Annotated in this window: 97 protein-coding genes and 2 tRNA genes; 64 read left to right on the top strand and 35 right to left on the bottom strand. The window is 66.7% G+C overall.

Translation table 11 applies throughout. From position 1 onward, the window contains the following. Positions 1-828, top strand: an 828-nt coding sequence (locus BLR51_RS19700; protein ID WP_207543666.1) for an AAA family ATPase, incomplete at its 5' end; no start/stop codon positions are given. A 380-nt stretch (positions 829-1208) separates the two neighbouring features. Beyond that, a complete protein-coding gene (locus tag BLR51_RS19695) occupies positions 1209-1754 on the top strand; it encodes a YaeQ family protein (RefSeq protein WP_089850189.1) in 546 nt (181 codons plus the stop codon). A gap of 219 nt (positions 1755-1973) precedes the next feature. Here the strand turns inward: BLR51_RS19695 and BLR51_RS27475 are convergent, their stop codons facing one another. Further along, positions 1974-2285 carry a hypothetical protein gene (locus BLR51_RS27475; RefSeq protein ID WP_131821844.1) on the bottom strand — a complete coding sequence of 104 codons (312 nt, stop codon included), beginning with the start codon at positions 2283-2285 and terminating at the stop codon, positions 1974-1976. A 1134-nt stretch (positions 2286-3419) separates the two neighbouring features. Here BLR51_RS27475 and BLR51_RS19685 point away from each other — a divergent pair. The 4 genes from BLR51_RS19685 to BLR51_RS19670 all read left to right on the top strand — a co-directional run bounded on the left by BLR51_RS19685 (position 3420) and on the right by BLR51_RS19670 (position 6877). Continuing rightward, positions 3420-4400, top strand: a complete 981-nt coding sequence (locus BLR51_RS19685) for a Bug family tripartite tricarboxylate transporter substrate binding protein (protein ID WP_089850184.1) — start codon at positions 3420-3422, stop codon at positions 4398-4400. Between the two features lie 6 nt (positions 4401-4406). After that, entirely contained in the window at positions 4407-4853 is a 447-nt protein-coding gene (locus BLR51_RS19680) for a tripartite tricarboxylate transporter TctB family protein (protein ID WP_089850182.1), read from the top strand. A gap of 7 nt (positions 4854-4860) precedes the next feature. Beyond that, positions 4861-6363, top strand: a complete 1503-nt coding sequence (locus BLR51_RS19675) for a tripartite tricarboxylate transporter permease (protein ID WP_089850179.1) — start codon at positions 4861-4863, stop codon at positions 6361-6363. Positions 6364-6580: 217 nt separating this feature from the next. Continuing rightward, positions 6581-6877, top strand: coding sequence for a hypothetical protein (locus BLR51_RS19670; protein ID WP_089850177.1), 297 nt, complete (start codon positions 6581-6583; stop codon positions 6875-6877). Positions 6878-7054: 177 nt separating this feature from the next. Here the strand turns inward: BLR51_RS19670 and BLR51_RS27820 are convergent. Beyond that, positions 7055-7138: transfer RNA gene (locus BLR51_RS27820), tRNA-Tyr, on the bottom strand. A 127-nt stretch (positions 7139-7265) separates the two neighbouring features. Between BLR51_RS27820 and rlmB the strand changes: the two genes are divergently transcribed. The 5 genes from rlmB to BLR51_RS19645 all read left to right on the top strand — a co-directional run bounded on the left by rlmB (position 7266) and on the right by BLR51_RS19645 (position 10832). Beyond that, positions 7266-8045: a 23S rRNA (guanosine(2251)-2'-O)-methyltransferase RlmB gene (gene rlmB, locus BLR51_RS19665; RefSeq protein WP_089850175.1), complete on the top strand. Its 780-nt coding sequence runs from the start codon at positions 7266-7268 to the stop codon at positions 8043-8045. A gap of 87 nt (positions 8046-8132) precedes the next feature. Next, a complete protein-coding gene (ribB, locus tag BLR51_RS19660) occupies positions 8133-9257 on the top strand; it encodes a 3,4-dihydroxy-2-butanone-4-phosphate synthase (RefSeq protein ID WP_089850172.1) in 1125 nt (374 codons plus the stop codon). Further along, positions 9257-9808 (top strand): 6,7-dimethyl-8-ribityllumazine synthase, encoded by a 552-nt coding sequence (locus BLR51_RS19655; protein WP_089850170.1) that lies wholly within the window; start codon positions 9257-9259, stop codon positions 9806-9808. The genes ribB and BLR51_RS19655 overlap by 1 nt, the downstream gene beginning before the upstream one ends. Further along, positions 9805-10287, top strand: a complete 483-nt coding sequence (gene nusB / locus BLR51_RS19650; RefSeq protein WP_089850168.1) for a transcription antitermination factor NusB — start codon at positions 9805-9807, stop codon at positions 10285-10287. Before BLR51_RS19655 ends, nusB begins: the two co-directional genes overlap by 4 nt. Positions 10288-10526: 239 nt before the next feature. Continuing rightward, entirely contained in the window at positions 10527-10832 is a 306-nt protein-coding gene (locus tag BLR51_RS19645) for a hypothetical protein (protein ID WP_089850167.1), read from the top strand. Between the two features lie 280 nt (positions 10833-11112). Here the strand turns inward: BLR51_RS19645 and BLR51_RS19640 are convergent, their stop codons facing one another. Next, entirely contained in the window at positions 11113-11871 is a 759-nt protein-coding gene (locus BLR51_RS19640) for a COG3904 family protein (RefSeq protein ID WP_089850165.1), read from the bottom strand. Further along, a complete protein-coding gene (locus BLR51_RS19635) occupies positions 11868-13205 on the bottom strand; it encodes an AAA family ATPase (protein ID WP_089850163.1) in 1338 nt (445 codons plus the stop codon). Before BLR51_RS19635 ends, BLR51_RS19640 begins: the two co-directional genes overlap by 4 nt. Before the next feature lie 106 nt (positions 13206-13311). On the opposite strand from BLR51_RS19635, the gene BLR51_RS19630 reads away from it, so the two are divergent. Then, complete coding sequence (locus BLR51_RS19630) at positions 13312-13788, top strand: MmcB family DNA repair protein (RefSeq protein ID WP_242656787.1); 477 nt, start codon at positions 13312-13314, stop codon at positions 13786-13788. Between the two features lie 6 nt (positions 13789-13794). Here BLR51_RS19630 and BLR51_RS19625 read toward each other — a convergent pair whose 3' ends face one another. Further along, positions 13795-13989, bottom strand: a complete 195-nt coding sequence (locus BLR51_RS19625) for a DUF6324 family protein (protein ID WP_089850205.1) — start codon at positions 13987-13989, stop codon at positions 13795-13797. Between the two features lie 137 nt (positions 13990-14126). Between BLR51_RS19625 and BLR51_RS19620 the strand changes: the two genes are divergently transcribed. Next, positions 14127-14203 (top strand) — tRNA-His (locus BLR51_RS19620). Between the two features lie 136 nt (positions 14204-14339). On the opposite strand, the gene BLR51_RS19615 is transcribed toward BLR51_RS19620, so the two are convergent. Beyond that, positions 14340-14651: a DUF6476 family protein gene (locus tag BLR51_RS19615; RefSeq protein ID WP_089850161.1), complete on the bottom strand. Its 312-nt coding sequence runs from the start codon at positions 14649-14651 to the stop codon at positions 14340-14342. Here BLR51_RS19615 and BLR51_RS19610 point away from each other — a divergent pair. The 4 genes from BLR51_RS19610 to phaR all read left to right on the top strand — a co-directional run bounded on the left by BLR51_RS19610 (position 14650) and on the right by phaR (position 18506). Beyond that, on the top strand, positions 14650-15690 hold the full coding sequence (locus BLR51_RS19610) for an RluA family pseudouridine synthase (protein ID WP_089850159.1): 1041 nt from the start codon (positions 14650-14652) through the stop codon (positions 15688-15690). The genes BLR51_RS19615 and BLR51_RS19610 overlap by 2 nt on opposite strands. 161 nt (positions 15691-15851) lie before the next feature. Further along, positions 15852-16748, top strand: coding sequence for an RNA polymerase sigma factor RpoH (gene rpoH, locus BLR51_RS19605; RefSeq protein ID WP_089850157.1), 897 nt, complete (start codon positions 15852-15854; stop codon positions 16746-16748). Positions 16749-16856: 108 nt separating this feature from the next. Then, positions 16857-17831 carry a Gfo/Idh/MocA family protein gene (locus BLR51_RS19600; protein ID WP_089850155.1) on the top strand — a complete coding sequence of 325 codons (975 nt, stop codon included), beginning with the start codon at positions 16857-16859 and terminating at the stop codon, positions 17829-17831. A 129-nt stretch (positions 17832-17960) separates the two neighbouring features. Beyond that, positions 17961-18506, top strand: a complete 546-nt coding sequence (gene phaR, locus BLR51_RS19595) for a polyhydroxyalkanoate synthesis repressor PhaR (protein ID WP_089850153.1) — start codon at positions 17961-17963, stop codon at positions 18504-18506. A 46-nt stretch (positions 18507-18552) separates the two neighbouring features. On the opposite strand, the gene BLR51_RS19590 is transcribed toward phaR, so the two are convergent. The 5 genes from BLR51_RS19590 to BLR51_RS19570 all read right to left on the bottom strand — a co-directional run bounded on the left by BLR51_RS19590 (position 18553) and on the right by BLR51_RS19570 (position 24689). Continuing rightward, positions 18553-19764, bottom strand: coding sequence for a DegT/DnrJ/EryC1/StrS family aminotransferase (locus BLR51_RS19590; RefSeq protein WP_089850151.1), 1212 nt, complete (start codon positions 19762-19764; stop codon positions 18553-18555). Between the two features lie 98 nt (positions 19765-19862). Further along, positions 19863-21164: an NAD(P)/FAD-dependent oxidoreductase gene (locus BLR51_RS19585; protein ID WP_089850149.1), complete on the bottom strand. Its 1302-nt coding sequence runs from the start codon at positions 21162-21164 to the stop codon at positions 19863-19865. Between the two features lie 75 nt (positions 21165-21239). Next, positions 21240-22604: a glutamine synthetase family protein gene (locus BLR51_RS19580; RefSeq protein ID WP_089850147.1), complete on the bottom strand. Its 1365-nt coding sequence runs from the start codon at positions 22602-22604 to the stop codon at positions 21240-21242. Then, on the bottom strand, positions 22601-23284 hold the full coding sequence (locus BLR51_RS19575) for a type 1 glutamine amidotransferase (protein ID WP_089850145.1): 684 nt from the start codon (positions 23282-23284) through the stop codon (positions 22601-22603). Before BLR51_RS19575 ends, BLR51_RS19580 begins: the two co-directional genes overlap by 4 nt. A gap of 61 nt (positions 23285-23345) precedes the next feature. Next, positions 23346-24689, bottom strand: coding sequence for a glutamine synthetase family protein (locus BLR51_RS19570; RefSeq protein ID WP_089850143.1), 1344 nt, complete (start codon positions 24687-24689; stop codon positions 23346-23348). A gap of 158 nt (positions 24690-24847) precedes the next feature. Here BLR51_RS19570 and BLR51_RS19565 point away from each other — a divergent pair, with 158 nt between their 5' ends. The 7 genes from BLR51_RS19565 to BLR51_RS19535 all read left to right on the top strand — a co-directional run bounded on the left by BLR51_RS19565 (position 24848) and on the right by BLR51_RS19535 (position 30314). After that, positions 24848-25636, top strand: coding sequence for a 23S rRNA (adenine(2030)-N(6))-methyltransferase RlmJ (locus tag BLR51_RS19565; RefSeq protein WP_089850142.1), 789 nt, complete (start codon positions 24848-24850; stop codon positions 25634-25636). A gap of 147 nt (positions 25637-25783) precedes the next feature. Beyond that, positions 25784-26191, top strand: a complete 408-nt coding sequence (locus tag BLR51_RS19560) for a tellurite resistance TerB family protein (protein WP_089850140.1) — start codon at positions 25784-25786, stop codon at positions 26189-26191. A 133-nt stretch (positions 26192-26324) separates the two neighbouring features. After that, positions 26325-26765, top strand: a complete 441-nt coding sequence (locus BLR51_RS19555) for a tellurite resistance TerB family protein (protein ID WP_089850138.1) — start codon at positions 26325-26327, stop codon at positions 26763-26765. 146 nt (positions 26766-26911) lie between these two features. After that, positions 26912-27688: an ABC transporter ATP-binding protein gene (locus BLR51_RS19550; RefSeq protein ID WP_089850136.1), complete on the top strand. Its 777-nt coding sequence runs from the start codon at positions 26912-26914 to the stop codon at positions 27686-27688. 75 nt (positions 27689-27763) lie between these two features. After that, positions 27764-28486, top strand: a complete 723-nt coding sequence (locus BLR51_RS19545; protein WP_089850135.1) for a transporter substrate-binding domain-containing protein — start codon at positions 27764-27766, stop codon at positions 28484-28486. Between the two features lie 51 nt (positions 28487-28537). After that, a complete protein-coding gene (locus tag BLR51_RS19540; RefSeq protein WP_089850133.1) occupies positions 28538-29419 on the top strand; it encodes an ABC transporter permease in 882 nt (293 codons plus the stop codon). A gap of 85 nt (positions 29420-29504) precedes the next feature. Further along, entirely contained in the window at positions 29505-30314 is an 810-nt protein-coding gene (locus BLR51_RS19535; protein WP_089850131.1) for an ABC transporter permease, read from the top strand. A 12-nt stretch (positions 30315-30326) separates the two neighbouring features. Here the strand turns inward: BLR51_RS19535 and BLR51_RS19530 are convergent, their stop codons facing one another. Further along, positions 30327-30941 (bottom strand): response regulator transcription factor, encoded by a 615-nt coding sequence (locus BLR51_RS19530; protein WP_089850203.1) that lies wholly within the window; start codon positions 30939-30941, stop codon positions 30327-30329. Between the two features lie 363 nt (positions 30942-31304). On the opposite strand from BLR51_RS19530, the gene BLR51_RS19525 reads away from it, so the two are divergent. The 13 genes from BLR51_RS19525 to BLR51_RS19465 all read left to right on the top strand — a co-directional run bounded on the left by BLR51_RS19525 (position 31305) and on the right by BLR51_RS19465 (position 45023). Next, positions 31305-31826, top strand: a complete 522-nt coding sequence (locus BLR51_RS19525) for a putative pterin-binding protein (RefSeq protein ID WP_110506218.1) — start codon at positions 31305-31307, stop codon at positions 31824-31826. A 136-nt stretch (positions 31827-31962) separates the two neighbouring features. Then, positions 31963-34422, top strand: coding sequence for a hybrid sensor histidine kinase/response regulator (locus tag BLR51_RS19520; protein WP_131821843.1), 2460 nt, complete (start codon positions 31963-31965; stop codon positions 34420-34422). Positions 34423-34943: 521 nt separating this feature from the next. After that, positions 34944-35858: a glycosyltransferase family 2 protein gene (locus BLR51_RS19515; RefSeq protein WP_089850126.1), complete on the top strand. Its 915-nt coding sequence runs from the start codon at positions 34944-34946 to the stop codon at positions 35856-35858. Positions 35859-36052: 194 nt separating this feature from the next. Next, on the top strand, positions 36053-37147 hold the full coding sequence (locus BLR51_RS19510) for a carboxynorspermidine decarboxylase (RefSeq protein ID WP_089850124.1): 1095 nt from the start codon (positions 36053-36055) through the stop codon (positions 37145-37147). A gap of 52 nt (positions 37148-37199) precedes the next feature. Further along, positions 37200-38435 (top strand): saccharopine dehydrogenase family protein, encoded by a 1236-nt coding sequence (locus tag BLR51_RS19505; protein WP_089850122.1) that lies wholly within the window; start codon positions 37200-37202, stop codon positions 38433-38435. A gap of 184 nt (positions 38436-38619) precedes the next feature. Next, complete coding sequence (locus tag BLR51_RS19500; protein WP_089850120.1) at positions 38620-39822, top strand: CaiB/BaiF CoA transferase family protein; 1203 nt, start codon at positions 38620-38622, stop codon at positions 39820-39822. 39 nt (positions 39823-39861) lie between these two features. Then, a complete protein-coding gene (locus BLR51_RS19495) occupies positions 39862-41022 on the top strand; it encodes an acyl-CoA dehydrogenase family protein (RefSeq protein ID WP_089850118.1) in 1161 nt (386 codons plus the stop codon). A gap of 80 nt (positions 41023-41102) precedes the next feature. Next, complete coding sequence (locus tag BLR51_RS19490; RefSeq protein ID WP_089850116.1) at positions 41103-41504, top strand: hotdog family protein; 402 nt, start codon at positions 41103-41105, stop codon at positions 41502-41504. Next, positions 41497-41931 (top strand): MaoC family dehydratase, encoded by a 435-nt coding sequence (locus BLR51_RS19485; RefSeq protein ID WP_089850114.1) that lies wholly within the window; start codon positions 41497-41499, stop codon positions 41929-41931. The genes BLR51_RS19490 and BLR51_RS19485 overlap by 8 nt, the downstream gene beginning before the upstream one ends. Continuing rightward, positions 41928-42857: a dihydrodipicolinate synthase family protein gene (locus BLR51_RS19480; protein ID WP_089850112.1), complete on the top strand. Its 930-nt coding sequence runs from the start codon at positions 41928-41930 to the stop codon at positions 42855-42857. The genes BLR51_RS19485 and BLR51_RS19480 overlap by 4 nt, the downstream gene beginning before the upstream one ends. Beyond that, complete coding sequence (locus BLR51_RS19475; protein WP_242656786.1) at positions 42857-43777, top strand: dihydrodipicolinate synthase family protein; 921 nt, start codon at positions 42857-42859, stop codon at positions 43775-43777. Before BLR51_RS19480 ends, BLR51_RS19475 begins: the two co-directional genes overlap by 1 nt. 5 nt (positions 43778-43782) lie before the next feature. After that, positions 43783-44061: an EthD domain-containing protein gene (locus BLR51_RS19470; RefSeq protein ID WP_089850108.1), complete on the top strand. Its 279-nt coding sequence runs from the start codon at positions 43783-43785 to the stop codon at positions 44059-44061. An 11-nt stretch (positions 44062-44072) separates the two neighbouring features. Then, the gene (locus BLR51_RS19465) at positions 44073-45023 is read left to right on the top strand and encodes a LysR family transcriptional regulator (RefSeq protein WP_242656785.1); all 951 of its coding nucleotides are present in this window, start codon (positions 44073-44075) and stop codon (positions 45021-45023) included. Here the strand turns inward: BLR51_RS19465 and BLR51_RS19460 are convergent. Then, positions 44992-45750, bottom strand: a complete 759-nt coding sequence (locus BLR51_RS19460) for an HpcH/HpaI aldolase family protein (RefSeq protein ID WP_242656784.1) — start codon at positions 45748-45750, stop codon at positions 44992-44994. The genes BLR51_RS19465 and BLR51_RS19460 overlap by 32 nt on opposite strands. 332 nt (positions 45751-46082) lie before the next feature. On the opposite strand from BLR51_RS19460, the gene BLR51_RS19455 reads away from it, so the two are divergent. The 4 genes from BLR51_RS19455 to hydA all read left to right on the top strand — a co-directional run bounded on the left by BLR51_RS19455 (position 46083) and on the right by hydA (position 50356). Further along, positions 46083-46595: a TRAP transporter small permease gene (locus BLR51_RS19455; RefSeq protein ID WP_242656783.1), complete on the top strand. Its 513-nt coding sequence runs from the start codon at positions 46083-46085 to the stop codon at positions 46593-46595. Further along, complete coding sequence (locus BLR51_RS19450) at positions 46592-47869, top strand: TRAP transporter large permease (RefSeq protein ID WP_089850104.1); 1278 nt, start codon at positions 46592-46594, stop codon at positions 47867-47869. Before BLR51_RS19455 ends, BLR51_RS19450 begins: the two co-directional genes overlap by 4 nt. A 26-nt stretch (positions 47870-47895) precedes the next feature. Continuing rightward, positions 47896-48861, top strand: coding sequence for a TRAP transporter substrate-binding protein (locus BLR51_RS19445; RefSeq protein WP_089850101.1), 966 nt, complete (start codon positions 47896-47898; stop codon positions 48859-48861). Positions 48862-48937: 76 nt separating this feature from the next. Then, positions 48938-50356, top strand: a complete 1419-nt coding sequence (gene hydA / locus BLR51_RS19440; protein ID WP_089850099.1) for a dihydropyrimidinase — start codon at positions 48938-48940, stop codon at positions 50354-50356. A 117-nt stretch (positions 50357-50473) separates the two neighbouring features. Here the strand turns inward: hydA and BLR51_RS19435 are convergent, their stop codons facing one another. The 4 genes from BLR51_RS19435 to BLR51_RS19420 form a co-directional block, all read right to left on the bottom strand. Then, on the bottom strand, positions 50474-51136 hold the full coding sequence (locus tag BLR51_RS19435) for a GntR family transcriptional regulator (RefSeq protein WP_165616884.1): 663 nt from the start codon (positions 51134-51136) through the stop codon (positions 50474-50476). Positions 51137-51151: 15 nt separating this feature from the next. Then, positions 51152-51595, bottom strand: a complete 444-nt coding sequence (locus BLR51_RS19430; RefSeq protein WP_089850095.1) for a MaoC family dehydratase — start codon at positions 51593-51595, stop codon at positions 51152-51154. Then, positions 51592-52734 carry an acyl-CoA dehydrogenase family protein gene (locus tag BLR51_RS19425; RefSeq protein ID WP_089850093.1) on the bottom strand — a complete coding sequence of 381 codons (1143 nt, stop codon included), beginning with the start codon at positions 52732-52734 and terminating at the stop codon, positions 51592-51594. Before BLR51_RS19425 ends, BLR51_RS19430 begins: the two co-directional genes overlap by 4 nt. A gap of 66 nt (positions 52735-52800) precedes the next feature. Further along, positions 52801-53166: a tautomerase family protein gene (locus tag BLR51_RS19420; protein WP_089850091.1), complete on the bottom strand. Its 366-nt coding sequence runs from the start codon at positions 53164-53166 to the stop codon at positions 52801-52803. Positions 53167-53298: 132 nt separating this feature from the next. Here BLR51_RS19420 and dapA point away from each other — a divergent pair, with 132 nt between their 5' ends. The 6 genes from dapA (at position 53299) to BLR51_RS19390 (ending at position 58990) form a co-directional block, all read left to right on the top strand. Beyond that, positions 53299-54177: a 4-hydroxy-tetrahydrodipicolinate synthase gene (dapA, locus tag BLR51_RS19415; RefSeq protein WP_089850089.1), complete on the top strand. Its 879-nt coding sequence runs from the start codon at positions 53299-53301 to the stop codon at positions 54175-54177. A gap of 62 nt (positions 54178-54239) precedes the next feature. Then, on the top strand, positions 54240-55214 hold the full coding sequence (locus BLR51_RS19410; protein WP_089850087.1) for a TRAP transporter substrate-binding protein: 975 nt from the start codon (positions 54240-54242) through the stop codon (positions 55212-55214). A 73-nt stretch (positions 55215-55287) separates the two neighbouring features. After that, positions 55288-55803: a TRAP transporter small permease gene (locus tag BLR51_RS19405; protein WP_089850086.1), complete on the top strand. Its 516-nt coding sequence runs from the start codon at positions 55288-55290 to the stop codon at positions 55801-55803. Then, entirely contained in the window at positions 55803-57089 is a 1287-nt protein-coding gene (locus tag BLR51_RS19400; protein ID WP_089850084.1) for a TRAP transporter large permease, read from the top strand. The genes BLR51_RS19405 and BLR51_RS19400 overlap by 1 nt, the downstream gene beginning before the upstream one ends. Positions 57090-57106: 17 nt before the next feature. Beyond that, positions 57107-57517, top strand: coding sequence for a DUF3830 family protein (locus BLR51_RS19395; RefSeq protein WP_089850082.1), 411 nt, complete (start codon positions 57107-57109; stop codon positions 57515-57517). A gap of 6 nt (positions 57518-57523) precedes the next feature. Next, positions 57524-58990: a class I adenylate-forming enzyme family protein gene (locus BLR51_RS19390; RefSeq protein WP_089850080.1), complete on the top strand. Its 1467-nt coding sequence runs from the start codon at positions 57524-57526 to the stop codon at positions 58988-58990. 9 nt (positions 58991-58999) lie between these two features. Here the strand turns inward: BLR51_RS19390 and BLR51_RS19385 are convergent, their stop codons facing one another. Continuing rightward, a complete protein-coding gene (locus BLR51_RS19385) occupies positions 59000-61771 on the bottom strand; it encodes a hypothetical protein (RefSeq protein WP_089850078.1) in 2772 nt (923 codons plus the stop codon). A 166-nt stretch (positions 61772-61937) separates the two neighbouring features. On the opposite strand from BLR51_RS19385, the gene BLR51_RS19380 reads away from it, so the two are divergent. Then, positions 61938-62651: an SIMPL domain-containing protein gene (locus BLR51_RS19380; protein WP_165616883.1), complete on the top strand. Its 714-nt coding sequence runs from the start codon at positions 61938-61940 to the stop codon at positions 62649-62651. 124 nt (positions 62652-62775) lie between these two features. Here the strand turns inward: BLR51_RS19380 and BLR51_RS19375 are convergent, their stop codons facing one another. The 7 genes from BLR51_RS19375 to gatC form a co-directional block, all read right to left on the bottom strand. Next, a complete protein-coding gene (locus tag BLR51_RS19375) occupies positions 62776-64056 on the bottom strand; it encodes an O-acetylhomoserine aminocarboxypropyltransferase/cysteine synthase family protein (protein ID WP_089850074.1) in 1281 nt (426 codons plus the stop codon). Between the two features lie 84 nt (positions 64057-64140). Then, entirely contained in the window at positions 64141-65139 is a 999-nt protein-coding gene (locus BLR51_RS19370) for a GT-B fold glycosyltransferase domain-containing protein (RefSeq protein ID WP_089850072.1), read from the bottom strand. Between the two features lie 75 nt (positions 65140-65214). Then, on the bottom strand, positions 65215-65907 hold the full coding sequence (locus tag BLR51_RS19365) for a metal-dependent hydrolase (protein ID WP_089850070.1): 693 nt from the start codon (positions 65905-65907) through the stop codon (positions 65215-65217). A gap of 144 nt (positions 65908-66051) precedes the next feature. Further along, entirely contained in the window at positions 66052-66747 is a 696-nt protein-coding gene (locus BLR51_RS19360; RefSeq protein WP_089850068.1) for an N-acetylmuramoyl-L-alanine amidase, read from the bottom strand. Beyond that, positions 66708-67418, bottom strand: coding sequence for a hypothetical protein (locus BLR51_RS19355; RefSeq protein ID WP_089850066.1), 711 nt, complete (start codon positions 67416-67418; stop codon positions 66708-66710). Before BLR51_RS19355 ends, BLR51_RS19360 begins: the two co-directional genes overlap by 40 nt. A gap of 35 nt (positions 67419-67453) precedes the next feature. Further along, the gene (gene gatA / locus BLR51_RS19350) at positions 67454-68941 is read right to left on the bottom strand and encodes an Asp-tRNA(Asn)/Glu-tRNA(Gln) amidotransferase subunit GatA (protein WP_089850064.1); all 1488 of its coding nucleotides are present in this window, start codon (positions 68939-68941) and stop codon (positions 67454-67456) included. Then, entirely contained in the window at positions 68938-69225 is a 288-nt protein-coding gene (gatC, locus tag BLR51_RS19345) for an Asp-tRNA(Asn)/Glu-tRNA(Gln) amidotransferase subunit GatC (protein ID WP_089850062.1), read from the bottom strand. The genes gatA and gatC overlap by 4 nt, the downstream gene beginning before the upstream one ends. Positions 69226-69507: 282 nt before the next feature. On the opposite strand from gatC, the gene BLR51_RS19340 reads away from it, so the two are divergent. Then, positions 69508-70083, top strand: a complete 576-nt coding sequence (locus BLR51_RS19340) for a hypothetical protein (protein WP_242656782.1) — start codon at positions 69508-69510, stop codon at positions 70081-70083. Between the two features lie 3 nt (positions 70084-70086). Here BLR51_RS19340 and BLR51_RS19335 read toward each other — a convergent pair whose 3' ends face one another. Both BLR51_RS19335 and BLR51_RS19330 read right to left on the bottom strand, forming a co-directional pair. Further along, complete coding sequence (locus BLR51_RS19335) at positions 70087-71490, bottom strand: helix-turn-helix domain-containing protein (RefSeq protein WP_089850058.1); 1404 nt, start codon at positions 71488-71490, stop codon at positions 70087-70089. Between the two features lie 64 nt (positions 71491-71554). Further along, entirely contained in the window at positions 71555-72784 is a 1230-nt protein-coding gene (locus tag BLR51_RS19330) for a multidrug effflux MFS transporter (RefSeq protein ID WP_089850056.1), read from the bottom strand. Between the two features lie 174 nt (positions 72785-72958). On the opposite strand from BLR51_RS19330, the gene BLR51_RS19325 reads away from it, so the two are divergent. The 8 genes from BLR51_RS19325 (at position 72959) to BLR51_RS19295 (ending at position 79597) form a co-directional block, all read left to right on the top strand. Continuing rightward, a complete protein-coding gene (locus BLR51_RS19325) occupies positions 72959-74491 on the top strand; it encodes an acyl-CoA carboxylase subunit beta (protein ID WP_089850054.1) in 1533 nt (510 codons plus the stop codon). Positions 74492-74496: 5 nt separating this feature from the next. Further along, the gene (locus BLR51_RS19320) at positions 74497-74850 is read left to right on the top strand and encodes a hypothetical protein (protein WP_089850052.1); all 354 of its coding nucleotides are present in this window, start codon (positions 74497-74499) and stop codon (positions 74848-74850) included. Then, the gene (locus tag BLR51_RS19315) at positions 74847-75269 is read left to right on the top strand and encodes a DUF6497 family protein (RefSeq protein ID WP_375342693.1); all 423 of its coding nucleotides are present in this window, start codon (positions 74847-74849) and stop codon (positions 75267-75269) included. Before BLR51_RS19320 ends, BLR51_RS19315 begins: the two co-directional genes overlap by 4 nt. 205 nt (positions 75270-75474) lie before the next feature. Continuing rightward, positions 75475-75618 carry a hypothetical protein gene (locus BLR51_RS27815; RefSeq protein ID WP_165616882.1) on the top strand — a complete coding sequence of 48 codons (144 nt, stop codon included), beginning with the start codon at positions 75475-75477 and terminating at the stop codon, positions 75616-75618. A 78-nt stretch (positions 75619-75696) separates the two neighbouring features. Further along, positions 75697-76059: a hypothetical protein gene (locus tag BLR51_RS19310; RefSeq protein ID WP_089850050.1), complete on the top strand. Its 363-nt coding sequence runs from the start codon at positions 75697-75699 to the stop codon at positions 76057-76059. Positions 76060-76420: 361 nt separating this feature from the next. Further along, entirely contained in the window at positions 76421-76624 is a 204-nt protein-coding gene (locus BLR51_RS19305; RefSeq protein WP_089850048.1) for a hypothetical protein, read from the top strand. A 164-nt stretch (positions 76625-76788) separates the two neighbouring features. Beyond that, positions 76789-78789, top strand: a complete 2001-nt coding sequence (locus BLR51_RS19300; RefSeq protein WP_089850046.1) for an acetyl-CoA carboxylase biotin carboxylase subunit — start codon at positions 76789-76791, stop codon at positions 78787-78789. Positions 78790-78793: 4 nt separating this feature from the next. Next, positions 78794-79597 carry a hypothetical protein gene (locus BLR51_RS19295; protein WP_089850044.1) on the top strand — a complete coding sequence of 268 codons (804 nt, stop codon included), beginning with the start codon at positions 78794-78796 and terminating at the stop codon, positions 79595-79597. A gap of 73 nt (positions 79598-79670) precedes the next feature. Here the strand turns inward: BLR51_RS19295 and BLR51_RS19290 are convergent, their stop codons facing one another. Then, positions 79671-80129, bottom strand: coding sequence for a DUF4174 domain-containing protein (locus BLR51_RS19290; RefSeq protein WP_089850042.1), 459 nt, complete (start codon positions 80127-80129; stop codon positions 79671-79673). A gap of 171 nt (positions 80130-80300) precedes the next feature. Between BLR51_RS19290 and scpA the strand changes: the two genes are divergently transcribed. Continuing rightward, the gene (gene scpA, locus BLR51_RS19285) at positions 80301-82439 is read left to right on the top strand and encodes a methylmalonyl-CoA mutase (protein ID WP_089850040.1); all 2139 of its coding nucleotides are present in this window, start codon (positions 80301-80303) and stop codon (positions 82437-82439) included. Between the two features lie 86 nt (positions 82440-82525). On the opposite strand, the gene nhaA is transcribed toward scpA, so the two are convergent. Beyond that, positions 82526-83716, bottom strand: a complete 1191-nt coding sequence (gene nhaA / locus BLR51_RS19280; RefSeq protein ID WP_089850038.1) for a Na+/H+ antiporter NhaA — start codon at positions 83714-83716, stop codon at positions 82526-82528. Between the two features lie 161 nt (positions 83717-83877). Here nhaA and BLR51_RS19275 point away from each other — a divergent pair, with 161 nt between their 5' ends. Genes BLR51_RS19275 through BLR51_RS19255 form a run of 5 tightly spaced genes read left to right on the top strand, consistent with a single transcriptional unit; the run spans position 83878 to position 87143 of the window. Continuing rightward, a complete protein-coding gene (locus BLR51_RS19275; RefSeq protein ID WP_089850036.1) occupies positions 83878-84492 on the top strand; it encodes a VOC family protein in 615 nt (204 codons plus the stop codon). Then, positions 84489-84968, top strand: a complete 480-nt coding sequence (locus tag BLR51_RS19270) for a GNAT family N-acetyltransferase (protein WP_089850034.1) — start codon at positions 84489-84491, stop codon at positions 84966-84968. The genes BLR51_RS19275 and BLR51_RS19270 overlap by 4 nt, the downstream gene beginning before the upstream one ends. Before the next feature lie 51 nt (positions 84969-85019). Then, a complete protein-coding gene (locus BLR51_RS19265; RefSeq protein ID WP_089850032.1) occupies positions 85020-85703 on the top strand; it encodes a molecular chaperone DjiA in 684 nt (227 codons plus the stop codon). A gap of 4 nt (positions 85704-85707) precedes the next feature. Continuing rightward, complete coding sequence (locus BLR51_RS19260) at positions 85708-86706, top strand: endonuclease/exonuclease/phosphatase family protein (protein ID WP_089850030.1); 999 nt, start codon at positions 85708-85710, stop codon at positions 86704-86706. A 50-nt stretch (positions 86707-86756) separates the two neighbouring features. Beyond that, entirely contained in the window at positions 86757-87143 is a 387-nt protein-coding gene (locus BLR51_RS19255) for a hypothetical protein (RefSeq protein ID WP_311135847.1), read from the top strand. 3 nt (positions 87144-87146) lie between these two features. Here the strand turns inward: BLR51_RS19255 and BLR51_RS19250 are convergent, their stop codons facing one another. The 5 genes from BLR51_RS19250 to BLR51_RS19230 form a co-directional block, all read right to left on the bottom strand. Then, on the bottom strand, positions 87147-88697 hold the full coding sequence (locus BLR51_RS19250) for a Ppx/GppA family phosphatase (RefSeq protein ID WP_089850026.1): 1551 nt from the start codon (positions 88695-88697) through the stop codon (positions 87147-87149). Positions 88698-88811: 114 nt separating this feature from the next. Then, positions 88812-90110: a flagellin N-terminal helical domain-containing protein gene (locus tag BLR51_RS19245; RefSeq protein ID WP_089850024.1), complete on the bottom strand. Its 1299-nt coding sequence runs from the start codon at positions 90108-90110 to the stop codon at positions 88812-88814. Between the two features lie 222 nt (positions 90111-90332). Further along, the gene (locus BLR51_RS19240) at positions 90333-92504 is read right to left on the bottom strand and encodes an RNA degradosome polyphosphate kinase (RefSeq protein ID WP_089850193.1); all 2172 of its coding nucleotides are present in this window, start codon (positions 92502-92504) and stop codon (positions 90333-90335) included. Between the two features lie 78 nt (positions 92505-92582). Further along, a complete protein-coding gene (locus BLR51_RS19235) occupies positions 92583-93269 on the bottom strand; it encodes a P-loop NTPase family protein (RefSeq protein ID WP_089850023.1) in 687 nt (228 codons plus the stop codon). After that, positions 93266-94336 (bottom strand): AI-2E family transporter, encoded by a 1071-nt coding sequence (locus tag BLR51_RS19230; protein WP_089850021.1) that lies wholly within the window; start codon positions 94334-94336, stop codon positions 93266-93268. Before BLR51_RS19230 ends, BLR51_RS19235 begins: the two co-directional genes overlap by 4 nt. Before the next feature lie 130 nt (positions 94337-94466). On the opposite strand from BLR51_RS19230, the gene proS reads away from it, so the two are divergent. Then, positions 94467-95810: a proline--tRNA ligase gene (proS, locus tag BLR51_RS19225; RefSeq protein ID WP_089850019.1), complete on the top strand. Its 1344-nt coding sequence runs from the start codon at positions 94467-94469 to the stop codon at positions 95808-95810. Positions 95811-95984: 174 nt separating this feature from the next. Here the strand turns inward: proS and BLR51_RS19220 are convergent. Continuing rightward, positions 95985-96698: phosphohexomutase domain-containing protein (locus tag BLR51_RS19220; protein ID WP_511229355.1), on the bottom strand; the 714-nt coding region annotated here is incomplete at its 5' end.

The following is a 96698-nucleotide window of genomic DNA, read 5'->3' as shown; positions in this document are numbered from 1 at the left end:
ACGGCATTCGAAACTGGGCTACCTCAGCCCGATGGAGTTCGAGGCCCGCGCTATGCTAGCTTAACCTGCTGTCCACGAAACCGGCAGCAGCTCACGATGCCCAATGGGAAGCCGGGTAAGTTCATCTACTGTAAGCTGGATGGGTCGATCAGCTGGAAGGATCTGGGTCACAAGACGCTCGAAGCTCTCGGTTACCCTGCGAATCCTCGGCGCACCCAGGGTGAATTGTGGAACATGGTTCGCCATCAATGCCGCGAACAGGGCGTCATCGGCCTCTACTATGACGAATGCCAACACGCATTTACGTCGGGCCCAAAGTCCAACGAAAAGCTCCTCGACCGTTTCAAGGCGCTGGTGAAGGAACCGGAATGGCCGTTGATGCTCATCCTTTCAGGCGTCCCGGTTCTGGCCCGCCATGTGAACTCTGAAGAGCAGATTGCCCATCTCCTCTCCCACATTCATTTCGATAAAATCAATCTCGGCAGGTTCGCTGATCCCACAAGGGATCCCGACATGATCGAACTGAACAAGCTCGTCTACACTTTTGCCGAACGCGCCGATATCGATGTCGAAGACCTTGTAGACGTCGATTTTCTGCAGCGCCTCGATTTTGCCTGCGCCTCCAGGTGGGGCCTCGTCATCGAGTTGCTGATCCGCGCCTTCGGCTTGTGCAGACTTCGCAGCCAGAAGACCGCCACGGTCAAAATGTTCTCCGAGACCTATGCCCAGAACTCCCGCCTGCCTCAGGGCCTGTGCCCCTTCACCGCACCCGGCTATCGCGACATGATCGACGGCGACAAGCTCATGGAGATGGTGCTGGACGAATAGCGGCTGGCCAATACCGGTATGGACGTTTCAGGGCTCGCATTGCGGGCCCTTTTTTTGGCCGCCGCCGTGCATGCTTATGTGTCAACTGTGCATGCTTATGCCTTGCGGCGCTATGGGGGAACTCTCAACACTCTGGAATATATTGTGAATTTTCCAAGAACATCGATCCCGAATCATCCGGGTGTGCAAACTTATGCTTCATTGGCACCATCCCATTGCAGGCGCCTGATGAGGGCGATCTCGGTCGACCCTCTCTCGTTCGGCGCGGCGGCGGAGGCGGGGCCTCGTTCATGGGGGGATCATCTGCGGCCCTTATATCTGCTTCCCAAGGAGGACCGGACGCGGTAGGCAGCCCGATCCTTGGAAGGGCTGGGACGCACATGGCGCAGAATGCCACCATCTACAAAATCGAGCTGTCGGTCTCGGACATGGATCGCCACTATTACGAGACCCATAAACTTACCGTTGCCAAGCATCCTTCGGAGACCGATGAGCGGCTGATGGTCCGTATCGTCGCCTTTGCCCTGAATGCTCACGAGCATTTGGAGCTGACCAAGGGACTGTCGACGGATAACGAGCCCGACATCTGGCAGAAGAGCCTGAGCGGCGAGATCGATGTGTGGGTGGCGCTTGGGCTTCCGAGCGAAAAGGTCATACGTCAGTCCTGCAGCAAAGCCGCGAAGGTGATTGTCTACCCCTATGGCGGCAAGACCGCCGAAATCTGGTGGGACAAGGTCAAGAACGGCACCACCCGTTTCGACAATCTGCGGGTGATCAGTTTCTCCGAGACCGACACTGCCGCCCTGGCCAAGCTGGCCAGCCCCGCGATGAAGCTGCAAGTCAATATCCAGGACGGCGAGGTGATGGTCAGCGTCGATGAGAGCGTCGTCTACATTGCGCCAGACTCGTGGAAGGGCGCGGCCTAGCTTGCCGTAGCCCGCTGCCGGACCAAGGCGCTTGGGGGGCTCGTCCGTTTTGGCACGGACATGTCCGTATGGGTCAATCTGCACTGCGGTGCCGGTCACTTGGATCACCGGCAGCCCGGGGGCCGACAGCGACGGACGGCAGGCACCGCTGAAGGCATGACCGGTTCCGCCGCCGCATGGCAGCTTTGCGCCCGTTCCGGTGAAGAACATGGCACGCCTTCAGGGCCCTCCGCCGATGCAATTTGGCTGCGGCAGCTTGAGGTGGAGGGCGATGATGAGCCCCGGCCGCTTGCGCAAGGTGTTCGGTTCTGTGAGGTCTTGATCAAAGCGCATGTCCCGCCTGACCACATGTTCAGATCGGGCGAGCAATGCGCCGACCCGGCAGGCATGCGGCAGCACCTGGCGCGTTTCCACAGTTCCGCCGGATGGCCCGTCGATTGATCCGGAACTGTTGATTCGGGTGCTGCTGGCCGGTTGCCTCATGGGCTGAGAGGCGATCGTGGAGCCGAGCAAGCGCATCGAACGGTCCAAGCGCTGCGCCTGCGGGGAGGGTCACCTCAACCCCGCCTGCCGCTGGTTCCGCGCCGCGATCTGACCGGCCCGGTCGTGGCACTGTCTCGCAGAGGGCTTGGCCAGCGGCCAGCACCTCGCCGCAGATGCCAGTATCATGAAGGCCGAGGCCGAGGTTGGAAAGGCAGCCCGACAGCATTGATCCCGCAGATGTGCCTCGGGCTGTCAGGGCGCATCGCGAAACGCTTGATGATGCCAGCGAACCCGGTCGGGCCGAGGGCCACCTTGCCGTCCGATCCGGATTCGCGATGGACCGGCGCGGGGCGGCCTATTTTGCCCGTTTCACCAACCATCTGATCGACACAGGCAATGGCGTGATCCACGATATGGAAGCCGCCGGTCGATCCGGCTGGCCGGGGACGGATCGGTGCGGCCCTGATCGACCGGGCGAATGAGACCTTTGACATCGCGCCCAACCGGCTGATCGCGGACACCGCCTGTGGCTCCGGCGTCATGCTGGACTGGCTGGACCGGCAGCGCGGCCCATATCCCGGTATTCGACACGTCAGGCCGCAGGGACGGGACGGGATGACGGAGCGCGGTGACGTCACCTATGTTGCCGCCAGCGATGTCTTCAGCTGCCCGGGTGGCAAGGAGGTGAAGCAGAACCTCCGGACCCTGACACATCCCCGGGAGGAGAAGCCCGATCAGGATGGCAGGCTCCGCTATCGGGCTGGCAAGGCCACCTGCCATGCCGGTGAGCCGGACTGTCGCGTCCCGAGGCGGGATCGCGGTCCGTCCCTTTTGTCACGGACCGAGAGGCGTCTGCGCTGTCTTGCGTCACCTTGCCGGGCTTCCCCGATTTGGGGGGCTACGCCACATTTCGGGCTGGTCATAATCCCGGTGCGATGCGGTTTCCTCAGGGGATCAGCCTCTAAGCGGGGGCAACAGATCCCTTGGTGTCCGTGCCGCCCCGGGATCGGCGACCGGCTTTGTCTGTCCTCGCGAAGCTGACCGGTTCATTCTGAAATCACGCAGATCCGTGATGGCGCCGCCCCGGCTCTGCACGGAAAGTCCGGGGCGCGGGGGTCTGCAGGTATTGCCCTGTGCGCCAAGTTAGTGTTCGTTGCGCGCAAAATAGGAGGAGATCTGCCCATGACCACCCACATCCCGCGCCGCGCGGCGTTCGGATGCGTGCTGGCTTTTGCTGCCGCGCCCGCATTTGCTCAGGACGCTTGGCCCACCGGGCCGCTGCATGTCTATGTCGGCTTCCCCGCAGGCTCGTCGCCCGACACGCTGGCCCGCATCATCACGGAGCCGCTGGCCGAACGTCTGGGCCAGCCCGTGGTGATCGAGAACCGTCCGGGCGCGGGCGGGGTGATCGGCATCCAGCAGATGCTGGCCAATGCCGGTGACGACGATCTGACCTTCGGCACCACCATCAATGGCCCGGTGACCACCGCCGCGCGGATGATGGGCGATACCGGCTTTGACGTGGCCGCCGACATCGCGCCGGTCACGCTGATCGCCACTTCGCCGCTGGTGCTGGCCGTGTCGAGCCAGTCGGGGCTTGAGGATCTGGAAGGCTTCGTTGCGGCAGCCGGGGCCGAGGAGGAAGCCATCGCCTATGGCTCGGTCGGTCAGGGGTCGGGCGCGCATCTGACGGCAGAGCTTTTTGCCGATGAGGCGGGCGTGACGATGCTCCATATTCCTTTCACCAGCTATGCCGAGGTGACCACCTCGATCATGGGCGGCGAGATCGACGCGGGCTTCATGGCCCCGTCGGCAGCGATGCCGCATGTGGAGGGCGGCAACATGCGGATCCTCGGGATCACCTCGTCTGAGCCTTCCGCACAGGCGCCCGACGTTCCGGTCATCGCGGGTCAGGCGGGCTTTGCCGAAGATTTCCGGGCCGAACTCTGGAACGGGTTCATCGCGCCCTCTGGCACCGATGCGGCGGTGGTCGAAAGGCTGACCACCGAGATCACCGAGATCCTCGCGGATCCGGGTGTTCAGGAACAGCTTCTGGCCATCGGCTGGCAGGCGGCCCCCGGCACCGCGCAGGAGATGCAGGAACGCATCACGGCCGACACCCAGATGTGGGGCGGGGTGATCGACCGGATCGAGGCGCAGTAAGCAGGCATGCAGCGCGACTGGACCGATATCTTCGGCGGCCTCGCCCTTGCGCTGATCGGCGCGGGGGCGGCGGGCTGGGCCTCGCTCCATTACGATCTGGGCTCGCTCAGGCAGATGGGGCCGGGCGCCTTTCCCGTGGGGCTCGGGCTTTTGCTGGCGGTCATCGGCCTGATCGTGGCGGTGCCTGCCCTGCGCCGGGCCGGGGAGGCGGTGCCGGTCGAGCCATGGTCCGCGCTTGCCGTGCTGGCCTCGATCCTTGTCTTCGGCTTTGGTCTGAGGTCGCTGGGGCTGGTCATTGCGGCCTACCTTGGCGTCCTTGTCGCCTCGCTGCCCGCGCCGCGGCGCGGGGTGACATGGCGGCTCATGCTTGCGGGCGTGGTGACCCTGCTGACGGTTCTGGTGTTCCGCACCGGGCTGCAGATGTCGCTGCCGCTCTGGCCGGTCTGGATCTGAGGCGCGCATGGGAACCTGGGAAGGGCTTGTCACCGGGCTGAACTTCGCCCTGCAGCCGGGGGTGCTGATCTTCTGCCTTCTGGGGGTGCTGCTGGGCACCTTTGTCGGCGTGCTGCCGGGCATCGGGGCGATGGCCGCGATTTCGCTGCTGCTGCCGATCACCTATTACATCTCCGCCGAAGCCGCGCTTATCATGCTGGCGGGGGTCTATTACGGCGCGCAGTATGGCGGGGCCGTGGCCTCCATCCTGATGCGGCTTCCCGGCACGCCGCAATCGGCGGTGACAGCGCTTGACGGCTATCCGATGGCGCGCGACGGGCGCGCAGGGGCCGCGCTTTTTGCCGCGATGGTGTCATCCTTCGCGGGATCGATCATCGGCATCGTCGTGCTGGTCCTTCTGGCGGGCTGGCTGTCGCGCGTCGCTGTGGCGTTTGGCGCGGCGGATTATGCGGCGATGATGGTGCTGGGGCTGGTCGCCGCCTCCACCATCGGCAGCGCCCGCCCGGCCAAGGGCTTTGCGATGATCGTGCTTGGCATGCTTCTGGGATGTATCGGCACCGATGTGAATTCGGGCGCCATGCGCTTCACCTTCGGGCAGACCGAACTTCTGGACGGCGTGAACCTTGTCGCTCTGGCCATGGGGCTTTTTGGCGTGGCCGAGGTGATCGGCAATGTCCGCGATCCCGAACGTCAGGCCGTGACAGAAAAGATCGGCTTTCGCCAGATGGCCCCCACCCGCGATGACCTCAGGCGCATGGTCTTTCCCTCCCTGCGCGGCAGCGGGCTGGGCAGTTTCTTCGGGGCGCTGCCGGGGACCGGATCGACCCTGTCGTCTTTCCTGAGCTACGCGATGGAGCGGCGCATTGCGCGCCGTCCGGAACGCTTTGGCCATGGCGCCATCGAAGGCGTGGCCGGGCCGGAGGCGGCCAACAACTCTGCCGCGATCACCGCCTTTGTTCCCACGCTGACGCTGGGCATCCCCGGCGATCCCATCATGGCGCTGATGCTGGGCGCGCTGGTCATCCATGGCGTGCAGCCCGGGCCGATGATGCTTGAGGCGCGGCCAGAGATGTTCTGGGGGCTTGTCGCAAGTTTCGGGATCGGCAACCTGCTGCTGCTGATCCTCAACCTGCCGCTGATCGGCGTCTGGGTCGCGCTGCTGCGCATCCCGTTCCGCTGGCTTTATCCCGCGATCCTGATCTTCATCTGCCTTGGCGTCTATTCCGTGCGCGGCCTGACCTATGACATCGTGGCCGTCGCGGGGATCGGCCTTGCCGGCTATCTTCTGGCGCTGGCCCGGTTCAATCCCGCGCTGCTGCTTCTGGGCTTCGTGCTTGGTCCGCTGATCGAGACCAACCTGCGCCGCGCCCTGCTGATCAGCCGGGGCGATCCGATGGTGTTCCTTGAACGTCCGATCTCGGCTGCCTTTGTGGTGGCGATCGCGGGTCTGCTGCTCCTGTCGCTGGTCCAGTGGGTGCGGCGGCGGCGCAGAGCCATCCCGGCGCGCTGACGCGCCGGGCCTCGGGTGCGTTTTACTAAGGAAGCTTGGCGCGCCGAGAGGCGAATCGCGGGCTCGTGTCTGACGCGGCAAGGCGGCGCGTCATGCGGGCGTTTTGGCATTTGTTGAAAAGGGGCAGCTTGTGAATCACCCCCGATCAGGGGGGAGACGCTGGCGGGCGGAGCGGGCATGGCTGGTGCTCTTTAAAGCCATTCACGGAGTATGCCTTATGAAATCTTGCCTTTTTGCGATTGTGATTACGGGCGCCGCCCTTGGGCTGGCCGGATGTTCAAGCGTCGCGGGGACGGTGGGCACGGCGGTGGCGGGCAATGCGGTGGCGGGAAAGATGTCGGCCACGGCAAACCGCAGCCGGTTCGAGGGGCAAAGCTGCGAGGAACTGGCCCGTGAAATGGCCAGCGCGCGCATGGGCTACATCAACCCGCTCAACGCACCCGCCACGCAGGCCTATATCCGTGAGGCACAGCAGGTCGCACGGGCAAAGAACTGCCCCGAACCGGCGCAGTAACGCGTTCAGGCCGCGCGGGGGGGCAGATCGCCGCGCGGGTCTGCCGAAGGGCGGGGGATGGACAGCGCACCACGCGCCAGCCTTTGTGCAATGCTGGCGACAGGTGACCGCGCGCCGCCTTGCGACAGCGACGGATGTTTGCGCCGCAGCGCCATCTAGTTGAGTTCTAAGGGAAAGTGGTGGGCGACCCTGGAATCGAACCAGGCGTGCGTCTCCGCGAGGGAGTTACAGTCCCCTGCCACACCTTGCGGCCTGTCGCCCACTTTCCACCGGCACCGCCGGTGTGCGGGGTGATTACCTGCGGGCCAATCCGGCGTCAACAGGAAAAATCCTTGCAGCCCGCAGGCTGTCGATGCAGAGATCGCGGCTCAGGACAAGGACGCAGGCCATGGTCAAGAAACCGAAATGGGTGGTGGAAAAGGAACAGGCGAAAAAGGCCGGGGCGGCGGAAACCGTCTGGCTGTTCGGCCTGCATGCGGTGCGCGACGCGCTGCTGAACCCGCGCCGGGAAAAGCTGCGGCTGATCCTGACGCTGAACGCCCAGACCAAGCTCGCCGATGCGCTGGAAGGGGCGGGGATCACGCCAGAGATTCACGACCCGCGCAAATTCGGTGCGCCGCTCGACCCGCAGTCGGTGCATCAGGGCGCCGCCCTGGAGGTCAAGCCGCTGGACTGGGGGCGCTTGCAGGACGTGGCGCTGGGGGATGGCATCCGCCCGCCGCGGCTGGTGCTGCTGGACCGCGTGACCGATCCGCATAATGTCGGCGCCATCCTGCGCTCTGCCGAGGTGTTCGGCGCGCAGGCGGTGATCGGCACGCAGCATCACGCCGCCCCCGAAACCGGGGCGCTGGCCAAGACCGCCTCGGGCGCGCTGGAACGCCAGCCCTATCTGCGCGAACGCAACCTTGCCGACACCATCACCGCGCTGCAGGCCATGGGCTATGTGGTGCTGGGGCTCGACGGTGAAGCGGAAACCAGCATCGAGGCGGCGCTGGACGGGCGGCGCGACCGCGCCGTGGCGCTGGTGCTGGGGGCAGAGGGCCCGGGCCTGCGCCAGAAAACCAAAGAGACGGTGGACCAGCTGGTGCGCATCGATTTTGCGGGGGGATTTGGCTCGCTCAACGTGTCGAACGCCGCCGCCGTGGCGCTCTATGCCGCGCGTCCCTGAACGCCACGCGCGCGTGCGCGCACAATTTGCGCCCTAGTCTTTCGGGGCGCGCTGACGTATCTGGCAGGGGCAGAAGCGAGAGGCGCCATGACGGATTACGAAACGCCGGGTCCGGTTCAGGAAGACTGGAAGGACGCGATTTCTTCGGTGGAAGAGATCATTGAAGATGCCCGCAACGGGCGCATGTTCATCCTTGTCGACCACGAGGACCGCGAGAACGAGGGGGATCTGGTGATCCCCGCGCAATGGGCGACGCCCGATGCCATCAATTTCATGGCGACCCATGGGCGCGGGCTGATCTGCCTGTCCATGACCTCCAAGCGGATCGACGAACTGGGCCTGCATCTGATGTCGGTCAACAATTCGTCCCGGCATGAAACCGCCTTCACCATCTCCATCGAGGCGCGCGAGGGCGTGACCACCGGCATCTCCGCCTCGGACCGGGCGCGGACGATTCAGGTGGCGATCGACGCCTCCAAGGGGGCGGCGGACATCGCGACCCCCGGCCATGTCTTCCCGCTGCGGGCCAAGGATGGCGGCGTGCTGGTGCGCGCGGGCCATACCGAGGCGGCGGTGGACGTGGCGCGGCTGGCGGGGCTGAACCCGGCGGGCGTGATCTGCGAGATCATGAACGAGGACGGCACCATGTCGCGCCTGCCCGAACTGGTGGGCTTCGCGCAGAAACACGGGCTGAAGATCGGCACGATTTCCGACCTGATCGCCTATCGGCGCCGCCACGACAATCTGGTGCGGGTGCGCTCCGAAGAGGTGGTGCGGTCGGAATTCGGCGGCGACTGGAACATGCGCATCTATGTGGACCAGTCCCATGGCGACGAGCATATCGTGCTGACGCGGGGCGATATTTCCGGCGAGGCGCCGGTGCTGGTGCGGATGCATGCGCTGGATCCGATGCTGGACATCGTGGGCACCGGGCCGGGCGGACGGGCGGATGAATTCCGCGCCTCCATGCAGGCGGTGGCAGAAGAGGGGCGCGGCGTGGTCGTTCTGCTGCGCGACACCTCGATGAAGCTGGAACTGCATGACGACGTGTCGCCGCGCACGCTGCGGCAATATGGTCTTGGCGCGCAGATCCTGTCCTCGCTGGGCCTGTCGAAACTGGTGCTGCTGACCAATTCGCCGACCCCCCGCATCGTCGGGCTGGAGGCTTACGGGCTGGTCATCACCGGAACCCGCAGAATCGGAGATCACTGATGGCCATGACCGAAACGCATTACACCCTGCCGCGCGCCGAATTCGACCGTCCGGTGAAGATCCTGATCGTGGTGGCGCCCTATTACAAGGACATCGCCGATGCGCTGGTGTCCGGGGCCCGTGCAGAGATCGAGGCGGCGGGCGGGTTTCACGAAACCGTCGAGGTGCCCGGCGCGCTGGAAATCCCCACCGCCATCGGCATCGCCGAGCGTCTGTCGGATTTTGACGGCTACGTGGCGCTTGGCTGCGTGATCCGCGGCGAGACCACCCATTACGACACGGTCTGCAATGACAGCTCGCGCGGGATCACCCTGCTGGGGCTGCAGGGGCTGTGCATTGGCAATGGCATCCTGACCGTCGAGAATTTTGATCAGGCGCAGGTGCGCGCCGAGGTCGCAGGCCAGAACAAGGGCGGCGGTGCGGCGGCGGCGGCCTTGCATCTGGTCGCGCTGGCCCGTAGGTGGGGCGGCGCCCGCAAGGGGGTGGGATTCGTGCCCGCCCGCGACGAGATCCAGATTGCGGGCGCTTCCAGAGGAAAAGACACCGCATGACCACGCCCGCCGCGCCTTCCGGCAATCGCAAGCGCCAGATGAAATCCGCCTCCCGGCTTTATGCCGTGCAGGCGCTTTACCAGATGGAGCTGTCCGGCCAGACCGCCGAGAAGGTGACGCGCGAGTTCATCGACTACCGCTTTGGCGCCGAGGTCGAAGAAGGTGTGGATCTGATGGAGGGCGATGTCGATCTGTTCACGCGCCTCGTCTCGGAGGCAGTGAACTGGCAGGCGCGCATCGACCAGATGACCGACCGGGCGCTGGTGGCGAAATGGCCCATTGACCGGATCGATCCGACGCTGCGCGGCCTGTTCCGCGCGGCGGGGGCCGAACTGGTGGCCTGCGACACGCCGCCGCGCGTGGTCATTTCCGAATTTGTCGACGTGGCGCGGGCGTTTTTCCCCGATGGCCGCGAGCCCAGCTTCGTGAACGCGGTGCTGGACCACATGGCGCGCGAGGCCAGACCCGAAGCGTTCTGATCTGGGGCGGCCTCGGGCAGGGGGCTCTGCCCCCACGGCGCGTGCCGCGCCGTTCCCCCGGGATATTTTGACCAAGAAGAAGGCAAAACGCCGTCCGGGCGGGCAGGGGGCTGCGCGCATTTGCGCCTTGCGGGCGCGTCACATCTCTTTCATGCTGATTCCGAGACCTGAACGTCGCGTCGGGCTTGCCAAGTGGCGATGACGCGTTACGCTTCATGCAAGGATCAGAGGAGAGAGACATGCCCCGGCTTGTGCGGCTCTATATCACGCAATGCGTTTCCGGCTTCGCCCTGTCGAGCCTTTTTACCGGCCTGCTGCTGTGGCAGAACGTGGCCAACCTGCAGCATCTGGTCAGCCATTCGGAGGCGGGGCTGCTGGCGGTCTCCCTGCTGTGGCTGTTCAACGGGCTGGTCTTCGGCAGCGTGCAGTTCGCGATCAGCATCATGCGCATGGGCGAAGACGAAGGCGGATCCGGTGGCGCGCGCCTGCAGCTGCGTCCCATTCCCGTGCGGGCAGAGAAGCCGCGCAAGCGCCGCCTGCTGTAAAGGTGCTGCCCCAGAGACCGACAAAAGCGCCCCAAGGGGCGCTTTTCTGTGTCTTGGGGAAGGGGTAAGTGGCGGGAACCGAGACATCCGTGGGGTTCTCTCATTCCCGAGGACCTGTATGTACAGGTGGGCGTCAGGTAACCGAACCAGGGCCCGGACAGAGCCAACTCCCTCGGAATTGCTTAAGGCCACCGGAATGCAACCCTACACGAGATGCCCAGAACCCGCCTGATCGCGAGATAGGGGCTGCGCGCGGCTTCGGCAAGGGGGCCTGCAAAATTCAGTTGGCGGCGGCTTCGGTTTCGGCCTCGGTAAAGCCGTAGCGGGCCAGCTCCTCCGGCAGCAGGATGTAGATTTCATCGGCGGGCGTGGTCATGGCATGGCTCATCACCATGGGGTCGATGCCCATCTCGTCGAGATAGACCATCACCTCGCCCTGACCGCGCTGGATGTCAGAGACGGCGACAAAGGCGGGCAGCAGGGTGCTTTCGCCGAAATAATGCTGATGCACCCCCACGGCGGCACCGTCAGCAATGCTGCGCGGGCTGCCTGCGGCCAGAAGATAGGGGCAGGCGGAATAGCAGAACTCCCCCTCCAGCATCTGCGTGGCGATGCCCTGTTCGCGCAGGTGGCGGCCAAGCGCCAGCGCGTCCTGCACCGATCCGCCGGGGCTTTGCAGGATCAGCGTCTCGACCGGCGGTGCGGCGGCGCTGATCTGTTCGGTCAGCCGGGCGCCGTCGCCTGCGGCGATGCCGCCCTCCAGCCGCCATGTGCCGCCTTCGATCTGGGTCAGGGTCAGACGGTCGGGCAGGTCGTCCGGATCGCGCAGCGGCGACAGCGGCGGCAGGTCGCGGTCGGGGCTGAAGGTGCGGCGCTGGTCGCCGGGGCGCACCGGATCCGACAGGCGCGGCATCTGTGGCCCGAACTGCGGCATCCGGAACCCCGCCCCGGCCAGATCGCTGATCACCAGAAAGGCGCCAAGGGCAAGCTGGCTGACCAGAACGCCGGTCAGCACGCGGGCAATGGTCGGCGCCTTCATGCGGCGCCCCGGTCCGCCGGGGGCTCCGGCGCCACCGGACCCATGCGCGGCGCCGTGCGGTCCGGCCCGGGCTCGGCGGCAGGGTCGGGCTTCTGGCCCTTGGGCATGGCCGCCATCGTCTCTTCGACATCGCGCATGGCATGAAGCGCTGCGCGCAGTTCGGCCAGCGTCAGCGTGTCCTCGATGGCGGCGCCGTCGCGGCCTTCGCGGATGGCGCCATGGGTGACGGCAAGGATCAGCACCAGCACGGCGGGCAGCAGGTCGATGGCGATGGCCCCGGCCCAGGACGGCACGAAGTTGCGGGCGTAAAGGATCACCGCATCGGCGGCGGAAACGGGGGTATAGGTCACTTCGGCGGCGGGCTGCAGCGCCAGCACGTTCTGCGCCGCCCCTTCCAGCGTGGTGGCCCGCTGCGCCAGCACCTCCAGCACCGAGGTGATGGTGGCGGCCTGATTGCCGCGGTCGGTCTCGTTCTGGCCGTCAAGTTCCGGCAGCACCACCGAGGCCGCCAGATCCTGCGCCGCGCGTTCCACCAGCGGCGCCACCGACAGCTGCCGCAGCTGCGCGATCAGCCCCTGCAGTTCCACCGCCGCTTCGGAAAATTCCACCGAGCGCGGCTCCACCGGCCCCGGTTCCACCGTCAGCGCGCGCATCCGCGACAGGATGGTGTTGCCCCGGGCAAAGGCCTCGTTGACCAGCGGGGTCTGCTGGGCGATCTGTGCCTCCAGCGCGGTCAGCTCCGCCGCCTTCTGCCGCAGCACCCGGAACACCGCGCCGCGCCCGGCAAGACCGGAGAGCGAGCCCTGCGCCTCCTGTTCGGACAGATCCTCGAAGCTTTGCCGCACCCTTGCCACGTCGCGTTCCAGCGCCTGCCCGGTCAGGGCGATCTCATGCGTGCGTTCCAGCGCGCCCTGATAATCCTGCACGGTCTTGGCCAGATGCTGTTCCACCGCTGCCGAGCCTGCCAGCGCCGCAGCGTTGAGCCAGGAGGACATGGCGACGATGGCGAGCGATCCCAGCGCCATGGCCCCCAGCAGCCCGGCGCGGGCGCGGGCGGTGCGGATCGCGGGAAACAGCCGCATCATGTAGGACCAGAAGACGAAGATGCCCACCGAGACCGCGACGGAATAGGCGATGGCGGCAAAGACCGCGAAGGCGCCGTTTTCCTCCAGCAGCGAGGAGACGCCAAGATAGGTGTAGATGCCCGAGGCCACCGACAGCACGCCAAGCGCCGTGCCGGAAAAGCTGTCGAGCCAAGTCAGATGCGCCTCGAGATCGCGCGCATGGCGGATGCCGCGCGCCTGCGCGGTCTGGGATCGTGTGTCCTGTGTCATGCGGGCCCCTTGCTGCATTGCGTCAACAGGTAAGCGTCGCGCGCGCTCAAAAAAGAGTGTCCGGCGCCCGGCTTGCATTCGTTCACGACCTGTTCATAATTTGTGCATGAGCTTTGCTGAAGATATGCCCCCGCCCTCCGTTCCGCAGATGCCCGGCCAAGCGCTGGCGCGCGGAGTCTGCCGCCATCTGGCCAGCCTCGGTTTTGCCGTGGTCGAGGAATTTGTGCCCGAACGCGGGCGCCGCGTCGATGTGATGGCGCTGGGGCCCAAGGGCGAGATCTGGGTGGTGGAGTGCAAAAGCTCGCGCGCCGACTTCCTGTCGGACGGCAAATGGACCGGCTATCTGGACTGGTGCGACCGGTATTTCTGGGCGGTGGACGAGATGTTCCCGACCGAGCTTCTGCCCGAGGGCACCGGGCTTATCATCGCGGATGCCTATGATGCAGAGATTCTGCGCATGGCCCCCGAGGTGCGGCTGGCGGGGGCGCGGCGCACGGCGCTGACCCGCCGCTTCGCGCAACATGCGGCGCGGCGGCTGCAGGCCCTGCGCGACCCCGAGGCGCGGCTGGACGCCTGGGGCTGAGCGGGGTCAGCGGCGCGGCTTGACCTTGCGCGCGGCGGCAGCGGCGGCGCGCAGTTCCTCGGCGATTTCCTCGGCTTCTTCGGGGTCGAAATCCATCGGGATTTCCATGTCCCCGGCGAAGATGAACAGCCGCACCATGCCCAGATCGGTGGGACCGATCTGCAGGTTGGCTTCGATGTCGCGTTCGCTGTTGATCCCCATGATCGCCTCCGTCCGGGTGCCTGCAGCGGCCTTAAAGCCGCGCTTGGGCATTTGCAAGCATGCGGCACAATGCTGGGACACAAGGGCGGATTTTGGGGTTGCAATCGTGGGGAAGCGGCGGTATTGCCCACCGGCGTGCCGCCTTAGCTCAGTAGGTTAGAGCGCTTGATTGTGGATCAAGAGGTCTCCCGTTCGAACCGGGAAGGCGGTACCATCCTTCGGGACATGATGACACCGGGCCGCGCTGGCTGCGGGCCCCGATCCGGGGCTCTGCCCCGTCCGCGCCTGCGCGCGGACTCCCCGGGATATTTGGGGTCGCTGGAACGCCGGAACGCCGCCGCGGGGCGGGATCAGGGCGCGGGCGCGATCTGCAGGGTCTGGCGCAGCGCGCCGGTGGCGCGGTCGAAAATCAGGATGCTGTCATCGCGGGTCACCACGGCATACCAGTCGGGGCCCTGGGTGAAGGCCGTGGCGGTGGCGCCGTCGGGCAGGGTGATCTCTGCGGGCAGGGGCGCGCGGGTGGTCGTGAGCCGGATGACAAGCAGGCCGAGCAGGGTTACAAGCCCCACGATCATCACCCCCATGAGCACGAGCACCAGCCGCCGCAGCAGGCGCAGGTTGGCGGGCTCGGGCAGTTTTTCGGGATCGGGAGTATCGGACATGGACCAGCCTTTGCGCATCGTCATCGGGGAGACCCCGCCGCCGCGCCTTGATAAGGCCTTGGCGCGCGATGTGCCAGAGGAGGCGGCGCTGTCGCGCACCCGGCTGGCGCGGCTGATCGCCGAAGGGGCGGTGACGCGGGATGGCGCGGTGCTGAGCGATCCCAAGGCGCGGGTCGAGGCGGGCGACGTGCTGGAGATCGCGCTGCCCCCCGCCGAGGACAGCCATATCGGCCCCGAGGACATCCCGCTGACCGTGATCTGGGAAGATGCCGATCTGGTGGTGGTCGACAAGCCTGCGGGCATGGTGGTGCATCCGGCGCCCGGCACGCCCTCGGGCACGCTGGTCAATGCGCTGCTGCATCATTTTGGCGGCGCGCTGTCGGGGGTGGGCGGGCGCAAGCGCCCCGGCATCGTGCACCGGATCGACAAGGACACCTCCGGCCTGCTGGTGGTGGCGAAATCCGACCGGGCGCATCATGGCCTTGCCGCGCAGTTCGAAGCCCATAGCGCCGAACGCGCCTATCTGGCGCTGGTGCATGGCGTGCCCTCTGCCGCTGATCCCCGTCTGCGCGGCACGCGCGGCGTGTCGATGGATCCGGGCGAGGTGGTGCGCATCCAGTCCGGGCTGGCGCGGCACAAGACCGACCGGCAGCGGCAGGCGGTCTATTTCGACGGGCAGGGGCGCCATGCGGTGACCCGCGCGCGGGTGCTGGAAAGTTATGGTCAGCCGCCGACCCTGTCGCTGGTGGAATGCCGTCTGGAAACCGGGCGCACCCATCAGATCCGGGTGCATATGGCCCATGCCGGGCACGGGCTTCTGGGGGATCCGGTCTATGGCGGGCGCCGCCGCGCCGCCGCCCGCGCGCTGCCCGCCGAGGTGCTGGCGCAGGTCGAGGGATTTGACCGGCAGGCGCTGCATGCCGCCGTTCTGGGCTTTGCGCATCCGGTCAGCGGCGAGATGATGCGGTTCGAGTCCCCGCTGCCCGCAGATATGGAGGCGCTGGTTGCCGCGCTGCGGGGTGCGGCACACGCCGGCTGACATGGTTTTCCCATCTGCGTGAGCCGGGCGTTTTGCGGATCCGGGCGACGGAGTTTTGCGTTAACACCGTAACAAGCATGAAGCGTCATCGACGCTTGAAACCCACCCGGGCCGCATCCATATGCATGTTAACGCCCGAAACATTGGAGGATCTGGGACAAGTGAGCACCTATGCAAATCTCCCGGCTCCGTCGCCGGAAGCCGGACTCAGCCGCTATCTGCAGGAAATCCGGAAGTTCCCGCTTCTGGAGCCCGAGGAGGAGTATATGCTGGCCAAGCGCTGGGTGGAGGATCAGGATTCTGACTCCGCGCACCGTCTGGTCACCTCGCATCTGCGGCTCGCCGCCAAGATCGCCATGGGCTACCGCGGCTATGGACTGCCGCAGGCGGAGGTCATTTCCGAGGCCAATGTGGGCCTGATGCAGGCGGTCAAACGCTTCGATCCCGAAAAGGGCTTCCGTCTGGCCACCTATGCCATGTGGTGGATCCGCGCCTCCATTCAGGAATATATCCTGCGGTCGTGGAGCCTTGTGAAGCTTGGCACCACCTCGGCGCAGAAGAAGCTGTTCTTCAACCTGCGCAAGGCGAAAAGCCGCATCGGCGCGCTGGAAGAGGGTGACCTGCGCCCCGAGCATGTGGAAAAGATCGCGCATGATCTGGGCGTGACCAAGGACGAGGTCATCTCCATGAACCGGCGGCTGTCGGGGGGCGATGCCTCGCTGAACGCCACGGTCGGGTCCGAAGGCGAAGGGACCATGCAATGGCAGGACTGGCTGGAGGATGAAGGCGCCGATCAGGCGGGCGATTATGCCGAGCGCAACGAGATGGAAGCGCGCCGGGCCCTTCTGGAGCAGGCGATGGACGTGCTCAACGAGCGCGAGCGCGACATCCTGACGCAGCGCCGTCTGGCCGAACAGCCGGTGACGCTGGAGGATCTGTCCTCCGTCTATGACGTGAGCCGGGAACGTATCCGCCAGATCGAGGTGCGCGCTTTCGAGAAGCTGCAGAAGCGCATGCGCGATCTGGCCACCGAACAGGGCATGATGGCCACCGCCTGAGCCCCTGAAGCCTTGCCGCCTGCTTTGCGCCCGCCCTTACCGGCGGGCGTTCTGCTTGCAGCGCCCGATACTTAGGTTACCTTGGCGCCAGCAGGAGAGGAGCGGAACATGGCGGAGTATCTGAGATGGGGTGTGCTGGGTGCGGCGAATTTTGCGCGCACGCAGATGGCCCCGGCGATTCATGCGGCGCGTGGTGGCGTGCTGGCGGCGCTGGCCACCTCTGACCCGGCCAAGGCTACGGGATTCACCGCCTTTGCCCCCGAACTGCGGGTGCATGACAGTTACGATGCGCTGCTGGCCGATCCGCAGATCGACGCGGTCTATATCCCGCTGCCCAACACGATGCATGTGGACTGGACGCGGCGCGCGGTCGAGGCGGGCAAGCATGTGCTTTGCGAAAAGCCGATCGCCATGACCGCGTCCGAGATCGACGCGCTGATCGCCCTGCGCGACGGGTCGGGCAAGCTGGTGGCGGAGGCGTGGATGATCGCGCATCACCCGCAATTCGCCAAGGCGCGCGAGCTGCTGCAGGAGGACGCGCTGGGAAAGCTGGTGCGGGTCGACAGCACCCACAGCTTTTACAACGCCGATCCGGGCAATATCCGCAATCAGGCGGCGGCGGGGGGCGGCGCGCTGCCCGATGTCGGCATCTATGCCTTTGGCAGCGTGCGGCTGATCACCGGGCAGGATCCGCAGCAGATCCTCGCCGCGCATCTGGACTGGGAGGGCGGGGTGGACACCGCCGCGCATGTCATGGCGCGGTTTCCGGACTTTCTGTATACCGGGCGCGTCTCGACCCGCGCCGCGCCGTGGCAGGAAATCCTGCTGCATGGCGAACGCGGCGTGATGCGCCTGTCGGTGCCGTTCAACGTCAATGTCTTTGGCCCGGCGACGCTGGAGCTGTTCGGTCCGGGGCTTGAGACGCGGACATGGCGCTGGCCCGGCGACAATCATTACGTCCTGCAGGTGGAGGCGTTCAACGCCGCAGCGCTGGGGCAGGCGGATTTCCCGCTGCCGCTGGAATTCTGCCGGGGCACGCAGGCGTTCATCGACCAGATCTATGCCGCGGCGCAGAAACCCTGAGCCGCGCGCCCGCCCCGCTGCCCTGTCGAAGTTTCGGGCAGAATCAGCAAGTTGTGCCGGAATCTAGTGCTTTCCTTTTATTCTGCGCTCGCATAGGCTTTTCTGCAACGCATGAGGGGAGGCGCTGACATGGCCGACATGGGAAAACCGTTGCTGATCAAGCGTTATGCCAGCCGGCGGCTCTACAACACCGAAACCAGCGACTACGTGACGCTGGAGGACATCGCGGGCTTCATCCGCGAGGGGCGCGAGGTGCAGATCATCGACCTGAAATCCGGCGATGATCTGACCCGGCAATATCTGCTGCAGATCGTGGCCGAACATGAAAGCCGCGGCGAATCGGTGCTGCCCATCAACGTGCTGACCGATCTGGTGCGCAGCTACACCACCCATGCCACCTCCAGCGTGCCACAGTTTCTGGCCGCGAGCTTCGACATGTTCCGCGAGAGCCAGTCGAAATGGGCGGAAAGCATGACGCAGATCAACCCGATGATGCCCAAGATCCCGGGTCTGGAGGCGATGCAGGCCCAGCAGGAGGCCTTTCTGAAGGCCATGACCGGCAATATGAGCAAGGGCTGGTCGGCCCCGGAACAGCCAGAGCCCGAAGAGGATCTGGACGCGATCAAGAAACAGCTGGCAGAACTGCAGGCCAAGCTGTCGAAGCTGAACAAGTAACCGGGCGGCGCGGCGGCGCCTTCTGCCCCCGCGCCTTGCCCTGGGCTCAGGTGCCGTAGGCGCGCTGCTGCCCCATCACCTGCTCCGCCGCCTCTACCAGAACCCGTGCCACCGCGTCACAGTCCGCCAGCGTCAGCCGGGCGGGCAGGCGGGTGTCGCAGGCCACTTCCAGCATGGCGCGGGTGGCGGGCAGTTCCGGCATCTCCGGCAGGAATTCCCAGTTCCAGTAGGCGCGGGCATTGTCGGTGGACAGGCCAAAGAGCTGCACCTTGACGCCCCCCGCCGCGGCGGCCGCCAGAAAGGCGTGCCGTTCCGCCGCATCCATGCCCACAAGGTTGAACTGCAGCGAGTCGGGCGCGCGCTCTTCGGGGGGCAGCTTGGCGGGCACGTCGATCCCCGGGCTGCGGGACAGCGCCTCGGCCACGTGATCGTGGTTGCGCCGCCCGTCCATGACCCGCTGCGCCACCAGCGGCAGCTGCGGACGGATCACCGCCGCCGACAGGTTCGACAGCCGCATGTTGTAAAGCGGCAGCCGGTTCTGCCAGCGGGCGAAAGCCTCCTCCAGCGCTGCGGAATTGTCGCCCGGCGCCATGTGCTTGCGCCAGTTGTGCTCATAGGCGCCCGACAGGATCACCGCGCGGGCCACCAGATCGGCGTCATCGGTGACAAGGATGCCGCCTTCGCCCGCGTTCACCAGCTTGTAGGACTGGAAGCTGAAACAGCCGACCCGGCCCAGCGTGCCGATCTTGCGCCCGCCCCAGACCGTGCCCAGCGAATGCGCCGCATCCTCGACCACCGGCAGGCCGCGCGCCTCGCACAGCGCAAGAATGGCGTCCATGTCCGAGGTATGCCCGCGCATGTGGCTGATGATCACCGCCTGCACGCCGTCAAGCTTCGCCTCGAAATCCGCCATGTCGATGCGGTAATTCATGCCCACTTCGCAGAGCACCGGCACGCAGTCGGCATGGATCACCGCCGAAGGCACGGCGGCGAAGGTGAAGCCGGGGATCATCACCCGCGCGTCGCGCGGCAGGCCAAGCGCCTTCAGCGACAAAAACAGCGCGGCGGAACAGCTCGACACCGCCAGCGCGTATTTCACCCCCAGAAGGGCCGCGAATTCCCGCTCCAGCAGCGCCACCGGCGCATCCTGCGGCGCGGTGTAGCGGAACAGATCCCCGGAGGCCAGCAGGCGGTCGATCTCGGCCCGCGCCGCCTCGGGGATGGGTTCGGCGTCGTGCATGTTGGGCAGGCTGCTCATTTTGACTTTCCCGAATTGGTTCTTCGGGAAATCTTAAACACCGGCTCTGTAACAGCCAAGTGAAATCGGCCCGGTTGCTTGGGTCGGCGCGGACGCGCTCAGATCCCCAGCCGGTCACGCAGCGCGTACCAGCTCATCGCCAGCGTCAGCAGCGGCGTGCGCAGCGCGCTGCCGCCGGGAAAGGCCGGAACCGGCAGGGCCGCCATGGCATCGAATCCCGCCGACTGCCCGCGCACCGCTTCCGCCAGCAGCCGCCCGGCATGGACGGCGGTGCCGACGCCATGGCCGGAATAGCCCGAGGCGCTCAGCAGGCTTGGCCCCAGCCGCGCCAGATAGGGCAGGCGCTTCATGGTGATGGCCAGCGTCCCGCCCCAAGCGTAATCCAGCCGCACATCCTTCAGATGCGGAAAGATCTCCAGCATCGGCTTTTTCACCAGCGCGCCGATATCCTGCGGAAAACGGTAGCCATAGCTTTCGCCGCCACCGAACAGCAGCCGCCCGTCCTCGCTGAGCCGGAAGTAATTCACCACGAATTTCGAATCGGCCACCGCCACGTCGCGGGTCAGCACCTCGCGCGTGCGCGGCCCCAAGGGCTCGGTCGCCACGATGAAATTGTTGATGGGCATGACCCGCGCCGCCACGCGCCGGTCCAGTCGGCCCAGATAGCCATTGGCGGCAAGGATGACGTGATCTGCCCGCACCACCCCCGCCTCGGTGCGCACCAGCGAGGGTGCGCCTTCGGTCAGCTCCACCACGGGGCTGCCCTCGTGAATGCGCGCGCCAGCCCCCGCCGCCGCGCGGGCCAGTCCCAGCGCAAAGCGCAGCGGATGCAGATGGGCGGCGCCCATGTCCAGCACGCCGCCGCGATAATCGGGCGAGGGGCAGAGCGCATGAAACGCCTCGCGGTCCAGCCGCTCGATGTCATAGCCGTAGCTGTCGCTCATATGCCGGGCATAGTCATGCAGATGCGCCACCTCGGAGGCATGGGATCCGCACCATGCCACGCCGTCGCGCAGATGGCAGTCGATGCCATGCCGGGCGATCAGGTCGCGCACCAGCGTCTTGGCCTCCTCGCCCAGATCCCACAGATAGCGCGCCGGGCCTTCGCCCACCATCTTCTCAAGGGTCAGCTGATCCTGCCGCTGCCCCGATCCCAGCTGCCCGCCATTGCGCCCCGAGGCGCCAAACCCGACGCGATGCGCCTCCAGCAGCACCACGTCAAGCCCGGCTTCGGCCAGATGCAGCGCCGCCGACAGGCCGGTATAGCCCGCGCCCACGATGCAGACATCGGCGCGCGTCTTTCCCGACAGCGCGGCAAATGGCGCCAGCGGTTCCGCGGTCGCCGCATACCAGCTTGGCGGATAGGCGCCGCGCCGGTCGTTGGAAAACAGCAGGTCCATGGCGGCCCTTGTCCTTCTTCTTGGTCAAAATATCCCGGGGGTCCGGGGGCAGCGCCCCCGGCCTCTGCGACCGTCTCAGACGTTCAGCAGCAGGTGCTCGCGCTCCCACGGGCTGATGACGGCCAGAAACTCCTCGTATTCCAGCCGCTTCACGATGGAATAGACCCGCGCAAATTCCTTGCCCAGCACCTGATGCAGCGCGGGCGAGGCCTCGAACACGTCCAGCGCCTGTCCCAGCACGCGCGGGATGTCGCCCTCGCCCTCATAGGCGTCGCCCCGGAACTGCTTGGAGGGACGGCGTTCCTCCATCAGCCCCAGATAGCCGCAGGCCAGCGAGGCGGCGATGCCGAGATAGGGGTTGCAGTCCATGCCCGCCAGCCGGTTTTCCACCCGCCGCGCCTCGGGCGAGGACAGCGGGATGCGGATGCCGGTGGTGCGGTTGTCGCGGCCCCATTCCAGATTGATGGGGGCCGCACTGTCGCGCACATAGCGGCGGTAGCTGTTCACATAAGGCGCCAGCACCGCGATGGCGGCGGGCAGATGGGTCTGCAGCCCGCCGATGAAATGGAAGAAGGCGTCGGTCTCGCCGCCCGCAGGCCCGGCAAAGATGTTGCGGCCGGTGTCGCGGTCCATCACCGAATGATGGATATGCATGGCCGATCCCGGCTCGCTGGCGATGGGTTTCGCCATGAAGGTGGCAAAACAGTTGTGGCGCAGCGCCGCCTCGCGGATCAGCCGCTTGAAATAGAAGATCTCGTCGGCCAGCCGCACCGGATCGCCATGCAGCAGGTTGATCTCCAGCTGCCCCGCGCCGCCTTCCTGCGTGATGCCGTCGATCTCGAAGCCCTGCGCCTCGGCAAAATCGTAGATGTCGTCGATCACCGGGCCGAATTCGTCGACGGCGGTCATGGAATAGGCCTGACGCGCGGCGGCGGGACGCCCCGAGCGGCCCATCATCGGCTCGATCTCCTTGGCCGGATCCAGATTGCGCGCCACAAGGAAGAATTCCATCTCCGGCGCCACCACCGGCTGCCAGCCCTGATCCTCGTAAAGCTTGACCACCCGCTTCAGCACGTTGCGCGGCGCATAGGGAATGGGCTCGCCCTTGCGGTCATAGGCGTCATGGATCACCTGCAGCGTCCAGTCGGCGGTCCATGGCGCGGCGGTGGCGGTGGACATGTCGGGCTTCAGGATCATGTCCCGTTCGATAAAGCCCACCTCCTCGTCGGCGGCCTCGCCCCAGTCGCCGGTGATGGTCTGGTAAAAGATCGATTCCGGCAGGTGGAAATAGCTCTGCCGGGCGAATTTCGACGCGGGCACGGCCTTGCCGCGCGCGATGCCGGGCAGATCGGCGATGATACATTCCACCTCGTCCAGCCGCCGCCCCTCAAGGTAGCTGACCGCAGAGGGGGGCAGGTTGGCAGTCCAGTCGGCGGTCATGACAAGGCCTTTTGTTTGAAGAAACGGGCAAACTGATCGGCAAGCGCGCCGCTGTCGAGCGGCGTGCCAAAGGCCGCGCGGGCGGCATCCAGCCGGTCCTGCGGCACCACGCCGGGGCCGCGGGTTTCTGCCAGCGCGCGGGTGAAGGCGTCGTCAAATTCGGGATGCGCCTGCACGGTGAAGGCATGGCCGGGATAATGCAGCGCGGCGATGGCGCAGCCGGGGGCATGGGCCACCACCTCCGCCCCGGGGGGCAGGGCGGTCACCTGATCCTGATGCCACGCGTTCAGCACCCGCTCGCCTTCGGGGAACTGATAGCGGGTCGGCCCCACCGACCAGCCGCCGGGAAATTTCTCGACCTTGCCGCCAAGCGCCTGCGCGATGATCTGATGGCCGAAACACACGCCGACCAGCGGCAGGCCCGCCGCGTAGATGTCGCGGATCAGCTGCTCCAGCGGCGGGATCCACGGGTGATCCTCATAGGCGCCGTGGCGGGATCCGGTGATCAGCCAGCCGTCCGCCGCCTCGGGGCCTTCGGGGAATTCACCCTGGACCACGGCCCAGGGCTGGAAGTCAAAACCGTGCCCGTCCAGCAGACGGGCAAAGAATGCGGGATACTCGCCGGTCTGCGCCGCAAGATCTGCGGGCACGAGTCCGGTCTGCAAAATGCCGATTTTCATGGATCACATCATTAGGGTTGATGGTCCAAGCCTACCCATGCCGCGCCGGGGCGGCAAGGGCTCAGACCGTATCCAGATAGATCTCCACCTGTTCGGTCGGCGACAGCTCGGACATGTAGTAAAGTTCCTGCCGTTTGGTCAGCAGGAGGTTGCGGATCAGATCCTCGGGCAGGATGCGGGGCATGATGGCGCTTTGTTCGAACGCATCCATGGCCGCACCCCAGTCCGCCGGAATCCGGGGCAGATCCTGCGCATAGGCATTGCCGCTGATCGGCTCGGGCGGCTCCTGCGCATCCTCGATCCCGGTCAGCGCCGCGCCAAGGATCGCCGCCACCAGCAGATAGGGGTTCACGTCGCCCCCCGCCACGCGGTGTTCGATCCGCCGCGCCGCCGGACTGCCCGAAGGCACGCGGATCGCCGAGGTGCGGTTTTCATAGGCCCAGCAGATGCCGCAGGGGGCATGGTTTTCCGGGATCAGCCGGTCATAGGAATTGAGATGCGGCGCAAAGACCAGCGTGCTGTCATGCATCGCCGACAGGCAGCCCGCGATGGCATGGCGCAGCACGTCGGTGCCGCGCGGCCCGCCATCGTCAAAGATGTTGCGCCCGTCGCTGTCCAGCACGGAAAAATGCATGTGCATGCCGGAACCGGCATAATCCTCATAGGGTTTGGCCATGAAGGAGGCGGCAAAGCCGTGCCGCCGCGCCAGACCCTTGACCAGCATCTTGAACAGCCACGCGTCATCGGCGGCGCGCAGCGCGTCATCCTGATGCATGAGGTTGATCTCGAACTGCCCCAGACCCGCTTCGGAGATTGCGGTATCGGCGGGAATGTCCATTTCCTCGCAGGCGTCGTAAAGATCGGTGAAGAAGGTGTCGAACTGGTCAAGCGCGCGGATCGACAGCACTTCGGCTGCCTTGCGCCGCTTGCCGGATCGCGGGCTGACCGGCACCTGCAGCGTCTTGCCGCTGTCGTCGATCAGGAAAAACTCCAGCTCCAGAGCCACCACCGGCGTCAGGCCAAGCGCCTTGTAGCGCTTCAGCACCAGCGCCAGCGCGTGGCGCGGATCGCCCTCATAGGGCTTGCCGTTTTCGTGATACATCCAGATCGGCAGCAGGGCGGTCGGACCTTCAAGCCAAGGCATCGGCACGAAGCCGCGGTCGGTGGGGCGCAGCACGCCGTCGCGGTCGCCGCTTTCGAAGACCAGCGGGCTGTCGTCGATATCCTCGCCCCAGATGTCGAGGTTCAGCGCCGAAAAGGGAAAGCGGGTGCCGTCCTCGACGACCTTGTGGGCGAAACGGGCGGGAACGCGCTTGCCGCGGGGCTGGCCGTTCAGATCGGCCGCGGCCACGCGGATGGTGCGCACCTGAGGGTTCTTGCGCAGCCAGGTTTTGGGGTCGGTCATGATACTTCCGAAATTTGATCAAATGTAGCCTAGCGGGGGAAATCCGGTCTGACAAGCGGTGCGGTGGCGGCTTTGGCGGCGCAAAGGGCCAAATGCTTGGTGCTTGGGCAGCGCTGCGGGGGCTTGCCAGCGGCGCGGGCGCGGCCTAGCACGGGCGCATGCTTTCCTATCAGCACGCCTTTCACGCCGGGAATCTGGCCGATCTGCAGAAGCACGCGGCACTGGCCGCGATGCTGGACTACCTGCTGCGCAAGGACAAGCCGCTGAGCTATGTCGAAACCCATGCCGGGCGCGGGCTTTACGATCTGGGCTCGGCAGAGGCGCTGAAAACCGGCGAGGCGGCGCAGGGCATCCTGCTGCACGAGGCGGCGCTGGCCGAGGATCACCCCTATCGCCGTGCGCTGGCGGCGGTGCGCGCCCAGCACGGCCCGCGCGCCTATCCCGGCTCGCCGCTGCTGGCCGCCACGCTGCTGCGGCCCGGCGACCGGCTGCATCTGGCGGAACTTCACCCGCAGGAACATGCGGCGCTGGTGCAGGCGCTGCGCGGCGACAATATCCGCATCCACCGGCAGGACGGCTATGCGCTGGCGCAGAGCCTGTGCCCGCCCGAGCCGCGCCGCGGGCTGATGCTGGTCGATCCGCCCTATGAGCTGAAGCAGGATTATATCGAGATTCCGCGGTTTCTGGCGGCGATCCACCGGGCGTGGAACGTCGGGATTCTGGCGCTGTGGTATCCGGTGCTGACCTCTGGCCTGCATCTGCCGATGCTGGAGGCGCTGGAGCAGAGCTTTCCGGAGGCGCTGCGCCACGAGATCCGCTTTCCGCCGGTGCGCGAGGGGCATCGCATGGTGGGATCGGGCCTTTTCGTGGTCAATCCGCCCTGGGGTCTGGCCGAGGAGATGGCGCGCATCGACGGCTGGCTGGCGGGGCCGGGCCGCACCGGCTGACCGGGCTGTTACAATTCTTGCTCCGCGCCGCATCCTGCCGCACAGTGAAGGTCCAACCGGAAGGAGACCCCGCATGTGCGCCGTGCTGCTGCCCCATCCGTCCTGTCCGTTCCCGGACCCCTGCGGGGCTTCGGGCTGAGGCGGGCTTTGGGGCGCGGACTCAGATACTGGCTGGCGGCGCCCGAGGCCTCGCCGCTTGACCCCTGCGACGTGCCGGTGGCGCTGGGGGCGCTGCTGCTGCGCGCGGCGGCCAGCGACTACCGCGATGTTCTGGGCGAGGCGGCGCTGATCGACGCGGTGCTGGCGCGGCGCCACGACCTGACCGCCGCAGAGGCCGCCGAGATGCGCGCCACCTGCGAGGCGGTGGCGGTCTGGGCGCCCGAGACCGCGATCTTTGCCGCGCTGCTCTGCGAGGCGGTGGCCTATCGCGACCGGCTGGCGCTGGCGCTGTGCCTCTGCGACGTGCTGGCCGCCGATCCCGCAGCGCTGGTCCTGGCCGAGGCCGTGCTGGGCGTGCCGCAGGGCGCCCTGACCCGGGATCTGCGCGAGGGCTGAGCCGGGGCAGGGGGCTCTGCCCCCGCCCGCCATGGGCGGGCTCCCCCGGGATATTTGCAGCCAATGGAAACGGCAGGCGCTTTTTGGCGGATGCGGCATTTGCGCGGGAGGACAGGCGCGCTATATCCCGTGCATGTTTGCAGATTTTCTCAAGCGGCTGGTCCAGCCCGACCCCGAGCCCCTGCCCGACGCGGATGCGCGGCTGGCGCTGTCCGCCCTGCTTGTGCGCGTGGCGCGCGCTGACGGGGTCTATGATGACGGGGAGCAGGCGCGCATCGACCGCATTCTCTCCACCCGCTATGCGCTGTCGCCGTTCGAGGCCACGGCGCTGCGCCGCGCGGCGGAGGATCTGGAGGCCGAGGCGCCGGACACCGTGCGCTTTACCCGCGCGATCAAGGATGCCGTGGGGTATGAGGACCGCATCGGCGTGATCGAGGCGCTGTGGCAGGTCGTGCTGGCCGATGGCAGCCGCGATGCCGAGGAAGACGCGGTGCTGCGGCTGGTGGCGAATCTGCTGGGAATCAACGACCGCGATTCGGCGCTTGCCCGCCAGAGGGTGGAACGGGCGGGCTGAGGGGCCGGGTGCCGGAGGGGTGCCTTTTTGCCGGGCAGCTCTGCTTGACGCTACGCCAAGCTGGCAATTGGCGTCGTTTCTGGCATGGACAAGCGCGCGCAGGGCGCCCCATCCTGCCTGATCTTCATCGCAGCCAGAGGTAAGGTTTGACCCCCGCCGACGCCGTCATCGAGATTCGCAACCTGCACAAGTCCTATGGCCCGCTTGAGGTGCTGAAGGGCGTGTCGGTCACCGCGCGACGGGGCGACGTGGTGTCGCTGATCGGATCCTCGGGATCGGGAAAGTCCACGCTGCTGCGCTGCTGCAACCTGCTGGAAGACAGCCAGCAGGGCGAGATCCTGTTCAAGGGCGAGCCGGTACGCTGGTCGGGGCAGGGCGCGGCGCGCCGCCCCGCCGATCCGAAACAGGTGCTGCGCATCCGCACGACGCTGTCCATGGTGTTCCAGCAGTTCAACCTGTGGGCGCATATGACCATCCTGCAGAACGTGATGGAGGCGCCGCTGACCGTGCTGGGCCGCCCGCGCGACGAGGTGGAGGCGGCGGCGCGGGGTTATCTCGACAAGGTCGGCATTGGCGACAAGGCCGATGCCTGGCCCGGGCAGCTGTCCGGCGGGCAGCAGCAGCGCGCCGCCATCGCCCGTGCGCTGTGCATGGAGCCCGAGGCGCTGCTGTTTGACGAGCCGACCTCGGCGCTGGATCCGGAACTGGAGCAGGAGGTGGTGCGCGTCATCCGCGATCTGGCGGAGGAGGGGCGCACCATGATTCTCGTGACCCATGACATGAAGATGGCCCGCGATGTCAGCGATCAGGTGATCTTTCTGCATCAGGGCCTGATCGAGGAAGAGGGCGCGCCGGACCGGCTGTTCGACGCGCCGCAGTCCGCGCGGCTGCAGGGGTTTCTGCGGTCCACCATGCCCGCATGACGGGATGGCGCGTGCGGCGCCGACCGCGCGCCAGCAGAGATGACGACCAAACAGACAAGACAGGGAGCAAGACAGATGAAAACGATTCTTCTCGGGACGGCCATCGTGGTTGCAGGCGCCGGGGCGGCGCTGGCGCAGGATGTGGTGCGGCTTGGCACCGAGGGCGCCTATCCTCCGTACAACTTCATCGATGACGCGGGCGAAGTGGCCGGGTTCGAGCGGGTGCTGGGCGACGAGCTTTGCGCGCGGGCGGAACTGACCTGCACCTGGGTCACCAATGACTGGGATTCGATCATCCCGAACCTCGTGTCCGGCAACTACGATGCCATCATGGCGGGCATGTCGATCACGCCGGAGCGGGACGAGGTCATCGATTTCACCCAGAATTACACCCAGCCCGATCCCTCCGCCTATCTGGTGATGGCGGGCAACGAGGAGATTGATCTGGAAGCGGCGGTGATCGCGGCGCAGACCGGCACGATTCAGGCGAATTTTGTGGCCCAGAGCGGCGCCACGCTGGTGGAATTCGCCTCGCCCGACGAGACGGTGGCGGCGGTGCGCAATGGCGAGGCCGATGCGGTGCTGGCCGACAAGTCCTTCCTGATGCCGGTGGCCGAAGAGGGCGGCGATCTGGTCATGCTCGACCGCGAGGAACTGATCGGCGGCGGCATCGGCATGGGGCTGCGCGAAAGCGATGCCGAGCTGCGGGCGGCGTTTGATGCGGCCATCCAGTCCATGAAGGATGACGGGTCGCTGAACGCGCTGCTTGAGGAATGGCAGATCGGCGCCACGTTCTGAGAGATGTGGCACGGAGGGCGGCTGCGCCCTCCGTGCCGCGCGTGCTGACCCATGTTCGCCTTCTGCACCGATCCCGAGACCCTGTCCGGCCTGAGCTGGCTGTCCTGCTACCTGACCACGGGCAAGCATCTGTCGATCTATGTCTCGGTGGGCACGGTGCTGCTGCTGCTGGCGATCACCGCGCCTGCGGCGCTGCTGTTCGGGTTTGGCGGTGCGGTGGCGGCACGGTCGCCGCTGCCGCCGCTGGCCTGGGCCGGGCGCGGCTATATCGCGATCGTGCGTGGCGTGCCGGACATCGCGTTTTTCCTGTTCTTCGTCATCGCGCTGGACCAGTTTCTGGAATGGCTCCGGCATGAATGGAAATGCCCGGACTGGGAGGGCTCGGTCTGGCAGGGCAGCGATTTTGTGGTCTGCGCCGAGGCGAAGCTGCCGCTGTCGACGGCGGCAGGCTGGGTGCATGACGTCTATGGCTTCGCGGTGGCGGTGCTGACCTTTGCCATCGTCTTTGGCGCCTTTGCCGCCAATGTGCTTTATGGCGCGATGCGGGCCGTGCCGCGGGCGCAGCTGGAAACCGCCGAGGCCTATGGCATGACCCGGCGGCAGATCTTCCGGCGCATCCTTGTGCCGCAAATGTGGGTCTATGCGCTGCCGGGCCTGTCGAACCTGTGGATGGTGCTGGTCAAGGCGACGCCGCTGCTGTTCCTGCTGGGGGTCGAGGACATCGTCTACTGGGCGCGGGAACTGGGCGGGGCCAAGACGCCGCGCTTCACCGATTACCCGCATCCCGACTGGCGGGTGTGGTATTTCGGTGCGCTGCTGGTGTTCTATCTGGCCTTCACCCGGCTGTCCGAGGTGGTGCTGGCGCGGCTGACCCGCCGTCTGGCGCGCGGACAGGCGACCTTGGGCGGTGCGGCGCAGGGGGGAAGCGCGTGAGCGGCCCGCGCGGGCAGGGGGCTCTGCCCCCCTCGCCCTGCGGGCGAGTCCCCCGGGATATTTTTACCAAGAAGAAGGGGCGGGCGTGAGCTGCTGGGAGACGATTGCCGATTACGGGCTGCGGTCGCTGGGGATTGGCGAGCGGCTGCTGCCGCGCGACAATTTCACGCTGTGCCAGCAGGTCGTGCTGATCGGGTCGGGGATGCTGTGGAACATCTATTTCGGCCTGATCAGTCTGGTGAGCGGGTTTTTTCTGGCCACGGCGCTGGCGCTGGGCAAGGCGTCGAAGGTGCGCGTGCTGCGCAAGCTGGCGGAATGGGTGATCTTCCTGTTCCGGGGATCGCCGCTGTTCATCCAGTTCTTCTTTGCCTATTTCCTGTTCCTCAGCCTGAAGGGCGTGTCGCCGGTCTTTGACCCGTTCAGTTCGGCATGGCTGGGGGCGGCGCTGGTGCTGTTTTTCAACACCGCTGCCTATTCGGGCGAGATCTTCTATGGCGCGCTGATGTCGGTGCCCAAGGGCGAGGTGGAGGCGGCGGATGCCTATGGGCTGTCGGGCTGGCCGCGGTTCCGGCGCATCATCTGGCCGACGCTGCTGCGGCTGTCCTGGCCCGCCTATACCAACGAGGCGATCTTTCTGTTCCACGCCACGACGCTGGTGTTCTTTTCCGGCTTTCCGGCATGGCAGCAGCGCGGCGACGCGCTGTATTATGCCAGCTATTTCGCCGACAAGACCTTCAACCCCTTCGTGCCCTATCCGATCCTTGCGGGATATTTCATCCTGCTGACGCTGGCCATCGTGGGGGTCTTCGGGATCGTCAACCGCAGGCTGAACCGGCATCTGCCGCAGGAGCGCCGCGCGCGGCTGCGGCTGCGCCGCGGGCCGCTGCTGCGCTGAGGCGGCGCGGGCTCAGAACAGCCCGGCCTCCTTGGCGATCATCGCCGCCTGCGTGCGGTTCGAGGCGCCGATCTTGCGATAGAGCGTCTTGACGTGCAGCTTGACGGTGGGTTCGCGCAGATCCAGATCGCGGGCGATTTCCTTGTTGGACTTGCCCAGCGTCAGGCCTTCCAGCACCTCAAGCTCGCGGCGCGACAGGCGTTCGGCCAGCGGGTTGCTGGCGGCCTCGTCCTCGGCGCGCATGAAATCGAGCGGGGCGTATTGTTCGCCCATGGCCATGAAGCGCACGGCATTGACCAGCGACTTGCCCGACAGCGTCTTGGGCAGGAAGCCTGCGGCGCCCGCCGCCAGCGCCTGTTCGGCGATTTCGCGGTTGGCGGTGCCGGAGATGATGGCGACGCGGCGTTCGCCGTTCAGATCCAGCATCCGCTTCAGACCTTCGAGCCCGTTCATGCCGGGCATGGAATAGTCGAGCAGCACCAGATCGAACCGGTCGCCGCGCAGGCACAGATTTTCGGCCTCGGCGAAGGTGGCGACGGTCACCGTCTCGAAATTTCCCTCACCTTCCAGAAAAACCTCCAGGGTGTCGCGCAGCAGATCGTGGTCGTCCGCGATCAGGACGCGCATTGCGCCGGAGTTTTTTTGCATGGCCTGCACGTCCCGCTGAACATTCATTTACTACTCTCCTTGCACCTACTGGACGAATCACTGGGTCGTCAAAGGTAAACGACATTCTTTTCAGAACAGGCAAATGCGGTCATTTTATGGTTAATCCTTGCGGCAGGGAAGACAGCGACCGGCGCTGGTTCGATCTTTGCAACCCCGGGGCCACGTTGTGGAGAGGGGCGGAACAAGACAGGAAGATGGTGTTCTGCCAAGGTCTTTAGGTGCGGTGCCTATCCGTTCGGGTAGGATACAGTCCCTTTGCACCTATAACACTGAATAACGGTTCTGTGCGAAAAGACAATAAGCCCCAGAGGATCCGAAACCATGTCCCTCCTTGCCCGCCCTTTCCTGACCGTGTTCACGACGCTGGTTCTGCTGGTGGCGCCACCCGTGGCCGCGCAGGAGGCCCTGCCCATGCCGGAAGGTGAGCCGCTGCTGACCGTCACGGGAGAAATTTCCGTGACAAATCAAGACGAAGCTGCGGTTTTTGACCGGGCAATGCTGGAAAGCATGGAGACGGTGACCTTCACCACCTCGACCATCTGGACAGAGGGGCCGCAGACCTTCACCGGCGTGCCGCTGTCGGAGCTGATGGAGGCCGTGGGCGCCACGGGCAGTTCGATGAAGGCCACGGCGATCAACGATTACGCGGTGGACATCCCGCGCGAGGACTGGGTGCAGGACGGCCCCATTCTTGCCTATCTCAACGACGGCGAGGAAATGCCCGTCCGCGACAAGGGCCCGCTCTGGGTGGTCTACCCCTACGACCTGAACGCCAGCTACCAGTCGGAAGTCATCTACTCCCGCAGTATTTGGCAACTGGACCGCATCGTTGTGGTTGAGTAAACCGGGAGGCAGGTTTCATGCTCCCGGGATTAGCGAATTGGCCGGCTACGACGATTTTTCCAACCGCCGGACCGGATGGGTCCAGACGGGAGCGGCGACAGCCGCTCTCGTTCTGTCTGTGGCCCTTGTCGCGTGGATGGCGCTTCTGGTCCTGCGCGGGGTGGACGATCTGTCCACCGCAAATTCCGACAACGTCCAGTGGAGCCTTGCGCAGGCGGACGTAGAATTCCTGCGGTTCCGGATCGCGCTGCGGGACGCCGAGGAGGATCCCACCGCGCTGGAAAGCGTGCGCCGCCGCTTTGACGTGTTCTACAGCCGCATGGCCACCATCGAAAGCGGCGAGATGTATCGCGCCATGCGCGACGATCCGCAGTTTAGGGGGCCGCGCACCCGGGTGCGGGATTTTCTCTCTGAAAGCGTGCCCTTCATAGATTCCCCCGATGCCGACCTGCGCGCGTCGCTGCCCCTTCTGGCCGAGCGCGCGGAACAGGTGAACGAGGATGTGCGCTCGTTCTCGCTGGCGGCGCTGACCGCCTATGCCGGGATTTCCGACGACCGGCGCGAAGGGGTGATGCAGCTTCTGGCCTATCTGGGCATCGTGCTGGCGGTGCTGTTCGTGGCGCTGGCCATGGTGGCCTTCACGCTGTTCCGGCTGTTCCGGCTGGCGCAGGGCCGGGCGCATCAGGTGGAAAGTGCGGCGGGCCGGATGCGGACCATCGTCGAAACCTCGCCCAATGCCATCGTGGTGTTCGACAAGTCCGGGGCGATCCGCGAATTCAACCCGGCGGCGGAGCGCATGTTCGGCTATACCCGCGCCGAGGCGCGGGGGCGGTCCGCCATGCATCTGCTGCTGCCGCATGACGAGGCCGAGGCGCAGCGCCACGGCGCCTTCGCCTTCGCCGAACAGCTGCGCCGTCCGCGTCTGGAAGAGCGGCATTTCGAGGTGACGGTGCGGTCGCGCGACGGGCGGCTTTTCCCGGCGGAATTCGCCATTGATCGTTCCGAGGCGGGGCTGCCGCTGTATGTCGCCTATATCCGCGACATCTCGCGCCGCAAGAATGACGAGGCCGAACTGCGCGAGGCGCGGGACCGCGCGCTGGCGGGCGAACGGGTGAAGTCGGAATTCCTTGCCGTCATGAGCCACGAGATGCGCACGCCGCTGAACGGTCTGCTGGGCACCATGCAGCTGCTGCATGACCAGCCGCTCAGCCCGCGTCAGGCCGATCTGCTGGAGCGGATGCAGGCCTCGGGCGAGCTGCTCTTGGGGCTGGTCAATGACGTGCTGGATCTGGCCAAGTTCGAGGCCGGCAAGATGAAGGCGGAATCCGAACCCTTCTCGATCACGCAGCTTCTGGACGGGGTGATGCACACGGCGGGCCCGGTTGCGGAAAGCTATGGCAACACGCTGAGCTGGCAATGGGTGGGCGCGCCGCGCGACGGGGTCGAGGGCGACATGCGCCGTCTGCGCCATGTGCTGCTGAACCTTGTCGGCAATGCCGCGAAGTTCACCCGTCAGGGCGAGATCGAGGTGGAGGTGGAATGTCTGCCCGGCGCCGAGAGCATGGTGGAATTCCGCGTCTCCGACAGCGGCATCGGCATCGCCGAGGAAGATCTGGAGCGCGTCTTCAACGATTTCGAGACGCTGGATTCGTCTTATGCGCGGGAAACCGGCGGGACCGGGCTGGGGCTGGGCATCGCGCGGCGGTTCGTCAAGCTGATGGGCGGCGAGATCGGCGCGGAAAGCGAGCCGGGCGAGGGCAGCCTGTTCTGGTTCCGCGTGCCGCTGGCGCCGACGCAGGCCGTGGTCGAACGTCTGGTCGAGGCATGGTCCGCCCCCGAGGATACTGGCGCGCCGCTCGACGTGCTGCTGGTCGAGGACAACGAGATCAACCGCTTCATCGTGCGCGAGATGCTGGATTCGGCGGGGCATTCGGTGGTCGAGGCGGAGAATGGCCGCGAAGGCGTCGATCAGGCGGCGCGGCACAGGTTTGACGTGATCCTGATGGACATCTCCATGCCGATCATGGACGGCACCGAGGCGGTGCAGCACATCCGCGGCGGCGATGGCGCCTCTCGCAACACGCCGATCGTGGCGCTGACCGCGCATGCCCTGCCCGAAGAGCGCGCGCGCTTTCACCGGCTGGGGATGGAGGCCTGTCTGAACAAGCCGGTGGAGCGGCAGAAGCTGCTTGCGACGCTGCGTGCCGCCGCTGCCGGGGAAAACGCCGAAACCCCCGCCGTGGAGGCCGCGCCCGCCAGCGAGCCGCTGATCGACGATACGGTGCTGGCGCATTTCCATCGCAACGTTCCGCAGGAAGCGGGCGCGCGGCTGCTGGCGCGGTTCTTTGACGAGATGGATGATGCCGTGATCACGCTGGCCAAATCCGGGCCGGATGCGGCGGATCTGGCGGCGACCGCACATAAATGCGCCGGATCCTGCGGCACCTTTGGCGCCGAGGCCATGCGTGCGGCGCTGATCCGGATCGAGGCGCGGATCAAGCGGGGCGAGCGGCCGGCGCAGGGTGATCTGGCCGCGCTGCAGCCGCTCTGGAACCGCAGCCGCGCCGAGCTAGAGGCGCGGATGGCCGCCGCCTGACTTCTGCCTGCCGGGACATGTCCCAGACAGCCGCCCGGATCCGCATCCGGGCGGTTTTTCTTTGGGAATCAGCTGCTTGATGTTTTGCGCCGGGCGGGGCGACTCGAGGCGTGCGCACGCGCTGGCGCGCAGCGCGCCTGATCCCGCGCGAACAGGGGCGGAAAGCCGATTCTGCGGATTTGTTCCAAGTCATGATGGGCAGGAGATCCTACCCCTTCGGGTAGGGGGCTGTGCGCATGGGTGTGGAGACTCTCCAGTGGCGCAAACGACATTTTAATACGCGCATTGGTAGAAAGGGGGGCGGGCTGACTGGCGCCCGCGCCCTACGGAGCCCGCCTCATGACGATGCGCCCCAGCCTTCGGACCCGGCCTTGCTTGCCCAAGCGTCGCGTCCGGAATGCCACGGGTGCCGTCCTACACATATTTGGCGCAACCGGGGGGGCGGGTCCGTCCTGCTCCCTGCCTCACCCGGTTCGCGCCTGATCCCGTCGTTCGCTTGCTGTGCGCAAAGGTTTGTTGACATGCCCCGCTTTTCCATCGTCGTGCCCTGCTACAATGCCGCTTTCACCATCTCTGAAACGATCGACAGTCTGCGCGCACAGACCGAGGGGGACTGGGAAGTCCTGATCATTGATGATGCGTCCTACGACGACACGCGGCTGGCAGCGGTCTGCGCCTCGCGCGGGGATCCGCGGTTCATCTTCCTTGAAAATCAGGGCGTGGGACAGGCGGCGGCCCGCAACATGGCGATCGATTACGCCAATGGCGACATCATCGCCTTCTGCGACGCGGATGACATCTGGCACCCGGAAAAGCTGGCCCGTCTGGACGAGCTGTTCCGCGACAGCAGCATCGATGCCGCCTATGCCCGCGTGGAATTCTGCAACGGTCCGCAGATCTGCAGCGTGACCAGCGTGCCGGGGGGCGATCTGACCGTGGCGCGGCTGGTGCAGGACAATCCGGTCTGCACCATGTCCAATGTCGCGGTCCGGGCCGAAGTGCTGGCCGCCAGCGGCGGCTTCAACGAAGACATGACCCATGCCGAGGATCTGGAATGGCTGATCCGGCTGGTGGGGGACGGACACCGCATGGTCGGTCTGGACGAGGCGCTGGTGCAGTTCCGCACCAATCCGACGGGCCTGTCCATGGATGTGACCGGCGTCAAGGAAGGGCGGCGCGTGGCGCTGGCCACCGCCGCGCGCTACGGCGTCTTCAGTGACCGCCGCGCCGAGGCGATCCATCTGCGCCATCTTGCCCGCCGCGCCCTGCGCGTGGGCGCCCCGCCGATGCAGGCGCTGCGGCTTGCCTGCGCCGGGTTCTGCGAAAGCCCGCGCGGCTGGTTCTCGGATCTGCGCCGCGGTGCGGAAACGCTGTGCGGCGCCTTCGTGGCCCCGCTGCTGCCGCGCCCGCTGCGCACCGCGCTGTTCTGCCACTAAACCACGGCCCATCGCATAGGGGGCGGCCGGACAGGCCCGGCCGACCTCCTGACCAGGACAGGTGCCCAAACCCCCGGGCACCTGTCTTTTTTTTCGTCACCCCGCTGACATGATGACAGACCATTGTTTTGCGGTGCAGGAGCGCGTATAGCGCCTGTTTCCAATCGACCGCCCATGACCGGAGGCGCCACGCCATGCAGACGCCCTATTACCTGATCGACAAGTCCCGCCTGCTGCCCAACCTTGAAAAGATCGCGACGCTGCGCGAGGCCTCCGGCGCCAAGGCGCTGCTGGCGCTGAAATGTTTCGCCACATGGTCGGTCTTTGACATGATGAGCGAGTATATGGATGGCACCACCTCCAGCTCGCTCTTCGAGGTGAAGCTGGGGCGTGAAAAGTTTCCGGGCGAAACCCACGCCTATTCCGTGGCTTGGGCCGATCACGAGATTGACGAGGTGCTGGCCTCTTCGGACAAGGTCATCTTCAACACCGCAGCACAGCTGCAGCGGTTCGAAGCGGTGTCGCGCGGGCATACGCGCGGGCTGCGCGTCAATCCCGGCGTCTCGACCTCCAGCTTCGATCTGGCGGATCCGGCGCGGCCCTTTTCGCGGCTGGGGGAACATGATCCCGAAACCATCGCGCCCGTGCTGGACCAGATCAGCGGCTTCATGTTCCATAACAACTGCGAAAACGCCGATTTTGCGCGGTTCGACGCCATGCTGGACCGCATCGAACAGCGCTTTGGCCCCCTGATCCGCCAGATGGAATGGATCAGCCTTGGCGGCGGCATCCATTTCACCGGCGAGGGCTATCCGCTGGACCGGCTCGCCGAACGGCTGAAGCGCTTCGCGGGCGAAAACGAGGTGCAGGTCTATCTGGAACCCGGCGAAGCGGCGATCACCCGGTCGACCACGCTGGAGGTGACGGTGCTCGACACGCTGCATAACGGCAAGAACCTTGCCATCGTCGACAGCTCGATCGAGGCGCATATGCTTGATCTGCTGATCTACCGCGAAAGCGCCAAGATGCTCCCGAACGAGGGCCCCGAAGAGTGGATGATCTGCGGAAAATCCTGCCTCGCGGGCGACATTTTCGGTGAATTCCGCTTTCCGCAGCCGCTGAAACCGGGCGACCGGCTCAGCATCGACGACGCGGCGGGCTATACCATGGTCAAGAAGAACTGGTTCAACGGCGTGCAGATGCCCGCCATCGCCATCCGGGAACTGGACGGAACCGAACGTCTGGTGCGCGGCTTCACCTATGAGGATTTTGCTGCCGCGCTGTCGTGACGCGTGGCCGCAGCTTCACCCCAACCGGACATAACGAAGGAGGTCCCTTGAGTTGAAACGCAACGTTCTCATCATCGGCGCAGGCGGCGTCGCTCAGGTCGTGGCGCATAAATGCGCGCAGAACAACGATGTGCTGGGCGAGATCCACATCGCCAGCCGGACGCTTTCCAAATGCGAGGCGATCCTTGAGACGGTCCGCGACAAGGCCGCGATGAAAACTGATGGCGTGCTCAAGGCGCATCAGGTCGACGCGATGGACAGCGCCGCCGTCGCCGCGCTGATCCGCGACACCGGCGCGCAGATCGTCATCAATGTGGGCTCGGCCTTCGTGAACATGACCGTGCTCGATGCCTGTCTGGAGACGGGCGCCGCCTATATCGACACGGCGATCCACGAAGATCCGGCCAAGATCTGCGAAATCCCGCCGTGGTATGGCAATTACGAATGGAAGAAGCGCGATCTCTGCGCGGAACGCGGCGTGACCGCGATCCTTGGCGCGGGCTTCGATCCGGGCGTGGTCAATGCCTTTGCCCGCTTTGCCATCGACCGCATGGACGAGGTGAAAAGCATCGACATCGTGGACATCAATGCCGGATCCCACGGCAAGTATTTCGCCACGAATTTCGACCCCGAGATCAACTTCCGCGAATTCACCGGCACCGTCTATTACTGGGAAGACCAGCAGTGGAAGGAAACCCGGATGTTCGAAAGCGGGCGCGACTGGGATCTGCCCGTGGTGGGCACGCAGCGCGCCTATCAGTCCGGCCATGACGAGGTGCATTCGCTGGCCACCAACTATCCGCAGGCCGATGTGCGCTTCTGGATGGGCTTTGGCGAGCATTACATCAACGTCTTCACCGTGCTGCAGAACCTTGGCCTGCTGTCGGAACAGCCGGTGACCACCGCCGAAGGGCAGAAGGTCGTGCCGCTCAAGCTGGTGAAGGCCGTGCTGCCCGATCCCGCCTCGCTGGCCCCCGACTATACCGGCAAGACCTGCATCGGCGATCTGGTCAAGGGCGTGAAGGATGGCGAAGAGGTCGAGATCTTTGTCTACAACGTCGCCGATCACAAGGACGCCTATGAAGAAGTGGGCAGTCAGGGCATCAGCTACACCGCAGGCGTGCCCCCCGTTGCCGCCGCCATGCTGGTCGCGACCGGCGAATGGGACGCGGGCACCATGAAGAATGTCGAGGAGATGGATCCGAAACCGTTCTTCACCTTGCTGGACGGCATGGGCCTGCCCACCCGCATCAAGGACGCGCAGGGCGACCGGCCTTGGAACGCCTGATCTCCGCCGGGGCCTAGGCCACAGCGCTTTTACAACCGCCCGTCCGGACCGCTCCGGGCGGGCGTTTGCCTGTCTGCTGAACTATTTGTTTCGCAAATTCTCTGGCTGTCAGATAGCATAGCCCGATATATTCCCAGCCCCCCGCATCTCCCCTAGGCTTGGCCTGCAACATCAGGGGACAGATATGGGCGCGCTGGACGGAATCCGGGTTCTGAGCTTCAATCATTTTCTTTCGGGGCCTGCCGCCGCGCAGCATCTGGGCGATATCGGCGCCGATGTGATCACGGTGGAACCGCTGACCGGAGCGTTCCAGCGCAACTGGGCGGTGGCCAACCGCTTTGTCGATGACACCTCGGTCAATCACATCACCACCGGGCGCAACAAGCGCTCCATCGCCATTGACCTCAAATCCCCCGAAGGCATCGCCACGGTGAAGACACTGCTGAAGACCGCCGATGTGGTGATGGAGAATTTCCGCCCCGGCACGCTCGACAAGCTTGGCCTCTCCGAGGCGGAGATGCGCGCGGTCAATCCCCGCCTCATCTATGCCGCCACCACCGGTTATGGCGCCGATGGCCCCTATGCAAAACGGCCCGGGCAGGATGTGCTGCTGCAGGCCATGTCGGGGCTTGCCGCCCATACCGGCAGCATGGACAGCGGCCCGGTTGCCGTGGGCTCGGTGCCCATCGACCACCACGCGGCGGCGCTGACCGTGGCGGGGATCGTGGCGGCGCTTTTCGAACGCGAACGCACCGGCGTGGCCCGGCGGGTCGAGGTCAACATGCTGCAGGCCGCCATGGATCTGCAGGGGGAATCGATCACCGCATGGATGAACGGCGCTGACCGCGCGGGGCCGCGCGGCAGCGATGGCATGGCCAACTGGTTCAGCCCCGCCCCCTATGGCATCTACGCCACCCGTGACGGGCATGTGATGATCTCCATGTCCAAACCCGCCGATCTGGCCCGGGCGCTGGATCTGCCGGAATTCATGGAGTTCACCGAAAAAGACGGCTTCGACCGCCGGGGCGAGGTGTCGCGCCGCGTGGCGGGCGGCATGGCGCGGCTCGACACGGTGCAGGCGATGGAGCGGCTGGCGGCGGCGGGGATCTGGCACGAGCAGGTGGTGGATTACGACGGGCTGCGCCAGAACCCGCAGGTGGCGCATCTGGCCGCCTTCACCGAAGCGCCGACCGCGCAGGGCACGCCCATGGTGATGCTGGCCCATCCGGTGCGCTATGACGGCCAGACCCCGCCGGTGCGGCGCACGCCCCCCGCGCTGGGGCAGCACAGCCGCGAAATCCTGACCGAGGCCGGGTTCAAGGCGGACCAGATCGACCAGTTGCTGGCCTCCGGCGTGGTGGTGCAGTCCGACCGGATGCGCGGCTGAGCCCGATCCCGCATTCCGGATCCCAAAGGAGCAGGACAGATGGATTTCACGATCTCGGACGAGATGAAAATGGTGACCGAGGCGGTGGGCCGCTTCGTGCGCGAAAAGGTCCAGCCGCTGGAGACGGTCACCGAAGAAACCGGTCAGATCCCGCCCGAGGCGCTGGCCGCCCTCAAGGCCGAGGCGCAGGCGCTGGGCTTCTATGCGCTCAACATGAGCGAGGCGGCAGGCGGCGGCGGGCTGGGGGTGCTCGACATGTGTCTGGTCGAGGAACAGCTGGGCCAGACCTCCGACGCGCTGATCCGGCGCATCTTCGGGCAGGTCTATCCGATGCTGGACGCGCTGACCGGCGATCTGCGCGAGCGCTATCTTTATCCCACCGTCCGCGGCGACAAGATCTGCGCCATGGCCATCACCGAACCCGGGGCCGGATCGGATGCCGCCGCGATCAGGACTCATGCCCGGCTCGACGGGGACCACTGGGTGCTGAATGGCACCAAACATTTCATCTCGGATGGTGACATCGCGGATTACACCATCGTCATGGCGGTGACCGATGCCGAAAAGCGCGCCCGGGGCGGCATCACCCTGTTTCTGGTGGACCGTGACACGCCCGGCTTCCGCGTCACCCGCACCCAGAAGATGATGGGCCATCGCGGCTATGGCCATGCCGAACTGACCTTCGACGAGGTGCGCGTGCCCAAGTTGCAGGTGCTGGGCGAGGTGGGGCAGGGCTTCCGGGTGATGATGGCCAATGTCGGCGGCATCCGGCTTGGCCATATCGGCGCCCGTGCCGTGGGCATGGCGTCGCGCGTGCTCGACATGATGCGCGACCATGCCGCCACGCGCCAGCAGTTCGGTCAGCCCATCGGCGACTTCCAGATGGTGCAGCAGATGATCGCCGACAGCGCGATGGAGATCTTCGCGACCCGCATGATGGTGCTCAACACCGCATGGGAGGTGGATCAGGGGCTCGACCCGCGCGACAAGGTGTCGATGGTCAAGGTGCAGGCCTCGGAAATGCTGGGCCGGGTCGCGGATCGCGGCATCCAGATCTTCGGCGGCTACGGCTTCACCAAGGAACTGCCGCTGGAACGCATCTACCGCGACGCCCGTGTCACCCGCATCTATGACGGCACCTCCGAAGTGCACCGCATGCTGATCGCCCGCTCGATCATCAAACGCGGCCTCACGCTCTGAGCCTGCCCTTCATCTTGCCCCTAAACTCCGGGGGTGCGGGGGCTGGCCCCCGCTGCCGCCCCTCCAGCTGAAAGCGCGACATGACCCAGCCCCGTCCCGAACCCGGCCAGTCCCTGACCTTCCGCAAGACGCTCAGCGTGGCCGAGCAGGGGTTTTTCACCGGCATCTCCGGCAATCTTGGCGGGCTTTACGTCGACCGCAGGCAGGCGCAGGCGCAGGGCCTGTCCGACATGGCGGTGTTCGAACTGGTGGCGGGGGCGCTTTTCACCACAGCACTCGGGCGGCTGGCGGGGCCGGACTGGCGGATTGGCGCGATCTCCTTCCGCTTTGCCCGCGCGCTGACGCTTGGCGAGACGCTCGCCGCCACCGCCACGGTCGGCGCCACCAACGGCACGCTCACCTTTCAGCTTTCGGGCCATGTGCAGGATGCGCAGGTGATCGAGGGCGAGGCGCGCATGGTCCCGGTGGCCCCCGATGTATGACATCCGCCAGATTGACGAGCTCTCCGTGGGCGACCGGGTCTCGGTCGCCAAGACCATCACCGAAGCCGATGGCGCCATGTATATCGCCGCCACCGGCGATTTTGGCCCGGTGCATGTGGATCAGGACTATGCCGCAGGCACCCGCTTTGGCGAAAGGCTGGCGCCGGGGATCCTCGTGGCGGGCATCTGCACCTCGGTGCTGACCGCCGAACTGGTGGGCACGCTTGGCGTGTCGATCCGTGACAGTTTCTGGTTCACTGGCGCCGTGCGCTATGGCGACACCGTCACCTTCGACATCTGGATCTCGGCCCGCGATGTGGAAAACCGCACGGTGGACTGGCAGGCCTCCGCCCGCAACGAAGACGGCATCGAGGTGCTGCGCGCCGATGCCACGCTGAAATTCCCCCGAAAGAGAGGCACATCATGACCCTGACCGGCAAGGATCTGCGCGGCATCACGGTGGCCACCGTGCTGCCCTTCGACGACAGCGGCGCCATCGACTGGGATGGCTATGCCGCCGTTCTGGACCATTGCGCCCGCCCCGAAACCACCAGCTGCGTCTTCGTCAACGGCCATGCCGGCGAGGCGACGGCGCTCAGCGATGCCGAGCGCGCCGAGGTGATCCGCCGCACCCGCGACCAGATCGGCGCGGGCCGTCCGCTGCTGGCGGGCGTGGTGCCCACCGGCATTCCCGACGCGCTGCGTCAGGCCGAAGCCGCGCGCGCGGCAGGGGCCGATGTCGCGGTGATCTTCCCCGCCGAGGCGCTGGGCGGCGGCAATGCCAGCACTCCCGCCGCCGTGCGGATGTATGAACTGCTGGCGCGCGAGCTGCAGATGCCGCTGTCGCATTTCCAGTTTCCCATCGCCTCCGGCTTTGGCCTGTCGACCCCGGTTCTGGCCGAAATCGCCCAGATCCCCGAAGTGATCGCGGTCAAGGAAGGCTCGGCCACGCTGCTGGCCTATGACGAGAACCGCCGCGCCATCAAGGCGGCGTCACCCGACACGGCGATGCTGCCCTCGAACTTCCACTGGTTCTTTGCGCAGGTGGCGCTGGGCGGTGATGGCATCCTGTCGGGGCTGGCGAGCCTTGTGCCGGGGCTGCTGGCCGATCTGTGGCGCGCGTCCGAGGCGATGGATCTGGCCGCCATGCGCGCCGCCAATGACCGGCTTTACCCGGTGGTGCGCGCCATCTACGGCCCCGCGCCGGTGATCGACATGCACAGCCGCATGAAGGACGGGCTGCAGATGATGGGGGTGATCCGCAACCCAAGCCCGCGCCTGCCGCTGCTGCCGCAGTCCGACGACATCCGCGAGGGCGTGCGCCGTGCGCTGATCGCGGCAGAGGTGCTGTGATGCGGGCCAAGCGCGGCGGGCTTTACGCCGCCACCATCACCCCGATGACCGAAAGCGGCGCGCTCGACCATGCCAGCCTTGAACGGCATCTGGCCTTGGTGCTGGCCGATCCGGGGCAGGCGGGGCTGCTGCTGAACGGCCATGCCGGCGAGGGCATTCACCTCAGCCGCACCGAGCAGGCCGAGGTGGTGCGGGTGGCGCGCGGCGTCGCGGGCCAGCGCCGCATCCTTGCCGCCGTCAGCGCCGAAAACACCGCTTTTGCCGTGGCGGATGCGCAGGCGGCGCTGGCGGCGGGGGCCGATGCGATCATGGTCTTTGCGCCCTTTTCATGGGCGCTGGGGGCCGATCCGCGTGCCATTCTGGCGCATCATCGCGGCATTGCCGAAGGCATCGGCGCGCCCGTCTACCTGTTTCAGGGATCGGTGGGGGCGGGGCGCACCGCCTATGCCCCCGACACCCTGCGCCGCCTGCTGGAGATCGACAGCGTCGCGGGCATCAAGGAAGGCAGCTGGGAGGTCAAATCCTACGAGACCACCCGCCGCATCGCGCGCGAGCTGCGCCCCGACGTGGCGGTCATGGCCTCGGGGGATGAACATCTGTTCCCCTGTTTCCTGATCGGCAGCGACGGCTCGGCGGTCAGCCTGTCGGCGCTGGTGCCCGAGCTGATCTCGGCGCTCGACGCCCATGTGACGGCGGGCCGCATCCCCGAGGCGCTGGAGGTGCACACCGCCCTTTTTGATCTGGCCCGCGTGGTCTATGGCGCGCCCGGGCATCTGGCGGCGGCCCGGCTCAAGGCCTGTCTGGCCGAGCTTGGCCGCATCGACAGCCCCGCCTGCCGCGCCCCCACGCCGCGCCTGCACAGCGACGAACTGGATGTGCTGATGGCGGCGCTGCGCCCCTGTCTGGATCTGATCGGATAAGCGCCATGCAGACCCATATCGTTTTTGTCGACATCGACCCGGAATTTGAGGCCGCCTTTGACGACTGGTATGAAAACCGTCATCTGCCCGACATTCTGGCCTGTCCCGGCTGGCTGGATGCGCGGCGCGAGAAATGTCTGGAAGGCGGGCCGCGCCATGTGGCGATCTACACGATCACCGGGCCCGAAGCCTATGAAACGCCGGAATTCGCTGCTATCAAAGGGTTCGGGCCGTTTAGCGACAAGGTGCGCAATTTCCGCCGCATCCGCCTGACGCAAAGCTGAAATCCGCCCGGATGGGAGCATCGATCATCGCGGACATGCTGAACCTGAGGCAGCTCGAAATCCTGCGGGCCGTGGTGCAGTATCGCACCACCGTGGGGGCTGCGGAACGGCTGGGCATGTCGCAGCCCTCCATCTCCAACACCATCCGCCACATCGAGACGGTCTTGGGCTTTCCGCTGTTCGAACGGGTCAGCAACCGGCTGGCCCCCACCGAAGAGGCGCTGATCCTGCTGGAGGAATCCGAGCCGCTGTTCCTGCTGCGCGACGCGGTGAACCAGCGGGCGGCGGATCTGCGGGCCGGACGGATCGGGCGGATCCGCGTCGCCTCCACTGCCGAGATCTCGGAGGCGGTGCTGCCCCGGGTCATCGCCGATTACGCGCGGGATTATCCGCGCATCCAGATCTCGCTGGAAACCCGCCCGCTCGACAGCGTGCTGCAGGTGGTGGAAAACGGCGTGGCGGATGTGGCCTTTGTCATCGCCGCCTATGAACGGCAGGCGCTGCATTACGAACTGGTGCATGATCTGCGCGCCGTCTGCCTGTGCGACGAAGCCGATCCGCTGGCGCGGCTGGAAGTGGTGACGCCAAAGGATCTGGCCGAACGTCCCATGGTCGGGCCGCAGGTCGCCAACCGCATCGGGCTGATGTTCGCCGACAGTTTCCGCGCCAACGGGCTGGATTACCGCCCCAGCATCGAAACGCGGTTCATGAATGCCGCCGCGCGCATCGTGCGCGAGGGCTGGGGCGTGGCGCTGGTCGACGAGCTGTCGGCCTTTACCGCCATGCGCCCCGGTCTGGTGGTGCGCCCCTATGGCCCCGATCTGCGCTTCGACCTGTCCGCGGCGCTGCCGCGCACCAAGACCCCGTCGCGGCAGACCCAGAGATTCATCAAGGCCTTCCGCGACAGGGTGGTGACCCGCATCGCCGAGGTCAGGGCCGCAAGCCAGCGTCCGCAGGGCTGAACGCGCGCAGCCGGTCCAGCAGCGCTGCACCGCCTTCGACGATCAGATTGGTGTCATTGGTGGCCACGACCACCCGCGCACCCAGCGCCAGCGCATGGCTGGGCAGCAGCGCGGCGGGCAGGCCCATCACCCCGAAGCCGCAGCCGTGATCCCGCGCCGCCCGCGCGATGCGGGTGAAGGCGGCCAGAACCTGCGGATGGTCAAGCTGTCCGCGCAGGCCCAGCCCGTCGGCCAGATCGTTGCTGCCGATCATCAGCAGGTCGATGCCCGGCGTGGCGGCGATCGCTTCCACCTCCGCCAGCGCGGCGGCGCTTTCGATCATGGCGATCACCTGCACGTCGCGTTCGGCGCTGGCGCACAGGTCGGCGGCGGGCACCACGCGGAAGTCGAGCGCGGGCAGGGGGCCGGGCAGGGCGCGCTGGCCCTTGGGCGCAAACCGGCAGGCCTGCGCGATCCGCGCGGCGTCGGACGCGCTGTCGACATGCGGCACGATGACCCCGGTGGCGCCGCAGTCCAGCACCCGCGCCAGATCGGGCGAGGCAGGCCCGGTGACGCGCCCCCAGACCGGCAGACCGGCGGCCTGTCCCACCGCCGCCGCCTGTCCCAAGGCATCAAGCCCGAGCGGGCCATGCTCCATGTCGATCACGACAAAATCGAATCCGGCGCCGCGCGCCAGAAGAACCGCCTCGGCCCGGCCCAGCAGGCACAGCGCCAGCCCGAGGGCCACCGGCGGAGGGTTTGTGAAGTGATCAGAAGTTGACCTAGCGTCCATGATATGCCTGTTTTTAGGGCGCCCGAAATCGGGCTCAGGACCAGCCTAGCGCGGAAATCTCGAGATTATTCGCGAAACCTGCGCATTAAATACTTCCCGTCCGCAAATTTATAGACCCTCGCCTTACGCGATGCGCCTTTGCCGATAACCTGATCAAAACAGGCCGGACTGCGGGAAAGATCGATCTGATCCCACCCTTCGGCCCACAACAAGGAGGTGCGTCCATGAAGTCCCGGACGTCCAGCGACTCTGCCGTAACAGGGTCAGAGCGCGCGGAACATCATATCATGGTCAGAGCGTTGGCACGGCTGCTCTGGATCGTCAGGCGGCTGGTGGATGGCGTGGCGCTGCTGCTGCTGACCTATATGGGCTGCGCGATCATGGCGCAGATCATCGGGCGCTATGTCTTCAACTACTCCATCGCATGGAGCGAAGAGACCGCCACCTTCGCGCAGGTCTGGCTGACGCTTCTGGGCGCGGGCATCGCCATGCGGCTCAACCAGCATGTCGGGGTCGATCTGCTGATCCGGCAGGCCCCGCTGCCGGTGCAGCGGCTGTGCAACACCGTATCCTTCCTGCTGGGCGTCTGGTTTCTGGGCGTTGTGGTGGTGGGATCGCTGTCGATGCTGGCCATCGGCTTCATCGTCAAATCCCCGGCGCTGCAGATCCCCATGGCCGTGCCTTACATGGCGCTGCCGGTGGGCTTTGGCTATTTCCTGCTGGAATTTGCCGTGACCAGCCTGCCGCGCATCCTGCAGCCCGAGGCCTCGCAGCCGCAGGCCGAGGAGGCTGTGGCATGATCTGGGCGGCGGGCGGCTTTCTTCTGCTTCTGGTCTCGGGCATTCCCATCGTGCTGGCGCTTGGCATCGCGGCGCTTCTGGCGATCGAGATGACCACCACCACGCCCGTGTCCATCGTGGCGCAGCGGGTCTATGGCGGCATCAGTTCCTTCACCCTGATGGCCATTCCCTTCTTCGTCGCCTCCGGCCTGCTGATGGAGGCAGGCGGCATCGCGCGGCGGTTCGTCAATCTGGCCAGCGCGCTGGTGGGCTGGATCACCGGCAGCCTGTATCTGGTGGCCATCGTCACCGGCACCGGGCTTGCCGCCATCTCCGGCTCGGGCTCCGCCGACACCGCCGCGATCAGCGCGGTGATGACGCCAGAGATGCGCAGGCGCCGCTATGACATCGACCTTGCCGCAGCGGTGATCGCCGCGTCGGGCTCGCTCGCCTCGATCATCCCGCCCTCCATCGTGATGATCGTCATCGCCATCACCGCCAACCAGTCCATCGGCGCGATGTTTCTGGGCGGCATCATCCCCGGCCTGCTGGTCATGGCGGGGCTGATGCTGGGCTGCTGGCTTTATGCCCGGCGCGGCGGCGAGGCCTATCGTGACCGCGATCCCTTCACCCTGCGGCGGCTGCGCGACGGCTTCATCGATGCGCTGCCCGGCCTGCTGGTGCCCGCCGTCATCCTTGGCGGCATCGTCGGCGGCGTCTTCACCGCGACCGAGGCCGCCTGTGTCGCGCTTTTCACCACGCTTTTTGTCACCATGGTGATCTACCGCGAGCTGAAGCCGCGCGATCTGCCGCGCATCCTGCTGCGTGCCATCAGCCTGTCGGCGACGGTGCTGATCATCGTGGCCACGGCTTCGGTCTTTACATGGATCATCGCCACGCAGGGCTTTCCGGCGCTGCTGCGCGACTGGCTGACCGGGATCACCGACAGTCCGGTGGTGTTCCTGCTGATCGTGAACCTGCTGCTGCTGGTGGTGGGCATGTTCATGGAAAGCATCTCTGCCGTGCTGATCCTGCTGCCGATCCTGCTGCCCATGGCGCAGGCCTTCGGCATCAATCCGGTGCAGTTCGGCATCATCACCGCGCTGAACCTGTCCATCGGGCTGATCACGCCGCCCTATGGCATCTGCCTCTACGTCGCGGCGACCGTGGCGGGACGGCGGATCGAACAGGTGTCGCGCCGCGTCTGGCTGCCGCTCCTGTGCATGCTGGGGGCGCTGATGCTGGTGACCTTCATTCCGGCGGTGTCGCTCTGGCTGCCGTCGGTGCTGCTGTAACCTCTCCCAGAAGAAAGAGAAACCTGATGTCCAACAGAGTGCTGACCACCCTTGCCGCGCTGACGGCCCTTGCCGCCAGCCCGGTGCTTGCCGCCGATGTCACGCTGAAGGTGGCCCATACCAATGCCGCAGGCGAAGTGCAGGACATGGGCCTGCAGAAGATGAAAGAGCTGCTGGAAGCCAAGACTGACGGCGCCGCCACGCTGGAAATCTATGCGGGCGGCCAGCTGGGCGACGAACAGCAGACGGTGGAAAGCGTCATGCTGGGCTCGCTCGACATGGGCATGACCTCGAACGCGATGCTGTCCAACTATGTCGAGGATTACAAGGTCTTCGATCTGCCCTTCCTCTTCCCGTCGATCCCGGCGCTGGGGGAAAAGGTTGATGCCAACTGGCAGATGATGAAAGACTCGGCCAATGGCGCGGGCTTCCAGCTGGTCGCGGTCTTCTCCTCGGGGATCCGCCATCTGATGACCGCCGAGCCGATCAACAGCATCGAGGATCTGGCGGGCATGAAAATCCGCACCATGCAGAACCCCGTGCATGTGGAGGCGTTCCGCGCCTATGGCGCCAATCCCACGCCGATGTCCTATTCCGAACTTTACGGCGCGCTGCAGTCGGGCGTGGTGGACGGGGCCGAAGGCGCCTCCACCGGCTATGACGGCATGAAATTCTACGAAGTGGCCCCCGCCTTCGCGCTGGTGGGCTGGCTCAACATGACCGCGCCGGTCACGATGCAGAAGGCCGCCTTCGACGCGCTGCCCGAAGACATCCGGACCGCGCTGATGGAGGCGGGCGCCGAGGCCGCGCAATGGCAGCGGCAATATGTCGTGGATCAGGAGGCGCCGCTGGTCGAAAGCTTCAAGGCGCATGGCGTGACGGTGACCGAACCCGACACCGCGCCCTTCATCGCCGCCTCGCAGCCGCTTTACGAGCAGGCCCTGACCACCGATGGCCAGAAGGCGCTGTTCACCGCCCTCACCGCCAACTGATCCGATCCCATCAAGGCCCGCGGCGGATCCCCGGATCCGCCGCGTCCTGCCGTTTCCGCTCCAAGGACATTCTCCCATGCTCGACACCGCCCTGCGCAACGCAGACATCGTCACCGCCGCTGACCGCATCCGCGCCCAGATCGGCATCCGCGACGGCCGCATCGTGACCATCGCCGAAGACGTGGGCCCGGCCCGCGAGGAAATCGACGCGACCGGCCTCCTGGCGCTGCCCGGCGGCATCGATGCCCATGTGCATCTGGCCCAGCATCAGGGCGGCGGCGTGGTCATGGCGGACGGGTTCGAAAGCGGCACGCGGTCTGCGGCGGCAGGCGGCACCACCACCGTCATGCCCTTTGCGCTGCAGCAGAAGGGCCAGTCGCTGCGCGAGGCGGTCAGCGCCTATCACGCCGAGGCCGAGGGCAAATGCCATGTCGACACCTCGTTCCACCTCATCATCACCGACCCCACGCCGCAGGTGCTGGGGCAGGAACTGCCCGCGCTGGTCAAGGCGGGCTACACCTCGTTCAAGGTCTTCATGACCTATGACGATATGGTACTGAACGACGCGCAGCTTCTGGATGTCTTCGACGTGGCGCGGCGGGAAAAGGCGCTGGTCATGGTCCATGCCGAAGGCTACGACGCCATCCGCTACATGGCCCGCAGGCTGGAAGAGGCGGGCAAAACCGCGCCCTATTACCACGCCGCCAGCCGCCCGCAGAGCACCGAACGCGAAGCCACCCACCGCGCCATCAGCCATGCCGAACTGACCGACGTGCCGATCTGCATCGTGCATGTCTCGGGGCGCGAGCCGATGGAACAGATCCAGTGGGCGAAACGGCGCGGCATGAATGTCTGGGCCGAAACCTGCCCGCAATATATCGCGCTCACCGCCGAGGATCTCAAAGGCCTCAACATGGATTTCGAGGGCGCAAAATACGTCTGCTCGCCGCCGCCGCGCGATGCCGACAGCCAGCGCGCGATCTGGGAGGGGCTGCGCGACGGCACCTTCGACATCTTCTCCTCGGATCACTGCCCGTTCCGCTTCGACGATCCGGAGGGCAAGGACGTGCCCGGCGCCCGCACCTCGTTCCGCTGGGTGCCGAACGGCATCCCGATCCCGGGCATCGAAACCCGCCTGCCGCTGCTGTTCTCCGAAGGCGTGTCGAAGGGCCGGATCAGCCTTGAACGCTTCGTGGCCCTGACCGCCACCAACCCGGCGAAGCTGTTTGGCCTTTATCCGCGCAAGGGCACCATCGCCGTGGGGGCCGATGCCGACATCACGCTCTGGGATCTGTCGCGCGAGGTGACGCTGTCGCAGCAGATCCTGCATCACGACTGCGACTACACGCCTTACGAGGGGCTTGCGGTGAAGGGCTGGCCGGTCCGCACCCTGCTGCGCGGCCAGACGATCTGCCTTGACGGCACCATCACCGGCAGCCCCGGCACGGGCCGCTACCTTGACCGCGCCACCAGCCAGGCCTTCCCGGCGGCCTGATCCCGGACAGGGGCGCGCCATCGCCGCGCGCCTTCATCTTGCCCCTAAACTCCGGGGGTGAATTGGCGCAAAGCGCCAAGAGGGGGCAGAGCCCCCTCCCTCCCATCCGCCCGCCGCTCAGCCTTCGGGCACGATGCGCGCCACCAGATCTTCCATCATCGCGGCGTTCTGCATGCGCAGGATGGCTTCGGCGGCGGTGGCATCCTGACGGCGCAGCGCGTCGATCAGCAGCTGCATTTCCTCGGCCATGACCCGCCGCCGCCCGGTGCCGTAGCCATAGCTGCGGCGGAAGGCAAAGATGGTGTCCCAGCCGCGCAGGAACACCCGCAGCGCCTCGCGGTTGCCGCCAAACTCCACCAGCCGGGCGTTGAAGCGGCGGTTGGTCTCGATGGCGGCCTCGTCCTCGCCCGCGGCCAGATGGGCGCGATACTCTGCCGCCAGCCGTTCCAGCTCGCGGATCCGCTCCAGCGTCAGCGCGTTCATGCCGCGCCGCACCGCAAAGATGCGCAGTTCGGTGTTCAGCTCGAAAAGGTCGGTGATATAGGCCCGGTCCAGCTGCCGCACGGTGGCACCGCGATTGGGCTCGATCTCCACCAGCCCCTCGCCCTCCAGCTTCCGCAGCGCCTCGCGCAGGGGCATGGTGGAAAACCCCAGCCGCTTGGCCAGTTCAGCGGTCTTCAGCCGGGCGCCGGGGCCGATGCGGCCCGACAGAATATCCTCGCGGATCAGGCGGGTGGCCTGATCGACGGAATTGAGCGTGGCATCGGTATCTTCGGTCATGGGGCGCAGCATGTGTCAGGGCGCCAGCCGGATCAAGGAGATGTGCTCGGCCGAGATCAGCAGATCCTCCTCGCCGCGCAGCAGGCGCACCGCTTCGGTGATGATCCCCGCCGGGCGCGAGCCGCTCTGCCGCTTGGCGGTGAACTCCATCTCCACCCGCACCACATCGCCCGCAAGGATGGGCCGGACAAACCGCACCTCGTTCCAGCCGAGCGAGGCGATGGAGCTTTCCTCGTAAAGCCGCAGTTCGGTCTTCAGCCCCTCCATCAGGGCCAGCCCGTAAAGCCCATGCGCGATGATCCCCGGAAAACCCTGCGCGCGGGCATAGGCGTCATCGGTATGCAGCGGATGGAAATCGCGGGTCAGGCGGCAGAAGGCGGCGATGTCCGCCGTCGTGATCTCGTGTTCCGGCGTGACATGGCGGGAACCCGTCGTCACGTCCTCATAATACAGGCTCATGCGTAAGCCCTCTGCACCTGACGCGCGATGATCATGCGCTGGATCTGGTTGGTGCCTTCGTAAATCTGGCTCAGCCGTACGTCGCGGAACAGCCGCTCCACCCGGTATTCCCGCGAATAGCCGTTGCCGCCATGGATCTGCAGCGCGTTCGAGATATGGATCTGCGCCATGTCGGTGGTGAACAGCTTCGCCTGCGCCGCTTCCAGCGCGATGGGATGGCCCGCATCGTAAAGCCGGGCGGCGTGATGGATCAGCAGGCGCGCGGCGGCGATGTCCTTGGCCATGTCGGCGATCATGAACTGCACCGCCTGATGCTCGAAGATCGGCTTGCCGAACTGGCGACGGTCCTGCGCATAGGCGAGCGCATCCTCCATCGCGGCCTGCGCCATCCCCAGCGCCATGGCCGACATCATCAGGCGCGAGAAATTGAAATTCTCCATCGCCATCTTGAAGGCGCCATGTTCCGGCCCGATGCGGTTGGTGACGGGCACCCGCACCTCGTCGAAGCTGACCATACACTCTGCCAGCCCGTGCATCCCCAGCAGATCCTCGGATTTGCCGCGCACCACGCCGGCACGGTCGGTCTCCACCAGAATGCAGGAAATGCCGCGATGCCCGGCCTCGGGGTCGGTCTTGGCAAAGACCATGATCACATCCGCGATCTGGCCGAAGGTGACCCATGCCTTGGTGCCGGTCAGGATGTAATCGTCGCCGTCGCGCCGCGCGGTGGTGCGCATCGCCGCCACGTCCGATCCGCAATCCGGCTCGGTCACGGCGGTGGCGGGAATCACCCGACCTTCAAGGATGCCGGGAATCAGCGCGTGATGCGCCGCCGAGCCGTGGTGATGCAGGAACAGCGCCGCCTCCACCGGGATGGCAAAGGCATTGCCCACAGCACCCGATCCGCGCGCGATCTCTTCCATCACGATGCAGGCGGCCATGGCGTCAAGCCCGACACCGCCTGCCGCCTCGGGCAGGGCCACGCCAAAAAGCCCCTGTTCCGCCAAGGCCTCATAGACGGCGCGCGGGAACACGTCGTCGCGGTCGATGGCGGCGGCGGCGGGGGCCACCACCGCGTCGCTAAGCTTGCGGGCCGTCTCGCGGACCATGCGCTGCTCGTCACTGTAGAACTGATCCAATGTGATCTCCGTTCGGTTGTTCGTGATCGTATCTGATCTTCAGCTATGCCGGGAGCGGCAGGCGGGTCAACCCGAGGCCATGCCACCATGGAAGGCATCCGCGGGGTCACGGTCGAAGAAATAGACGATCACCTGCTTCGGATCGGTGCCATAGGCGGCCACTGCGGCATCGGTAAGCGCGCGGGCCGCTTCTGCCTTGGCTTCGGGCGGGCGGGGGAAGGCATGGACCTTTATGAAGATGCGGAAGTTTTCAGCGCATTCGCCATATTTTCCGGCATGTCCGTAGGAATAGTGCGGCGCCGAAAAATAATAGCAGGTCACGATTTCCGGCTTGATTCCGAAGGCCTGACAGAGACCATCGGTCATGTCGCGGGTCGCAACCTCCCGTATTTCCTTGGCTGCGTCGCGGTCGATCACTTCGATGAAGGGCATGGGGCTCTCCTTGGGTCACGGGGGGATGTCGGGCGGGCGGGTTGGCCTGCCAGTTGACTCAGTATCCGATCAGATATTGGCTAAATGCAAGAAATTTGGATCGCACATGATCCTGGCCGGAAAGGACCGCATATGAGCTTCAGGGGCAGCTATACCGTCTGCGTCACCCCCTTTGATGCGGAAGGCCGCGTCGATCTGGACAGCCTGCGCCGCTATGTGGACTGGCAGATCGCCGAGGGCGTGCACGGGCTGATCCCCTTGGGCAGCACCGGCGAATTCCTGTCGCTGACCCGTGACGAACGCGCCGCCGTGGCGGAGACGGTCATCACCCAGACGGCGGGCCGGGTGCCGGTGCTGATCGGCACCGCCGCCGAATGGACCGACGAGGCGGTGGCGCTCAGCCGCGAGGCGGAAAGCCTTGGCGCCGATGGCGTGATGCTGGTGCCGCCCTATTACTCCTCCCCGACCGAGGCGGAGCTGGTCGCGCATTTCACCAAGGTGGCCGAGGCGCTGTCGATTCCGGTGATGCTTTACAACAACCCCTTCACCGCCAATGTGGATCTGAGCGCGGCACTGGTCGGGCGGCTGTCGCAGGTCGACAACATTTCCTACATCAAGGACACCTCGAAAAACGTCCACCGGGTCACCGAACTGCTGGAGGCCTGTCAGGGCCGGATGACGGTCTTTGCGGGCTATTATCCGTGGGAAAGCTATCTGGCCGGGGCCGAGGGCTACAGCTCTGTCATGTCGAACATCGCGCCGCGCCTGTCGGCCGACATGTTCACCCGCACCGTGGACGGATCGGGCGAGGGCCGCGCGATCTATCTGCGCTGCCTGCCGCTGATCAACGCGCTGGCGGGGGATCTGTATGTGTCGGCCACCAAGGCGGCCATGGGCATGGTCGGCCAGCCGATGGGCGATCCGCGTCCGCCGCGCCTGCCGCTGCCAGAGGCCAAGCGCGCCGAACTGCACGCCATTCTCACCGATCTCGGGCTGCTGGCGGAAGCCTGATCCCGGCCCCGCGCCGGGCCGAACACACCGCCCCAACAGAGAGCCATAAAGGAAAAGAAACGATGAAACTGACCAATCTCGCCCTGTGCCTTGCCATGGGAACCGCGCTTGTCACCCCCGCTTTCGCGCAGGAGGTGACGCTGAAGGCCAGCCATAACGCCAATGCCGACGAACCCTATGGCGTGGGCCTGCGGCACATGGCCGAGGTGCTGGAAGAGAAATCTGGCGGCAAGGCCACGATCTCTGTCTTCGACAACGCCCAGCTGGGCGACGAGATGGAAAGCATTCAGGGCACCCAGATGGGCACGGTGGACATCGCCGTGACCGCGAACGAGACGCTGGCCAATTTTGTGCCCGACCTCACGGTGTTTTCGCTGCCCTTCCTGTTCAAGGATGCCGAACAGATGGACCGCGCGCTGAGCGACGCGGCGGTGTTGGACGAGATGCAGACCGCGCTGGAGGCACAGGGCTTTCACCTGCTGGCGGTGTTTTCCGCAGGCACCCGCCACATCATGACCAAAAAGCCCATCGCCAGCATCGAGGACATCTCGGGGCTGAAAATCCGCACCATGCAGAACCCCGCGCATGTGGATACGTTCAAGGCCTTTGGCGCCAACCCGACTCCGCTGGCCTATACCGAGCTTTACGGCGCGCTGGAAACCGGCGTTGTGGACGGGGCAGAGGCCGCCAACACCAATTTCTACGCGCAGAAATTCTATGAGGTGGCCCCGGAATGGGCGGTGATCGGCTGGCTGGAACTGGTGGCGCCGGTCATCATGGGCAAGGCGGCCTATGACGCGCTGCCCGAGGACGTGAAGACCGCGCTGGACGAGGCAGGCATGGACGCGGGCAAGTTCCAGCGCAAGACTTATCTGGACAGCGACAATGCGCGCTTTGCCGATCTGGAAGCCGTGGGCGTGACCATCACCCGCCCCGATGACGCGCCGTTCCGCGCCGCAGCGGCCCCCATCTATGACCAGTATGTCATCACCGACACGCAGAAGAAGATCTTCGGGATGCTGAAATCGGTCGAGTGATCCCCGTTCGACCCGACTGTCCGGCCACGCCTGTCGTGGCCGGACCCTTTCCCTTCACGAAAGCCTGCCGCGCATGATTGTCCTGCTGGAACGCCTGTGTCTTGCCCTGCGCCGCGTCGTCTCGGGCGTGGTCATCCTGCTGTTCTCGGTCATGATGACCGCCGTTCTGGTGCAGGTGGCCGGGCGCTATGTCTTCAACTATTCCATCGCGCAGGCGGCAGAAATCGCCACCTTCAGTCAGATCTGGCTGGTGCTTCTGGGGGCGGGGGTGGCGGTGGCGCGGGGCCAGCATGTGGCCATCGACATGCTGCCCGCCAGGCTGCCGCTGCCCATGGCCCGCGTGGCGCTGGTGGCCATCGCGCTGGTCACCGTCACGTTTCTGGCGGTGCTGGCATGGGGCAGCCAGCCGCTGCTTCGCATGGGCGAATTCCAGACCTCGCCCGCGCTGCGCATCCCGATGAAATGGATTTACCTCTGCCTGCCGATGGGGGCCGCCTATATGGCGCTGGAACTGCTGCTGTCGGTGCTGCAGCGCTGGGACGATCCCTTTCCGCCGCCGCAGGTCGATGATGCCGAGGAGGCGGTCTGATGCTGTTTCTCGCGTTTGCCTTCGTGTTTCTGCTGCTGCTGGGGGTGCCGGTGGTGTTCGTGCTGGGCGCCTCGGCGGTGCTGGCGCTGGTCACCACCACCGATGTGCCCGTGGCCATCGTCAGCCAGCGCGTCTTTGCCGGGCTCAACTCCTTTACGCTGATGGCGATCCCGTTTTTTGTCTTTGCGGGCGTCATCATGGATGCGGGCGGGATTTCGCGGCGGATCGTCGATTTCGCCTCGGCGCTGATCGGCTGGGTGGTGGGCAGCCTTTATCAGGTGGCCTGCGTGGCGGCGGCGGGGCTGGCGGCCATCTCCGGCTCTGGCTCCGCCGACACGGCGGCGATTTCCGCGATCATGCAGCCGCAGTTCCGCCGCCGCGGCTATGACGTGGATTTTGGCGCCGCCCTGATCGCCTGCGCCGGATCCATCGCGCAGGTGATCCCGCCCAGCCTGACCATGGTGATCCTTGCCGTGGTGTCCAACGTGTCCATCGGGGCGCTGTTCGTGTCGGGCATCGTGCCGGGGCTGCTCTGCATCGCCATGCTGATGGTCATCGCCTATTTTCAGGCCCGCAAGGGCGGCCCCGCCTATCGCGAGACCGAAGCCTTCACCCTTGCCCGCCTGCGCCGCACCGGCTGGGCGGCGCTGCCCGCCGCAGGCATGCCGGTGCTGATCCTTGGCGGCATCCTTGGCGGCGTCTTCACCCCCACCGAGGCGGCGGCGGTGTCGGGCTTTTACGGGCTGCTGGTCGGCGCCTTCGTCTATCGCGACCTGAAACTGGCGACGCTGCCGGGGCTGATCCTGCGCACCGCCTCGCTGTCGGCGGCGGTCATGCTGATCATCGGCACGGCGGCGGTGTTTTCGTGGCTGATCGCCAATGCCGATGTGCCGCGGATTCTCGGCGACTGGATCGCGGGTGTGTCGACCAGCACGCTGATCTTTCTGCTGATCGCCAACCTGCTGTTCCTGTTTGTCGGCATGTTTCTGGAAACCATCGCGGCCATCCTGATCATCGTGCCGGTTCTGGCGCCGATCGCCGCGCAGATGGGGGTGGATCCCATCCATTTCTCGCTGCTGGTCATCCTCAACTGCGCCATCGGCACCGTGACGCCGCCCTATGGCGTGTCGCTGTTCGTCGCCTCCAGCGTGGCGGGACGGCCCGTGCTGCAGGTGGCGCGCCGTCTGGGCTGGCCGCTGGCGGGGCTGTTTTCCGTGCTGGCCGCCGTCACCTTCATCCCCGGCCTGTCGCTGTTCCTGCCGCGGCTGTTCGGCCTTATCGACTGATCTCAAAGGACCATCCCATGACCAAACTCAAAGTCACCATCGCCGGCATCGAATTCGACGCCCGTTTCGAGGACGCCGCCCCCAAGACCGTCGCCGCCTTCCGCGCGCAGCTGCCCTATGTCAGCAAGGTGGTGCATGTCCGCTGGAGCGGCGAAGGCGTCTGGATCCCGCTGGGCGAGACCGATTTTGGCGTGAGCTACGAAAACCACACCAGCTATCCGGCGCCGGGGCAGTTCATCCTTTATCCGGGCGGCATTTCGGAAACCGAGATCCTGCTGGCCTATGGCGGCGTGCATTTTGCCTCCAAGATGGGGCAGCTTGCGGGCAACCATTTCATCACGCTGACCTCCAACCTCGACAAGCTGGCCGAGCTTGGGCCCAAGGTGCTGTGGGACGGCGCGCAGGACATCCGGTTCGAAGAGGTCTGATCCCGCATGACACCCGCCCCCCTCAGCTTTGGCGCGCGGCTGCGCCAGCTTGCCGCGCTCCGTGGCGATGCGCCTGCGGTGATCTTCCTGCCCGGCTCTGGGCCGGAGCAGAGGCTCAGCTGGGCCGCGCTGGATGCGCTGGTGGACCGCTTCGCGCACGGGTTGCAGGCGCGCGGCGTGGGGCAGGGCGATGTGGTGGGCATGGCGCTGCGCAATATCCCCCAGCATCTGGCGCTGGCGCTGGCCATCTGGCGGCTGGGGGCGACGACGCTGGTGCTGGATCCGGGCATGCCGCCCGACACGCTGGCCGCGATGCGGGCGCGCAGCGGCGCGCGGCTGGTGGTGGGCGCCCCCGACCTGCCGCTGGAGCTTTTCGAGGCCGAGGCGTTGCCGTCCCGCGCGCCGCTGCCCGACCATGTCTCGGTCCCGGGCAAGATCGTGCTGTCGGGCGGCTCCACCGGGCTGCCCAAGATGATGTGCGACGCGCGGCCCTTCACCCGCATCCCCGGCGCCAGCTGGGGGCGGGTGGCGCCCCGGCTGGGCTTCCGCGCCGATCAGGTGCAGCTGGTCTGTGGGGCCATGTCGCATAACGCGCCGTTTACATGGGCGCAGAACGGGCTCTTCGAGGGCAACACGCTGGTGCTGATGGAACGCTTCGATGCGGCCCGCGCGCTGCAGGCGATCGACAGCCATGGCGTGGGCTTTGTGATGCTGGTGCCCACGATGATGGTGCGCATGATCGACGCGCTGCCCGGCAGCGGCGCGCGGCTGGACAGCCTGCATGCGCTTTACCACACCGGCGCGCCCTGCGCGGGCTGGCTGAAACAGGCATGGATCGACGTGCTGGGCCCCGACCGGGTGACAGAGATGTATGGCTCTGGTGAAAACACCGGCCAGACCACGATCACCGGGCGCGAATGGCTGGATCATCCCGGATCGGTGGGGCAGGGGTTCGAGACCGAGATCCGCATCTACGACCCCGACGGCGCGCGGCTGCCCTCGGGCGAATTGGGCGAGATCTTCATGCGGCCCGCCGATCTGGACGGGCGCAGCGCCTATATCGGCCCCGATGCGCCGCAGCCAGAGCGCGATGCCGACGGCTTCCAGAGCATCGGCGATGTCGGCTGGCTGGATGACGAGGGCTATCTGTATCTGGGCGGGCGGCGCGATGACGTGATCAACACCGGCGGCGTCAAGGTCCATCCCGAAACCATCGAGGCGGCGCTGCTGCGCCATCCCGGCGTGGCGGATGCCGTGGCCTTTGGCGTGGATCACCGCGACTGGGGGCAGATGGTGGTGGCCTGTCTGGTGCCCAAGGCCGGGCGAGCGCTGGACGAGGCCGATCTGCTGGCCTTCTGCGCGCGCAGCCTTGCCCCGGCGGAACAGCCCAAGCGCCTGCATCTCTGTGAGGCGCTGCCCCGCGACGGCTTTGGCAAGATCCGCCGCAAGGCCCTGCGCGCCAGCTTCGGCTAGGCGGGTGGGTCAGCCCTGCGGCATCGACAGGACGATGTTACGCCCGCCTTTGACATAGCGCAGCTCGTCCTCGCCAATCGCCGAGACGCGCCCGCCATCCACCTGATCCCCGACCTGCACCTTCTGGTAGCGCCCCGAGGGCAGCCGGATCAGCGCGCTGCGGCTGGACGGCTTGCCATAGACGCCGATCAGGTTCAGCTGCCGCAGGTTGATCTGGCCCCGCATCGTGGCCTGCTGGGCAACGCTGGTGTTCTGCGGAATGTTGGGCATGGGCGCCGCCCGCGTGCTGGCGGCAGAGGCGGTCTGCACGCGCCGTTCCGGTTCCGGCTGCGGCGGCGGGGCAACCTCCAGCGTGCGGGGCCGCAGCAGCGGCGCCAGCGAGCGCTGCACCGCCTGATCGCTGGCAGAGATGTCCGGCGTCACCGCCTCAAGGTCTGCCACCGGATCTTCGGCGGGCAGCTCGGGCGCGGTGTCTGCGGCTGTCTCCTCGGGCGGGGGCAGCGGGCGCAGGGCGGGTCGGATTTCGCCCAGAGCGGCCAGCGAGGCGTCGGTGGCAGGGGGGGCATCGGGGGCGGCCTGCTCCTCCGGCGGCAGGGCCACCAGATCCTCGGGACGCAGCGCCGGGCGCAGGGCGGGCAGGGCCGCCGCCTCGGAGGCGGGATCGTCCGCCGCCTCGGGCGGCGTCTCCGGCGTGGCGGCGGGGCTGCGCAGCGGCGGCAGCTGCGGCGGCTGGCCGCGATAGATCAGGATGCCGTCCGGGGACAGCGCGCCCTCGGGCGTAGCACGCACCAGCCCGCGCCCGTCCAGATCGAAGCGCACCCCCGGACCCGGCGGCAGCGCCACGGCGGGCAGGGTCAGATCCCGCTCCTGCGTGGCATCAAGATCGGGCAGGGCCACGCTGTCAAAGGGCTGCACCTTCGGGTCCACCGAGGCCCAGTGGATGTTGTCGGTGGTGGATTGCGGCGGCTCCAGCGGCGAGTCCGGCGCGCGCTGCCAGACGCCGGTGGCGGCATAGGTGGCGGCGGCTTCTTCGGGACTGGTCGAAGGCGTGGCGGGTGGGGCAGGCACCTCGGCGGGTGCGGCCTGCTCGGTCTCTGCGGGGTAGGGGGGCGCGACCGGCTGGGCGGGCTCCGGCTCGGGCTCCGGCAGGGCCGCCACCACCGGTTCCGCCACGGTGTCGGGACCGGGTGCAAACAGCTGCGTGAGGCCGGTGTCGAAGCGGATGGAGGCCCATGCCGCCATCCCGGCCAGAAACACCAGCAGCACCACGGTCAGCATCAGCCCCAGATGCCGGGGCTTGCCGCCGACCGTTTCCTCGCGCCGGGCGCCAAAGACGGTCATCCGCCGCCGCTCCTCCTCCGGATCCAGTGCGGCGGGCGGCGTGGCGGGGGCGGGCGTGTCCGGCTCTTCGCGGCGCATCGCGGCAAGCCGGGCGGCGATAGGCGCGTCGCGCCGCTGCGCGGGCGGGGTGGGGCGCATCGACAGCGCCGGCGGCACCCGCGCCGGAGCGGCGGAGGCGGGGGCAGGCGCAGGCGCCTTGGCAGGCTTGGCCGGAACCTTGTCCGGCGTCGGCGTCGCCCGGTCCGGGGCGGGTTTCGGCCCGGCGGCAGGACGTGCCTTGCCGCCCGTGCCCGCAGCGGGGGCAGGTGCTGCCTTGGGCGCGGGCGCCTTCGGGGCAGGGGCTGCCGCCTTGGACGCCGGGGCAACGGCAGGGGCTGTCGTGGCGCCTTTCTGGGATGCGGGCGCAACCGAGGGCGCGGGAACGGTCGCCTTCGCGGCGGCGGGCCTGTCCACGGGCTTGCTTCCGGCGGCCACCGAGGGGGCATTGACCGGCACGGCCTTGCCCGTTGCGGCGGCAGGGCGCGCTGCGGCAGAGGCGGGAACCGCCGGGGTGAACCGGGGCGGCCCCGAGGGCAGCCGGGGCGCGGTCAGCGGCGGCGGCGGGGCGTCGCGCGCGGCCCGGATGCTGGAAAACCGGACCTGAGCGTCGGACGCGGGCGCGGCGGCAGGCGGCGGCACGTCGCGCTCCCATGGCGGAGCTTCGCCCTCGGGCTTGGCAGGCGGCGGCACAACCGGCGCAGGCTCCGGCACGGCGACAGGGTCGGGCGCAGGTTTGGGTTCAGGGATCACGGGCTCCGGATCCGCGCCCTTTTTGGGCACGGATGGAGCCACGGGCGCGGTCACCGGCAGCCCCTCCGCAGCCTTGGGCTTTTCCGCTGCGATCTCCACCGGCGCGGGCGGCGCCTCCGGCGCCTCGTCCAGCAGGCGGAACGGCCCCGGACGCGGCGGCACCGGCCCGGACCAGCCGGGGGCCGCGCCAAAATGCACCGTGCCGACAAAATCCTGCGCCGCGGCCACGGCATGGAACACCTGCGGCACGAATCCGCAGGCGGTCAGAAAGGTCTCGGCCTCTTCCAGCGTCTCGCGGGCCACCGCCGCCGCCTTCAGCCGCCCCTCGGCGGGCACCCAGTCGATCACCAGATCCAGCACCGCATAGGGCGTGACCCCGTCATAGGCGGCACGCACCGCGCGGGCGCGTTCGGCAACGCCGCCCCCGGGATCGGCCAGCGACAGGTAGCGCACCTGTTCGTTGGGCAGGAACACCGCCACCGTGGTGCCTTCGGAAGACCGCGCCAGCGCCTCGTCGCGCAGCTCTGCCAGCGCCTGATCCAGATGGTCGGGATCAAAGGGCCGTTCGGCCAGTGGCACCCAGCCTTCGCCAAGACGGCGAAGCAGGGTGATGCCCTCAAAGGAAAGGAAAAGCGCGAAACCGGGTCCCATGCGCCCGTTCTACCATTGCTCCCGTCGCGATGGGAGTCCCAACAGGGGCGTCCGGGGCGGGCAGCAACTCTCCGCTGAGGGCAGGAATCAAGCCCCGGCGGGGCCTTGCGGCGGCGGCGCGATCGCGGGACAGTGCCCGCCGAACACGCAAGACGGAGGTTCCCCCATGCGTATGATCCCGCGTCCCGCCGCCCTTCTGACCGCGGCCTGTCTCGTGGGGCTGGCGCCGCTCGCCGCCACCGCGCAGCCGACGCCGCCAGACGCACCCCGGCTGACGGTGACCGGCGATGGCAGCGCCACCGCCACCCCCGACATGGCCACGATTTCGCTGGGCATCACCGCCGAAAACCCCGAGGCCGGGGTGGCGATGGACACTGCCTCGCAGGCGGCGGAGGCCATCCTTGCCCGGCTCGACACGCTGGGCATCGAGCCGCGCGACCGGCAGACCTCGGATCTGAGCCTGCAGCCGCTCTGGGCGGGCGGCTATGACAGCGCCGAAGACCGCCGCATCACCGGCTACGAGGCGCGCAACACGCTGACCGTGCGCGTGCGCGATCTGGAGAAACTGGGTGACGTGCTGCAGGCGGTGCTGGAGGATGGCGCGAACCAGCTTTCCGGCCTCAGCTTCGGGCTGCAGAACCCCGATCCGGTCCTCGAGGCGGCGCGCCGCGACGCCGTGGCCGATGCCATGGCCCGCGCGCAGGTGCTGGCCGAGGCGGCAGGCGTGTCGCTGGGCCGGGTGCTGTCGATCAGCGAAGGCGGCGGCGGCTACGCCCCGCCCGCGCCGATGATGGAAATGCGCGCGGCCTCCGTGCCCGTGGCCGCAGGCGAGGCGGAACTGTCGAGCAGCGTCACCATGGAATTTGCTCTGGGCGAGTGAGCCCCCGAAAAAACGCGGCGCCGGATCCCCGGCGCCGCGTCCTGCGTTTCCAGCGGCCCCAAATATCCCGGGGGAGTCCGCGTCAGCGGACGGGGGCAGAGCCCCCGCCACCCCACCGCCGGGCTCAGGCCCGGTTCAGCGCCTGATCCAGATCGGCGATCAGATCCTCGGCATCCTCGATCCCGATGGAGATGCGCACCACATCCGGGGCGGCGCCCGCCGCGATCTGCTGCGCCTCTGACAGCTGCCGGTGGGTGGTGGAGGCGGAATGGATCACCAGACTGCGCGTATCGCCCAGATTGGCGACATGGCTGAAGATCTTCAGCCCGTCCACAAACCGCAGACAGGCGTCATAGCCGCCCTTCAGCGTGACGGTGAAGAGCGCGCCGGCCCCCTTGGGGCAGATCCGCGCCACCCGGTCGGCATAGGGCGACGACGGCAGCCCGGCATAGGTGACCTTCGCCACCGCCGGATGGGTTTCAAGCCAGCCCGCCACGCGCTTGGCATTGGCCACATGCTGCCGCATCCGCAGCGACAGGGTCTCGATCCCCATCAGCGTGTAATGCGCGCCCTGCGGGTTCATGGTCATGCCCAGATCGCGCAGCCCCACCGCGATGGAATGGAAGGTGAAGGCGAGCGCGCCAAAGGTCTCGTGGAATTTCAGCCCGTGATAGGCGGGTTCCGGCGCCGAAAGCGACGGGAATTTGTCCGACGTCGACCAGTCGAAGCTGCCCGAATCCACCACGCAGCCGCCGGTCACCGTGCCGTTGCCGGTCATGTATTTGGTCAGCGAATGCACCACCAGCGTCGCGCCATGCTCGATGGGGCGGCAGAGATAGGGCGTGGCCGAGGTGTTGTCGACGATCAGCGGCAGGCCCGCGCGCTGCGCGATTGCGGCGATGGCATCCAGATCGGTGATGTAGCCGCCGGGATTGGCGATGCTTTCGCAGAAGATGGCGCGGGTGTTTTCGTCGATCGCGGCCTCGACCGCGTCCAGATCGTCAAAATCGACAAAGCTGCAGGACCAGCCGAAGCGGCGGATGGTCTGGCTGAACTGGGTGATGGTGCCGCCATAGGCCCGGGTCGAGGCGACGATGTTGCGCCCCGGCCCCATCAGCGGGAACAGCGCCATGATCTGCGCCGCATGGCCCGAAGAGCAGCAGACCGCGCCCGCGCCGCCCTCCAGCGCCGCGACCCGCTCCTGCAGCGCGGCCACGGTGGGGTTGGTCAGGCGCGAATAGATATAGCCGACCTCCTGCAGGTTGAACAGCGCCGCCGCATGGTCCGCGTCGCGGAACACATAGGCGGTGGTCTGGTAGATCGGCACCTGCCGGGCGCCGGTGGCCGGATCGGGCCGGGCACCGGCATGGATCTGCAGCGTGTCGAATCCGTGGTTCTGGGTCATCTTGGGCCTCCTCCCGCGATCAGATGACCCAGCGGTAAGCCATCCCCGCGCGGCCCGCAACGCCCCGCTGTCCGCGCCCGCGCCCTAGCGCAGCCAGAGGCCTTCGCGTTTCAGCCGGTTCCGGATCGCCTGTTCGCGCCGGGGCAGGTCGCTGCGGTCGAAAAGCGCGCGGGCGCGCTGCCCGAGCCCCTGATAGACCATGCGCCGCAGCGGCTCGTAGCCCTTCAGCACCTTCTTGACGCGGTTGGGGGCGGTGATCTCTTCCAGCAGGGCGACCACCGCCGCGCTTTCCCGGGCATAAAGCAGCGGCAGGGTGCGGTAATGACAGCTGATCCGCCCATCCAGCAGCCCTTCGGGCAGGGTGTCGCGCCCGCCGCCAAGGCTGTGGATCACCAGCGGCAGCGCCACCTGATCGAGCCACGGATCAAGGCTCTGGCAGACCAGCTCTGGCGGGGGATCATCGCGAATGGACAAGGCATATTGCAGAAACCGGGTGCCAAACACCTTTGGACAGTCGTAAAAGTAGAAGCCCGCGTTGAAGTAGAGATAGCGCCGCCAGTGCTCGTCGGGCTGAGCCAGATCCAGCGAGGCGGCAAAATCCAGCCCGAACCGGTCATAGAGCGCGCGCCAGATCTGCGTATAGCCGGGGCCGTAAAGCTCGATCCGGGGCCATGTGCCTTCGCGGCGCAGCGAGGCGGTGGGGCGGGCAAAATCGAAGGGCACCGTGGTCAGATCGCCGGTGATCAGCGTGTCGGTGTCGAAGAACACGAAGGGCTGGCCTTCGGGCAGGGCCAGCAGCGCCTCGATCTTGTTGCCATAGGGATAGGTCTCGCCAAAATGGGCGGAGGCGAAGGGCAGCAGGGTCGCGCCGCAGTCCTGCAGCAGGTCGAGCAGGGCCGGATCGCCGATGCGCGGATCCTGCGACCAGAGCGGGCCGGGCTGCGGTTCGGCCACAAAAAGCCGCACCGCGTCGCGCGGGGTGGTGGCGGCCAGCGACAGTGCAAAAAGCGCGGCCTCATAGGCCAGCCGCCCGCGCTGTCCGACGATGAGGATGTTGAGCGGTGTGCCGCTGCCTGCCGTCATGCCCGCCCGCTGTCCCTGTCCTGCCCCCATGGAATGCCGCGCCCCCCGGGCAAGCCGGGGAGGCGGCGTTTTGGCCTAGATCGTGATCGGTTCCAGCACCTGCGGCTCCACCACGCGCACGCCGGGCAGCGCCTCTGCCAGCGCCGCCGCCGACTGTTCCAGCGCCGGGAAGGTGCGGTAATGGCCGGGGATCACGGTCTTGAAGTCGAACCATGTCTTGGCGGCATAGGCCGCGGCGGCCATGTCCATGGTGTAATAGCCGCCACAGGACAGGATGCCGATGTCGGGCTTGTGATAGGCGCCCATCCAGCCCATGTCGGCCATCAGCGTGGTGTCGCCGGAGAAGTAGATCACATGGCCCTCGCCCGCGATCATGAAGCCGGTTTCCATTCCGGCATAATGCGGCTTGCCGTCGACGGGCAGCGAGGAGGAATGCGAGGCGGGCACCATGGTCACCCGGACGCCGCCGAAGCTGACGGTGCCGCCCTTGTTGAAGGCATGGCCCTCGACCGCGCCCTGACCATGCAGCATCCCGGCCAGTTCCACCATGCCGGAGACCGGCGCGCCGGTTTTCTGCGAGACCGTCACCAGATCGGCGGTGTGGTCGGAATGGCCATGGGTGACAAGGATCTGCGTGGCGCCCTGCAGCGCCTCCTCGATGCGGTCTTCGGGCATCATCGGATTGCCATGCACCCAAGGGTCGATGAGCAGCACCTGATCTTCGATGTCGATGCGGAAGGATCCGTGGCCAAGCCAGAGGATGTTCATGAGGCAGTCTCCTGATGTGGTTCGGGCCGGAGGGTAGCACGGCCTCGTGGCAGGTAAAGCGCGGGGGGAGGGGAGGAGGGGGCTCTGCCCCCTCTTGGCGCGGAGCGCCAATTCACCCCCGGAGTTTAGGGGCAAGATGAAGCGTCAGCCGGCGGGATAGGCGGCGGCGAGCCCGGCCATCAGGGCCCGGTCGTGATCGTCGAGCGGGCCGCGGGCGCCGGGGCGGAAGCGGGCGCGGAAGGCCGCAAGCAGCGCCTCTTCCTCGCCGGGGGCTGCGCGGTAGCCGAACCGCGCGGCGGCGCCGAGGAAGTCCCCGGGGGCGGCAGGCGCGGCCGCGACCGCAAGCCCGCGGCGCACCAGCCGCGCCCAGTCGAAACGGGGGCCGGGATCCTGCTTGCGGGTCGGGGCCATGTCGGAATGGCCGATGACCCGGGCGGGGGGGATGGACCAGCGCCGCAGGATCCCCGCGAGCAGCGTCTCCAGCGCCGAGATCTGCGGTTCGGGGAAGGGTTCGGTGCCGGTATTGACCAGTTCGATGCCGATGGCCCGGGAATTGACCTCGGTCACCGTGCCCCATGCGCCAAGCCCCGCATGCCATGCGCGCATCTCTTCGGTGACGAGCTGCCAGCAGGTGCCGTCGCGGTCGAGCACGTAATGGGCGGAGACGCCGGATCCGGGGTGGCGCAGATGGTCAAGCGTGGCGCGGGCCGTGGGGATGACGGTGTAATGCAGCACCACCAGATCGGGCCGCGCGCCAGACCGGCGCGGCCCGAAATTGTCCGACGGGCACCAGAGCGGGGTCAGCTGCCCCGCACCGCGCGGAAGGGGGCCGGATCCCAGGCGCAGGCGAAGCCGTCGCCATCGGGATCAAGCGACTTGCGGTCGCGCTCCGGCCCGCCGCTGGCAAGGAAATCCTCCTGCGCGCGGTCCGGCGAGCTGTAGGCGGCGCAGGCGCGGATGGCCTTTTCGGCGCTGGCGAAGGGTCCGCGGCGATAAAGCGCCGTGCCCACCGGATTGGTGGTGCGCAGGGCGTATTCCACAATGTTCGGCGCCGAGGAATCGGGGCGCGGCGGCAGGTCGGTCGGGCGGATGATCTGATATTGCGCGCGGTTCTGCGCGATCATCGCGGCATCGTCCTGAATGCTGCGTTCCGCCGACACGGCGGAAAAATCGTTCTCCGCCGAAATGCCGGAGCCGTTGCCCGCCACGTCGGGGGCAGCGTTGGAGGGGGAGGCATTCACCGGCGCCACGCCGGAATTGCCGTCCAGCGCGGCGCGGATCGCGGCGTCTTCCTGCGCGTTGCCGATCATGCCGGGGGTGGAGGGGCCCGGCGCGGGCGTGGTCGTCACGGGCGTGGCAGCGCCGCCGCCTGCCAGCGCCGCGTCGCGGGACTGCCGCGCCTCGTAGCTGGCATAATCATCGAAGCCCACGCCGGTGCCGCTGTCCGGAATGGGGGTCGTGCAGGCGGCCAGCGCGCAGAGCGCCGCGCCGCAGAGGAAGGTCCGTGTCATGATCTTGCGTTGCACCCCAGAACTCTCCCGAGTGATTACCACCATTGTGCAGGCTTCTGGGAGAAGCCCGCCGCGCGTTCCAGCGCATAGGCCGTGTTGAGCAGGTCGCCCTCTTCCCACGGTCTGCCGATCAGCTGCAGACCCAGCGGCAGCCCCTGCCTGTCCAGACCCGCCGGAACGGAAACGCCCGGAAGGCCGGCAAGGTTCACCGTCACGGTGAACACATCATTGAGATACATCTGCACCGGATCGGCCTCCTGCATCTCGCCCAGACCAAAAGCGGCGGAGGGCGTGGCAGGCGTCAGGATCGCATCGACCCCGGCGGCGAAGGCTTCTTCGAAGTCGCGCTTGATCAGGGTGCGGACCTTGCGGGCGCGGTTGTAATAGGCGTCGTAGAACCCGGCGGACAGCACATAGGTGCCCACCATGACCCGGCGCTGCACCTCTGCGCCGAAGCCTTCGGCGCGGGTCTTTTCATACATGTCGTTGATGCCCTCGCCCCGGCTCAGCGCGGCGCGATGGCCATAGCGCACCCCGTCATAGCGCGCGAGGTTCGACGAGGCCTCGGCGGGGGCGATGACGTAATAGGCGGGCAGGGCGTATTTGGTATGGGGCAGCGAGATGTCGGTGATCTTGGCCCCGGCCTCGGCCAGCATCCGCGCGCCCTCGTCCCAGAGTGCCGCGATCTCGTCATTCATGCCGTCCATGCGGTATTCGCGCGGGATGCCGATGACCTTGCCCCGGATGTCGCCGGTCAGCAGCGCCTCGAAATCGGGCACGGGCAGATCGGCGGAGGTGCTGTCCTTCGGATCATGGCCGCACATCGCCTGCAGCACGATGGCCGCATCGCGCACGTCCTTGGTCATCGGGCCCGCCTGATCGAGGCTCGAGGCGAAGGCGACGACCCCCCAGCGCGAGCAGCGGCCATAGGTGGGCTTGATGCCGGTGATGCCGGCAAAGGCGGCGGGCTGGCGGATCGAGCCGCCGGTATCGGTGCCGGTGGCGGCAAGGCACAGATCGGCGGCCACCGCGGCGGCAGACCCGCCGGAAGAGCCGCCGGGGGTCAGCGCCGTGGTGTCATTGCCGCGCCGCCACGGGTTGACCGCATTGCCGTAACAGGAGGTCTCGTTGCTGGAGCCCATGGCAAACTCGTCCATGTTGAGCTTGCCCAGCATCACGGCGCCCGCTTCGAAGAGCTGGCTGGTGACGGTCGATTCGTATTCCGGCGTGAAGCCTTCAAGGATGCGCGAGGCCGCCTGACTGGGAACGCCCTTGGTGCAGAACAGATCCTTGATCCCCATGGGAATGCCGCAGAGCGCGGGCGCGTCGCCCGCCGCAATCCGGGCATCCGCCGCGCGCGCCTGCTCCAGTGCGATCTCGGGGGTCTTGTGGACAAAGGCGTTGAGCGCCCCCGCCGTCTCGATGGCGCCAAGGCAGGCCTCGGTCAGATCCACCGAGGTCACGTCTCCGGCGCGCAGCGCATCGCGCGCCGCGGCCACGGTCAGTTTGGCAAGCTCGCTCATTCCATCACCTTCGGCACGGCAAAGAACCCTTCGCGCGCATCGGGCGCGTTCGACAGGACCTGTGTCTGGATGTTGCCATCCGTCACCACATCGGCGCGCCGCTTCAGCTGCATCGGCGTGACCGAGACCATGGGCTCCACGCCGTCCACATCCACTTCGTTCAGCTGCTCGATGAAGTCGAGAATGGCGCTGAATTCATGGGCCAGCGCCGGCAGCGCCTCGTCTTCCACACGGATGCGCGCCAGTTTGGCGACCCGCGCGGCGGTCTTGGTGTCGATCGACATGGGATCCCCCCGGTCAGTCTGTGTCCGTCGCAGTCGGAACGCCTTTACTCCGCCCGGCCCTGCCTCGCAAGCCGCCCCCACGCTTTTGCGATCCGCGCTTCTTCTTGGCCCAAATATCCCGGGGGAGCCCGCGCGGCAGCGCGGGCGGGGGCAGAGCCCCCTGCCTGCCCGCGACCCCACCGTTTCGTGATCCGCAAGGGCGGGCCTGCACCGGTGCCCGGCTCGACAACGTCGCGCGCGCGCGCTAGGCGCGGGGAAACATCCTCAATGTCCGGACCTGCCGTGCCACGCCTTCTTTCCCGGTTCTGCCTGCTGCCGCTTCTGCTGGCCGCTTTCCTGCTCTCTGCCTGTGCCACCCGCTCGCCGCATGTGCCGCCGCCCTCCGCCGCCGAGGTGATGGAACTGGCGGCCGCCCTGCGCAGCCTTGGCCCCGATGTCGATCCCGAAGAGGCGGCGCGCATGGCCCGCATTTCCTATGACTATCCGCGCGAACTGGCGGTGGCATGGAACGTGACCGACAGCGCCTATATCCATAACGTCAAGGTCAACAACGGCACCCGCCCGCGCGGGCTGTGCTACCAATGGGCCGATGATCTGGAGGCGCGGCTGCTGCAGGAGGATTTCCGCACCATCGACCTGCACCGGGCCATCGCCAATGCCATGACGCCGCTCCGCATCGAACACAGCACCGTCATCGCCAGTGCCGCAGGCGCGCGGATGGATCAGGGCATCGTGCTGGATCCGTGGCGCAATGGCGGCGATCTTTACTGGGGGCCGGTGCTGGAAGACACGCGTTACCCGTGGGTCGAACGCGAAAAGGTGTTCGCTGCCAAACGTGCGCTGGCCGAAGGGCGCTAGGGCTCAGTCCAGCGCATAGGGCAGGATGTCGCGGCGGTCTGGCCGGATGGTCAGGCGCCGCTCCAGCGGCGGCACCGACCGCTGGTGGCAGTCGGTGCGTTCGCAGATGCGGCAGGAAATGCCGATGGGCTCGAACGCCCGGTCGCGGGTCAGATCCATCCCGTCGGCATAGACCAGCGCGCCCGCGTGGCGCAGTTCGCATCCCAGAGCCATCGCAAAGCGGCGCACCGGCGCGCCGAACCGCCCCGCGGGCTTGGTCACGTCGCGCGCCAGCAGCACGTAGCGCACGCCGTCCGGGGTCTCTGCCAGCTGCCGCAGGAAGGTGTTCGGGGTCTCGAACGCGCGGTGCACGTTCCAGAGCGGACAGGCCCCGCCAAAACGGGCGAATTGCAGCCGCGTCGCGGAATGGCGCTTGGTGATGGTGCCGGCCTGATCGACGCGGGCGAAAAAGAACGGGATGCCCTTGGCGCCGGGCCGCTGCAGCGTCGAAAGCCGGTGCGCCACCTGCTCGATCGAGGCGCCAAAGCGTGCGGCCAGCAGATCGAGATCGTGCCGCGTCTCCTGCGCCGCCGCCAGCACCGCGCCATAGGGCATCATCGCGGCGCCCGCGAAATAGTTGGCAAGCCCCAGCTTGGCGATGGCGCGGGCGGTGTCGGACTGGAAGCGCGCCAGATCCAGCGTTGCTTCCAGCAGCGGATCCTGCCGCAGCAGCGCCACCTGCACCAGCAGCTGAAAGGTCTGCGTCTCGTAAGGCGCGAGCGAGGACAGCGTCAGCACCTGCCGCGCCGCATCGAAGCTGCGCAGCGCCGGGGTCTGTGCCATCTCCACCGCGATGCCGCGCCCGCGCAGACGGGCAATCACGGCGGCGCGCAGATCGGGGCCACCGCCGCCCAGCATCTGGGCAAAATGTTCTGCCGCGCGGTCCACCGCGTCGATGTAATTGTCGCAGTAATGGAAGAAATCCCGCACCTCTTCCCAAGGCGAGGGCTGCAGCTGCGCGCCCTCGCGCCCCAGCGCCTCGTCTAGGCTCGCCAGCCGTTCATGGGTCTGCCGGTAGGATCGGTGCAGATCCAGAAAGGCCCGCGCCAGCGCCGGGGCGTTGGAGGCGGTCAGGCGCAGATCGGCCAGCGGCGGGGCATGTTCGCCAAAGACCGGATCGGCCAGCGCCTCACGCATGTCGGAAACCAGCCGTTCGGCATCGCCCTGACCCAGTTCGGTGACGTCAAAGCCAAATTCCTGCGCCAGCGCCAGCACCACCGTGGTGGAGACGGGGCGGTTGTTGTTTTCCATCTGGTTGAGATAGGGCAGGGACACGCCCAGCTTGGCGGCGAAATCCTTTTGCGTCAGCCCCAGCCGCCCGCGCAGGTCGCGCAGCTTTGCCCCGGCATAAAGTTTGCGTGTCGCCATGCTGCCCCTCCGGTCCGGGCAGGGCTTTGCACCTTTGCCACGGCTTCAGGGTCACTATGCAAACTCAGCGCGCGAGGTCCAGCCCCGCCAGCCGCCGGTCGCGCCGGATCACCAGCAGGATGCAGATCAGGCTGGCAACCGAGGTGGCCAGCATCAGCCACAAGAGCGGCCATGCGCCGGACTGCACGCTGAGCAGTCCGCCCGCCAGCGCCGACAGCGCGCCGCCCCCGCCCAGCATGATCGCGCCGCCCAGACCCGAGGCCGTGCCCGCCAGATGCGGGCGCACCGTCAGCGTGCCCGCCGTGGCATTGGGCACCACCATGCCATTGCCGAAACCCATGAACCACATGAAGCCGAAAAAGCTCAGCGCCGATCCCATCCCCATGGCAAAGACCACCAGCGCGCCCGCCATGCCGCCTGCCAGCACGATGGAGCCCCAGAGGATCATCCGGTTGATGCCGTAACGCGCGGAAAACCGGCCAGAGAAGAAGTTGCCAAGGAAATAGCCCACGGCGGGGATGGCGAAATAAAGCCCCACCTCCGCCTCTGACAGGCCGAACAGCACCGACCCCACAAAGGGCGCGCCGCCCAGATAGGCAAAGAACGACCCCGAGGCGGTGGCGCAGGCCAGCGCATAGCCCCAGAAGCGCGGGCTGGTCAGCAGTTCGGGATATTCGCGGAACTGCTGGCCCAGCGTCAGGCCCCGGCTGCGCGAGGTTTCCCCCAGATCGCGCCATGCCAGCCACATCATCGCGACCCCCAGCAGCAGCAGCATCCAGAACACCGCCTGCCAGCCCATCAGCTCGCCCAGCACGCCGCCGATCATCGGCCCGATCATCGGCACCACCGCCACGCCCATGGTGACATAGGCGATGCGCGAGGCGGCCTGATCCTCGGCCACCATGTCGCGCACCACGGCGCGGCTCAGCACCATGGCGCTGACGATCACCGCCTGACACATGCGGAAGATCAGGAAGACGGTCACGTCGGTGGCCAGAACGCAGCCCAGCGTGGCCAGCAGGAACAGCGCCAGCCCCCACAGAATCACCGGGCGCCGCCCGAACTTGTCGGACACCGGCCCGATCACCACCTGCAGCGCGGCGTTCACCCAGAGGTAGATCGCCACCGAAAGCTGCATCAGCGTGTGTTCGGTCTGAAAATAGGCCGTCATCTGCGGCAGGGACGGCAGAAAGACGTTCATGGCCAGCGCAGACAGTCCCGCAAGCAGGACAAGTGTGACAAGATGCGGTGGCGTGGTGTTGTCCAGAAAACGGACGGCGGGCTGACTCTGCATGCAGTTCCCGTATGACGGGAGTCTCTGAAAGTCCATATAGGACGCAGGGGGAGCGGAGCATTTGCGGCTTTGCTATTTGCAATCCTTCGACTTTTCAGACTTTGCAAATTTGCCGAATTTGACTTGAGCGGTAAAGGCGCCTCTGTATGGTCTGGCCAAACGAGAGGGACGGCCATGAAAGACATTCTGCAGGAGTTGGAGGGCCGCCGCGCCGGTGCCCGGATCGGCGGCGGTCAGGCCCGCATCGACGCGCAGCATGCCAAGGGCAAGCTGACCGCGCGCGAACGTATCGAACTGCTGCTCGACGAGGGCAGTTTCGAGGAATACGACATGTTCGTGGCCCATCGCTGCACCGATTTCGGCATGGAACAGAACCGGCCCTATGGCGATGGCGTGGTCACCGGCTGGGGCACCATCAACGGGCGCATGGTCTATGTCTTCAGTCAGGATTTCACCGTGCTGGGCGGGTCGGTGTCGGCCACGCATGCGCAGAAGATCTGCAAGATCATGGATATGGCGGTGCAGAACGGCGCGCCGGTGATCGGGCTCAACGATTCTGGTGGCGCGCGGATTCAGGAAGGCGTCGACAGCCTTGCGGGCTATGCCGAGATTTTCCAGCGCAACGTGCTGGCCTCGGGCGTGGTGCCGCAGATTTCGGTCATCATGGGGCCCTGTGCAGGGGGCGCGGTCTATTCGCCTGCCATGACCGACTTCATCTTCATGGTGAAGGACACCTCCTACATGTTCGTGACCGGCCCGGATGTGGTCAAGACCGTGACCAACGAGATCGTCACCGCCGAGGAGCTTGGGGGGGCTGCTACCCATACCAAAAAATCCTCCGTCGCGGATGGCGCGTTCGAGAATGACGTGGTGGCGCTGGCAGAGGTGCGGCGGCTGGTGGATTTCCTGCCGCTCAACAACCGCGAAAAGCCGCCCGTGCGCCCGTTCTTCGACAATGTGGACCGGGTGGAAACCTCGCTCGACACGATCATCCCCGAAAACGCCAATCAGCCCTATGACATGAAGGAACTGATCCTGAAGGTCGCGGACGAGGCGGATTTCTACGAGATTCAGGAAGATTTCGCCCGCAACATCATCACCGGCTTCATCCGGCTGGAGGGGCAGACGGTGGGCGTGGTCGCCAACCAGCCCATGGTGCTGGCGGGCTGTCTGGACATCGATTCCAGCCGCAAGGCCGCGCGCTTCGTCCGGTTCTGCGACTGTTTCGAAATTCCGATCCTGACCTTTGTCGACGTGCCGGGCTTCCTGCCGGGGACGGGGCAGGAATTTGGCGGGGTCATCAAGCATGGCGCCAAGCTGCTGTTCGCCTATGGCGAGGCGACGGTGCCCAAGGTCACGGTCATCACCCGCAAGGCCTATGGCGGGGCCTATGACGTGATGGCCTCCAAACATCTGCGCGGCGACGTGAACTATGCATGGCCCACGGCGGAAATCGCGGTGATGGGCGCCAAGGGCGCGACAGAGATCATCCACCGCGCCGATCTGGGCGATGCGGAAAAGATCGCGCGCCATACCGCCGATTACGAGGACCGCTTCGCCAATCCCTTTGTCGCCGCCGAACGCGGCTTCATCGACGAGGTGATCCAGCCACGGTCGACCCGCCGCAGGGTGGCGCGCGCCTTTGCCATGCTGCGCAACAAGTCGCTCAGCAATCCGTGGAAGAAACACGACAACATTCCGCTGTGACCGGGATGGGAGACCGCAAGGGCACCAGCCGCGGCTGGCACATCACCCGCGCCGAGGGCACGCTGACGCTGTCACGCCGTCTGCCCGCGCGCTTCGATCTGGGCGTGGGCACGATTCTGCCGCAGGTGGCGCGGCCCGAACGGCTGGCGCATCAGGTGCGGCAGGATCTGTGGCGGGCGCTGCGCGACCTGCGCGGCTTTGCCCCCTGCGTGCGGATCACGCCGCAGGACGGCCAGCTGCATCTGCTGGCGGGCGGAGAGGTTGCGGGGGCGGTGCCCCGCGCACAGGCCGAGGCGCGCATCGCCGCGGTGCTGGAGGATGGCGCCCGCCGGGCGCGCTGGCTGCGGTGGGCCGCATGACGTCCCGCCGCCTGCAGCAAATGGGAGCAGCGATTCTGGCGCTGGCGGGTTCCGCCGCGTCGGGCCAGACCACGGCGCCTGAGGAGAGCGCCGTGGCAGTGCCCTCCGGCATGGAGGTGCGGCTTTACGAGACGCTGACCGATGATTTTGGCGGGGGGCCGATCCTGCGATTTCGCTTTCTGGCACCCATGATCGGCAGCACCATGGCGCATGATCCCGACGCGCTGGTGACGGACATGCAGTTCCTGTGTCAAGACTACGCAATGTCGCATCTGGGCAGCGATGCCGCGCCCCCGGCGCAGATCGTCATTTCCCTGATGGAAGCTCCCGTTGAATTCGGGCAACCGAGGCCGGATGTACGTCAGATCTTCGAGGCATTCTCGTTGCGCGACGACACCTGTATCTGGGAGGCATTCTAATGCTTACACAATATCTTGGGGCGGAAACCTCATGTCGCAGGACACATGAGGCTTTGCTGCCACAACTCGGCGCCGCAGTTCGGGCCGCATATCTTTCGGTTTTCGATTCGGATATGGTCGATCACGATTGCACCCAAGCAATCGTTACCTCTGGACGAGGGCCGGTGAAATCTGCCGGTTCCGTCGAATCTGACAGGAGAATAAGATGTCCAAGAGCATCCAGCTTCTTGCCATGCTTGGTTTCGTTGCCACGCTTTCGGCATGCGGCGGCCAGCAGGAAGAAGAGTTCGTTGTGGTCGACCCCGAGCCGATCACCACTGAACCCGTCTACACCGGCAAGTACAAGTAATTTGCCTTCGGGACGGGCCCCGCAAGGGTCCGTCCCGCTTCTGCAGCGCCTGCAGGTCTCCGGTGTGGAGGGCTGCACATGCTGAAGCATCGCGGATTCCCCGGCCGTCTGCCCGGCACCGACTTCCAGTTCACCATCCGCCGCGCCAATCCCGATGGCGCCACGCCGCTGATCAAGCGCGAACGGTATCGTGACCGCAGACCCCCCGACAAACGCGCCGATCTGGCCTTCATGGCCTCGCTCTGGGCGCATTTTGGCACCGAGCCCTTTGAACGGGGCAATCTGGATGCCGGACGGCTGTCATGGCTCTTTGGCCGCGAAGTGCTGCCCTACGACTCGCCCTTCGATCCGGTCAGCTATGACTCGCTGCTGATCATCGACGAGAAGGCGGCGCGGCTGTCCTTCCCCGAAGCCTTCGACTCACCGGAGGAATGGGCGTGAGCTTGCCGCTCCCTCGCCGATTTGAGCGGAAAGAGGCCGACCGGACCCGGTCCGGCACGCTCCGCTTTGCGCGGGGGGGCCGCTCGGGCAGCGTTATGGGTGCAGGCGCGGGGGAACGGGACTCCGTCCGCCGCATCTGCCGTAACCCTTCCCCTTGCGGGCGGCGTGGCACATCCCCTTGCCCGTCGCCCGTCTCTTTCCCCTGCAGTCCGGTCGGGGTCGGCGCAAAGGTGCCTGCCGGACCGCAGGATCGGCCATCCTTCGCCGGGTTCACGACAGCGTGCGCATTTGGGTGGAACCTGACCCCGGTATCATGGGTTAGTTCGGCATCGGCAGAGACGAACACGAAGGACAGTTTCCCATGCAGACGATCAAAGCACTCACCCTCGGCGCGGCACTTCTGGGTCTTGCGGCCTGTGGCGACACGGTTGGCGAGCGGGGCATCATCGGTGCCGGCGCGGGCGCGGCCACGGCAGCGGCAGTTGACGGCGACCTCGCCACGGGGGCGCTGGTCGGCGCAGCCGGCAACGTCGCGTATTGCAACCGCTACCCCTCGCGCTGCTGAGCCCCGGCTCACCAAGGGCGACGCGGCGCTGACCAGCCCGCGTCTGCCATGTGACAGTCTGAGTTTCTGGCCATCGGAGCATCCGGCTCCGGTGGCCTTTTTCGTGTTTGGGCCAGCGCCGGACCGGCGCCAGCGGGCCGCGACCATCTAGGAAAGGGACGGAGATGTTCGAGAAGATCCTGATCGCCAACCGGGGGGAGATTGCCTGCCGCGTCATCAAGACGGCCCGGCGCATGGGCATCAAGACGGTGGCGGTCTATTCGGACGCGGACAGGAACGCGCTGCATGTGGAGATGGCCGACGAGGCCGTGCATATCGGCGCGGCCCCGGCGAGCCAGTCCTATATCGTGATCGACAGGATCATGGGGGCCATCCGCCAGTCCGGCGCGCAGGCGGTGCATCCGGGCTATGGCTTTCTGTCCGAAAATCCCAAATTCGCGCAGGCGCTGGACGCCGAGGGCGTGGCCTTTGTCGGCCCGCCGGTGAAGGCGATCGAGGCGATGGGGGACAAGATCACCTCCAAGAAGATCGCCGCCGAAGCCGGGGTGAACACCGTGCCGGGTTATATGGGGCTGATCGCCGATGCCGAAGAGGCGGTGACCATCTCCAACCAGATCGGCTATCCGGTGATGATCAAGGCCAGCGCCGGGGGCGGCGGCAAGGGCATGCGCATCGCATGGACGGACGAGGAGGCGCGCGAGGGCTTCCAGTCGTCGAAGAACGAGGCGGCCAGCAGCTTTGGCGATGACCGCATCTTCATCGAAAAGTTTGTGACCCAGCCCCGCCATATCGAGATTCAGGTGCTGTGCGACGCCCATGGCAACGGCCTCTATCTGAACGAACGCGAATGTTCGATCCAGCGCCGCAACCAGAAGGTCGTCGAGGAGGCGCCGAGCCCGTTTCTGGATCCCGAGACCCGCCGCGCCATGGGCGAGCAGGCGGTCGCGCTTGCCAAGGCGGTGGGATACACCTCTGCGGGCACGGTGGAATTCATCGTCGACGGCGCCAAGAACTTCTATTTCCTTGAAATGAACACCCGGCTGCAGGTCGAACACCCGGTGACCGAACTGATCACCGGCATCGACCTTGTGGAGCAGATGATCCGCATCGCCCATGGCGAACCGCTGACGATCACGCAGGACGACGTCAAGATTGACGGCTGGGCCATCGAGAACCGGCTTTACGCCGAGGATCCCTATCGCGGCTTCCTGCCCTCCATCGGGCGGCTGACCCGCTACCGCCCGCCTGCCGAGGGCGAGATGCTGGGCGGCGTGGTGCGCAATGATACCGGCGTCTATGAGGGCGGCGAGATCAGCATGTATTACGACCCGATGATCGCCAAGCTCTGCACATGGGCGCCCACGCGCGAGCAGGCCATCGAGGTGATGCGCAACGCGCTGGACAGTTTCGAGGTGGAGGGAATCGGCCACAACCTGCCGTTCCTTGCCGCCGTGATGGACCATCCGCGCTTTGTCTCCGGCAACATCACCACCGCCTTCATCGCCGAGGAATATCCCGAAGGCTTTGCGGGCGTGACCCTGCCGGAGCCCGCGCTGCGCGACATCGCCGCCGCCTGCGCCGCGATGAACCGCGTGGCCGAGATCCGGCGCAGCCGCATTTCCGGCACGCTCGACAATCACGAACGCAAGGTGGGCAGCGACTGGACCGTGTCGCTGCAGGGCGTGGACCATGAGGTGACCATCGCCGCCGACCGGCAGGGATCCACCGTGCGCTTTGCCGATGGCGCCGAGATTCGCGTGACCGGCAGCTGGACCCCCGGCATGACGCTGGCCCGGATGGAGGTGAATGGCCGTCCGCTGGTGCTGAAGGTCGGCAAGGTGTCGGCGGGGTTCCACATCCGCAGCCGCGGCGCCGATCTGAAGGTCATCGTGCGCACGCCGCGGCAGGCGGAACTGGCGCGGCTGATGCCGGAAAAGCTGCCGCCTGACACGTCGAAGCTGCTGCTGTGTCCGATGCCCGGGCTTGTGGTGAAGATCAACGTCTCCGAAGGCGACGAGGTGCAGGACGGTCAGGCGCTCTGCACCGTCGAGGCGATGAAGATGGAAAACATCCTGCGCGCGGAACGGCGCGGCGTGGTGAAGAAGATCAACGCGGGCGCGGGCGACAGTCTGGCCGTGGATGATGTCATCATGGAGTTCGAGTGATCCCATGACCCCGGCGCAGCCCCTTGATGTCTGGATCGGCGCGGGCGTGCTTGCGCTGCTGGGGCTTGGGGCTGCGCTGCTGCTGCTTCTGGGCGAGGGGGCGGCGATCTCGCGCAGCATCCTTCTGCGCTTTGCCCGCATCGCGCTGCCCGTGGCGCTGCTGCTGGGCCTGCCGCTGCTGGTGCTGTCACGGCTTGCCGATCTGGAGGACCGGCTGTGGCAGGCGCTGATTGCGGGGCTGGTCATCGCGCTGGGATGGCTGACCACGACGATGTTCGCCGAAACCGGGCGGGCGCGCGACAAGGCCGAAAAGCTGCGCGATTACCACAAGGCGCTTTTTGCCGAAATCCGCGACACGCTCGCCGCGTTTTATTCCGAAGGGCAGGGCGATGCGCAGGCGGCGCAGCTTGTGGCCCGGATGGAGGCGGATGAAAGCTTCGTGCCCTTCATCCCCAACGAGGTGCATGACCGGGTCTATGCCGCGCTGCTGGATGAAATCGAGGTGCTGCCGCGCCAGACCATCGACGCGGTGGTGGCCTATTACAGCCTGATCGCGTCGATCCGGGCGCTGGCCGAAGACATGCGGTCGGACCGCTTCGCGCAGCTGCCGCAGGGGCGTCGGATCCTGATCTATCAGGATTATGTGCAGATGCGGCAGAGAGCCTATCAGCTGGGCAGCTACGCGCTGGCGCTGATTGATGGCTATGCCAAGGGCGGAGCCCCCGGCGCAGAAGCGGTGACGCGGCGGTTCAGTAGCCCGGACGTGGGCCGGAACGCCCGGTCACCGGGATCGGAGTCAGCGGGATGATGGGCTTTTCCATGATGCTCTCCTTGCCAGTGTCTGTGTCGGTCTGCCGTGTCTCAAATATAGGCAAGGCGGGTCAGGGCTGCAAGCCTTGGCGCGAGTCGCGCATTTCCCGCTGGCGCAGCGGCTGCTTGTCGATGGACCGCGTGATCTCGCGCACGTCCCAAGGCGCGGGCTTGCGCTGCAGGATCGCCCCGTCCTTGGCGATCACCACCAGCATGAAGCCGCGCGCGCGCAGATCCTGCCGGATCGGGTTCCGCGCGGCGGGGTCGGTATCGGTCAGCACCACCACATCCCGGTCCACCAGCGCGCCGAGCCGTTCGGAAATCAGCTCCATCTGCTGGATGTACTGCGGATCCTCGGGCGAGTCGGCGAAGACCACGATGGGCCGCGACACCCAGAGAAAGTCCGAAAGCCGCGCGTCTGCGGCGGGACGGATCGCATTGCCCAGCGGGGGCTCTGCCTCCTGCGCGAGGCCGAAGCCCGCGACAAGCGTGAAATACACAAACGAAACAAGTGGGAGCAGGCGCTTCATGTCTGCAGATATAGGCAGCCACCGGGCCCCTGCACAGGGTCAGACACGGTGCGATGCCGAAAATGTTGGCACACGCCCCCCGTTCCCGCGCGGCCCCCACACAGCAAGGATGCGAAGCGGGACAGACCCGGCCACGGCTGGCCCCGGCTTCAGGAGAGAGAGGAGCAGATCATGACAGCCACAAAGGACGACTGGCGCAAGCTTGCCGAGGCAGAACTGCGCGGCAGGACGGCGGAGGATCTGCGCTGGCAGACGCTGGAAGGCATCGACGTGCAGCCGCTCTACACCGCCGAGGATGTGGAGGGGCTGCCGCATCTGGGATCCATGCCCGGCTTTGCCCCCTTCACCCGGGGCGTGAAGGCCACGATGTATGCGGGCCGCCCCTGGACGATCCGGCAATATGCGGGCTTTTCCACCGCCGAGGAATCCAACGCCTTTTACCGCAAGGCGCTGGCGGCGGGGCAGCAGGGCGTGTCGGTGGCCTTCGATCTGGCCACCCATCGCGGCTATGACAGCGACCATCCGCGCGTGGTGGGCGATGTGGGCAAGGCGGGGGTGGCCATCGACAGTGTCGAGGACATGAAGATCCTCTTTGATGGCATCCCGCTGGATCAGGTCTCTGTCTCCATGACCATGAACGGCGCGGTCATCCCGATCCTCGCCAGTTTCATCGTAACCGGCGAAGAGCAGGGCCATTCCCGCACGGCGCTGTCCGGGACCATCCAGAACGACATCCTCAAGGAGTTCATGGTCCGCAACACCTATATCTACCCGCCCGAACCGTCGATGCGGATCATTTCGGACATCATCGAATACACCTCGAACGAGATGCCGAAATTCAACTCCATCTCGATCTCCGGCTATCACATGCAGGAGGCGGGGGCGAACCTCGTGCAGGAGCTGGCCTATACGCTGGCGGACGGGCGCGAATATGTGCGCGCCGCCATCCATGCCGGGATGGACGTGGACAAGTTCGCGGGCCGTCTGTCGTTCTTCTTTGCCATCGGCATGAATTTCTTCATGGAGGCGGCCAAGCTGCGCGCCGCGCGCACGCTCTGGCATCGGGTGATGACCGAATTCGGCGCCAAATCCGAACGGTCGAAAATGCTGCGCACCCATTGCCAGACCTCGGGCGTGTCCCTGCAGGAGCAGGATCCCTATAACAACGTGGTGCGCACCGCCTATGAGGCGCTGTCGGCAGTGCTGGGCGGCACGCAGAGCCTGCACACCAACGCGCTGGACGAGGCGATTGCCCTGCCCACCGAATTCTCCGCCCGCATCGCCCGCAACACCCAGCTGATCCTGCAGGAGGAAACCGGGGTGACCAAGGTGGTCGACCCGCTGGCCGGATCCTATTACGTCGAGGCGCTGACCGCCGATCTGATCGACAAGGCATGGGCGCTGGTGCAGGAGGTGGAGGAGATGGGCGGCATGACCAAGGCCGTGGCCTCGGGCATGCCGAAGCTGCGGATCGAGGAAAGCGCCGCCCGCCGTCAGGCCCAGATCGACCGGGGCGAGGATGTGATCGTGGGGGTCAACAAATACCGGCTGGCCCAGCAGGATCCGATCGACATTCTGGACATCGACAATGCCCGCGTCCGCGACAGCCAGATCGCCGCGCTGGAGCGGATCCGCGCCAGCCGCGACCAGGCCGCCTGCGATGCGGCGCTGGCCGAAGTGACCCGCCGCGCCACCGAAGGCGGCAACCTGCTGGAGGCGGCGGTGGTGGCCGCCCGCGCCCGTGCCAGCGTCGGAGAGATCAGCATGGCCATGGAAAAGGTGTTCGGACGGCATCGCGCCGAGGTCAAGACGCTCGCCGGGGTCTATGGCGCGGCTTATGAGGGTGACGAAGGCTTCGCCGCGATCCAGAAGGATGTGGAAGCCTTCGCCGAGGAAGAGGGCCGTCGCCCGCGCATGCTGGTGGTGAAGATGGGTCAGGATGGCCATGACCGTGGCGCCAAGGTCATCGCCACCGCCTTTGCCGATATCGGCTTTGACGTGGATGTGGGCCCGCTGTTCCAGACGCCGGACGAGGCCGCACAGGATGCCATCGACAATGACGTGCATGTGGTGGGCATTTCCAGTCAGGCCGCCGGGCACAAGACGCTGGCGCCGCAGCTGGTGCAGGCGCTGAAGGATCAGGGTGCGGGCGAGATTCTGGTGATCTGCGGCGGGGTGATCCCGCATCAGGATTACCAGTTCCTGTATGATGCCGGGGTGAAGGCGATCTTTGGTCCGGGCACCAACATCCCCGATGCCGCGCGCGACATCCTGCGCCTGATCCGCGAGGCCCGGCCAGAGGCGCTGTGACACCCGTCCTCAGCGCAGGGCAGCACAGGGCAGCAAAAAACCCTCCCCCACGCGGGGGAGGGTTTCTTTTTGTGCCGCAGACCGGCTTAGCGGATCGGTGCTGCCGTCTTGGTCGCGGCGGCCTTGGACGAGGCCACCATCAGCGCGGTATAGCCGAGGATCCCCGAGATGATGGAGCCTGCCAGAACGCCAAGCCGCACCTCGTTCATCAGCATGCTTTCGCCAAAGCTCAGACCGCCGATGAACAGCGACATGGTGAAACCGATGCCCGCCAGACAGGCGATGCCATAGACCTGCAGCCAGCTCGCGCCAGAGGGCATCCGCGCGAGCTTGGTCTTGACCATGATCCATGTCACGCCGAACACGCCCACCTGCTTGCCCAGCACCAGACCCAGCGCCACGCCGATCGGCACCGGGGCCAGCAGCTGGTCCGGCCCCAGACCGGACAGCACAACGCCCGCATTGGCGAAGGCGAAGATCGGCACGATCACGTAAAGTACATAGGGCGACAGCGCGTGTTCCACCGAATGCAGCGGCGACTTGCCCCATTTGTCCTTCATCGGGATGAAGAAGGCGGTGACGACGCCCGCCAGCGTGGCATGCACGCCGGATTTCAGCACGAAGAACCACATGATCGCGCCCAGAATCAGCAGCGGCGCCACGCGGTGGATCCGGCGGTAGTTCAGCCATGCCATGACCGCCATCGGGACCAGCGCAAGGAACAGGTAATCCAGCTTCAGATCGGCGGTATAGAACAGCGCGATGATGATGATGGCGCCCATGTCGTCAAGGATGGCCAGCGTCAGCAGGAACACCTTGAGCGAGGAGGGCGCGCGCGTGCCCACCAGCGCCAGCACGCCAAGCGCGAAGGCGATGTCGGTGGCGGCGGGAATGGCCCAGCCCCGGATGGTTTCGGCATTGCCCCAGTTGATGCTGGAATAGATCAGCGCGGGCACGATCATGCCGCCCACTGCGGCCATGCCGGGCAGGATCACGTCGGAGGGGTTCTTGAGCTTGCCCTCCAGAAGCTCGCGCTTCAGTTCCATGCCGATCAGGAAGAAGAAGACCGCCATCAGCCCGTCATTGATCCACAGGATCAGCGGCTTCTGCAGGCCCTCGCCGCCATAGGTGACGGCGAAATAGGTGTTGAGCATGCCATGGTAGCCCTCGGACAGCGTGGAGTTGGCGACGAGCATGGCACCCACCGCCGCCAGCATGAGCAATATGCCCCCCGATGCTTCGTGCTTGAAAAACTTGTCGAGGGCGCGCAGCAGCATGAAAGTCTCCCGTGGAAGCGAATTTTTCAACTTTTGGTTACAAGGGCTTGAAATGGCTCTTACGCCTACAAAAATCAATGCGCGCGCGCGAGCATTTCAGGATTGCCTGCCCGCACCATGGCGATATCGTGGCACCGGTGCAACAAAGGTCAGGAGACCCGATGCTGGAGCTCGATCACATCGCCGTGCTGGGCGAAACCCTTGCGGAGGCGGTGTCCCATACCGAGGCGACGCTGGGTGCGCCGCTGCTGCCCGGCGGCGAACATCCCGATTTTGGCACGCATAATCAGCTTCTTGGCCTGGATGACGGCCTTTATCTGGAGGCCATCGCGGTGGACCCGGCGGCGGCCACGCCCGGGCGGGCGCGCTGGTTCGGGCTGGACCAGTTTTCCGGGCCGCCCCGGCTCGACAAATGGGTCTGCCGCGTGCCCGATCTGGACCGCGCGCTGGCCCTGCTGCCCATGGCCGGGGAGGCGGTGTCGCTCAGCCGGGGATCGCTGCGCTGGCGCATGGCGGTGCCGCGCGACGGCATCCTGCCCTTTGCGGGCATGTTTCCCGCGCTGATCGAATGGCAAAGCCCGGTGCCGCCGGGGCTGGCGCTGCCCGCATCGGGCGCGCGGCTGGACCGGCTCAGCGTCGCCCATCCCGAGGCGGAGGCGCTGGCGGCGCTGCTGGTGCCGCATCTGACCGCGCCGGTGGTGGAATTTGTGACCGAAGCCGTGCCCGCCCTGCGCGGCAGCTTCACCACGCCGCGCGGCATCCGGGTGCTGCAGTGATCCTGCGTCCCGCGCAGGCCGCGGATGCCGAAGCGGTGGCGGCGCTGTGGAATCCGGTCATCGACGGCACTGCCGTGACCTTCACCACCACCCGCAAGACCCCCGAAGGGCTGGCGGCGGATTTTGCCGCGCGCGGCCCCGCCTTTCTTCTGGCCGAGGAGGAGGGCCGTCTCCTTGGCTTTGCCACCTTCTTCGCCTTTCGCAGCGGCCCGGGCTATGCCCGCACGCTGGAGCACACGATCCTGCTGGCGCCAGAGGCGCAGGGCCGGGGCGTGGGCCGCGCGCTGATGACGGCGCTCTGCGCCGAGGCGCGCGCGCAGGGCGCCCATTCCATGATGGCGGGGGTGTCGGGGGAAAACCCGGCGGGCCTCGCCTTTCACGCCGCCTGCGGCTTCCGCGAGGTGGCGCGGCTGCCCGAGGTGGGGTTCAAGTTCGGGCGCTGGATGGATCTTGTGCTGATGCAGAAATTTCTGTGATCTGCGCTTTGTCGCACTGACAGTCCCCGCGCCGCATCGTATGCTGCGGCCATGTCGATCTGGACCCGCATAGCTGACGCCCTGTCGGCCCTCGCCAATGGCGAAGGCCTTTCCGCCGTGTTCGACCGGCTGCGCCAGCCGCCGGAACGCAGCGTGGCCTTCACCATCGCCGTCATCGCGCTCTCGGCCAAGATGGCCAAGGCCGACGGGCGGGTGACCCGCAACGAGGTGGCGGCCTTTCGCGAGGTCTTCACCATCGCCCCCGAGGACGAGCCCGCCGCCGCCCGCGTCTTCAACCTTGCCCGGCAGGACGTCGCCGGGTTCGAGGAATACGCCGCCCGCATCCGCCGCATGTTCGACGGCACCGCCACGCCGCTCTGCGATCTGATGGAAGGGCTGTTTCACATGGCGGTGGCCGACAATGACTACCACCCCGACGAGGACGCGTTTCTGGAGCGGGTGGCCGAGATCTTCGGCATTTCCGATTCCGAGTTCCGCGCGCTGCGGGCGCGGTTCGTCCCCGACTGCGCGCCCGATCCGTTCAGCGTGCTGGGGGTCAGCCCGGATACGCCCCTCCCCGAGATCCGCCGCCACTGGCGCCAGCTTGTGCGCAACACCCATCCCGACGTGATGCAGGCGCGCGGTCTGCCCGAAGAGGCGATCCGCATGTCGGAAAAGCGGCTGATCGACATCAACCGCGCATGGGAAGAGATCTCGGCGCGCGAGCAGGTCTGACCGGGTGCGGTTGGCCACCTACAATGTCGAATGGTTCGATGCGCTGTTCGACGATCAGGGGCGGCTTTACATGGACGCGGAACCCTCGGCCCGGCACGGGGTCAGCCGGGCAGAGCAGGCCCGCGCGCTGGGGCGGGTCTTTGCCGAGCTAGATGCCGATGCCGTGCTGGTGGTGGAGGCGCCCGACACCAATGCGCGGCGCGACACCACCCGTGCGCTGACCCATTTCGCCACCGCCTTCGACCTGCGCTGCCGTGCCGTGCTGACCGGCTTTGCCAATGACACGCAGCAGGAACTCGCCCTGCTTTACGATCCCGCCGTGCTGAATGTGCGCCATGATCCACAGGCGGGCCCCGACGCGCCGCGTTTTGACGGGGTGTTCCGCATCGATCTGGACATCGACGCCACCGAGGACCGGGTGACCTTCTCCAAGCCGCCGCTGGAGGTGGAGGCGGTCACGCCCGGCGGGCGGGTGCTGCGGCTGATCGGCGCGCATCTCAAATCCAAGGCGCCGCATGGCGCGGTGGGGGCGGACCGGATCATGCGCCTGTCCATCGCCAACCGCCGCAAGCAGCTGGCGCAGGCGATCTGGATCCGGCGCCGCATCGACGCGGCGCTGGCGGCGGGGGACAGCGTCATCCTGCTGGGCGATCTGAATGACGGGCCGGGGCTGGACGAATACGAACATCTGTTCGGGCGCAGTTCGGTGGAAATCCTGCTGGGGGAGGCGGCGCCGCTTTATGATCCGCACGCGCTGGAGGCGCTGAAGGGCGGGCTTGCGCCGCAGCCGACCTCGGCCCGGTTCTATATCGGGCCAGAGCGGCGCTACCTGCAGGCCATGCTGGATTACATCATGGTGTCGCAGGATCTGCGCCCGCAGGCAAAGGCGTGGCGCATCTGGCATCCGTTCGACGACCCGGACTGCTGGGACAGCCCCGACCTGCGCGCAGCCCTGCTGGCGGCGTCGGATCATTTCCCGGTGACGGTGGATCTGGACATCTGACCTCTGGCCGGAGGCGCCCTCTGCGCTATAGTCAGGGTATGACCCGGATATTGCCTCTTGCCCTTGTGGCCTGCCTGATGGTTCCCCCTGCGCTGGCGCAGGAGGCGGAGCCAGAGGACGGGCGCAGCCTGATGGAACGCGGCGCCGACCTGTTCCTGCGCGGCCTGCGCGACGAGATGGATCCCGCCCTGCGCGGCTTGCAGGATCTGGCCACCGAAATGGGTCCGGCCCTGCAGGGCTTCCTGCAGCAGATGGGCCCCGCCCTGAGCGGCATTCTGGACGAGGTGGAGGACTGGTCGCGCTACGAGCCGCCGGTGATGCTGCCCAATGGCGACATCCTGATCCGGCGCAAGCCCGATGCGGAACCGCTGGACCCGGAGGACGCGCCCAACGATCCGATGCGCGCCCCCGAACCCGGCGAAGAGATCGAGATCTGACGCCTAGTCCTCGGTCTCGACCTCGGTCTTGTCGGCCCCGATGGCGCGGGCCAGCGCGTTGAACCGCGCCTCCGCCACCTCGCCGTAAAGCGGGGCGGCCTCGGCGGTCAGGTGCAGGCGCAGCAGCCCCGCCTCCGGATCCCAGTCCAGCGTCGCGCCTTCGCTCGCGGCGTCCGACATCCACAGCATGGATCCGAACCGCATCGCCTTGCCCAGCATTTCGGCTTCCTGCTGGTCCTCAAGCGGCAGCAGGTCAAGGAAATCCTCGAACCGGGTGCCTTCGCGCTTGTTGCGGTAGCGGTGCAGCAGCGCCAGCCCCAGATAGATCCGTTCGCCATGGTCGAGCCCGCCCAGATTGGCGCGGGTGGCATTGTCGAAACAGGTTTCGGCCCGGTAATCGGGATGCGCGCGCCAGCTGACGTCATGCAGCAGGCAGGCAGCCCGCACGATGCGCAGCCGCGCGTCGCTGGCACCGGGGAAGAGCGGCAGTACGAAACGGTAGAGCTTCTTGCCAAAGCCGGGCAGGCGGGCATCCTTGGCCTCGGCAAAGCGGCAGGCCTCGATCAGCGGATCGCGGTCGCGCAGGCCCTGCGGCATCTGTTCATAAAGCAGCCCCTCGCGGATGCCGTAGGAGGAGATGGCGATTTCGCTGGGCTCGAAGGTGTCGAGCAGTTCGGCGAGCACTTCGGCGGCATAGGGCACAAGGCTCATGCGGGCGCTGGAAATGCCGCAGGCGCTGCGCAGCGCCTCCAGATCGGCGGTTTCCAGAAAGGCCAGTGTGTCGCGCGTGGCGGCCAGATCCATGCGGTATTCGTGCAGCACATGCAGCGGATAGCCGCGGCGTTCCATATCGACCCGGGCGATGGCCCGCCACGATCCGCCCACCAGAAAGAACCGCTTGCCGGTGCCGCTGATATCCTCCGCCAGCCCGCCGATGATGCGGCGCAGGTGCTTTTCGCGGGCTTTCTTGCCGCCCTCCAGATCCTTGAACCGCAGCGGCCCAAGCTGGGAGGACATGCGTTTGCCGACCTGACCGCCGGTCACCTCGGCCAGTTCCATCGACGATCCGCCAATGTCGCAGACCACGCCATCGGCGCCCGGCCATCCCAGCAGCACGCCCTGTGCGGACAGCCGCGCCTCTTCCTCGCCGTCGATCACCCAGATCTTGAGCCCGGTGGCATTTTCGATCTCGGCGCGGAAGGCGGGGCCGTCTTCGGCATCGCGCATGGCAGCGGTGGCCACGGCGGTCAGCGGCGGCAGGTTCATGCCGCGCGCCAGCGTCTGGAACCGCAGCAGGGCGGACAGCGCCCGCGCCTTGCCCTCGGGGTTCAGACGCCCGGTTTCCGGCATGCCGGCGCCAAGGCCGCACATGATCTTTTCATTGTAGAAATAGGCGGGGCTGCGCGCCGCGCCGTCAAACACGACGAGCCGAACCGAATTCGACCCGATATCCACGACGCCCACCCGCGACAGCCGTCGCGCCTGCGGATCGTCAAAGAGCGGACGCCCGAACGGGCCCCAATCGCTCTGGGCGGAGTCGGTGTTTCCGTCCATGTGCTTTCCCGGCCTTTGATGCGCCCTTCCTCTAACACGCATGCGGCAGAAGGCAAAAGCGATTCCGCCTAAATAATCCGCGTGGGGCGGGCCGGTGCCGCAGCGGAAGCCGCGTCAGCGGAAAAGACCCAGCAGCACGCGCGGCGAGTTGTTGGCGATGGACATGGCCTGAACCGCAAGCTGCTGCTGCACCTGCAGCGCCTGCAGCCGGGCCGAGGCCTCTTCCAGATCGGCATCCACCATGGTGCCGATGCCGCTGCGCATGGTGTCGGCGAGCGTATTGACGAAGCGGCCCTGAATTTCCAGCCGGGTCTGGTCCGAGCCGAAGGCGGCGGCGGACCCGATGGCGGTGGCGATCAGCCCGTCCATCCGTGCCAGCGCCGAGACGGCCCCCGCCTTGGTGGACACGTCAAGCCCCGACAGCATGTCGAGCCCGCCGCCGATGGTATTGCCCGCATCGGCGCTCACCCGGCTGAAGGTCAGCGCGATCTGGTCGGTGCCATCGGTGACGCCAGAGGTGGCGGTGATCCGGCCACTGGCAAAGCCCAGCGTCAGCACGTCCGGATCAAGATCGTTCTGCTGCGCGAAGGCGGTCCATTTGCGCCCGATGGCGGTGACCACGTCGCCCATCGTGTCGCCGTCGCGGGCGACATAGGACAGCGAGGCTGCCGCCACCTCTGCCTGTGTCGGCGTGGCGCCTGTGGTGGTGCGGTAGCTGGCCTGCGCAAAAGCGGAGCCATCGGCATCGGTGCCGAAGACCGACAGGGCAAAGCCGGTGCCCGCCGCCACCGCCAGCGCCGAGGCATCCAGCGTCGCGGTCTGCGTGGCGTTGAGCGTGACACTGGCCGCGCTGGCGGTGAAGGTGCCGCCGGTTGCCGCGATGCTGCCCGCGCGGGTGCCCAGATCGCGCTTGCGCACGTCGATGTCGCGGGCGGTGACCGTGGCGCCGGACCGGTCCAGCGAGGACAGCACCGATACCGTGCCGGTTCCGGCGGTGCTGTCGGTATTGTTGAGCAGGTTCAGCCCGTTGAACTGCGCCATGGCCACCACCGCCTCGATCTGGTCGCGCAGGTTGGACACCTCGCTCTGGATCTTGGCACGGTCGACGCTGTCCTGCTGGGCGGTGACCACCTGCACCTTCATCTCTGACAGCAGCGTGGTCACGGTTTCCGCCGCCTGCCGCGCCACGGAAATCGTCGACTGCCCCAGCGCGATGTTGTTCGACAGCCGGTCGAACCCGGCCACATCGGTCTGCATCGCCTTGGAGATCGACCAGATGGCGCTGCTGTCCTCGGACGAGGCGACGCGCCGCCCGGTGGCAAGCTCCAGCTGGGTGCTGACGATATTGGCGTTGATCGCCTGCAGGGTGCGGAGCGCGGTGGTCGCGGAGGTGTTGGTCAGGATGCTGGACATGAAGCTGCGCCTTGTGCCGGGGGAGGGGGCGCTTTGCGCTGACCTGACCGGGCGCGGCTTCTGCCGCCCGCTTGGGCAGGGCGGGCCGATGGTGGGGCCCACGGGTTTGCTGACAAAACCTAACCGGGGCCGGATTTACCGTGACTTAATCAATCGTGGCGCAGAGAGGGTGGTTTTGGGGCATTTCTGTGGCAGCGCCGCGAAATGCCCCAAAGGGAGGTGTCAGTCGCCGTGTGTCAGCTGCGGCACGTCCTTGGCCCCTGCCGAGCCACGGCCCGACAGCGACGGGTTTTCCATGAAGAACCGGTGGCAGGAGAAGGCAAACTCGCCCTCGGGCACCGCGTGGCGGGTGAATTTGCCCGACGGTTCCATCACCCAGCTTTGCGCCGTGTCGGCAAGGTTCGCCGCCATGATCTGGCTGACGATCTGCGCCTTCACCGTGGGGTTGTGGATTTCCACCCCGGTTTCGACCCGCCGGTTCAGGTTGCGCCCCATCCAGTCCGCCGAAGAGATGACCACCCGCGCCTTGCTGTGCGGCAGGCCATGGCCATTGCCGAAACAGGCGATCCGCGAATGTTCAAGGAAGCGGCCCACGATGGATTTCACCCGGATATTGTCCGACAGCCCCCGGATGCCCGGACGCAGGCCGCAGATGCCCCGGATCACGCAGTCGATCTGCACGCCCGCCTGACTTGCGGCATAAAGCGCGTCGATCATGTCGGGCTCGATCAGCGAGTTCATCTTCAGCCAGATGCGCGCGGGCTTGCCGTTGCGGGCATGTTCAGCCTCGGCGGCGATCAGTTCCAGCATCCGCGGCTTCAGCGTCAGCGGCGAGATCACCAGATTTTCCAGCCCCTCGGGCAGGGCATAGCCCGACAGGTAGTTGAAGATCTTCGACGCATCGCGCCCCAGTTCCGCGTCGCAGGTGAAGAACGACAGGTCGGTGTAGATCTTGGCGGTGATCGGGTGGTAATTGCCGGTGCCCCAATGGGTGTAGGTCACCAGCTTCGACCCCTCGCGGCGCACCACGGTCGAGATCTTGGCATGGGTCTTCCAGTCGACAAAGCCATAGGTCACATGCGCGCCCGCCCGTTCCAGACGGCGCGACTGGCGGATGTTGGCGGCCTCGTCGAAGCGTGCCTTCAGTTCCACCAGCGCGGTGACGGACTTGCCTTCCTCGGCGGCTTCGCACAGCGCCTCGACGATCGGGGAATTGCGCGAGGTGCGGTAGAGCGTCTGCTTGATCGCCACCACGTTCGGATCGGCAGCGGCCTGCTGCAGGAAGCGCACCACCATGTCGAAGGTTTCATAGGGGTGATGCAGCAGCATGTCCTTCTGCGCGATGGCGCGGAACATGCTGCCTTCGTGATCCTGCACCCGTTCGGGCACGCGGGGGGTGAACACCGGCCAGAGCAGGTCGGGGCGGCTGTCCAGCACCAGTTCCTTGAGATCGGCCATGCCGATCATGCCATCCAGCTCGATGACCTCGTTTTCCTGCACATGCAGTTCGCGCATGACGATCTCGCGCAGGCTGCGGCCCGCGCCACGGGTGATGGTCAGGCGCACCACTTCACCGCGGCGGCGGCGCTTCAGCGCCACCTCGAATTCGCGGACCAGATCCTCGGCCTCTTCCTCGACTTCCAGATCGCTGTCGCGCAGCACGCGGAAGCCGAAATGATCCTTGACCCGGTAGCCGGGGAACAGGCTGTCGATATGCAGCAGCAGCACGTCTTCAAGGAAGATGAACCGCTGCTGCCCGTCGGGCGCGGGCAGCGCGATGAAGCGGTCGATCTGATGCGGGATCGGCAGCAGCGCCTGCCGCACCCGGCGGTCGCGCTTGCGTTCCAGTTCCAGCGCAAGGCAGTAGCCCATGTTGGCGATGAACGGGAAGGGATGCGCGGGATCGATCGCCAGCGGCGACAGCACCGGGAAGATCTGCGTCAGGAAGGCTTCCGACAGGAAGGTCAGGTCGCCGTCGTCAAGCCGGTCGCGCGGCACGATGGAAATGCCCTGCGCTGCCAGATCGTCCTGCAGGCTCTGCAGCACCTTCTGCTGGCGGCTCATCAGGTTGCGCGCGTCTTCGTCGATCATCACCAGCTGTTCGGCGGGCGACAGTCCGTCAGCGGCGGGCGTGGTGTTGCCGGCATGGGCCAGCTCGCGCAGCCCCGCCACGCGCACCGTGTAGAATTCGTCCAGATTGTTGGCCGAAATCGACAGGAAGCGCAGCCGCTCCAGCAGGGGCACCCGCGGATTTTCCGCCTCTTCCAGCACGCGCCAGTTGAAACCGAGCCAGCTGAGCTCGCGGTTGAAGAAACGCCCCGGCCCCGTCAGATCGACATCGGGCAGGTCCTGGGCAGGCGGAATCGGGGCTTTGAGAAAATCTGCGAGGGTCATGGTGGGCTTATGCGCCATAAATTGCGACATCTTCGTGAAGACTCATCTTGCCGGACAAACAGGGCTGCGGCCTGCGGATCATGACCCGGGCACCAGCGCCTGCAGCACATCGCGGGCCAGCGTGCGCGTGATCCCTTTTGGCCGTCCCAATGCGCGCGCGTCAAGCTCTGCCGCCATGCGCTGCGCCATGGCAAAGCTGCGCGGCATGTGACGGACCAGATAGGGGATCACCTCGGGGGCGGGGATGCAGAGCCGGTCATCCAGCAGCTTGGCCAGCACCGCCGCCAGCAGCACGTCATCGGGCTGCGGCAGCGTGGCGGTCTGGGTGGCCTCCATCCGGCTCTGCAGATCGGCCAGCACCAGCGGCCAGTGCCGGGGCGGCGCGCTGGCGGTCAGCAGCAGCGGCTGGCGTTCGGCCTGCGACAGGTTGTGCAGGTGGAACAGCGCCTCCTCCGCCACGCGGTTGCCCGCGATGGCGGGGACATCCTCGATGCAGAGCGGCGCCCGGACCAGATCGGGAATGGCCAGATCGGGCAGCACGTCGGCGGGCAGGATCGCGGCACCGGAGTCTGCCGCCCAGACATGGGCCAGATGCGTCTTGCCCGCGCCGCGCGGCCCCACAAGGATCAGCTTGCCCGAGGGCCAGTCGCGCCAGCCATCCAGCAGCGCCAGCGCCAGCGCGTTGGAGGTGCTGACAAAATAATCCTCCCGCCCCAGCGCGGCACGGCGCGGCAGAGGCAGGGGAAGCTGTTCGGGCGGGGTCATCCGCGCGACTGGTCTTGGTCCAGCCCGCGATAGAGCTTGCTGTCCTTGTAGCGGCCGACGATGAACCGCGTCAGCACCCCGATGGCGGCGGCCACAGGCACGGCCACCAGCATGCCCACGAAGCCGAAGAGCGAGCCGAAGACCGACAGCGCGAGGATCAGCCAGACCGGGTGCAGCCCCACGGAATTGCCCACCAGCTTCGGCGTCAGGAAATTGCCCTCGATGAACTGGCCCAGCAGGAAGATGCCCGCCACCGCCGCGATCCAGATCCAGTCGCCCCAGAACTGGAACAGCGCCAGTCCGATGGCGAGCCCGCCGCCGACAATGGCCCCGACATAGGGGATGAAGGTCAGCAGCCCCGCGATCACGCCCACCACCAGCCCGAAATTCAGCCCGACCAGCCACAGCCCCACGGCGTAATAGGTGCCAAGGATCAGACAGACCGAACCCATGCCGCGGATGAACCCCGCCAGCGTGGCATCGACATCGCGCGCCAGCGCCCGGATGGTGGGCGCATGTTCGCGCGGCAACAGCTCGTCGACCCGCGCCACCATGTTGTCCCAGTCGAGCAGCAGATAGACCGCCACCACCGGCACGATCACGAAGAGCAGCAGGATGTTGATGAAGGACATGGCCGAGCTCAGCGCCGTATTGGCCAGCTCGCCGCCGCGTTCCTTCACCGTCTCGCCAAGCGAGGCCAGCGTCTCGCGGACCGGGCTGCCTTCGGTGATGAGATCGGGAAAGCGCGTGGTCAGGAACTCCTGCAGGTCACGGAAGAGCTGCGGCGCCGTCTCGATCAGCTGGATGGTCTGGCGCACCAGCGCGGGCACCACCGCCAGCGCCACCACCACGAACAGCAGCGCCGCCAGCACGGTGATTACCGCCGTGGCCATGGCGCGGGACAGGCCCGCGCGTTCCAGCCGGTCCGCCACCGGATCAAGGAAATAGGCGATGGCCCCGCCCAGAATGAAGGGCAGCAGCACGTCGCCGAGAAACCACAGCACCACGGAGAGCACCACCGCAGCGATTCCCCAGTATCTCAGCTGCGTCTGCGCAGGCAGTGCCATGGCGGTCCCTTTCGCTTGCTTGTCCCTACATTGCGTCTTGGCGGGGCTGAATCAAGGGCGGGTGCAGGGCTCTTGCCCTTGCCGCAGCCTTCGCCTAACCCGGTCGGGACAACTTTTGCGGAGGCCCGCCATGCGTATGAGCCGTTATTTCCTGCCCGTCCTGAAAGAAACGCCCTCAGAGGCGCAGATCGTGTCGCACCGCTACATGCTGCGGGCGGGCATGATCAAGCAGGCCGCCGCCGGGATCTATTCTTGGCTGCCGCTGGGCTTCAAGGTGCTGAAGCGGATCGAGGCGATCGTGCACGAGGAACAGCAGCGCGCGGGCCATATCCCGATGCTGATGCCGACCCTGCAATCGGCGGATCTGTGGCGCGAGTCGGGGCGCTATGACGATTACGGGCAGGAGATGCTGCGCATCACCGACCGGCACGGGCGCGACATGCTCTATGGTCCGACCAACGAGGAGCTGATCACCGACATCTTCCGCTCGCATGTGTCGAGCTACAAGGATCTGCCGCTGACGCTCTATCACATCCAGTGGAAATTCCGCGACGAGATCCGCCCGCGCTTCGGCGTGATGCGGGGCCGGGAATTCCTGATGAAGGACGGTTACAATTTCGACCTGACCAAGGAAGACGCGCTGCACGCCTATAACCGCCACCTTGTCAGCTACCTGCGCAGCTATGAACGCATGGGGCTGCAGGCGATCCCGATGCGCGCCGATGGCGGCCCGATCGGCGGCGATTACACCCATGAATTCCTCGTGCTGGCGGAGACCGGCGAATCCGAGGTGTTCTACGACAGCGACATCACCGACCTGCGCTTCGGCGAGCGCGCCATCGATTACGATTCGGTGGAGCAGTGTCAGGCCGTGCTGGAGGAATTCACCTCGCGCTATGCCCGCACCGACGAGACCCATGACGCCGCCCTCTTCGAGCAGGTCCCCGAAGACCGCCGCCGCGTCGCGCGTGGCATCGAGGTCGGCCAGATCTTCTATTTCGGCACCAAGTATTCCGACGCGATGGGCGCCATGGTGGTGGACCAGTCGGGCGCGCGGGTGCCGGTGCATATGGGCAGCCACGGCATCGGCGTCAGCCGCCTGCTGGGCGCGATCATCGAGGCCAGCCATGACGAGCGCGGCATCATCTGGCCCGAAGGCGTGACGCCCTTCCATTGCGGGATCGTCAACCTCAAGCAGGGCGACGCCGAGGCGGATGCCGCCTGCGAGGCGCTTTATGCCGCGCTGGACGCGCTGGGGCTGGAGCCGCTCTATGACGACCGGGACGAGCGCGCCGGCGGCAAGTTCGCCACGATGGATCTGATCGGCCTGCCGTGGCGGATCACCGTGGGCCCGCGCGGGCTGAAGAACGGCGTGGTGGAACTGACCTCGCGCCGCAGCGGCGAGAGCGAGGAACTGCCCCCCGAAGCCGCCGTGGAACGCATTGCGCAGATCTACGGGTGCGCCACCGCCTGAGCGAGGCAAGGGGGGGCGCTGCCCCCCTCGGCCTGCGGCCTCTCCCCCCGGGATATTTGCAGTCAGAAGAAACGGTGAAACTGCCTTCTGGCTTCTTCTGACTAAAAATATCCCCGCCGGAGGCGGTCCGTGCCTGCCCCACAGGCGCGGGGGCGGGGCAGGGACGGGCCTTTGTCAGGCGGCGGCCTCGACCTCGGCCACGATGCCGTCGACGAGACGGGCAAGCAGGGCTTCGTCCTCGCATTCGGCCATGACCCGGATCAGCGGTTCGGTGCCGGATTTGCGGATCAAAAGGCGGCCATGGCCGGTGAGCGCGGCCTCGGCCTCGGCGATGGCGCTGCGCACGCGGGTGCTGTCGAGCGGCGCGCTGCCCGAGGCGAAGCGCACGTTCTTCAGCAGCTGCGGCACCGGTTCGAAACTGCGGGCCAGCGTGCTGGCGGGCTGGCCGGTGCGGACCATTTCCGCCAGAAACTGCAGCCCGGCCATCAGCCCGTCGCCGGTGGTGGCGTAATCGGTCATCACGATATGGCCCGACTGCTCGCCGCCCAGATTCCAGCCATTCGCGCGCATCGCCTCGACCACGTAACGGTCGCCGACCTTGGTGCGTTCGAGCCGCAGGCCGCGCGCGTCCAGAAAGCGCTCCAGCCCGAGATTGGACATGACGGTGGCCACCAGCGTGCCGCCGCTGAGGCGCCCCTCTTCGGCCCAGCGGGCGGCCATCAGCGCCATGAGCTGGTCGCCATCGGCCACGGCGCCGGTCTCGTCGATGAGGATCACCCGGTCGGCATCGCCGTCAAGGCAGATGCCCACATCCGCGCCATGGGCCAGCACCGCCTCGGCGGCGGCCTGCGGGCGGGTGGAGCCGCAATTGTCGTTGATGTTGAGCCC

The sequence above is a fragment of the Salipiger marinus genome (assembly GCF_900100085.1).
Classification (GTDB): Bacteria; Pseudomonadota; Alphaproteobacteria; order Rhodobacterales; family Rhodobacteraceae; genus Salipiger; species Salipiger marinus.
Note: the sequence above shows the minus strand (reverse complement) of the source record. Positions and strands in the feature narration are given on the sequence as shown.

What these genes read in the sequence shown, in the direction of transcription:
- BLR51_RS19500 (WP_089850120.1), top strand. Translation starts at nt 38,620, where the DNA reads ATGGGCGCGCTGGACGGAATCCGGGTTCTGAGCTTCAATCATTTTCTT.
- BLR51_RS19355 (WP_089850066.1), bottom strand. Translation starts at nt 67,418, where the DNA reads ATGACACGGACCTTCCTCTGCGGCGCGGCGCTCTGCGCGCTGGCCGCC.
- BLR51_RS19470 (WP_089850108.1), top strand. Translation starts at nt 43,783, where the DNA reads ATGCAGACCCATATCGTTTTTGTCGACATCGACCCGGAATTTGAGGCC.
- BLR51_RS19455 (WP_242656783.1), top strand. Translation starts at nt 46,083, where the DNA reads ATGGTCAGAGCGTTGGCACGGCTGCTCTGGATCGTCAGGCGGCTGGTG.
- gatA (WP_089850064.1), bottom strand. Translation starts at nt 68,941, where the DNA reads ATGAGCGAGCTTGCCAAACTGACCGTGGCCGCGGCGCGCGATGCGCTG.
- BLR51_RS19390 (WP_089850080.1), top strand. Translation starts at nt 57,524, where the DNA reads ATGACACCCGCCCCCCTCAGCTTTGGCGCGCGGCTGCGCCAGCTTGCC.
- BLR51_RS19525 (WP_110506218.1), top strand. Translation starts at nt 31,305, where the DNA reads ATGTCCCTCCTTGCCCGCCCTTTCCTGACCGTGTTCACGACGCTGGTT.
- BLR51_RS19435 (WP_165616884.1), bottom strand. Translation starts at nt 51,136, where the DNA reads ATGACCGAAGATACCGATGCCACGCTCAATTCCGTCGATCAGGCCACC.
- BLR51_RS19625 (WP_089850205.1), bottom strand. Translation starts at nt 13,989, where the DNA reads ATGGGGATCAACAGCGAACGCGACATCGAAGCCAACCTGCAGATCGGT.
- BLR51_RS19680 (WP_089850182.1), top strand. Translation starts at nt 4,407, where the DNA reads ATGCAGCGCGACTGGACCGATATCTTCGGCGGCCTCGCCCTTGCGCTG.
- nusB (WP_089850168.1), top strand. Translation starts at nt 9,805, where the DNA reads ATGACCACGCCCGCCGCGCCTTCCGGCAATCGCAAGCGCCAGATGAAA.
- BLR51_RS19600 (WP_089850155.1), top strand. Translation starts at nt 16,857, where the DNA reads ATGGCGGAGTATCTGAGATGGGGTGTGCTGGGTGCGGCGAATTTTGCG.
- BLR51_RS19320 (WP_089850052.1), top strand. Translation starts at nt 74,497, where the DNA reads ATGGGAGACCGCAAGGGCACCAGCCGCGGCTGGCACATCACCCGCGCC.
- BLR51_RS19395 (WP_089850082.1), top strand. Translation starts at nt 57,107, where the DNA reads ATGACCAAACTCAAAGTCACCATCGCCGGCATCGAATTCGACGCCCGT.
- BLR51_RS19655 (WP_089850170.1), top strand. Translation starts at nt 9,257, where the DNA reads ATGGCCATGACCGAAACGCATTACACCCTGCCGCGCGCCGAATTCGAC.
- BLR51_RS19515 (WP_089850126.1), top strand. Translation starts at nt 34,944, where the DNA reads ATGCCCCGCTTTTCCATCGTCGTGCCCTGCTACAATGCCGCTTTCACC.
- BLR51_RS19410 (WP_089850087.1), top strand. Translation starts at nt 54,240, where the DNA reads ATGAAACTGACCAATCTCGCCCTGTGCCTTGCCATGGGAACCGCGCTT.
- ribB (WP_089850172.1), top strand. Translation starts at nt 8,133, where the DNA reads ATGACGGATTACGAAACGCCGGGTCCGGTTCAGGAAGACTGGAAGGAC.
- BLR51_RS19445 (WP_089850101.1), top strand. Translation starts at nt 47,896, where the DNA reads ATGTCCAACAGAGTGCTGACCACCCTTGCCGCGCTGACGGCCCTTGCC.
- BLR51_RS19300 (WP_089850046.1), top strand. Translation starts at nt 76,789, where the DNA reads ATGTTCGAGAAGATCCTGATCGCCAACCGGGGGGAGATTGCCTGCCGC.
- BLR51_RS19615 (WP_089850161.1), bottom strand. Translation starts at nt 14,651, where the DNA reads ATGTCCGATACTCCCGATCCCGAAAAACTGCCCGAGCCCGCCAACCTG.
- BLR51_RS19490 (WP_089850116.1), top strand. Translation starts at nt 41,103, where the DNA reads ATGACCCAGCCCCGTCCCGAACCCGGCCAGTCCCTGACCTTCCGCAAG.
- BLR51_RS19240 (WP_089850193.1), bottom strand. Translation starts at nt 92,504, where the DNA reads ATGACCCTCGCAGATTTTCTCAAAGCCCCGATTCCGCCTGCCCAGGAC.
- dapA (WP_089850089.1), top strand. Translation starts at nt 53,299, where the DNA reads ATGAGCTTCAGGGGCAGCTATACCGTCTGCGTCACCCCCTTTGATGCG.
- BLR51_RS19310 (WP_089850050.1), top strand. Translation starts at nt 75,697, where the DNA reads ATGCTGAAGCATCGCGGATTCCCCGGCCGTCTGCCCGGCACCGACTTC.
- BLR51_RS19330 (WP_089850056.1), bottom strand. Translation starts at nt 72,784, where the DNA reads ATGCAGAGTCAGCCCGCCGTCCGTTTTCTGGACAACACCACGCCACCG.
- nhaA (WP_089850038.1), bottom strand. Translation starts at nt 83,716, where the DNA reads ATGCTGCTGCGCGCCCTCGACAAGTTTTTCAAGCACGAAGCATCGGGG.
- BLR51_RS19480 (WP_089850112.1), top strand. Translation starts at nt 41,928, where the DNA reads ATGACCCTGACCGGCAAGGATCTGCGCGGCATCACGGTGGCCACCGTG.
- BLR51_RS19545 (WP_089850135.1), top strand. Translation starts at nt 27,764, where the DNA reads ATGAAAACGATTCTTCTCGGGACGGCCATCGTGGTTGCAGGCGCCGGG.
- BLR51_RS19695 (WP_089850189.1), top strand. Translation starts at nt 1,209, where the DNA reads ATGGCGCAGAATGCCACCATCTACAAAATCGAGCTGTCGGTCTCGGAC.
- BLR51_RS19610 (WP_089850159.1), top strand. Translation starts at nt 14,650, where the DNA reads ATGGACCAGCCTTTGCGCATCGTCATCGGGGAGACCCCGCCGCCGCGC.
- BLR51_RS27815 (WP_165616882.1), top strand. Translation starts at nt 75,475, where the DNA reads ATGTCCAAGAGCATCCAGCTTCTTGCCATGCTTGGTTTCGTTGCCACG.
- BLR51_RS19245 (WP_089850024.1), bottom strand. Translation starts at nt 90,110, where the DNA reads ATGTCCAGCATCCTGACCAACACCTCCGCGACCACCGCGCTCCGCACC.
- scpA (WP_089850040.1), top strand. Translation starts at nt 80,301, where the DNA reads ATGACAGCCACAAAGGACGACTGGCGCAAGCTTGCCGAGGCAGAACTG.
- BLR51_RS19365 (WP_089850070.1), bottom strand. Translation starts at nt 65,907, where the DNA reads ATGAACATCCTCTGGCTTGGCCACGGATCCTTCCGCATCGACATCGAA.
- proS (WP_089850019.1), top strand. Translation starts at nt 94,467, where the DNA reads ATGCGTATGAGCCGTTATTTCCTGCCCGTCCTGAAAGAAACGCCCTCA.
- BLR51_RS19335 (WP_089850058.1), bottom strand. Translation starts at nt 71,490, where the DNA reads ATGGCGACACGCAAACTTTATGCCGGGGCAAAGCTGCGCGACCTGCGC.
- BLR51_RS19645 (WP_089850167.1), top strand. Translation starts at nt 10,527, where the DNA reads ATGCCCCGGCTTGTGCGGCTCTATATCACGCAATGCGTTTCCGGCTTC.
- BLR51_RS19370 (WP_089850072.1), bottom strand. Translation starts at nt 65,139, where the DNA reads ATGACGGCAGGCAGCGGCACACCGCTCAACATCCTCATCGTCGGACAG.
- BLR51_RS19250 (WP_089850026.1), bottom strand. Translation starts at nt 88,697, where the DNA reads ATGGACGGAAACACCGACTCCGCCCAGAGCGATTGGGGCCCGTTCGGG.
- BLR51_RS19275 (WP_089850036.1), top strand. Translation starts at nt 83,878, where the DNA reads ATGCTGGAGCTCGATCACATCGCCGTGCTGGGCGAAACCCTTGCGGAG.
- BLR51_RS19265 (WP_089850032.1), top strand. Translation starts at nt 85,020, where the DNA reads ATGTCGATCTGGACCCGCATAGCTGACGCCCTGTCGGCCCTCGCCAAT.
- BLR51_RS19555 (WP_089850138.1), top strand. Translation starts at nt 26,325, where the DNA reads ATGTTTGCAGATTTTCTCAAGCGGCTGGTCCAGCCCGACCCCGAGCCC.
- BLR51_RS19520 (WP_131821843.1), top strand. Translation starts at nt 31,963, where the DNA reads ATGGCGCTTCTGGTCCTGCGCGGGGTGGACGATCTGTCCACCGCAAAT.
- rlmB (WP_089850175.1), top strand. Translation starts at nt 7,266, where the DNA reads ATGGTCAAGAAACCGAAATGGGTGGTGGAAAAGGAACAGGCGAAAAAG.
- BLR51_RS19635 (WP_089850163.1), bottom strand. Translation starts at nt 13,205, where the DNA reads ATGACACAGGACACACGATCCCAGACCGCGCAGGCGCGCGGCATCCGC.
- BLR51_RS19405 (WP_089850086.1), top strand. Translation starts at nt 55,288, where the DNA reads ATGATTGTCCTGCTGGAACGCCTGTGTCTTGCCCTGCGCCGCGTCGTC.
- BLR51_RS19590 (WP_089850151.1), bottom strand. Translation starts at nt 19,764, where the DNA reads ATGAGCAGCCTGCCCAACATGCACGACGCCGAACCCATCCCCGAGGCG.
- BLR51_RS19685 (WP_089850184.1), top strand. Translation starts at nt 3,420, where the DNA reads ATGACCACCCACATCCCGCGCCGCGCGGCGTTCGGATGCGTGCTGGCT.
- BLR51_RS19485 (WP_089850114.1), top strand. Translation starts at nt 41,497, where the DNA reads ATGTATGACATCCGCCAGATTGACGAGCTCTCCGTGGGCGACCGGGTC.
- BLR51_RS19295 (WP_089850044.1), top strand. Translation starts at nt 78,794, where the DNA reads ATGACCCCGGCGCAGCCCCTTGATGTCTGGATCGGCGCGGGCGTGCTT.
- BLR51_RS19640 (WP_089850165.1), bottom strand. Translation starts at nt 11,871, where the DNA reads ATGAAGGCGCCGACCATTGCCCGCGTGCTGACCGGCGTTCTGGTCAGC.
- BLR51_RS19670 (WP_089850177.1), top strand. Translation starts at nt 6,581, where the DNA reads ATGAAATCTTGCCTTTTTGCGATTGTGATTACGGGCGCCGCCCTTGGG.
- BLR51_RS19630 (WP_242656787.1), top strand. Translation starts at nt 13,312, where the DNA reads ATGAGCTTTGCTGAAGATATGCCCCCGCCCTCCGTTCCGCAGATGCCC.
- BLR51_RS19305 (WP_089850048.1), top strand. Translation starts at nt 76,421, where the DNA reads ATGCAGACGATCAAAGCACTCACCCTCGGCGCGGCACTTCTGGGTCTT.
- BLR51_RS19565 (WP_089850142.1), top strand. Translation starts at nt 24,848, where the DNA reads ATGCTTTCCTATCAGCACGCCTTTCACGCCGGGAATCTGGCCGATCTG.
- BLR51_RS19465 (WP_242656785.1), top strand. Translation starts at nt 44,073, where the DNA reads ATGGGAGCATCGATCATCGCGGACATGCTGAACCTGAGGCAGCTCGAA.
- BLR51_RS19580 (WP_089850147.1), bottom strand. Translation starts at nt 22,604, where the DNA reads ATGACCGCCGACTGGACTGCCAACCTGCCCCCCTCTGCGGTCAGCTAC.
- BLR51_RS19495 (WP_089850118.1), top strand. Translation starts at nt 39,862, where the DNA reads ATGGATTTCACGATCTCGGACGAGATGAAAATGGTGACCGAGGCGGTG.
- BLR51_RS19385 (WP_089850078.1), bottom strand. Translation starts at nt 61,771, where the DNA reads ATGGGACCCGGTTTCGCGCTTTTCCTTTCCTTTGAGGGCATCACCCTG.
- phaR (WP_089850153.1), top strand. Translation starts at nt 17,961, where the DNA reads ATGGCCGACATGGGAAAACCGTTGCTGATCAAGCGTTATGCCAGCCGG.
- hydA (WP_089850099.1), top strand. Translation starts at nt 48,938, where the DNA reads ATGCTCGACACCGCCCTGCGCAACGCAGACATCGTCACCGCCGCTGAC.
- BLR51_RS19380 (WP_165616883.1), top strand. Translation starts at nt 61,938, where the DNA reads ATGCGTATGATCCCGCGTCCCGCCGCCCTTCTGACCGCGGCCTGTCTC.
- BLR51_RS19420 (WP_089850091.1), bottom strand. Translation starts at nt 53,166, where the DNA reads ATGCCCTTCATCGAAGTGATCGACCGCGACGCAGCCAAGGAAATACGG.
- BLR51_RS19400 (WP_089850084.1), top strand. Translation starts at nt 55,803, where the DNA reads ATGCTGTTTCTCGCGTTTGCCTTCGTGTTTCTGCTGCTGCTGGGGGTG.
- BLR51_RS19540 (WP_089850133.1), top strand. Translation starts at nt 28,538, where the DNA reads ATGTTCGCCTTCTGCACCGATCCCGAGACCCTGTCCGGCCTGAGCTGG.
- BLR51_RS19510 (WP_089850124.1), top strand. Translation starts at nt 36,053, where the DNA reads ATGCAGACGCCCTATTACCTGATCGACAAGTCCCGCCTGCTGCCCAAC.
- BLR51_RS19230 (WP_089850021.1), bottom strand. Translation starts at nt 94,336, where the DNA reads ATGGCACTGCCTGCGCAGACGCAGCTGAGATACTGGGGAATCGCTGCG.
- BLR51_RS19575 (WP_089850145.1), bottom strand. Translation starts at nt 23,284, where the DNA reads ATGAAAATCGGCATTTTGCAGACCGGACTCGTGCCCGCAGATCTTGCG.
- BLR51_RS19585 (WP_089850149.1), bottom strand. Translation starts at nt 21,164, where the DNA reads ATGGACCTGCTGTTTTCCAACGACCGGCGCGGCGCCTATCCGCCAAGC.
- BLR51_RS19675 (WP_089850179.1), top strand. Translation starts at nt 4,861, where the DNA reads ATGGGAACCTGGGAAGGGCTTGTCACCGGGCTGAACTTCGCCCTGCAG.
- BLR51_RS19375 (WP_089850074.1), bottom strand. Translation starts at nt 64,056, where the DNA reads ATGACCCAGAACCACGGATTCGACACGCTGCAGATCCATGCCGGTGCC.
- BLR51_RS19430 (WP_089850095.1), bottom strand. Translation starts at nt 51,595, where the DNA reads ATGAGCCTGTATTATGAGGACGTGACGACGGGTTCCCGCCATGTCACG.
- BLR51_RS19315 (WP_375342693.1), top strand. Translation starts at nt 74,847, where the DNA reads ATGACGTCCCGCCGCCTGCAGCAAATGGGAGCAGCGATTCTGGCGCTG.
- BLR51_RS19530 (WP_089850203.1), bottom strand. Translation starts at nt 30,941, where the DNA reads ATGCGCGTCCTGATCGCGGACGACCACGATCTGCTGCGCGACACCCTG.
- BLR51_RS19235 (WP_089850023.1), bottom strand. Translation starts at nt 93,269, where the DNA reads ATGACCCCGCCCGAACAGCTTCCCCTGCCTCTGCCGCGCCGTGCCGCG.
- gatC (WP_089850062.1), bottom strand. Translation starts at nt 69,225, where the DNA reads ATGTCGATCGACACCAAGACCGCCGCGCGGGTCGCCAAACTGGCGCGC.
- BLR51_RS19290 (WP_089850042.1), bottom strand. Translation starts at nt 80,129, where the DNA reads ATGAAGCGCCTGCTCCCACTTGTTTCGTTTGTGTATTTCACGCTTGTC.
- BLR51_RS19475 (WP_242656786.1), top strand. Translation starts at nt 42,857, where the DNA reads ATGCGGGCCAAGCGCGGCGGGCTTTACGCCGCCACCATCACCCCGATG.
- BLR51_RS19325 (WP_089850054.1), top strand. Translation starts at nt 72,959, where the DNA reads ATGAAAGACATTCTGCAGGAGTTGGAGGGCCGCCGCGCCGGTGCCCGG.
- BLR51_RS19450 (WP_089850104.1), top strand. Translation starts at nt 46,592, where the DNA reads ATGATCTGGGCGGCGGGCGGCTTTCTTCTGCTTCTGGTCTCGGGCATT.
- BLR51_RS19570 (WP_089850143.1), bottom strand. Translation starts at nt 24,689, where the DNA reads ATGACCGACCCCAAAACCTGGCTGCGCAAGAACCCTCAGGTGCGCACC.